The following is a 112,719-nucleotide window of genomic DNA, read 5'->3' on the forward strand; positions in this document are numbered from 1 at the left end:
CAGAACGTGGAATTCGTGCGAGCCGGAGCCGCCGATTGAGCCGGTATCAGCCAGTACCGGACGGAAGTCCAGGCCCATGCGGCTGAAGACGTTGCAGTACGCCCGATGCATGATCTCGTAGGTTTCAACCAGGCTTTCTTTGTCCAGGTGGAATGAGTAGGCATCTTTCATGATGAACTCACGTGAGCGCATCACCCCGAAGCGCGGGCGCACTTCGTCACGGAACTTGGTCTGGATCTGGTACAGGTTCAGAGGAAGTTGTTTGTACGACTTTACTTCGTTGCGAACCATGTCGGTGATCACTTCTTCGTGCGTTGGGCCCAGCACAAACGGTCGGTCGTGGCGATCAGCGATACGCAGCAGCTCAGGACCAAACTTGTCCCAGCGACCGGTTTCTTCCCACAGCTCAGAGGGCTGAACCACGGGCATTAATGTTTCGACTGCACCTGCATTGTTCATTTCTTCGCGAACAATGTTTTCGACCTTACGCAGAACACGCAGACCTGTAGGTAGCCAGGTGTAAAGACCTGAAGCCAGCTTACGGATCATACCTGCACGTAGCATCAGCTGGTGGCTGATCACTTCTGCGTCGTTTGGAGTCTCCTTCAGCGTTGAAAGAAGATATTTACTGGTACGCATTGATGGTATCCGTTGGTTAGATGAAATGAATTGGGTTCGGGGCCTGCCCCGTCCGCTGATTAAGGCGGTAACCGCATATATTAACAGGCTATTGCCGGTTCGCCAAAGAGAACAAGCGGCTGGCAGCTGTTATTTTGTGACCGGGCGCGTCAGGGCATGGACGGTGATCTGCGCGTCGCTGACACTGAATTTTACATTGTAGTCGAACAGGTGCACGGCGTACTCCTTGGGATCCGGCTTGCCTTTCTTATAGGCCGGGCGCGGATCCTGTGCCAGCACTTCTTCAATCACCGCCCGCTGGCGGGCCAGGTGACGGCCGTGCAGTTGTGACTCGGCTTCGGGGGTGAAGTGGACCGGTAGGGTTTGCGGACTCTCACTGGCAAATCCGCCGCTGGCATCGGGAATGCTGTCGGAGTAAGGAATATAAGGTTTGATGTCGACAATTGGGGTGCCGTCGACCAGATCTACGCCACCGAGTTCGAGGATCACATCCCCGTCTTGCTGGCGCACGCCGATCAGTTCGACCGCGGACATCCCGATCCCGTTGGGACGAAAGGTCGCGCGGCTGGCAAATACGCCGATGCGTTCATTACCGCCGAGGCGCGGCGGTCGAACGGTCGGACGCCAGCCTGCCTCCAGGTTCTGATCAAACAAAAACAGCAACCACAGGTGGCTGAACTGCTCAATGCTCCGGACAGCCTCCAGGGCATTGGCTTCCCCCTGGAGCACCAGTTCCGAGCGGGCGCTGGGGACCAGTCCGGGCTGGCGCGGGACGGCAAATTTTTCTTTATACGGCGAGCGGATCACGCCAATCGGATCAATCTGATAACTCATGATATCGGGCCTTCTTCAGTCTGGCGCTGACGATAGCATAAAAATAGTGCTTGATCTTTTAATGAGAATTGATATCAAATAATATGTTATAACATAACAATTCGGCTTGTGGTGTTCACTGGCCGGGCATTGCTCAAGGAGATCAGGATGAAACCAGGTATTCACCCGGAATATCGCACCGTGGTATTCCACGACACCAGCGTGGATCAGTATTTTTTAGTCGGCTCGACGCTGAAGACCGATCGCACCATTGAATGGGAAGACGGCAACACCTATCCGTACTACACCCTGGATGTGTCTTCGGCTTCGCATCCGTTCTACACCGGCAAGCAGCGGGTGGTCAGCAGTGAAGGCCGGATGGCCCACTTTAACCGTCGATTCGGTCGCTTCGGCGCCAAGCAGGAGGGGTGATCATGCAAGTGCTCAGCTCACTTAAAAGTGCCAAATTGCGCCATCGGGATTGCCAGGTTGTGAAACGACGCGGACGGATTTATGTGATTTGTAAATCCAACCCGCGCTTTAAAGCGGTTCAGGGACGGGTGAAAAAGCGTTAAGTAAAACGGAGCCGGCAGCAAGCGCTGGTCGGCTGCGACAAAAAAGCCCCTCCGACTGGAGGGGCCAGGCTTGTTTCAGGAAGGAACAGTTGCCTTGAAGTGATCCACTTTGAAGTGATCCACCTTTAAAAAACGGGCCTTGAAATTACTAGCCTTGAACTTACCAGCCTTTCACCACGCCGCCCTGGAAGATCTCTTTGGCCGCTTCATACACAGTTTCAGATTGGTAGGCTTTGACGAAGGTCTGCACGTTTTCAGCATTCACGTTGTCTTCGCGGGCCACAATCAGGTTCACGTAAGGTGAATCTTTGTCTTCGACGAATACCCCGTCACGCTCTGGTGTCAGGTTGATGCTGCTGGCATAGGTGGTGTTGATGATTGCCAGTTGTACATCATCCAGCGAACGAGGCAGTTGGGCTGCTTCAAGCTCAACAATCTGCAGGCTCTTCGGATTCTCGACAATGTCCAGCACGGTCGCTGTCAGGCCCGCACCATCTTTCAGGGTCAGCAGGCCCTGTTGTTGCAGCAGCAGCAGCGAGCGGCCCAGGTTGGTCGGATCGTTCGGTAGCGCGACTTGATCGCCATCTTTCAGCTCATCGATTGATTTGATTTTGCTGGAGTAAGCGGCGATCGGGTAGACAAACGTGTTACCGGCAATTGCAAATTTGTAACCACGGTCAGTGATTTGCTGATCCAAGTATGGTTTGTGCTGGAACGCATTGATGTCGATCGAGCCTTCTTCCAGTGCTGCGTTCGGTGAGACGTAGTCGGTGAAGGTGATCAGCTCAACATCCAGGCCATATTTGTCTTTGGCTTCCTTGGCAGCCACTTCAGCTACCTGAGCTTCTGCCCCCGCCATGACACCGATTTTAATTTTGCTGTTGTCTACCGCGGCTTCTTTCTCGCCGCAGCCGGTCAGAACCAGTGCCGAGGCCAGGCCGGCAACTGCAAACAGGTTTTTCAGATTAAACGCCATGTTACTTCTCCTTAAAAGCGGGATTTCCATAATCCTAGTCGGTAATAATATTTTCGCTGTGCTTACGTTGTGTTCTTCTTGGGTGGACTTAGCGGTGATCGACACGCTTGACCAGATGATCACCGGCAGACTGAATGCATTGCACCAGAATGACCAGCATTACCACGGTGATCAGCATGACGGTGCCGTCGAAACGCTGGTAGCCGTAGCGGATCCCGACATCGCCCAGACCGCCGCCGCCGACGGTTCCGGCCATGGCCGAGTAGCTCACCAGCGTCACCAGGGTAATGGTGATGGCGTTGATAATGCCCGGCAGGGCTTCCGGCAGCAGCACCTTGCTGATGATCTGACGCGGCGTTGCGCCCATGGCCAGGGCTGCTTCCACCAGGCCGCCCGGCACTTCCAGCAGCGCCCCTTCAACCAGACGGGCGATAAACGGGATCGCGCCGACGGTCAGCGGGACAATCGCTGCTGCGGTGCCGATGGAGCTGCCGACCACAAAGCGGGTGAACGGAATGATGGCGACCAGCAGAATGATAAACGGGATCGAGCGGCCGATATTAGTCACGGTCCCCAGAACTTTGTTCAGGGTCGGGTGTTCCAGCAGTCCGCCTTGCTTGGTCAGGTGTAGGGCGACCCCGGCCGGGATCCCGATCGCAAAGCCAATCAGGCCGGAGGCAAACACCATCACCAGTGTTTCACCCAATGCCTCAATCAGTAAGTATGTCAGGCGTTCATTGGCCTGCCACCAGTTTGCAATTGTTTCAAGCAACATAACCCAGTACCTCTACATTAACCTTGTGATCGCGCAGGAAGGCAATGGCCTGCTCTGCTGCTTGCTCGGTGCCGAAGAATTCCGCCAGCATCAGGCCGAATTTCACCCCGCCGGCATAATCCATATCGGAGCTCAGGATGCTGATGTCGATATTAAACTCACGCGCAACCTGGCTGATCAGCGGGGCATCGACCGAAGCACCGGTAAACTCCAGGCGAACCAGCGGATAACTGTTTTCAACCCGGGCATCGGTCAGTCGGATGCGGTAGTCCTCGGGGATCGACAGATCCAGGGTTGAGCGTATGAACTCCCGGGCCAGATCGGTTTTCGGATGGGCAAAGATGTCGCCGACCGGACCTTTCTCAACTAATTCACCGTCGCCGATAATTGCCACTTCGCTACAGATACTTTTCACCACATCCATTTCGTGGGTGATGAGTAAAATAGTCAGGTTCAGCTTGCGGTTGATTTCTTTGAGCAGCTCTAAAATCGACTGTGTCGTTGCCGGATCCAGCGCGCTGGTGGCTTCATCGCACAGCAGAACTTTCGGGTCGGAGGCCAGGGCCCGAGCGATGGCGACGCGCTGCTTCTGGCCGCCGCTGAGATTCGATGGGTAGGCATTGCTCTTGTCGGCCAGGCCCACCAGTTGCAGCAACTCAGCCACTTTGCTTTTGAGCTCCGCTTTTTTGGTTCCGGCTAGCTCAAGTGGTAGGGCCACATTGTCGAACACCGTCCGGGACGAGAGCAGATTGAAGTGCTGGAAGATCATCCCGATTTTACGCCGGGCGAAGGTCAGCTCCTGGGCGGACAATTGGGTCAGATCGACACCATCGACAATCACATGGCCGCTGGTGGGTTTTTCTAACAGGTTCACGCAACGGATCAGGGTACTTTTCCCTGCACCGGATGAACCGATGACACCGAAAATGGTGCCTTGCTCAATGGTGAGATTGATGTCACGCAGCGCGTTGATTTCCTTCTCTCCCTGATAGAACACTTTGTTCACTCTATTGATTTCTATCATCGAACTTCCTGAGCTAATTGCTGCTGCCCAATATCATTCACCGGGCAAAAACGGGTGATAATGGTTTAATTTATTGCAGTTTTTTGTATTTACACTGTGATTCGTTTGTGCGTAAAGTGTTTCTTAACTGCTTATGTGGTTGATGCTAGGGCGTCTAGATGGCTAAGTCAATAGATATTTTTACGTCTGGACGTCTAAATGGCTCTTTGGCGTTTTTCTGTCGGTTTCCGGTGGGGCTGGTTGCGGACGGAGAAACAGATGAATCCCTCGGTGAGCCATGTCATAATCGCCTCTGTAATGTAGACAGACAGAGGGCTGACTTTTGGCCAAACCCGCAGTATTTATTGATCGTGACGGCGTGATTAACGTGGATCATGGTTATGTGCATACCGTCGATGATTTTGAGTATGTCGACGGTGTTTTTGAGGCGTGTAAAAAGCTCAAGGCAATGGGCTATTTGCTGGTTCTGGTCACCAACCAGGCGGGGATTGCCCGTGGCATGTACAGCGAAGATGAATTCCTGAGCCTGACCGAATGGATGGACTGGAACTTTGTCGACAACGGCGTGGAATTTGACGGGATTTATTACTGCCCGCATCATCCGACGGAAGGCAAAGGCGACTACCTACAGGACTGCGAGTGTCGTAAGCCGAAGCCGGGGATGTTTATCTCGGCCCGCGACTTCCTGAAAATCGATATGGCCAACTCGGTGATGATTGGTGACAAAACCGATGACATGAAAGCGGCGCAGGCGGCTGAGGTCGGCACCAGGATCCTGGTCCGCACCGGTAAACCGATCACCGAAGCCGGTGAAGCGCTGGCCGATACCGTGCTCGACAGCGTGGCGGATGTGCCGGCCTGGCTGGTCGCGTGCTAACATCGCTGCGTTATCTAAACTTCCAGAGATCAAAAACAGGTCGCCGAGGCGACCTGTTTTTTTTGACATCATCAGAAAAACTTGCGGTTTCTCACTGTTATAAATTTGACACTATACTCAGTTGAAGACACGCCCAGTGAGCGTGGTCAATTCGTTACCTGAGTCGTCATGGACATCATGTCATCAACTCTTGTGGATGGCGGGACCTTGCTCAGGCTATGAGATAGGGAGCGGGCCGATACATGCTGTCGTATTTATTGCATCGTATGGCGCTGATCATACCGACATTCTTAGGCATTACTGTGCTGATTTTTGCCATTACCCGGTTGGTGCCTGGCGGGCCGGTCGAGCGGATGCTGGCGAATATGCAGTTTCAGGGCGATGGGGCGGCGGCGATGACCACGGCTGGCGGCAGTACGGCTTTGTCTGACGATCAACTGGCGCAGCTCAATGCATTTTATGGCCTGGATAAACCGGTGCATCAGGCGTACTGGGAATGGTTGAGCAAACTGATACGCTTTGATTTAGGCGAGTCGACCCGTTATTACGAGCCGGTGACTGAGATGATTGCCGAGCGACTGCCGATCTCCCTGTTTTACGGTGGGATGACCTTCTTCATCAGCTATTTCATTTCTATTCCGCTGGGGTATTTCAAGGCCATCAAGCATGACTCGGCGTTTGACTCCGGCTCTTCCATTCTGATCTTTATCGGCTATGCCCTGCCGGGGTATGTCGTTGGGGTGTTGCTGATCACCTTGTTCAGCTATCACCTGGAATGGTTTCCAATGGGTGGCTTTGTCAGTGATGACTTCGATGATTATGAAACCCTGTTTCAACAGGCGCAGGATGTGCTCTGGCATGCGGTCTTACCGCTGATTTGTTATCTGATTGGGGATTTCGCTACTCTGACCATGACGATGAAAAATAACCTGATGGAAAACCTGTCCTCGGATTATATCCGCACCGCGATTGCCAAAGGCTTGCCGTTCCGGACCGCGGTGCGAAAACATGCCCTGCGCAACAGCTTGATCCCGATCGCCAGTCATTTCGGCAACTCTCTACTATTCTTTATGACCGGATCGTTTTTGATCGAGGTGATCTTCAATATCGATGGCATCGGCCTGCTGGGGTATGAGTCGATCATGCAGCGCGACTATCCGGTGGTGATGGGGATTGTGGCGATTAACGCGGCGCTGCTGATGCTCGGCAATATCGTCTCGGATATCTGTGTCGCAGCGGTGGATCCACGCGTGCGGTTTGGAGTCTGACAGTGCTGAGACTCAATCCGCTAACCCGGAAAAAATGGCGACGCTTTCAGGCGATCAAGCGAGGGTACTGGTCATTCCTCCTACTCTCGCTGCTGCTGATGCTGTCGCTGGTGGCGGAGCTGTTGATCAACAGCAAAGCGCTGATGGTGAAATACAACGGTGAATACAGCTTTCCGGTGTTCAGTGATGTGAAGGCCGGTACCGATTATGGCTTTGATTATCCCAGCGAGCCGGATTACAAAGCGATGCAGCGTCAGTTTCAATTGGAGGACGGTGAGAATTTCGTGATGATGCCGCTGGTGCCGTGGGATCCTTTTGAGCAGGACTTCAGTGGCGATTATCCGCCGACCCCACCCAGTGTCCAGACCCAGCATTACCTGGGAACCGATGTGATCGGTCGCGATATTCTGGCGCGGCTGGTGTATGGATTTCGCACCGCGATGGGCTTTGCCCTGCTGACGATGACGGTGTCTTATATCATCGGAACCGCGGTCGGATGCGCGATGGGCTTTTTCGGCGGTAAGTTTGATCTGTTGATCCAGCGTTTTATCGAAGTGTGGTCCATGGTGCCGTTTCTGTACGTGATTATGATCCTGGTGTCGATCACCCGGCCGACGTTCACTCTGTTTGTCGCGATTAATGTGCTCTTTGGCTGGATGGGCATGACCTGGTACATGCGCACCATGACGTATAAAGAGTCTGCCCGTGAGTACGTCATGGCAGCCCGGGCGTTGGGGGCATCGACCGGAAGGATCATCTTCCGCCATATTCTCCCCAATACCACGGTAATGATCGTGACCCTGGCACCGTTCACCATTGCTGCAAACATCACTGCCCTGACGGCGCTGGATTATTTAGGCTTGGGGCTGATGCCGCCAACGCCAAGCTGGGGCGAGTTGTTGCAACAGGGGAAATCGAATTTGGATGCACCCTGGATCGTGGGCTCGGTGGTGACGGCAATTGTCCTGGTGCTGGTGATGGTGACTTTTATCGGCGAAGCGATCCGGGCGGCGTTCGATCCGAAAAAATTCACCCGTTATCTCTGATGCTTTCGGCAGGATGTGAAAATGAGAAGTCGTGAACTGTGGTTACTTTGTCTGTTTGTTGTTGGCTCTGGCTCTGCTTTTACAGCGGAGTTACCTCATGATTTGGAGTGGGTCTCCAATATGGAAGAGCCTTTGTTTGCCTCGGAGCAGGCCAAGCGTGGCGGGACGCTTCGCACGTTTATGGCCAGCTTTCCCCAGACGTTACGCAGTGTCGGGCCGGATGCCAATTCTGGGTTGCGGCACTACTTTATGGATGGGACGCCGAAGCTGGCGGCCCGGCATCCGAATACCGGCAAGTGGATCCCGCAGTTGGCGCAATCCTGGGCGTTTGGGGATGATCATAAAACCGTGTACTTCAAGCTCAACCCCAAGGCCCGCTGGTCGGACGGCCGGCCCATCACCGCCGATGATTATCTGTTTATGCTCACTTATTATCGCTCGAAAGATATCATTGATCCTTGGTACAACGATTTTTTCACTAACTCGATTGAGGCCGTGGAAAAGTTTGATGAGCACACCATCGCCATCATTTCTAGTACCGCAAAGAGCCGGGATGAGCTGATGGTGCAGATCAACCTGCCCAGCAATGGCTTGCAGCCGCGTCCTTCGCATTTTTTCAAGCCGAGAAAAGACGCCAATCAAGACGGTATCGATGATGATTTTGTCCGCCGCTATAACTTCAAGAGTGAGCCGACAGCTGGGGCTTACTATCTGGCTGAGGTCAAAAAAGGAAAAAGCGTGACCTTTAAGCATGTCGGGGCTGATTGGTGGGGGTATGAGAATCGCTATTACCGCCACCGTTACAATGTTGAGCAGGTGCGGATTCGGGTGATCCGCGATAACGATATTGCATTGCGATATTTTGAGAAAGGGCAGCTCGATACTTTTGGGTTGATCTTGCCTTCCCTGTGGCATGAAAAATCAGACACTGAGCCATACCGAAAAGGCTATATCCATAAATTCTGGGGCTACAACCAGGTGGCTCAGGGCGCGGGGGGATTGTGGATTAATACGGCGAAGCCGCTGCTGGAAAATCTGGCGATCCGTCAGGGGATCACCTATGCCACCGATTTTGACGGCATGATCAAGCATGTCCTGCGCGGCGATTATGTCCGTAAACCCCATAGCTTGGGGTTCGGTCATGGGGATTATGATCGCCCGGACAACCGCCCGCCGCCCTTTGACCCTACGCTGGCGGCGAAGTATTTCACCGAGGCTGGCTTTGATCGGATCGGCCCGGACGGGATCCGGATCAACCGTCAGGGGCAAAGGCTTAGTTTTGCCATTACCTATGGCTATCCGGTGTGGACCCCGCGCATTGCGTACTTGAAAGAGCAGGCCAAACAGGCAGGGCTGGAGTTCACCCTCAATCTGGTCGATGGCTCGGCGGCGTTTAAATACATTCTGGAGAAAAAACACGACCTGGCCTTTTTGAATATGAGTGGTGGGGAGATTCCGGCCTACTGGGAATATCTGCACTCGGATAATGTGAAACCGCAGACCAATAACCACAGCAGCTATAGTTCGCCGGAACTGGACCAATTGATCGAGGCGTTTAAGCGTGAATTTGATGTCCAAAAGCGTTATGAGCTATCGCGACAGATCCAGAAAATCGTGACTGATGCTTTCATTATCGTGCCGGGCTATATGGTGCCATATACCCGGGAAGCGCACTGGCGTTGGGTGAAATACCCGAGCCCGGGGATGACCAAAAGAACAGAAGCGCTTTTTTATCCGGTGGAATACGCCACCTTCTGGATTGATGAGGCGGTTAAAAAAGAAACCCTCAAGGCGATGGACACAGGACAGGCCTTTGAGCCGGTCACCGTGATTGATGACCGGTTTAAGCTTTGAGGAAGCGCGTATGGCGGACGATGTGATCCTTCGCGTCAACAACCTTCATGCCGAGTTTATAACGGATGAGGGGGTGACGCCGGTATTACACGGGGTGAATTTTGAGGTGCGCCAGGGGCGGACACTCGGGCTGGTGGGAGAGTCCGGTTGCGGCAAGAGTGTGACTGCCATGTCGATTATGGGGTTGCTGCCTAAACCCTATGGGCGGATCTCTCAGGGGCAGGTACTTTATCGCGGAACAGACTTGATCGCGCTGCCACCGGGGGAGATGTACGCCATGCGGGGCAATCGGATTTCTGTGATATTTCAGGATCCGATGACGGCGCTCAACCCGGTTTACTCTGTCGGTCAGCAGCTGGCAGAAGTGTTGGTGCTGCATCGCCCGGAGTTGAGTAAAAAAGAAAGGCAGTATCACTGCATCGCGTTGTTGGCAAAGGTGAAGTTGCCGGAGCCGGAGAGGCGAGTTGATGACTATCCGCATCATTTATCCGGCGGGATGCGGCAGCGGGTGATGATTGCGATGGCTCTGGCGTGCCATCCCGACATTTTGATTTGTGATGAGCCGACAACCGCGTTGGACGTGACGGTCCAGGCTTCCATCCTGGATTTAATGCTGGAGCTGCAACAGGAAACCGGTATGGCGATGATTTTTATTACTCATGATCTAGGGGTGGTCGCAGAGATTTGTGACGATGTTGCGGTGATGTATAACGGGCGGATTGTCGAGCAGGCGGATGTGTTTACTTTGTTTGAGCGCCCCCGTCATCCGTATACACAGCGGTTGCTTGGTCTGATGCCGGGCTTAGAGAGCGAGCCGAAGCAGCTGATTGACATCAAGCCGATTGATCCTGAGTTGTTTCCGGAGTTCCGGGCACCGCAATCCGATTGATGGCATGCTTGCGGCAGGTGAAGGAGAAGCGGGATGAAAACTGTGCTGAGTGTGGAAAACCTCAAGCAACACTTTATTTCCGGTAAGGGCATTATTCAGAAAGGCTATACGGTGAAAGCCGTCGATGGTGTGAGCCTCTCGGTGGCGCAGGGGGAGACACTGGGGCTGGTGGGTGAGTCCGGGTGTGGGAAAAGTTCCCTCGGGCGAACCATTTTGAAACTTCATGAGCCGACGGCGGGGCAGATATTTTTTGAAGGTCAGGAGATCACCCATTGGACTGCTCGACAAATGCGCCCCTTGCGCCGGAAAATGCAGATGGTATTTCAAGACCCAATGGAATCACTGAATCCGCGCCATACGGTAGGGATGATCCTGGAAGAGCCGTTTGCTATCCATAGTGTCGGCAGGGCGAGTGAGCGATTGTCCTGGAGCCTGGAGCTTCTGCATAAAGTTGGTTTACCCCAAACCGCAATTCATAAATACCCGCATGAGTTCTCCGGGGGCGAGCGTCAGCGTATCGGAATCGCCCGGGCGATTGCCCTAAAACCCAAGCTACTCATCTGTGATGAGTCGGTCTCTGCGCTGGATGTGTCGGTTCAGGCTCAGATTTTGAATCTGTTGCTTCAGTTACAGCGAGATATGAATCTGGCGATGATTTTTATCTCGCATGATTTGTCTGTGGTTCGGAAGGTTTCCGATCGTGTCGCAGTGATGTATTTCGGGGAAATTGTCGAGAGCGGGACCGTTGAAGAGATCTATCATGCGCCGCAGGTGGATTACACTAAAACTTTGTTAGCTGCGATTCCTGCCACGCACCCGAGGGACAGAAAGCGAAAAAAGCCTCAATAGCGGACTAAAGGTACTGTAGGGTGTCAGCTTTAGGGGGCTGCATGTCTATTTCCGTCGTTTCTTCATCCGTTTTATCCTAAGGAATGGTGAAAAATCGACAGTCGAAGATAGTTTTGTTTGTTTTTTGTTCGTTTGGTTGGGCTTTTCTATAAAACCTGAAAAAAAGGATTGCGCTGCGCTGAATACTCCCTATAATTCGCCTCCGTTGTCACGATAAACGGTTCGAAAGAAGCGTTGTGAAAACAAGCTCTTTAACAATTTGACCATGCAATCTGTGTGGGCACTCGTGAAATGATAGTCAAAAATTTTTGTCTTCACTCCTTTTGTATTCACTTTTAAAAAGTGAAAGTAAATAGGAAAGTGAAAGCAAAATAGGTATCAATGAACTGAGTGACCAAAACGAATAACTTCGGTTATTTGGCACAGTCAATTCGTTCTAACTTAGTTAGAACAATCAGTATTCATTGAGCCAAACAAAATCTTAAATTGAAGAGTTTGATCATGGCTCAGATTGAACGCTGGCGGCAGGCCTAACACATGCAAGTCGAGCGGCAGCGACTTAACTGAACCTTCGGGGAACGTTAAGGGCGGCGAGCGGCGGACGGGTGAGTAATGCCTGGGAATATGCCCTGATGTGGGGGATAACCATTGGAAACGATGGCTAATACCGCATAATCTCTTCGGAGCAAAGAGGGGGACCTTCGGGCCTCTCGCGTCAGGATTAGCCCAGGTGAGATTAGCTGGTTGGTGAGGTAACGGCTCACCAAGGCGACGATCTCTAGCTGGTCTGAGAGGATGATCAGCCACACTGGAACTGAGACACGGTCCAGACTCCTACGGGAGGCAGCAGTGGGGAATATTGCACAATGGGGGAAACCCTGATGCAGCCATGCCGCGTGTGTGAAGAAGGCCTTCGGGTTGTAAAGCACTTTCAGTCGTGAGGAAGGCGGCCAGGTTAATAGCCTGGTTGTTTGACGTTAGCGACAGAAGAAGCACCGGCTAACTCCGTGCCAGCAGCCGCGGTAATACGGAGGGTGCGAGCGTTAATCGGAATTACTGGGCGTAAAGCGCATGCAGGCGGCTTGTTAAGCCAGATGTGAAAGCCCGGGGCTCAACCTCGGAATCGCATTTGGAACTGGCAGGCTAGAGTCTTGTAGAGGGGGGTAGAATTTCAGGTGTAGCGGTGAAATGCGTAGAGATCTGAAGGAATACCGGTGGCGAAGGCGGCCCCCTGGACAAAGACTGACGCTCAGATGCGAAAGCGTGGGGAGCAAACAGGATTAGATACCCTGGTAGTCCACGCCGTAAACGATGTCTACTTGGAGGCTGGGATCTTGAATTCTGGCTTTCGGAGCTAACGCGTTAAGTAGACCGCCTGGGGAGTACGGTCGCAAGATTAAAACTCAAATGAATTGACGGGGGCCCGCACAAGCGGTGGAGCATGTGGTTTAATTCGATGCAACGCGAAGAACCTTACCTACTCTTGACATCCAGAGAACTTAGCAGAGATGCTTTGGTGCCTTCGGGAACTCTGAGACAGGTGCTGCATGGCTGTCGTCAGCTCGTGTTGTGAAATGTTGGGTTAAGTCCCGCAACGAGCGCAACCCTTATCCTTGTTTGCCAGCACTTCGGGTGGGAACTCCAGGGAGACTGCCGGTGATAAACCGGAGGAAGGTGGGGACGACGTCAAGTCATCATGGCCCTTACGAGTAGGGCTACACACGTGCTACAATGGCGCATACAGAGGGCGGCGAGCTAGCGATAGTGAGCGAATCCCAAAAAGTGCGTCGTAGTCCGGATTGGAGTCTGCAACTCGACTCCATGAAGTCGGAATCGCTAGTAATCGTGGATCAGAATGCCACGGTGAATACGTTCCCGGGCCTTGTACACACCGCCCGTCACACCATGGGAGTGGGCTGCACCAGAAGTAGATAGCTTAACCTTCGGGAGGGCGTTTACCACGGTGTGGTTCATGACTGGGGTGAAGTCGTAACAAGGTAGCCCTAGGGGAACCTGGGGCTGGATCACCTCCTTAACGATATGACGTATTGTTTGATGCAGTGTCCACACAGATTGCCTGGTTAAAATGTAAAAGAGCGAAACGATGCTGGGTCTGTAGCTCAGGTGGTTAGAGCGCACCCCTGATAAGGGTGAGGTCGGTGGTTCAAGTCCACTCAGACCCACCACTTCCTGCCCAAGGGAAGCTGGTGAGGCATCGGAAACGTTGGGGCTATAGCTCAGCTGGGAGAGCGCCTGCTTTGCACGCAGGAGGTCAGCAGTTCGATCCTGCTTAGCTCCACCACTCTTTAAGGGTTTTTCCTGAGAATCTTTAAACAGTGGATATCGAAAGATAAACACATGCTCTTTAACAATCTGGAAAGCTGACTAGTAAATTGAATGTTTGACATTCAATACTAAAGTTTCATCGAAAGATGGAACGAGTTCTCAAGCAACACACATTCAAGTGTCTTGTGTATGTTTGCTTTCACTTTTCAAAGTGAAGACAGACAAAGAGTCCGGCAAAACAAACTAATCCGTCAAGTCATTGATGGAAAACCTTGGTTGTTTGCGATACAGACCCCTTGGGGTTGTATGGTTAAGTGACTAAGCGTACACGGTGGATGCCTGGGCAGTCAGAGGCGATGAAGGACGTACTAACTTGCGATAAGCGTAGATGAGGCAGTAAGAGCCACTTGAGTCTACGATTTCCGAATGGGGAAACCCAGCTGCAGCAGCAGTTATCAATACGTGAATTCATAGCGTATTGAGGCGAACCGGGGGAACTGAAACATCTAAGTACCCCGAGGAAGAGAAATCAACCGAGATTCCGGCAGTAGCGGCGAGCGAAACCGGATTAGCCCTTAAGTTGATTTGGTGTCAGGTGAAGGCTCTGGAAAGTGCCGCGATACAGGGTGATAGCCCCGTAACCGACAACACCTTATCAGTGAAAACGAGTAGGACGGGACACGTGTTATCTTGTCTGAAGACGGGGGGACCATCCTCCAAGGCTAAATACTCCTGACTGACCGATAGTGAACCAGTACCGTGAGGGAAAGGCGAAAAGAACCCCTGTGAGGGGAGTGAAACAGAACCTGAAACCGTGTACGTACAAGCAGTAGGAGCCCCATCACTAAGCTATTGTGCCTTAGTGACAGCAAGTACTTCCGTTTGACTGTGGTTAACAACGCGCAGCGTTGGTCAACCCACAAAATCAAGCAGAGGTGGCTTAGTGATGGGGTGACTGCGTACCTTTTGTATAATGGGTCAGCGACTTAATTTCAGTAGCAAGGTTAACCGTATAGGGGAGCCGTAGGGAAACCGAGTCTTAACTGGGCGTGCAGTTGCTGGGATTAGACCCGAAACCAGGTGATCTAGCCATGGGCAGGTTGAAGGTGCGGTAACACGCACTGGAGGACCGAACCGACTAATGTTGAAAAATTAGCGGATGACTTGTGGCTAGGGGTGAAAGGCCAATCAAACCTGGAGATAGCTGGTTCTCCCCGAAAGCTATTTAGGTAGCGCCTCGGACGAATACTACTGGGGGTAGAGCACTGTTAAGGCTAGGGGGTCATCCCGACTTACCAACCCTTTGCAAACTCCGAATACCAGTAAGTACTATCCGGGAGACACACGGCGGGTGCTAACGTCCGTCGTGGAGAGGGAAACAACCCAGACCGCCAGCTAAGGTCCCAAAGTTATCGCTAAGTGGGAAACGATGTGGGAAGGCTCAGACAGCCAGGATGTTGGCTTAGAAGCAGCCATCATTTAAAGAAAGCGTAATAGCTCACTGGTCGAGTCGGCCTGCGCGGAAGATTTAACGGGGCTAAGCGATACACCGAAGCTGCGGCAATGCAATTTATTGTATTGGGTAGGGGAGCGTTCTGTAAGCCGTTGAAGGTGGCCTGTAAGGCATGCTGGAGGTATCAGAAGTGCGAATGCTGACATGAGTAACGATAAAGGGGGTGAAAAACCTCCTCGCCGGAAGACCAAGGGTTCCTGTCCAACGTTAATCGGGGCAGGGTGAGTCGACCCCTAAGGCGAGGCCGAAAGGCGTAGTCGATGGGAAACGGGTTAATATTCCCGTACTTCTTGCTATTGCGATGGGGGGACGGAGAAGGCTAGGTGGGCCTGGCGACGGTTGTCCAGGTTCAAGGGTGTAGGCTGGTGTCTTAGGTAAATCCGAGACGCTCTTTTTATAAAAGAAGGCTGAGACCTGATGTCGAGCCGCTACGGCGGTGAAGTCATTGATGCCATGCTTCCGGGAAAAGCCTCTAAGCTTCAGATAGCAAGGAATCGTACCCCAAACCGACACAGGTGGTCGGGTAGAGAATACCAAGGCGCTTGAGAGAACTCGGGTGAAGGAACTAGGCAAAATGGTACCGTAACTTCGGGAGAAGGTACGCTGCCGGCGGTAAAGAGACTTGCTCTTGGCGCTGCTGGCAGTCGCAGATACCAGGTGGCTGCAACTGTTTATTAAAAACACAGCACTGTGCAAAATCGAAAGATGACGTATACGGTGTGACGCCTGCCCGGTGCCGGAAGGTTAATTGATGGGGTTATCTTCGGAGAAGCTCTTGATCGAAGCCCCGGTAAACGGCGGCCGTAACTATAACGGTCCTAAGGTAGCGAAATTCCTTGTCGGGTAAGTTCCGACCTGCACGAATGGCGTAATGATGGCCACGCTGTCTCCACCCGAGACTCAGTGAAATTGAAATCGCAGTGAAGATGCTGTGTACCCGCGGCTAGACGGAAAGACCCCGTGAACCTTTACTACAGCTTGGCACTGAACATTGACCCTACATGTGTAGGATAGGTGGGAGGCTTCGAAGCAGGTACGCCAGTATCTGTGGAGCCGTCCTTGAAATACCACCCTTGTAGTGTTGATGTTCTAACGTCGGCCCCTTATCGGGGTTGCGGACAGTGCCTGGTGGGTAGTTTGACTGGGGCGGTCTCCTCCCAAAGCGTAACGGAGGAGCACGAAGGTGGGCTAATCACGGTCGGACATCGTGAGGTTAGTGCAATGGCATAAGCCCGCTTGACTGCGAGAATGACGGTTCGAGCAGGTGCGAAAGCAGGTCATAGTGATCCGGTGGTTCTGAATGGAAGGGCCATCGCTCAACGGATAAAAGGTACTCCGGGGATAACAGGCTGATACCGCCCAAGAGTTCATATCGACGGCGGTGTTTGGCACCTCGATGTCGGCTCATCACATCCTGGGGCTGAAGTCGGTCCCAAGGGTATGGCTGTTCGCCATTTAAAGTGGTACGCGAGCTGGGTTTAGAACGTCGTGAGACAGTTCGGTCCCTATCTGCCGTGGGCGTTGGATGATTGAGAGGGGCTGCTCCTAGTACGAGAGGACCGGAGTGGACGAACCGCTGGTGTTCGGGTTGTGTCGCCAGACGCATTGCCCGGTAGCTAAGTTCGGAATCGATAACCGCTGAAAGCATCTAAGCGGGAAGCGAGCCTCAAGATGAGTCATCCCCAAGGCTTTAAGCCTTCTGAAGGGTTGTCGTAGACTACGACGTTGATAGGCAGGGTGTGTAAGCGCTGTGAGGCGTTGAGCTAACCTGTACTAATTGCCCGTGCGGCTTAACCATACAACACCCAAGGGGTTTTGTTTACGAAGTACGGACTCCGCAGGCACTTGAATGACGTGTTTGGGACACTAGTTAACTTTTCCAGAATTGTGAAGATATTCCGCCTACCCAGGTAGCGCCGGGATAAAGTTCGATAGCAAGGCAAGTTGTGAGTCGAGCGAGGGAGTTTAGTTCGCTAAATGACCGAGCGAGAGAGCAACTTAACGCCGCTAGCGGGCTTTATAGCCAGCGGAATATTTTCAAACAGAATTTGCTTGGCGACCATAGCGTTATGGACCCACCTGATCCCATGCCGAACTCAGCAGTGAAACGTAACAGCGCCGATGGTAGTGTGGGGCCTCCCCATGTGAGAGTAGGACATCGCTAGGCTTTGATTTGCCTATCTTGGCTATTGCTTGCATCTTTTGACACTTGCGATGCTCATGTGCTAACGCACACTGCGCTTCTCAGGTCAAAGTCTGCATCGCATAATACAAGATATCCTAAACAAAGCGCTGAAGGGTAAGACTTTGTTTGGCAGACAATTTGAGTGGAGCGGTAGTTCAGTTGGTTAGAATACCGGCCTGTCACGCCGGGGGTCGCGGGTTCGAGTCCCGTCCGCTCCGCCATTCTTTCTAGGGGTGTAGCTCCAATTGGCAGAGCAGCGGATTCCAAATCCGCGTGTTGGGGGTTCGAATCCCTCCACCCCTGCCATCTTCTAAAGCCTCAGCAGAAATGCTGAGGCTTTGTTGTTGTGCGCCGAGCATGGCGTTGTTCTAGGAGGTGAAAGTCCTCTACGGGCTCAGTCGAGCGAGAACCGTTAGCCTATGCAAGGGTGCCCACCGTGAGGTGGGATCTGAAGGAAGCAAACGGCAAAACTTGGGTGTGACGAACAGAAACCTGATAGTAGGCCAGTACAACTTGGGTAACCTAGCAATATATAGAACAGCCCAATGCCTCGACGGGAAGTGTGTACGGGTAAATCAGGCACAGCCAAGGGAAAGAACAACGTCTTACCTCGGGAGATCTTACGACCTGTCTCGGATGAGACTAATACAACAGTGATGTTGTGTGACGGGTAATAAGAAGTCAGCAGAAGGCATAGTACCTTGGGGAAGTACAACCCAAGGGAAGGCCGGAACTGAATATATCAAGAAGCAGTCACTAGACACTCAATCATGTGGGGTCATAGCAAGATGAACAACATCTCTACGTACTACTGGGCAACACCGCAAGTGACGCTCATGGCCACGAAGAATGACAAGCATGATCGGCGTAGACAGGAGGACGAGTCTTGGTGACCTCAACTCAGTTGATGGAGCGGATCTGCTCCTCAACAAATCTGAACCAAGCCCTGAGAAGAGTGAAGAAGAACAAGGGATGTGCTGGGGTTGATAAACTCGACATAACAGCGACTATCTCGATGCTTCGGCAGTCTTCTAATGGGCAAGCGCTCCGCCAGAGCCTTCTGGACGGGAGCTACCAACCGCAACCCGTTCTGGGTGTAGAAATTCCCAAACCTAGCGGGGGAGTGAGGCAGCTAGGTATCCCAACTGTACTTGATAGGGTAGTCCAACAGGCCATTACCTCAGTACTGACAGATATCTACGAACCTCAGTTTTCAAGCAACAGTTATGGGTTCAGGCCTAACCGCAGTGCCCACCATGCATTGGTGGCAGCAAGCCACTACATCAGGGAGGGGCGGGGTTATGTAGTCGACATAGACCTGGCGAAATACTTCGATACTGTGAACCACGATAGACTGATGCACAGGCTATCGGAGGACATCACAGATAAACGGGTCCTGAAACTGGTCAGGTCATACCTACAGGCAGGCATAATGCGAAACGGGTTAGTTGAGCAGAGGCAACGAGGGACGCCACAGGGTGGACCATTATCTCCGCTGCTATCAAATATCGTATTAGATGAGTTGGATAAAGAGCTTGAGCGAAGAGGGCATAAGTTCTGCCGATATGCAGACGACTGCCAAATCTACGTGCACAGTGAGGAAGCCGCCAATCGAGTAAAAGCCTCAATCACGGAGTTCTTGGAGCAGAAACTGAAACTCAGGGTTAACCGTGAGAAAAGTGCGGCAACGAGAGTGACAGAGCGGACTTACCTAGGCCATCGCTTTCAACGAGATGGAAGCATCCATATCTCGAAGACAGCACAAACTCAGATGAAGAAGCGAGTGCGTCAAATAACGAAGCGGAATCGAGGGCGAGAGTTGAAGACAGTCCTAGTCGAACTCACTCAATACCTAAGAGGTTGGCAACACTATTTCAAGCTTGCCATACGGAAAAGCGCGATGCAGCGCTTGGATGAATGGATAAGGCGGCGCTTACGGTGCTATCGCCTCAAGCAGCGCAAGCGCAGATACAGCATAGCGACATGGTTACGCCAAGAGGGTGTAAGCGAACGCAATGCGTGGAAGCTGGCGATGTCAGATAAAGGGTGGTGGCACTTGGCTTTATCGCCCCAGCTCAATCAGGCCATGCCAATGAAATGGTTCAAGGAGATGGGTCTGTACTCGTTGCGAGATGGGTACGAGTCACTGAAAATATATTCGGAACCGCCGTATGCGACCCACGCTTGTACGGTGGTGTGAGAGGACGGAGGCCGTGAGGCCTCCTCCTACTCGATTTCAGCGTCAATTGGCAGAGCAGCGGATTCCCCTGATACCAAAAACAGCGCGTGTTGGGGGTTCGAATCTCCTGCCGGCTCAGTCCACCCCTGCCATTTACAAAACCTCAGTCGAGAGACTGAGGTTTTCTTGATTCTAGCATTATGAAAGATAGCACCTTCCCGATCTCCCCCTCTAACCACTCATAGTTTGCCACCAAAACGCTTCATAAAAGTTTCCAAGCTGGCTTCTGGTGCCAATGTCTTTTCTGCTTTAACCCCAAGGTCAGTAAACCAGTTATACCAATGCTTGGTGAGATCTACCCATGACGAGTCGTATGCACTGTTGTTGATACTTTCTGTTGAGCTGGTACGATGTGTCAGTGATGGCAACATATATTTAACAAGAGGTGGGTATGGATATCGACACGCTGATTTCAAAAGCAAGGGAAATTGTAGGTACAGATAATACGATGGTACTTCCTCAATCTTGGGGGCAAGGCAGAACGGTATTTGGTGGTGTGTCCGCCGCACTACTTTATACGGCAATGAAAAGTAGGATTCGTGATGGGAGACCTCTACGGTCATTAACGACCAACTTTGTGGGCCCGCTGTTACTCGATATGCCTTTTTCGTTTGAAGTCGAAGTACTCAGAGAGGGGAAAAATGCAACTCAGGTAACAGCCAGGATTATCCAGGATGGCATGGTTGCCGTCATTCAACAAGGTTGCTTTGGCAATGAACGATTTTCAAACATAGAAGTCCCAAATCATGAAACCCATGACATAGACTTCCCTGCTAAATGCCAAGGGGTACCGCTCATTGAGGGTGTTACGCCTAATTTCCTGACGAATATTGACTTGTCTATTGCTAAAGGTGCGATGCCATATAGTGGTGTAAATACCTCACAGTTACATGGCTGGATGCGCTTCAAAAATGAACCCGATACAATGACAGATGCCCACTTAGTTTGCCTGATAGATGCTTGGCCACCAGCGGTGCTTCAAATGATGAAGAAGCCTTCACCTGCAAGTACGATGATGTGGAATTTAGAGTTTATTTATCCACATGACCAGTTTTCCCCGAGAGATTGGTTTGCATATAAAGCTCAAACCAGGCAGGCAGCGGGAGGTTATGCTCACCTTGAGGCTGATGTATGGGATGCGTCTGGAAATTTAGTCGCCATTAGCCGGCAGAGTGTCGCTATATTTGAGTAGTGAAAGGGACTGAATGAGAAAAAACACCCCTAACAACTGTATCAGATACACCGACCGACATTACTATCCACAGATAAAGGCAATGTGTTGTTTGGTTCTTTCACCGGGCTGCTGAAATAAGCGGCACATTGGATGCGTGTTCAAAAGTGTGATCTTAGTTCAAGTGTGTTAATTTTCTCAATCATCAATTCATTAGCGCCACTTCCCGCCGGTATTGCCGATTTTTGACACGAAATTTACTACCTCTCGGGGAGAAATTGCTGCGCGGGGGCTTATTTCAGTGGTATCTTGTGATCTTTCAATCATGAGTGATTTGGGAGTCATCATGCCGCACCTGCGTTTTCGTGCCGTTGAATTTGATAATGTGAAAGCCATGTCCACAGCCTTAGTGGATGAGCTCCAGCCATTGATGGCATGCCCTCGGGAAGATTTTACCGTAGAGCATGTTTCAACCACGTTCATTTTTGATGGTGAGGTGTCCGATGCCTATCCGTTTGTCGAGGTTCTGTGGTTCGACCGCGGACAGGAGGTTCAGGATAAGGTTGCTGAGGTGATCACCCGGGCGGTGCGTGAAGAATTGGAAGATGCCGAATTGGATGTCGCAGTGATTTTTACCGCGCTCTCGCCGACAGCGTATTACGACAACGGTCGCCACTATTAATTGTTGATATTTACGGCTTGCGGGCCGTTTTGCTTTCCTTGTCTTGATACTGTAGGTCGTTGTTATGTCTCGATATTCTAAGGTTGCCGCTGGAGTTGGCGTCATCGCTGGTGCACTGGGGATCAGCGCGTTGAATTTATCTTTTGAAGCCTCTGAAATTCCGGAGATTAGCAATAATGTCCTGGCTCCGCAGTTTTCCTATCATTGTATCGAGAGTGATCACGCTTTGCCGCTGGATCGGGATGGCCTGTTTTCGGTCTCGGTCTGGAATATCTACAAGCAGCAACGGGAAACCTGGCGCGATGCTCTTGAGCAGTTTAGCCAGCACAGCGAGCTGGTTTTACTGCAAGAGGCCAGCCTGACTGACGGCCTCAAAACGTATCTGGATGAGGCGCAGTGGAAAGTCAGAATGGCTAATGCGTTTAAGTTTCTCAATACCCCGGCCGGGGTGATGAACCTGTCTACCGTCAATGCGAAAACAACCTGTGCCTACCTGGCGATGGAGCCCTGGATACGTCTGCCGAAATCGGCTCTGTTATCAGAATTTAATCTCAGCAACGGTCAGACGCTGGCGGTGGTTAACTTGCACGGTGTTAATTTTGCTTTGGGCCTTGAGGAGTATAAAGCACAGTTTCGTGCTCTGAAGCAGGTGTTGGATAATCATATCGGCCCGATTATTCTGGCCGGAGATTTTAATACCTGGCGTCAGGCGCGCCTGGATGTGGTGGATGCCTTTGCCCGGAGCCTGGGATTAGTGGATGTTACATTGCGCCAGGACCAACGGGTCAAGATTTTGGGTAAGCCGCTGGATCATTTGTACTATCGCGGGCTGGAGTTGGTCAATGCCCAGGCGCCGCGAACCAATGCTTCGGATCATAACCCGATTCTTGCAGACTTCAGGTTGCAGTAGCTTCAGGGCTGTGGATTTACGCGTATAGGAAAAGACAAAAGGAAAGGCTCAGCGTTTAGTGCTGAGCCTTTTTGTTGGGCTATAGGGCGAGATGGAAGCGATTAAGCGCTGACCTTGGTCACATCAATGTACAGCTTCAGTTTTTGTCCCGGCTTCAGATACTTCTGGCCCTGGATCTGGTTCCATTTCACCACATCAGAGACTTTGACTTTATAGCGCTGGGCAATGGCGCTCAGGTTGTCGCCAGAGCGAACTTTATAGTACACCGTACGGATCACCGCCCCGGATTTACTGTCTTTCCACAATGTTAGTTTCTGGCCGGCACGGAGTGGTTTGTTCTTGCGGATCCCATTCCATTTGGTGATTTGATCAATCTTGACCTTCTGGCTGCGGGCGATGGTCCACAGACTGTCGCCCGGTTTGACCGTGTAGGTCACCCGATATCCGTTGCCATGGGCATTTCGGTTACGAGTAGCGAGTCGGTTCGCCAGGAGTTGGCCATCGTCAGCCATTGCAACCGGAATGAGCAGGTGACGACCGACACGGATGTTGGTACCCGTCATGTTGTTGGCCCGCTGGATCAGCTTGGTGGTGGTCTGGTGTTTCTGTGCCAGTACACTGAGCGTATCGCCGTTTTTCACACGATAACGAACGACTTTCATCCCTTGCTTGCCGTTACTGACAAAGTTGGTCTGGAACTGTTCGACATGATTGATGGGTAGCAGCAGATGGTTCGGGCCGTCTGGGGCGGTGGCCCAGTGGTTATAGGCCGGGTTCAGACTTTGCAGCTCACTCAGTTTCAGCCCTGCGTATTTGGCTGCCATGGCCAGATCCATCTGCGTCTCAGGCTTGATCAGTTTCACTGCCGGCTTGTTGGCAATCGCCGGGATTTCAATTCCATATTTGTTCTGGTTGCGGATCACATCGGCAACGGCCAGCAGTTTTGGTACATAACCGCTGGTTTCTTTCGGCAGATCCAGTGACCAGAAGTCGGTCGGCTTTCCGGCGCGCTTGTTTTTACGAATGGCGCGGAAAACCCGGCCTTCACCGGTGTTGTAGGCAGCCAGGGCATGGAGCCAGTTACCATCAAACTTGCGGTGGAGATATTCCAATAAATCCAGTGCAGCTTCGGTTGAGGCCACAACATCACGACGGCCGTCATACCACCAGTTCTGTTGCAGTCCAAAGCGTCGGCCGGTATCGGGGATGATCTGCCAAAGTCCGGCAGCCCGGCCATGGGAGTAGGCGAATTGATCAAATGAGCTTTCGACAATCGGCAGCAGCGCGAGCTCAAGGGGCAGATTACGCTTTTCGACTTCTTCTGTGATGTAGAACAGGAAAGGTTCAGCACGATTGGCAACGGTTTTCAGGTGACCCGGGTAGCGAAGATACCAATTCCGATAGTGGCGAACCTGTTTGTTATCCGGGATCGCCGTGGTGATCTGCATGGTGATCCGCCGCCAGAGATCTTCTTGCTCCTGAGGCGTGGGTACTTTGGCCGGCGGCTTGACTGCGACAGGCGGACTCTTGGTGATTGTGGGTTGTGGTGTTGGTGTGAGCGGCGCCTGCACTGGGGCAGGGGGCTCGTTATTGTTTTTGCTGTTGGTTTGCTCTTCTACTGTATTTGTCGTATTTAAAATTTGGCAACCAGCCAGTAATAGCGCGCTTGCTACAAAAAATCGGGACTTCATGGAACCTGCCTATAGCCAAAATAGTTGGAGATGATACTTGTCCAGCCACCTTGGTTACAAGTGATGCAGGTTCAAAAATCGTCCTTCCAGCGGCGCAGTGCGGCGAACGTTTCCAGATCGCTGTCGTCAAATGCTTTATCTGCAACAGATTTTTTGATACTGGCCTGATCGCAACGCAAAAATGGATTGATCAGTTTTTCTTGGCGCAAGGTGGATGGAATCGTACTGATGCCATGAGCGCGCAAGCGGCTAACCGTTTCCCGGTAGCGCTGCAGGTGCGGATTATCCTGCTCGGCAACCAGCGCGAAAGCCAGGTTACTGCTGGTATATTCATGAGCGCAGTAGACTTCGGTTTCCTCCGGCAGTGCCGCCAGTTTTTGCAGCGACAGATACATTTGTTCCGGTGTGCCTTCAAACAGTCGCCCACAGCCGGCAGAGAACAGGGTATCGCCGCAGAAGAGCTTGCCATCACCGACATAGGCAACATGACCGCTGGTGTGACCCGGCACGCCCAGTACCATGAAGCGCTCGCCGAAAATTTCGACCTGGTCGCCGTCATTCACGGTTTGCGAAGCGCCCGGAATCGGTTCGTTGACCGGGGCGACAATATTGGCTTTTGGGTAGTGGCGTTTCAGTTCGCTGATCCCGCCGATGTGGTCGTGGTGGTGGTGAGTCACCAGAATCGCATCCAGGATCAGCTGCTCTTGCTCTAACACTTTGATGACCGGGGCTGCATCTCCGGGATCGACCAGCACGCAGTGATTGTCCGGACTGTGAATCAGCCAGATGTAATTGTCATTAAATGCAGGTATGCTTTTTACTGTAAGCATGAAATTGTCTCCAGCCTTGAAGGTGTTGAGCGATAACGTATGAAGCCAGCCCGAATACTCGCAGAGATAGACCCCCCATACTCCTGGTCACAGGTTGCCAATGGTGAATGGGCAGCCGAGCTGCTTCAGGCGCAGCTTGATGAATGGTGGCCGAAACTGTTTGGCTACCATATGCTCAAGCTGGGCGGGTTAAGCTGCGAACTTGCCAGCGGCCATTGTAACATTCAGCATCAGATTTGCATCGATAAGTTCAATCCGCTTCATAATGTGATCGCCGATCACCAAGCGTTGCCTTTTGTTGAAAAGTCCTTTGATGCTTGTGTGATTGCCCATCAATTTGATTATTGCCCGGATCCGCACCGCTTGCTGCGTGAGATAGACCGGGTGATGGTAGACGATGGCTATCTGCTGCTCAGTGGCTCGAATCCGCTCAGCTGGCTCGGGGTGCGCGGGTTGCTGCCCTGGAATCGCAAACGCTTTCCGTGGAAAGGTCGGATGTTTATGCCGATGCGGGTCAAGGACTGGCTGGGCGTGCTGAATTATGAAGTGGTGTTCCATGAAAACTTCGCGGTCCTGCCGGCGACCCGGCACCAGGCGTGCTCGGCCTGGGCGGAGAGCCTGCTGTCTGAGAATTTTTCATCGCTCGGGAGCCTGTATCTGATTGTCGCCCGCAAGCGGACCTTTCCGCTCAAGCCCATCAAGCCGACCTGGAAGCTCCGCCGACAGCTGACCCCGCTGGGACTGAACTGCCGGACCAAAGCGAGTCAGAATACCCAGAGTCAATAATCACGCCTTCGCTGAGCAGGGCTCAGGCTGTGGCCTGATAGCCCTCATCTTCTTGGGTCGGCGATTCTGCCGCCGTCCGGGCCAGCTCATCACACCGTTCGTTTTCCGGGTGGCCGGCATGGCCTTTGACCCAGTGCCAGGTGACTTGGTGGCGTTGGGTTTCGGTGTCCAGGCGCTGCCAGAGATCGGCATTTTTCACCGGCTTCTTGTCGGCGGTTTTCCAGCCGCGCTTCTTCCAGTTATGGATCCACTGGGTGATCCCCTGGCGGACATACTGGCTGTCGGTGGTGAGATCAACCTGGCAGGATTCTTTCAGGCTGGCGAGGCCGACAATGGCGGCCAGCAGCTCCATCCGGTTGTTGGTGGTCAGGAAAAAGCCTTCGCTGAGTTCTTTTTCATGCTGTTTATAGCGTAAAACGGTGCCGTAGCCGCCGGGACCTGGGTTGCCGAGGCAGGAGCCGTCGGTGAAAATTTCTACCTGCTTCGTCATCTTTGGTAGTATTCGCATTAAGAAAAACTTTAGTCTGACACAATCGATACTATGAAAGCTACTAACGACCGCATTATTGTCTTCGATACCGAAACAACCGGTATGAATATGACCGGCCCCCATTACGAGGGGCACTGTATTATCGAAATCGGCGCGGTTGAAATTATCAACCGTAAGCTGACCGGAAACAGCTTCCACGTCTACATCAAGCCGGATCGCGCCATTGATGCTGAAGCCGTAGACGTCCACGGTATCACTGATGAATTTTTGCAGGACAAGCCGACCTATGCCGAGATCCATGATGAGTTTATGGATTTCATTCGCGGTGCAGAGCTGGTTGCCCATAACGCGCCCTTCGATATCGGCTTCATGGATTATGAATTCGGCAAGCTGAACCGGGGAATTGGCAAGACCGAAGATTTCTGCAAAATCACCGATACTCTGGAGATGGCCAAGCGGCTGTTCCCGGGAAAACGGAATAACCTCGACGTCCTGTGTTCCCGTTACGGCATAGATAACTCACACCGAACGCTCCACGGCGCTTTGCTCGATGCCGAGATCCTGGCCGATGTCTATCTGATGATGACCGGTGGCCAGACATCACTAGCCCTGAGCTCAGGCGAGGAAGAAAGTGATGCGGGTGCCGAAAATGCCATCCGGCGCCTGGCTTCGGGAAGAAAATCGCTAAAGATCATCCGACCATCGGCCGATGAAATACAAGCGCATGAAGCGCGTTTGGATTTGATTGAAAAAAGTGGTGGCGCCCCGATGTGGCGTCAGTAGAGGTTTTATGCGGCGGTTATTACTCATCGGGTTGTTGTTCCCTGTACTGTCTTGGGCAAAAGACAGTACGGTGATGTCGTGGCTGGATAACCGCTTTCGCATTGATCCTTCGGTGGAACAGGCCTCCTTTATGGTCAAGCGGGCTGAGAACAGCCAGCCAATTGTCCTGGTGCGGCCGGATGGCAAGAAGTATTACTCGGTGCGCCATCCCAAGCATGTTTCCTGGTATGAAGAGCCGGGGATGGACATCATCTCGATTGAAAAACCGATGCCCGGGCCATGGCAGGCGGTCGGGCAGGTGACCCCGACAAATAAGATTATCGTCCTCTCGAATCTGGAGCTGGAAGTGGCTGATATGCCCGCCCGGCTTTATCAGTCTGAAACCCTGAAATTTACCGCGCGACTTTTTGAAAGCGGCCAACCGCTGCACAACCGGGACTTTCTTGACCGGGTAAAAATGTCGGTGGTGTTTTACGAATATATCGAAGGCAGTGAAGACTTACCCCGGGAGGCCTGGCCCAGCCCCATCCCGCTGGGTGAGTTCGCTGACGATGGCCACAACTACGATGAGGTGCCCGGCGATGGCGTATTTACCGTGGCGATGCCGATCACGGTTCAGCCGGGAAAATACCGGGTCAGGATCACGTCCGGCAACGGAATTTTTCTGCGCACCGTCGAGCAGGAGGTGCTGGTGTACCCGACCCCGATGACGGCCAGCTTTATTCAGGGGCGGGGGCGCAATGAATCCCATCAGGTGGTGGTGGAGACCGAAGCCGGGGCATTGAAGCCGGGCTCTCTGGCAGCGCATATCGTGCAGAAAAACCCGGAAGGAAAAATGCGCATCAGCCAGCAGCACGCGATGCCGGATGAAGACGGTCTGACTGTCCGCTTGCCCAACGGTGAAGCGCCGGGCCGCTATTCCTGGTCGGGCTGGCTGTACGGCACCGATAACTTCAATGATCGCGAGTTGATTTTCCAGCTGCCGGAAACTAATTTTGCGGTGATGGCCGAGTTGCAGCTCGATCGTAACCTGGAAGACTTCCGGGCCCAGCAGGAAGCCAGGGCCAAGCAAGAAGAACTGCTGAAGCTGGCCGCCGAAAAACAGGCGGCCCGGGAAAAAGCGATGAAGGTGATTCTCGGGGCAAACTTGCTCATTGTCGTGCTGGTGGTTGCGGTGGTCTTTTTGTGGCGCAAACGGAAAATAAAAAAAGCGCTGGAAGAAGACTCGCTGGTAGTGCCGGCTGCTTAATTTCATCTTTGATATTCATCTGAATTAATCGCCGTCGTGGTTGGTTGCGTGCAGACCTCGCTGCTGCTTTGGCTGTATGGGTATGCGGGCCTGTCATGTGGGCTGTATATTACGTCAGTCTCGGTTAGGGGCTTGGGGATAAGCATTCATGAACCGTCGGCTATCGACGGAGTCGATGGGGATGAAGCCGGGGGCTGATGCCGTAAGATCATGGCCAGTAGTTGAGCGAGTTTCATGGACCCATCTAAAAGAGAGCCAATAAAAAAGGGAAGCATGGATTGCTTCCCTTTTACGTGGTATCAAGAGGCGCCGCTAAAGGGCTGAGTCAGGGGCTCAGGCGGCGATGTTACTCTTTTCGGTCTGATATGCTTTGGCTGCCAGCTCATCGGAGTCAAAGTCATCGACGTTGATAGTGCGCAGGCGTCCTTCTTCAGCCCGGCGCATCAGCTCGGCCTCAGCTTCATTGATGGCGTTGAGTTCCAGGCCGATGGCGGCAATTCTATCTAACTGCATGAACGGGTATTTCTTACCGGCCGCCTGACAGATACGGTCATAGATCGGCTCGGCAGCAAGAATATCCTTCAGTGTTTCCTCAATCATGCCTACCGCATTGTTATCACAAGCTTCCAGGAACTGGCCTCGGCCGATCCGGGAGCGGGTTTCGCTCGGGGTCTGGATGATTCGTGCCAGCTGGTGGTCCAGCTTGTCTGACGGTTTCACACGGCCAAGGCCCCTTGGGAAGATCACCGCACGCAGCAGTGCCGCAATCGGACGGTTCGGGAAGTTTCGCAGGAACTCGTCCAGCGCCACCTGGGTCTGGTACAGCGAGTCTTGCAGGCCCCAGTGAACCAGCGGCAGATCTTCTTGCTTGCAGCCTTCATCAACGTAACGCTTGAGGGTTGCCGAAGACAGGTACAGCTGGCTCAGGACGTCCCCCAGGCGGGCTGAGAGGCGCTCTTTTCGCTTCAGCGAGCCACCCAGAACCGCCATGGAAATATCAGCCAGCAGCGCCAGGTTGGCACTGTAACGGTTCAGTTGCTGGTAGTAGTGGGCGGTGGCATCTTTGCGCGGTGCCTTAGAGCCGCGGCCATCCGTCAGGCCCAGCCAGAATGAGCGAACCATATTGCTGATCACAAAGCCGACATGGCCGAACAGGGCATTGTCAAAGCCGTTCAGTGCCTGGTTGGTATCTTCCTGGTAGGCCGCGTCCATCTCTTCCAGAACGTAAGGATGGCAGCGGATTGCGCCCTGACCAAAGATGATCATCGAACGGGTCAGGATGTTGGCGCCTTCAACGGTGACGGCAATCGGCGCACCCTGGTAGCCGCGGGCCAGGAAGTTGCTTGGCCCCATGCAGATCCCTTTGCCCCCGACGATATCCATCGCATCGATCACGCTGCGTTGGCTGCGGTGGGTGCAGTGGTATTTGACAATGGCAGAGATCACCGAAGGTTTCTCTCCCAGATCAATGCCTGACACGGTCAGGCTACTGGCTGCATCCATGACATAGGCATTGCCTGCAATGCGTGCCAACGGCTCTTCAATCCCTTCCATTTTACCGATCGGTAGTTTGAACTGGCGGCGGATCCGGGCATAGGCACCGGTTGCCATCGCCGCGGTTTTCAGCCCACCGGTTGAGTTGGACGGCAGGGTGATCCCGCGGCCCACCGACAGACATTCAACCAGCATCCGCCAGCCCTGACCGGCCATTTCCTGGCCACCGATGATGTAGTCAATCGGGACAAAGACTTTCTCGCCCTTGGTCGGACCGTTTTGGAACGGCACGTTGAGCGGGAAGTGGCGGCGGCCAATTTCCACGCCGTCGATATCGGTCGGGATCAGCGCACAGGTGATCCCCAGTTCTTCTTCATCACCCAGCAGGTGATCCGGATCGGACAGCTTAAACGCCAGACCCAGCACAGTGGCAACCGGGGCCAGGGTGATATAGCGCTTGTTCCAGGTCAGCTCCATCCCCAGCACTTCTTCGCCTTGCCAGAGGCCTTTTTTCACGATCCCGAAATCCGGGATTGAGCCGGCATCGGAGCCAGCTTCCGGGCTGGTCAGGGCAAAGCAAGGGATCTCTTTCCCTTCGGCCAGGCGAGGCAGGTAATGATCTTTTTGCGCTTGGGTGCCGTAGTGCTGCAGCAGCTCTCCCGGGCCGAGTGAGTTCGGCACGCCGACGGTTGAAGACAGCACACCAGACACCCCGGTCAGCTTTTGCAGCACCAGGGACTGGGCGTAGGCAGAGAATTCCAGTCCGCCATACTCTTTCTTGATGATCATGGCGAAGAACTTGTGTTCTTTGAGGTATTGCCATACTTCCGGCGGTAGATCAGCCAGCTCGTGCGTCACCTGGTAGTCGTTGACCATGCGGCATACTTCATTGACCGGGCCGTCGAGGAAGGCTTTTTCTTCCGCGCTCAGGCGTGGTGCCGGGATATCATGTAGCTTGTTCCAGTTTGGCGCGCCGCGAAACAGATCCGCTTCCCACCACACGGTCCCGGCATCGATGGCTTCCTTCTCGGTGCGGGACATTTCCGGCATCACGCTCTTGAATGCTTTCAGGGCCGGTTTACTCAACAGGTTTCTGCGTACGGAGATGAGATTCAGCGGCAGTGCAACCAGGACGAACACCAGCCAGCTGTACTGGCCGACAATGTCCAGCAGGGAGCCCAGTGCCAATGCGACTGCCAGGGTGATTGTAAAGGTTTTGAGGTTGGCTCGATGGTAGGCGAGCACACCTGTGAGACCAATGAGCCCTAGCAGGTACACGAGTGTCACCATGATGATTCTCCTTATCGGGGGCTTGAGTGTTATTGTTCTTTGGGTACGTTTTATGCAAGGTAAGAGGTCTTACCACTTGGGGTAAGTGTAAGGTGTTTTTTAAGGAAATGTAAAATAATTTTCTGTTCTGAAAGTCGGCTGTTATGGCCGGGTGACGCGGCACCCCTTGTGGCATCAGGGATTGCACCAGATTATCCAGTACAAAAAATGAGGTTGCGGAAATAACTCATATAATGAATATGGTTAATTCCTGTGACTCACTTCACGCTTTTTTGGCCCAGTAGCCAAGATTGAGCGAAAACCGACCTGGCATGGGCACTTTCATGCCGGGTCATATTCAGTGATACGCCTCATCACAGTTATTACGTGAGCATTTGACCCCAAAGCGTCACAATGTGGCGCCTCAGGAGTCGACACCTTCCGCCGTTTCTATGTAAACTGCAGGCAGGGCGTACTAAGTCTCTGAGCTGGCGGAAAGCTTGCCGGAGCGGGACTGAGAACCGTAAATGAATAATAGAGATGAGCCTATGTACCAAGACCTGATCCGTGCAGAGCTGACCGAAGCTGCTGACGTACTGAATCGTTTTCTGAGCGACGACAAGAACATTGCCGATATCGAAGCGGCAGCGAAGCTGCTGGCTGCCTCGTTTAAGCAGGGGGGGAAAGTCTTGTCCTGTGGCAACGGCGGCTCACACTGCGATGCGATGCACTTTGCGGAAGAACTGACGGGTCGTTACCGGGAAAACCGTCCGGGCTATCCGGGGATTGCGATATCTGATCCAAGCCACCTGTCTTGTGTGAGTAATGACTTCGGCTACGATCACGTCTTTTCTCGTTATCTGGAAGCTGTTGGCGCTGCCGGGGATGTGCTGTTCGGCCTGTCTACATCAGGGAACTCCGGTAATATCCTGAAAGCGATTGAAGCTGCCAAGGTCAAAGGTATGAAAACCATTGCCCTGACCGGGAAAGATGGCGGTCAGATGGCCGGCCTGGCGGATGTCGAAATCCGGGTGCCTCATTTTGGCTTTGCGGATCGCATTCAGGAAGTTCATATTAAAATTATCCATATTTTAATTATGTTGGTTGAGAAAGAGATGGCTGAGGCGTAATGCCGGCCCTCGTGACGGCCTATGAATGAGAGTATAAAGGACTATGTGTGAGCTACTTGGCATGAGTGCCAATGTGCCGACGGATATTTGTTTCAGCTTTACCGGGCTGATGCAGCGGGGCGGTAAAACCGGCCCGCACCAGGACGGGTGGGGGATCACCTTTTATGAAGGGCGGGGCTTCCGCACTTTTAAAGATCCCAATCCCAGTTGTCGTTCGCGAATTGCTGAACTGGTGCAGGAATACCCGATTAAAAGCTGCGCGGTCGTCAGTCATATACGGCAGGCGAACCGCGGTGGCGTCAGCCTGGAAAATACCCACCCTTTTACCCGCGAGTTGTGGGGCCAATATTGGACGTTTGCCCATAATGGCCAGCTGACCGGCTATGATACGCTTGATACCGGACGCTTTAAGGCAGTTGGGGATACCGACAGTGAAATTGCTTTCTGCTGGTTGCTCAATCAGCTTGAAGCACGGTTTCCGGACAAGCCGGAGCGACTGGAGCCGGTTTACGAGTTTGTCGCTACCTGTTGTGATCAGCTGCGCCAGCTCGGGGTGTATAACATGCTGGTCAGCAATGGTGAATTTGTGCTGACCTATTGTACCAACAACCTGCACTGGATCACGCGCCGGGCACCTTTTGGCCGGGCCTCGCTGATTGATGAAGATGTTACGATCGATTTTCAGCAAGAAACCACACCCAATGATGTGGTGACGGTGATCGCGACGCAGCCGCTGACCAATGATGAGAACTGGCACAAGATGCAGTCGGGTGAGCTCAATGTGTTTTACTTTGGTGAGCAGATCTACTGTCGCACGGTCGAATCAGACTAGCGCTTGCACGTTGACAGCATTGCGGTTCGAAGTAGTCGTGGTGGAATGACACAGTATAAAAAACGCGACCCTGGGGTCGCGTTTTTTAATCGGGCCACTGATACAAGCTGTATAGAGTAAACGGGATTACTCGTCTGTGGCATAACCGGTCGGCGGCAGGATCTCACCGTCGAGTATTGCGTGCTCATCGAGCATGCTTAGTCGTCCTTCGATAAACCAGCGGGTGACCAACGGGTAGATACGGTGCTCTTGTTGCTGCACCCGGGCCATGACTTCTTCGGCGCTGTCATCAGCGAAAATCGGCACTTTGGCCTGCAGGATCACCGGTCCGCCATCGAGCTCTTCCGTAACAAAGTGGACGCTGGTGCCATGCTCCTGATCGCCAGCATCAATCGCACGTTGGTGGGTGTGCAGTCCCGGATACTTCGGTAGCAGTGACGGGTGGATGTTGAGCATCCGGCCGCGGTAGTGACGGACGAAGTCATCGCTGAGGATACGCATGAAGCCAGCCAGGATCACCAGATCCGGGTCAAAGGCATCCATCCGTTCGGCCATAGCGCGGTCATAACTGTCCCGGCAGCTGAACTCAGCTGCCGAGAGGTGGACGGTCTCGATCCCGGCCTGGCGCGCACGCTCCAAGCCGTAGGCATCCGCTTTGTTCGACAGCACTGCCGCGATCCGGGCATTCGGGAGGCGGCCATCGGCACAGGCATCGATCAGTGCCTGGAGGTTGGAGCCGCTACCGGAGATCAGGACAACGATGTTTTTCATCGGTTACTTGATCTCCACTTGCTCTTCATCGGCAGCCGCAGCGGCGATTTCACCCAGCAGCCAGGCGTTTTCCCCTTCGGCATTCAGGATATCAATCGCCTGTTGCGCCTGGGCTTGAGGCAGAGCAATGACTAACCCGACACCACAGTTGAAGGTGCGGTACATCTCGTAAGTGTCAACATTCCCGGCTTGCTGGAGCCAGTTAAATACCGCAGGCCATGCCCAGCTGTTGCCGTCAACTACAGCCTTGGTGCCCTGAGGCAGCACACGCGGGATGTTTTCCCAGAAACCGCCGCCGGTAATGTGGGAAATCGCGTGGACATCGCAGCTTTCCATCATTTTCAGGGTCGATTTCACATAAATCTTGGTCGGTTCCAGCAGGTGTTCAGCCAGAGGCTTGCCTTCCAGCGCCTGGTTCAGGTCAGCTTGCGAGACTTCAAGGATCTTGCGGATCAGCGAGAAGCCGTTCGAGTGCGGGCCGCTGGAGGCGACAGCAATCAGGGCATCACCGGCCTGGACTTTACTGCCGTCGATGATCTCGGCTTTTTCGACTACGCCGACGCAAAAGCCTGCGACGTCATAGTCTTCGCCATGATACATTCCCGGCATTTCTGCGGTTTCTCCGCCAATCAGGGCGCAGCCTGATTGCAGGCAGCCCTCACCGATCCCGGCAACCACATCCGCAGCGGTGTCGACATCCAGTTTGCCGGTGGCGTAGTAATCTAGGAAGAATAGCGGCTCGGCGCCCTGAACAATCAGGTCATTGACACACATCGCGACCAAGTCGATACCAATGGTGTCATGTTTGTTCAAATCCATCGCCAGGCGAAGTTTGGTTCCAACCCCGTCGGTACCGGAGACCAGAACTGGCTCTTTGTACTTGGTTGGCAGTGAGCAGAGCGCTCCGAATCCTCCGATGCCGCCCATCACTTCCGGGCGGTGGGTGCGTTTGACAACCCCTTTAATACGATCAACTAAAGCATTGCCCGCATCAATATCCACACCAGCATCTTTGTAACTAAGAGAAGAGTTGTTGCCGCTCACAAGAGATCCCTCATCGCATTTAAGTAAAAAAGCGGGGCTATGATAACAGCAGTCAGAGAAGAAAGGAAAACGTTTGCGTCAATAAATTCATCTGGGTGATTCCTGAGCAAATGAAATGCATACCCCTACACGACGTGATGTAGTCTAGTGTATAATGGTGCGATTTTTTGAAAAATTTCTTGCTTAGGAGCCAGACATGAAAGTCGTTGAAGTAAACCACCCCCTGGTTAAACATAAGATTGGTCTTATGCGCGAAGGTGACATCAGCACGAAACGTTTCCGTGAATTGGCGACGGAAGTTGGTAGCCTGCTGACTTATGAAGCGACTTCAGACTTCGAAACCGAAAAGGTTACTATTGCAGGTTGGAACGGTCAAGTTGAGATCGACCAGATCAAAGGTAAGAAAGTAACCGTGGTACCAATCCTGCGTGCCGGTCTGGGGATGATGGATGGTGTGCTGGAGCATATGCCAAGCGCCCGTATCTCGACCGTCGGTATCTACCGTGACGAGGAAACGCTGGAGCCGGTACCGTATTTCCATAAGCTGGCTTCGAACATTGACGAGCGGATGGCGCTGGTCGTTGACCCGATGCTGGCCACCGGTGGCTCAATGATTGCGACAATAGATTTGCTGAAAGAGCATGGCTGTAAGTCAATCAAAGTACTGGTACTGGTTGCGGCGCCGGAAGGGGTGGCGGCACTGGAAAAAGCGCACCCGGATGTTGAGCTTTACACGGCAGCGATTGATCAGAAGCTCAATGACAAGGGCTACATCGTTCCGGGTCTGGGCGATGCCGGTGATAAAATCTTCGGGACCAAATAAGCTTCAACGCACGACAAACGAGAACCGGGCGCAGCCCGGTTTTTTCATGCCCGTCAGTTTGATTTGTAATACTAATCAAAGTAAGTAAGTGATCAAAAATAGCGTCGGAAAAATGTTTGAGAACAAGGCAGAATTTTTAGATAAGTAGTTATTCTACAATCAAAAATTCTAACGCAGTTATCGAGCATTTTAACAAGCTAGGATGACCCTTTATTTACTGCGATTGGTATAATATTCCAAGCGGTTTTCTGTGAGATAAAAACGCAGAAGCCTGGCTTCTGCGTTTTGGGGGACCGTACTGGCGCTGTGGTTGAAATTAACGCGGTGTTTCTTCCATTTGCGCGTTGTCGACCACGTGACTCTCGCCCAGATCATCGGGCAGGATCAGGTTAAGCACGATTGCCACGATCCCGCACAAGCTCACGCCTTGCAGGCTGAACTCGCCGATGCCGAATGCCATCCCGCCAATGCCGAACACCAGAGTCACGGCGACAATGACTAAGTTGCGCGCCTTGTGCAGGTCGACCTGATTTTTGATCAGGGTATTGAGGCCAACGGTGGCAATCGAGCCGAACAGCAGGATCATGATTCCGCCCATCACCGGCACCGGGATGGTTTGCAGGGAGGCGCCCAGTTTACCGACGAAGGCCAGCACCAACGCCGTCACCGCTCCCCAGGTCATAATGATTGGGTTGAAGGCTTTGGTCAGCATCACCGCGCCAGTGACTTCAGAATAAGTGGTGTTCGGTGGCGCACCAAATAGCGAAGCGGCCATGGTTGCGACGCCGTCACCGGCCATGGTCCGGTGCAGCCCCGGCTTTTTCAGGTAGTCTTTTCCGGTTACGTTGGAGATGGCCAGCATATCGCCGACATGCTCAACCGCCGGGGCAATGGCGACCGGGATCATAAACAGGATGGCGTTGATGTTAAATTCCGGGTACGTAAAGTTCGGCAGAGCGAGCCAGCTGGCCTCGGCCACCGGGGTGAAATCGACCACACCGAAGAACAGGCTGGTGGCGTAACCGGCAAGAATCCCGCCCATAATCGGCACCAGTTTGAAGAACCCTTTGGCAAAAACGCTCAGGCCAATCGTCACCAGCAAAGCGATGCTTGAGATCCACAGCGCGGCATCGGCATCGATTAGCTGCACGGCACCGTCACCCGTTTTGCCGAGCGCCATATTCACTGCGACCGGCGCCAAGCCCAGGCCAATCACCATGATGACCGGACCCACCACCACAGGTGGCAGCAGCTTATGAATAATCGCCACCCCACGAACCTTAATGACGGCGCTCATCAGGACGTAGACCACCCCGGCAGCCATCAGGCCGCTCATGGTTCCTGCAATGCCCCAGGTTTGGACGCCGTACATGATTGGAGCGATAAACGCAAAAGAGGAAGCGAGAAAGATGGGAACGGAGCGTTTGGTGATAAATTGAAAGAGGAGGGTACCAATCCCGGCGCCAAATAGCGCCACACTCGGATCCAGCCCGGTTAAAAGCGGTACCAGAACCAATGCACCAAATGCGACAAACAGCATTTGAGCGCCCTGTACAACCTGCATCATTGTTGTTTCCACCCTGTCTGAAAAAAAATCGCGGAATGCTAGCACGGATGTAATCGTTTGCCCATTTGTCGGGCCGGATAAAACCACTTGGCCACCAGGGATGTCGAATAATTCAATATAAGTCACCTTTTTTCGACTCTGTTACATTTTATTGCATGGTGCTCCATTGCAAATTCGGGGCAAAAAGGTTCCTGACGGGCGGTTCGGGATAGGCGATGGAAAAAAAGCGTACGTCCTGCGGGGGATTTTATGGCTGAAGCAGTTGCCGATATGGCCGGGTTCATTCTATGATCGGGCATTAAGTCAATGATGATATGAGTCTTCTAATGTTGCGTATTGCTCTACTCCTGTGTGCCTTCCTGGCCTGGCCGCTGAAAGCTGCGACGGTGACCAATTTGTATCAGGCAGAAGTGGTGTTGCCCGATACCGATCGGGCGTCTGAAACGAAAGCGCGTGAAGCGGCGCTGGCGCAGGTGCTGGTCAAAGTGTCCGGTCAAAGTGCGATCACCGAGAATGAGGTGATCCAAAAAGCGATGGCGAACAGCCGCGCTTATGTCAGCCAATTTGGTTACGGCAGCCGGGATGGCCAGCAAACCCTGTCGCTGGCGTTTGATCGGGGCCAAATCCGCAACCTGCTGACCCAGGCGAACGCAACATTGTGGCGGGAAGAGCGACCGAGCGTGCTGGTATGGCTGGTGAAAGATGCCAACCGTAACCGGGATATCGTCTGGGATCAGTCCGGCAGTGTCCTGACAACCCAGCTGAAACGGGCGGCCGATCAGCGGGGGGTTCCAGTGATGATGCCGATTGGTGATTTTGAAGATATCACCGCGATTAATATTCCGGATCTGTGGGGCGGTTTTATCCAGCCGATTGCCGGTGCCAGTGCCCGTTATCAGCCGGATGCCGTGCTGGTGGTTCGTTTGCGTCAATCCGGCGCCGATAGTGCGCAGCTTGGCTGGCAACTGTTTGCGGATTCGCCGGAGCAACTGACCAGCTCGCAAACGATGCCGGCGGAAGGCCGGGCGTCGGGCACTCCTGCCGACGCGCTGACCCAGATGATGGATCAGGTGGCCGATAGACTGGCTGCCAAATATGCCGTACCACTGGGCGGCGCGGCCAGTGATGCATTTGCGATTGAAGTCGCCAATATTCGCACCACAGAAGATTTCTTTGCCCTGGAGCGCTTGTTGACGAACCTCACTTCGGTGGCATCGGTGAATGCCAGCCGGCTCCAAGGCGATACCGTTACCTTTGCGGTGAATTTACTGAGCTCGGAAACTGCGTTTTATCAGGAGTTGGGACGAGATCAGCGCCTGAGCCGTGTGGTCCCGGACATGCCGCAGCCTGCGGAAGCGATGTCGCCAGAAGAAAAGTTACAGGTGCTTTATGCTGGTGTCGAAGCTGAGACCACGGTTGATCCGGATGCGGTCGATGTGTCAGCGACCCTGATGCAGCCCCGGACTGAAACCAATCAGTTTTACTGGTCGCCATAATCGAGTCTGGACATCAGCGCCTGGCTGGCTCGAACGAGAAAACAAAAAACCGGCAACCTCAGGGCTGCCGGTTTTTTATCGGGCGTGTTCACGGTGCTGTCCCGTGAACATCTCATCTTTTATTTCTCTTTCTTTTCGTGTGCTTCCCGCTCTTCTTTCTCGACCTGAGACAGCCTTTTGAGCTTGATGCCCAGCTCCCGGCCACGGTGACGGGCAAACAGGATGTTGGCGATAAACGCAGCAGCGGTAATGCCCAGCTCTATCAAGGCCAGCAGGCGTTCTCCTTCATCAATCCACAAAATGGTCAGGCCGTGGAGGAAATAGAACATGAGGATGAAGTTAGCCCAGGCGTGGGTATAGGGCCGGCCTTCTAAAATCCCCTTGAGCGGAAACAGCATCGGCAGGATCCACATTCCGGCGACGACCAGGTTATTGAGGTGCGGATGCGGAGAAATCACACTTTGCCACAAGCCGACCCAGAGGATCAGCGACAGGTTGGCGGTGAGTGCGAAGTAACGCAGGTTTTGCGTCGAAGGGCTCATCGGTGTCATGGTTGATCCTTTTATGCCGGATGCAGCTTTTTGGCGGTTTCAGCCAGGCGTTTGCCCAGCGCCTGCGCCAGGGCTGTTTCATCTTGATCCAGTCCGTGGTGGGGCGCGTGATTCAGGTGCGAAGCGCCATACGGTGTTCCGCCAGAGCGGGTCGTATGGAGCCGCGGTTCTGAATAGGGCAGCCCGACAATCAGCATACCGTGGTGGAGCAGGGGCAGCATCATCGATTGCAGCGTGGTTTCCTGGCCGCCGTGCATGGATGAAGAGGCGGTAAAGACGCAGGCGGGTTTGCCGATCAGCGTTCCCGAGAGCCACTGGGCACTGGTACTGTCGATGAAGTGTTTGAGCGGTGCTGCCATGTTGCCGAAACGAACCGGACTCCCCATGGCGAGCCCGGCGCAGGTTTTCAAGTCGTCGAGGGTGACGCAGGGGTCGCCATCGGCTGGCGATCCCGCGGTATATCCCTGGCTGTCTATGTCGGCCACGGTGCGCAGCACGGCTTCGCACCCGTCGATCTGCTCAATGCCGCGGGCAATGTGCCGGGCCAGCTGACGGGTACTGCCGTGGCGGCTGTAGTAAAGCACCAGGAGTTGATGCATTACAGGATATCCAGTACTTGCTCAGGCGGGCGCCCCATGGCTGCCTTGTCACCATTCACCACGATCGGACGCTCAATCAGCTTCGGGTTGGCTGCCATGGCTTCGAACAGCTGCGCTTCGGTAACGCTGGTTTCGCCCAGGCCCAGCTCTTTGTAAAGCGCTTCTTTAGTCCGCATCATGTCGCGGGCGGAAGTATAGCCCAGCTGGCTGAGCAGGGTTTTTAGTTGCTCAACATTCGGGGCCTGCTCCAGGTATTTGACAATCTCAGGGGTGATCCCTTTCTCTTCCAGTAATGCCAGGGTCTGGCAGCTCTTTGAGCAGCGCGGATTATGGTAAATAGTAACAGACATGAGCTCTCCAGTCGGTAGATGCATCCTGCTGCCCCGGGTGGGTTAGCAGGATGGGAAATAAATGTTGCGGCCCTATTGTAGTGGAACTGCAACCCGGAAGAAAAGCGAAGTGGCTCAGAGATCTGCGACTCGGGAGCGGGCCAGACGCAGCTGATCGATGCGGGCATCATAGCGGGCCTGATCGAGCGAATTCATTTCAACCAGCTGGCTGGCTTCAATGTAGTATTTAATTGCTTTGTCCCACTGGCCGCGCAGGGCCATCAGCTCGGCCCGGGCGGCCAGCTCGGCATCGCGGCGCCCGTTATGGGCGTAAGCCTGGGCCAGCAGGTACCAGCCGTTGGTATCGTCGGGATGGTCGTGGCTGTAGCGGTTCAGAATCGAAATGCTCTCGTGATGGCGACCGGCCTCCTGCAGGGCATCGGCCAGGTTCAGGCGCAGGACCTGATGCTCCGGGTTCGCTTTGAGCGCTTTCTCCAGCCGGGATATGGCCTGGTCATATTGTTTCTCATACAGATCCAGGTCGGTTGCGGCATCAATGTAAAACCGATTGTCCGGATCGCCTGCCAGCAGCGGATCGAGCAGGGCGTGGGCCTGCGGATACTGGCGGGCATCGATATGTACCAGCGCCTTGCCGTAGTTCAGCGCATCTTTGCGGACGCCGCGGGCTTTCTTCAGTTGGCGGTCAAACCAGTCCTGGGCAGCATCGCTGTCAATGCCGGCATAGCGGGCCACAATCCGGGCCCGGGCCAGTTGATAGCGCTCGGATGTGTTGAGCTTTTGGGCCGGATACTGGCTGGCCCGGCTACGGGAATCGGAAATACGTGATTCCGGCAGGGGGTGGGTCAGCAGCATGGCCGGCGGCGTGCTGGCATAGCGGTATTGGTCGGCCAGGCGACCGAAGAAACGTGGCATCGCCTGGACATCAAAGCCGGATTTGGCCAGGGTTGTAATGCCGATCCGATCGGCCTCTTTTTCATTACTGCGGGTATAGTTGATCTGTCCCTGCGCTGATGCGGCGGTGGTGGCATGGATGGCCGCCATCCCGGCTTCCGGGGAGGCGATGGCCAGCATCATCGAGCCGACCAGTGCCGCGATTGTCGCGGGTGACTTTCTGGCTTGATCTTCCATACTGCGTGCCAGGTGGCGTTGGGTTATGTGGGCGATTTCGTGGGCCACGACCGAGGCCAGCTCACTTTCAGTGTTGGCGTGCAAGAACAGCCCGCTGTGAATCGCAACATGGCCGCCGAAAAAGGCAAAGGCATTGATTTCACGGTTCTGGATCAGGAAAAAGTTAAACGGGGTGCGCACGTCACTGGCGTTGGCGACCAGACGATGGCCGAGATCCTGGATATACTCTGACAGCAAGGGATCGCTGATCACTGGCATACTGGCCCGCAGCATCCGCATGTAGGCATCACCGTATGCCATTTCCTTTTCAATCGTCAGGGTAGAGGCCGCAGTGGTGCCGATTTCCGGCAGGGCATTGAAATTATCTGCCCGGGCAGCCTGGCCGGGACCCAGCAGGGTTGCCAGGAGCAGGCAGAGGGGCGCTTTGTTCAATCGAATCATAGGTCTAATACAGCCGCCAGTCTGAGGTCCTTTTTGCCTGTCCTGCGGAGGTCGTGCGTGTGTTGCGTCGTCGCACCAACCGCTTGGGACAGGGGTAACTTACAGAGATATGACAACAAAACCACTGTCAGGTTTCTTTTTTGTGGTGACGATGTCCATTACAATACTCCGATGGATAATAACTGTCAGCATACCGGAATGGAAATCCCATCGCTCGATTTGACGGCGGAACGCTGCCCCATGGCTTTATTATTGGCCAAGCGGGCAACGAGAGCACTCCGATACGGTGAGAGCATGAAAATTCATCTCTCTGACACGGGGGCCAGACAAGATATTCCCCGATACCTGTTCAACCACGGATTTACTATCGAAGAGCAGGTTGCCAGTGCGCAATCGCTCGTAATTATTGTGACTAAAAGGCAGTAATGATTTTATGCTGGAAATGCTAAACCGCTGGTATCAGCGCCGATTCTCTGATCCTCATGCCGTCAGTCTGGTGGCCATTCTGCTGTTTGGCTTCCTGACGATTTATTTCTTCGGCAATTTGATTGCCCCGCTGTTGGTGGCGATTGTGCTGGCCTATCTACTCGAGTGGCCGGTGATGATGCTGGTACGCTTGAAGTTACCGCGAGTACTGGCGGTGATCCTGGTACTGCTGTTGTTTGTTGGGCTGATGGTGATGGCGATTTTCGGGCTGGTACCGACGATTTGGCACCAGGTCGGCAACCTGATTGCCGATGTTCCGACAATGTTTAACGGCTTGCAGCAATATGTTTCCAGTCTGCCGGAACGCTACCCGGATTTTGTTCAGCCGCATCAGATTGATACCTTTATGAACACTCTGCGCGAAAATGTCCTGGGGATGGGGGAGAGCGTGGTGAAAGGGTCACTCTCCTCGCTGGTCAGCCTGGCGACGCTGGCGGTGTATTTGATCCTGGTACCGCTACTGGTGTTCTTCCTGCTTAAAGATAAAGAGGAAATGCTGTCGACCTTCAAGGGGCTACTGCCGAAGAACCGCCGCCTGGCGAGCAAGGTCGGGATCGAGATGAACCAGCAGATCTCGAATTATATTCGCGGTAAGGTCACCGAGATCTTTATCGTCGGGATCGTCAGCTACATCACGTTTGCCGTCATGGATTTGCGCTATGCCGTGCTGCTGGGCGTGCTGGTTGGATTCTCGGTGCTGATCCCGTATATCGGCGCGGCTGCGGTGACCTTGCCGGTGGCCATGGTCGGTCTGTTCCAGTGGGGGGTCAGCCCGGATTTCTGGTGGTTGCTGGTGGCTTACGGCATCATCCAGGCACTGGACGGTAACGTCCTGGTACCGGTGTTATTCTCGGAAGCAGTCAACCTGCATCCGGTGGCGATCATCGTCGCGGTGCTGGTATTTGGCGGGCTGTGGGGGTTCTGGGGGGTGTTCTTCGCGATTCCGCTGGCGACTCTGGTCAAAGCGGTATGGCATGCGCTGCCGTCAACGGAAGTGCAGGAGCCGACGGATAACAGTGCGCCATAAGCGCAGGCAGCCTATCAACACAACAAAGGCCGCGGTGACATGCGGCCTTTTTCATGTGGTGCGCAGCACGTGTGTCTGCAACCTTAGCTGTCAGGTGATACTCAGCTGTTTTCGTTCAGGTAGCTCAGCACCACTTCATGGTGGTCTTTGGTTTTGAACTTGTTGAAGACGTGCTCAATCACACCATTCTCGTCAATCAGGAAGCTGATCCGGTGCAGGCCGTCGTAGACTTTGCCCATGAACTTTTTCTCCCCCCAGACGCCGAACTGATCCGCCACGGCATGGTCTTCGTCAGAGAGCAGGGTGAAGTTGAGGCTGTCGCGCTCGATAAATTTCGGCAGGCGTTTCACCGGATCGATACTGATCCCCAGCACTTCGACATTCAGTGCATCGAGCTCGGCTTTGCTGTCGCGTAAGGCGCAGGCTTGGGTGGTACAGCCCGGCGTCATGGCCTTTGGATAAAAGTAGGCCAGGACTTTCTTTCCCCGGAAATCAGACAGCGTGACAGGCTGGTTATCTTGGTTGAGCAGCGTGAAGTCTGGCGCAGGCGTACCGGCGGTCAAGGTCTTCATAGCGGTTTTCCTTATTGATTATGGCCGATAAAAGTCACATTGCCGGTGACCAGCAGGTCCTGGCAAAGTGCTTCATATTCTTCTTGTAAGGTCATTAAGTTACAGCCTTCAGGCAGGTTGGTGCTGATCTGTAACTGAAAGCGGCTCGGGCCGCCGGCTTGCTCTGCCTCGTGGGTATGGGCGCTGAGCGAGGCAATATCCACCGCTCGGGTAGCAAAAAAGTGGGTGAACTGCTCAATCAACCCCGGGCTGTCGTCAGCCTCGATATGGAAGTCAGCCGTGTATGGGAAGTAGCGGTACTCGTGCTTGGTCGTTCGTTTCATTACCGTGAGCAGATCATGCTCCTGGGCCTTGAGGGGCAGGGTCGACTCCACCCGGGAAACGGCATTGCTGTTACCGCTCAGCAGCATGATGAGGGTGAACTCACTGCCGAAAATGGCGATCCGGCTATCGACGATATTACAGCCGCAGTGGGTAATCAGCCGGGTGATTTCGTCTGAGATGCCCGGGCGATCCGTACCAACGGCCGTGATGACTAGGTAATGTTCCATATTTATACACATCGTATTCTTGATTATCTTCAGCATGGTAGCACAGTCATTGCAACTCAGGCTAATAGGGGAAGTCGCGATGTGCCGATTCCGTATCAGCCTGGAAACAACTGGAGAAATCTCCTGCAAAGTGCAGAGAATCCAGCAGATTAGCGGTAACTGAAAACGCTTGTTGAGTTCACTGATTTACATACTTCTGGCTTGTGTTTACTGTGACTGAAAAGTACCATGAAAGCTTACAAATATAGGGGAGATGGACATGTTTTCAGGAAGCATGGTAGCGCTAGTGACGCCGCTGGATGAAGCCGGTGAAGTGGATTACGCCAGCCTGGCATCATTAGTGGAATACCACATTGCAGCAGGGACAGATGCAATTGTGGCGGTCGGCACGACAGGAGAGTCGGCCACTCTCACGGTTGACGAGCATGTGAAGGTCGTATTGAAGACGCTGGAATATGCCAGTGGCCGTATTCCGGTGATTGCCGGGACCGGTGCCAATGCCACCCATGAAGCCATCACCTTCAGCAAATTGTTCTCGGGCAGCGGTGTTGCCGGTTGCCTGAGTGTCACACCTTATTACAACAAGCCGACTCAGGAAGGCTTGTACCAGCACTATAAAGCGATTTCTGAGGCCACGGATCTGCCACAGATCCTCTACAATGTGCCGGGCCGGACCGCCGTGGACATGCTGCCGGAAACTGTTGCCCGTCTGGCAAAGCTAGAGAATATCGTTGGGATCAAAGATGCGACCGGTGATTTGTCGCGGGTTCAGAAAACCCGGGAACTTTGTGGCGAAGATTTTATCCAACTGAGCGGCGATGATGCCACGGGACTGGAATTTGTTGCGGCCGGTGGCCACGGGGTGATTTCGGTAACGGCCAACGTGGCCGCTGCGGAGATGGCTACCATGTTCAAGCTGGCCCGCAACGGTCAGCTGGACGCGGCACGAGAAATCGATGCGCGGCTGATGCCATTGCACAAGCATTTGTTTATCGAATCCAATCCAATCCCGGTGAAATGGGCAGCACACCAGTTGGGGCTGATTAAGCACAGCACCTTGCGTCTGCCGCTGACGGAGCTGAGCGAGTCGGCGCAGCCTGTTGTTGCTGAAGCGCTGAAAGATGCCAATGTGCTGCTGTAATTTTGCGAGCGTAGGTAGGAGCGCAGAAACTGAATGAAGAATCAATACAGGCTGGCGATCACGGCAGTGATGGTCGCGACGCTGGCTGGATGCTCGGGTGGGGCGGAACGCCGCCGCCAGGCAAACCAGGATTTTAACTATCTGGATACCAAGCCGCTGCAATCCTGGAATGTACCGGCGGGGGCCCAACTGTCCCAGGTCGATGATTATCGTATCCCGGCGCAGAGCTATCCGGGAGCACTGGGGCGTGAGGTCGATATTCGTCCGCCGCAACAGGTGCTGACCCTGATCCCGGGCACCCGCGTCATAAATGATACGCAAGGCGTAACTCTGGTGCTGGCCAAGCCGGCCGATCAGATCAAGCTGTGGCGAATGACGCAAAATATCCTGACCGAGCGTAATGTTCCGTTACTGAGCCAATCAGCGGATGTGATCGAGACGGACTGGGTCAGCTGGGAGCAGGGTGATGAAGATGTGGTGGTCAGCAGCCGCTACCGGATTGAGAAATCGGTCGTGAACAACCAGCCGACTTACCGCATTATCCTGACGGACTGGCGTGAAGGGGGAACGGATGTGCCGGTCTCTGCGAGCAACAAAGAGCGCTACAGCATTCTGATGACCAACCTGATGATGGCGCGCTATGATCTTCAGGAGCGTGAACTGGCCCGCCAGCGTGCGCAGGAGCTGGTGAAACAGATACCGATTTCGATGGGTAAAGATCGCAGCGGCTTGCCGGTGATTATAGCCCGCGCACCATACAATGTGTTCTGGGAACGTCTGCCGGACTTGCTGACGCAGTTGGGCTTTACGGTTGAAGGGCGCAACCGCTCGCAAGGGATTGTGGAAGTTGAGTTTCGTGCGCCGGATGATGAGTTCTGGACTGAGCTGGGCACGAAGCCGATCCAGCTCAACAATCGCTCGTACCGCTTGCAGCTGGGCGATCTGGGTAACCGGACGTCGATTAACGTGACCAACCCCGATGGCAAACCGGTCACCGAAGCGGCGCTGGAAAGCCTGGCCCCGGTATTTGCCGCAGCCGTTGAGCGCGACAATCAAACTGACGGCTAATCCGTTTTATACCAATCAAAGTAAGTCAGTGATCAGAAATAGCGCCGGAAAAATGTTTGAGAACAAGGCAGAATTTTTAGATAAGTAGTTATTCTACAATCAAAAATTCTAACGCAGTTATCGAGCATTTGATCAAGCTAGGATGACCAGTTATTTACTGCGATTGGTATTAGGTTGCAGATACAAAAAAACCGCCGCGGCAAACCGGGCGGTTTTTTTGTACCTGTGCTGTTTCGCAAGGTGGTTGAAATGAGCCTGGGTGATCAAGGCTCATTTCAACGCTGGAAGCGGGCCTTACTTGACCTCTTCCCCTTTGGCCTGTAGATCGGCATGGTAAGAAGAGCGGACAAACGGACCACAGGCGGCGTGGGTGAAGCCCAGCTCCAGTGCAATCTCTTTCAGCTCTTCAAACTCGGAAGGCGGCACGTAGCGCTCGACCGGCAGGTGGTGACGACTTGGTGCCAGGTACTGACCCAGGGTCAGCATGGTCACGCCGTGAGCACGCAGATCCTTGAGTACTTCGACGATCTCTTCTTTGGTCTCACCCAGGCCCATCATCAGGCCGGACTTGGTCGGTACCTCAGGGTGCATTTCTTTGAACTTCTTCAGCAGATCCAGCGACCACTGGTAGTTGGCGCCCGGACGGGCCTTGCGGTACAGGCGTGGCGCAGTTTCCAGGTTGTGGTTAAACACATCCGGCGGATTGTCACGCAGGATCTCCAGGGCGCGGTCCATCCGGCCGCGGAAGTCCGGGACCAGGGTCTCGATCTTGATGTCCGGGTTCTTGGCTCGGATCTCACGGGTACAGTCGGCAAAGTGCTGGGCACCGCCGTCACGCAGGTCATCGCGGTCGACCGAGGTCACCACGACATAGCGCAGTTTCATGTCGGCAATCGTCTGGGCCAGCTGAGTCGGCTCTTCGGCATTCGGTGGCAGCGGACGGCCATGAGCAACATCACAGAACGGACAGCGGCGGGTACAGATGGCACCCAGGATCATAAAGGTGGCAGTGCCGTGGCTGAAACATTCGGCCAGGTTCGGACAGGAGGCCTCTTCACAGACGGAGTGAAGGTTGTTCTTGCGCATCGCGGACTTGATGTCACGGATGCGCTGACTGTCTGCCGGCAGCTTGATTTTCATCCATTCCGGCTTACGCAGAACCGCTTTCGGCGCTTCTTCCGCAACATTACGGACCGGGATCAGCGCCATTTTATCGGCATCGCGGTATTTGACACCTTGTTCGATTTTGATTGGTTTGCTCATGAATTGCTTTCCGTTATCCACTCAACGCTCTGGTATTGGAGCAGTTTGACAAGCTCTTCTATTAGTACAGGCTGAACGTCTGCCAGTTCAGATGGGCCATTTAGGGATGCTGTCTGGGTCATTTCCATGCCCTGATACCCGCAAGGGTTGATCCGTAAAAATGGCGCCAGGTCCATATTGATATTGAGTGCCAGACCATGAAAAGAGCAACCACGCCGGATGCGCAGCCCGAGGGAGCATATCTTCTTCCCCTCGACATACACGCCAGGGGCATCCGGGCGGGCGTTTGACTCGATCCCGAACTGGGACAGAGTATTAATGACCGTATTTTCAATATGTGTGACCAGCTCGCGCACACCGATTTTTTTGCGGCGCAGGTCGATCAGAACGTACGCGACTTGCTGACCTGGGCCGTGATAGGTTACCTGGCCGCCGCGATCACTTTGTACCACAGGGATGTCACCGGTGTTAAGCAGATGCTCTGTTTTTCCCGCCTGACCCTGAGTGAAGACCGGATGATGTTCAACCAGCCACACTTCGTCTGTGGTGTCGGTGTCGCGTTGATCGGTGAAATCGTGCATGGCTTGCCAAGTTTGCTCGTACGCTCGGCGGCCAAGGTTCCGAATGATAATGTTCTGTTGCAATTTAACACCCATATTGTCGCCAGGCTCTGCCTGGATCAATGTCTCCCGCGGTCCGGGTACATTATAAGACTCGGCAGGTGAGGGTTCAGCTGCCAGATTGTAGGGGCTTTTAGGGTGAGTTAGAGTACGACACGAACGATATCGATTTCACCCAGCTCTTTGTAAAGCGTTTCAACCTGCTCAATGGAGGTTGCCGTGATCGACACGGACACGGCACTGTAGGTGCCTTTGCCACTTGGTTTTACGACTGGGCTGTAGTCGCCCGGGGCATGACGCTGGATCACTTCCACAACACGATCCGGCAGCTCAGGCTTATTATAACCCATGACCTTGTACGTGAACTTGCACGGAAACTCTAACAGGTCTTTTAGTTTTGGCTGTTCTTGCGGCTGCATTCTGAACTCCAGGAATTGTATTCGGTACGACTGTGGTTTAGCCGAGCATATTAATGGCTCAACCGGGAGAACACAAGCATCGGCCGGGGCCCTGATGTGCAAAAGAGGCAACCTGGGTTGCCTCTTTTCTTGCGTTTTCAATGCGCTGGATTAGCTCAGCCAGCCTTTAAACAGCAGCATAATATAGTCGATTAAACGACTGAACAGGCCACCTTCGTTGACATCGTTGAGGGCCAGCAGCGGGTACTCGGCAATGTCTTCTTCACCGACACGGTAGTATAGCTTACCGACCACATCGCCCTTGGCGATCGGTGCCTTGAGCTCTTTTTCCAGCACGAAGCTGGCCTTGAGATCTTTGGTCTGGCCGCGCGGCAGGGTGACAAAGGTATCTTCGCTCACGCCCAGGGAGACTTCATCGCTGTCCCCCATCCATACTTTCTCGGTGACAAAGGTTTCGTTGGCCTTGTGCGGGGAGACGGTTTCAAAGAAACGGAAGCCATAGTTCAGCAGCTTCTTGCTTTCGGCTTTTCGGGCATTCGGGCTGTTGGTGCCCATCACCACGGAGATCAGGCGCATCTGGCCCTCGGTCGCCGTGCTCACCAGGCTATAGCCGGCATTGTTGGTATGACCGGTTTTCAGGCCGTCGACATTGAGGCTTTTATCCCACAGCAGGCTGTTGCGGTTGTACTGGGTGATACCGTTGTAAGTGAACGATTTTTCCTTGTAGATGGCAAACTCGTCCGGGACGTCACGGATCAGGCCCTGTGCCAGCAGCGCCATGTCATATGGCGTGGTGTACAGGTCCGGGTTATCCAGGCCGTGCACGTTGGCAAAATGGGTGGAATCCATCCCCAGGGTGCGGGCCCAGGCATTCATCAGATCAACAAATGAGTCTTCTGAGCCGGCAACATGTTCGGCCATCGCGACACAAGCGTCGTTGCCGGACTGGATCACAATCCCGCGGTTGAGGTCCGAAACTTTCACCTCGCTGCCGACCTCAATGAACATTTTCGAGGAGCCCGGGAAATTCTTGGCCCAGGCATTCTTGCTGATCACCACTGTGTCATCCATCGAGATGTTGCCGCGGTTGATCTCCTGGCCGATGACGTAGCTGGTCATCATTTTGGTCAGGCTGGCAGGAGGGATCTTGTCGTATTCTTTGTTGCCGGCCAGAATTTTGCCGGAATGGTAGTCCATCAGGACATAGCCTTTCGCAGCAATTTGAGGCGCTTCAGGCACAACTGCCGGCGCCGCAGCTACAGAAGCTGAAGCGAGCAGTGTCGCAGAGACAGCCACAGAACGAATGAGTGCAGCAGATTTATTCATGATAGTTGTAACTTAGTTTGTCGAGTGCAAAAAACTGTACACACTATATCAGATTGAACATTGAGCACCAGTTTTGCGGCCGGTTCGATCGCAGGCGCGCAAGCGGAGCTGTTGATAGCCGTGTGTCAGACTGTATTCAGGCTGCCTGCGCTCAGAGTGTTTGCTCTGACTGGCGCTGGGCAGAAATGATAAACGCTTGCGGGTAGCGGCCGGACTGGGCCTTATCCCGCTGAGCAATGGCTTCATCGCGATCGGCGTAGGGGCCAAGCCGTAGCCGGTAGAGCTCGGCAGCCTCGGCCTTGACCATGTCCACCGACGTTGCAAAGTCCTGTGCCAGCTGTTTGGCGATGGCCTGGGCCCGGGCCTGGTCGGTGACGGCAGCCAACTGGACAAAATAGACATTGGGGTTGGCGCTTTGCCACTCATCACTATTGGCTGGCTTCGGCACCCGGATCAGCTCGATTTTGACCGGCGCGGTGCCGTATTTGACCACATCCAGCTTGGTCGCTGCTGCCATGCTCAAGTCGATGATCCGGCCGTCATGGAACGGGCCGCGGTCATTGACCCGGACCACGGCGGTTTTGCCGTTGCGGGTGTTGGTCACTTTGACATAACTTGGCAGCGGCAGGGTCTTGTGTGCCGCCGTCATGGAATACATGTCATAAATTTCGCCGTTCGAGGTCTGGTGGCCATGGAATTTTTTGCCATACCAGGACGCAAAGCCTTCCTCGGTGAAGGGCTGGCGGGGATCGACAATTTGGTAGTCTTTGCCCCGCAGGGTGTAATCCTTGTTGCCGGCCAGGCTCCGCGGCTCGTAACGCGGCTGGGCATCTTCAATATGGTGCAGGGTTGGTGATGACTCAGGCGCTGTATCATCTGCCATTTCATAGCGTTTGTGATCGGATACCGAGCTACAGCCTGCCAGGAGGATGAGCAATAATAAAGGAGTTACGCGCATTCAGGTCGCCTTAGACAACATTTTTCTGTGGGTGTGGATAGACATCAGGATCCCGAAACCAGCCATCAGGGTGACCATGGAGGTCCCGCCATAGCTGACCAGCGGCAGGGGCACCCCGACCACAGGTAACAGACCACTGACCATGCAAATGTTTACGAAAATATAAACAAAGAAACTCAATACGATACTGCCGGCCATCATCCGCCCGAACGCGGTCTGTGCCCGACTGGCCAGTAGCAGGCCGCGGCCGATGATAAACAGGTAGAGGCCGAGCAGGCAGATAACGCCGATCAGCCCCCATTCTTCGGCGATCACGGCGAAGATAAAGTCGGTATGACGCTCGGGCAGAAATTCCAGCTGTGACTGGGTGCCCTGCATCCAGCCTTTGCCGGTCAAACCGCCGGAGCCGATGGCAATTTTGGATTGAATAATATGGTAGCCGGCCCCGAGCGGGTCGGATTCCGGGTTAAACAGGGTTAGCACCCGGGTGCGCTGGTAATCGTGCATCAAAAACAGCCACAGCACCGGGATAAAGGCGCTGAGCAACACTGCCGCAGCCCCGATAATTTTCCAGCTGATCCCGGATAGGAACAGGACAAAGACTCCGGAGGCTGCGATCAGGATCGAGGTGCCGAGATCCGGTTGCTTAGCAATCAGGATGGTCGGAACGAAAATCATGGTCAGCGCAATGACGATGTTGCGAAAGCTCGGCGGCAGTGGCTGGTTACCGATAAAGCGGGCGACCATCAGCGGCACTGCCAGCTTGATCAGCTCCGAGGGCTGGAAACGGACAAAACCCAGGTTGAGCCAGCGTTGCGCCCCTTTGGAGATTTCCCCGAAGGCCAGGACCCCGATCAGCAACAACAGCCCGACCCCGAACAAATAGGGGGCCCAGGCCTCATAATGGCGCGGCGCAATCTGGGCCAGAATGAACATCACGCCCAGTGACAGGCACATCCGCACCGCCTGGCGCTCCATCATCGCCAGGTTCTGGCCACTGGCACTGTACATGACCACCAGGGCAAACCCCATCAGGGCCAGGATCCCCAGCAGCAGCGGCATGTCGAGATGCAGACGATCGCTCAGGGTGCGTTTATTGCCGGTTGCGGCCATCACATTCATCGGTTTACCTCGGTTAGCTTAGGAGCGGTGACGGACAAGGGCTGCGGCTCAGGTTTGAGCAGCATATGATCGAAAATTTTCCGCGCCACCGGGCCGCCGTTTGATGAGCCACCGCCGGCATTCTCTAGCACCATGGAGACCACGACTTCCGGATTTTCATAAGGCGCGAAGGCGGTAAACAGGGCATGGTCACGCAAGTGCTCTTCCAGCTCTTCAGCGTTGTATTCTTCATCTTCGGCCAGACCGAACACCTGGGCTGAGCCGGACTTGCCCCCGGCTTTATATTCGGCGCCGTAGAACGCACGCCGTGCGGTCCCGCGCTTGCCGAACAGGACCCGGTACATCCCGTCTTTGGCGATCTGCCAGTGTTTCGGGTTCACATTGTCAATTGGCGGATACTCATCAAAAATCGCCGGCATTTCCGTTTCATTGTCGATGATATCTTTCAGCAGGTGCGGGGCTCGGACCACGCCGTTGTTGACCAGTACCGTGGTGGCTTTGGCAATCTGCATCGGCGTTGCGGTCCAGTAACCCTGGCCGATCCCGACCGGAATGGTATCGCCCTGGTACCACGGCTGACGGAAACGGGCCTGTTTCCACTCACGGGTTGGCATGTTGGCTTTGCTTTCTTCATGAATATCGATTCCGGTATATTCGCCGAAACCAAAGCGGCTCATCCAGTCTGACAGACGGTCAATACCCAGGTCATAGGCGATCTGGTAGAAGAAGGTATCGACCGATTCTTCAATCGCTTTGTGGATATTCACCCGGCCGTGACCCCAGCGTAGCCAGTCCCGGAACGGACGGCTCTTGGAGTTCGGGATCTTCCAGTACCCTGGGTCGTTGCGGGTGGTGCGCGGGGTGATCACCCCTTCAGTCAGCGCGGCCACGGCGATCATGGGTTTCACCGTGGAAGCCGGCGGATAGATTCCCAGGGTGACCCGGTTAACCAGCGGCCGGTTTTTATCATGCAGCAGTGCCCGGTAGGCTTTGCCGGAGATGCCGTGGACAAACAGGTTCGGATCGTAGCTCGGGCTCGAGACCATTGCCAGCACGGACGAGTCGCGCGGGTCGAGCACCACCACGGAGCCTCGCTTGTGCTTGACGATTTCTTCGCCGCTATCCGGATCCTGTGTGCGTTCGGTTAGCAGCTCCTGAACGTAGAGCTGCAATTCGATATCCAGGTTGAGGCGAATGTCTTTTCCCGGGATCGGCGGGACATATTTCAGGGTCCGGATCACCCGGCCGCGGCTGTTAACTTCCACCTCCTGGTAGCCGGATGTGCCATGGAGCAGATCTTCGTAATATTTCTCGATCCCCAGTTTGCCGATGTCCCGGGTGGCTTTATAGTTATTGAGTTTGTCGTTGTCTTCCAAACGGCGCAGGTCGCGGTCATTGATCTTGGCCACATAACCCAGGACATGAGTTAGGGCTTTGCCGTACGGATAGTAGCGCTTAAGGTAGGCTTTGACCTCAACGCCGGGGAATTTGTGCTGGTTGACCGAAAACAGAGCGACCTGGTGTTCGCTGAGCTGGCTCAGGATGGGGACGGACTTAAAGCGCCGGGTGCGGCGGCGCTCTTTACGAAAGCGTTCGATGTTTTCATCGGTGATCCCCATCAGGATCTTGAGCTGGGCGAAGGTCTGTTCGAGATCCGGGACTTTCTCGGTGGTGATTTCCAGCGAGTAGACCGGGCGGTTTTCAGCCAGCAGAATACCGTTGCGGTCATAAATCAGGCCACGGTTGGGGGCGACCGGAACAATTTTGATCCGGTTATCATTGGAACGGGTTTGATAGTCGTCGTGCTGACTGACCTGAATGTGGTATAGGTTGGTCAGCAGCACGCCGACCAGCACGACGATGCCGGCAAATGAGACAAGCGCCCGGCGAAAAAACAGTGCCGATTCAGCGCGATGATCGCGGATCTGGGTTCGCTTTTGTCTCATTGGCGCCTATTCTCTGTGGTAAGGGTGGTTGGCGGTGATACTCCAGGCACGGTAGAGGCTTTCGGCCATGACAATCCGAACCAGCGGGTGGGGCAGGGTCAGCGGTGAGAGCGACCAGCTCTGATCCGCAGCGGCCTTGCACGCCGGGGCCAAGCCTTCCGGGCCGCCAATCAGGATCGAGACGTCGCGCCCGTCCAGCTTCCAGCTTTCCAGCTGGCCGGCCAACTGCTCGGTATCCCAGCGCTTGCCCGGAATGTCCAGGGTGACAATCCGGTTGCCCTTGGGCACCGCAGCCAGCATGGCTTCGCCTTCCTTTTGCAAAATACGTGCAATATCGGCATTTTTGCCACGCTTGCCCGCCGGGATTTCAACCAGCTCCAGGGGCATGTCTTTCGGGAAGCGGCGGCTGTACTCTTTGTAGCCTTCCTCGACCCATTTCGGCATTTTGGTGCCAACCGCGATCAGTTGCAGCTTCATGGTGTCGTTAGCCCCACAGCTTCTCCAGCTGATATAGGTTGCGGGCATCTTCCTGCATGATATGCAGAATAACGCTGCCCATGTCGACAATCACCCACTCGCCGTCGTCTTCACCGCTGATGCCAAACGGTGGGAAGTCGATTAGCTTGGATTCTTTGTTGACGTGATCCGCAATCGAGGCAACATGACGGTTGGATGTCCCCGTACACACGACCATGAACTCAGTGATGCTGGATTTGCCGCGCACGTCCAGCGTGATGATGTCCTGGGCTTTAATATCGTCAACCTTATCAACAATAAAATCGTGTAGTTCTTGTACCTGCAAAGGAATCCCCTTAGTTAAGTAACTGATGTAATTTCTGTAACTTCAGGCCGATCTGAGTCACAATTTAGCGGCGCAGTATAGCATGCTCAACCCTGTTCGATACAAGTTGGCAGTAACTTTACATTCCCGGCCGTAGTGCCCGGACATGGGGGGCAATGCCACACATCTCAGCACACAGTGCCGCCAGTGCCGGCCAGGGCTGGGTATCAAAATCAGTCTTGACCTTTACTTCAAGCATAGCCAGTTGTTGCAGCAGCCGGACCAGGGTCCGGAGTGGCAAACGGTGCAGGGCGGCGGTATAGATATCCCGCCGGCTTTGCCAGACCCTGAACTGCTCGAAAATACGATTGAGCGGGGTGCCTTTGCTACCCAATTCCTGCATTTTATACAGCTGGGTCAGTTCCCGTTGCAGGGTACGCAGCAGGATCACCGCTTCCACCCCTTCGCCTTCGAGCTGGCGTAGGACCCGTTGGCTGCGTTTGGCCTGTCCGGCAAGGACGGCATCAACCAGCTGGAATGGGGTGTAGTGATTGTGACGGCTCAGCGCCTCTTCAAGGCGAACCACGGTCAGTGCGCCGTCCGGGTACAACAGCACCAGCTTCTGCAGGCTTTGTGCCAGGGCCAGCAGGTTGCCTTCATGCCACTGGGCCAGCATCTGCACTGATTCGTGATCGGGTTTGAGTCCCAGTTGTTGGCAGCGTGCCTGGACAAAGCGTGGCAGGTGGCGGGCATCCGGAGTATTGCAGGGCACATACAGGCCGAGGGCCAGCAGCGCCTTGAACCATTTCGTTCCTTCCTGCTTCTTGTTCAGGCGCGGGCCGTGCATCAGCAGCAGGATATCCTCGTGCAGGGTGGCAATTACCTCTTGCAGCGCCTTGGTTTGGTTGGCGTTGAGGCCAGTCTCCGGCACTTCCAGCTCGATGATTTGGCGGGCTGAAAACAGGCTCATGGCCTGGGTGCAGTCCAGCACCTGATTCCAGTCCAGCTGGGCATCAATCGTAAACGCATGGCGCTCGTCGAATCCGGCCTGCTGGGCGGCCTGGCGGATCTGTAACTGGCACTCCTGCTTGAGCAACGGTTCATTGCCAAACAGCAAATAGGTTTGACGCAGCCCTTTGGCCAGCTGCTGCGTCAGTTGTTCCGGGTAGACTCTCATGGTGTGGCGGTACCTGGCTCACTGAGCTGAGTCGTGCTGTCAGCACCGTCATTGAGCATCGCCTCAAGCTCAGCTTCTTCGAGCTTGTTGAAGACCGCGGTTAGCCGGGCCAGCTGGCGCATGATCTGACGTGCTGCCTGTTGGCGCATTTCCTCTTCGATCATGTCGCGCTCCACGGATTTGGCCAGCGCGGTGAGCGGGTTATCCAGGAAAGTCCGGTTGACGCGGGTGGTGTAGGCCTGAGTGCCTTTCTCCGGCACCACGATGTTGTAACGCACGGTATAGGTCAGCTCATACTCGGCCGCGCGGCTGTTTTGGTACAGTGACAGCGTTCGCTCGCTGACGGATTCGCTGATCAGGTGCAGGTTGGGGACGGTTTCTGACGGTGGCACGGCGTCAATCCCGTGCATTTCAAACTGGGATTCGACCTGGCGCTTGAGCTGGCCGTATTCGTCGAAACTGGTCAGCGAGAGCTTGGCGATGTCGTCAGGTAACATGTAATTCCCGCGCAGGTGGAAGCCGCAGGAAGCGGTTGCCAGGGCAAGCAGGCTGACGAGAAGAAACCGGATGGTTTGTGTAAGGGAAAAGACAGCTTTCACCGCGTCTGCTCCATGTAAAAAGTGAGTGGCAACGGACCGGTCTGGGGTGTCAAACCGGTAAAATGAGGATGGACCGGTTGGGGCCATCCAGGGCCCCCGCCAGGCGGGGACCACTGGTTAGGCACTTTGATATTGTTTTAGTTCGCAACAATATTCAGTAGTTTACCAGGCACAAAGATCACCTTGCGGATTGTCTTGTCGTCGGTGAACTTGGTGACGTTCTCATCGGCCAGGGCCAGCGCTTCAACCTGATCCTTGTCAGCATCGGCTGCCACGGTCAGTTTTGCTCGCAGTTTGCCGTTGACCTGAACGATGATCAGCTTCTCGTCTTCGACCAGGGCTTTCTCATCGGCAACCGGCCACTCGGCGCTGTCGATGTTGCTTTCACCCAGCGCTTCCCACATGGTGAAACAGACGTGTGGGGTCATTGGGTACAGCATGCGAACAATCGCTTTCAGGGCTTCGTCCAGCAGGGCACGGTCTTGCGCGCTTTCCTGAGACGCTTTGGCCAGCTTGTTCATCAGCTCCATGATCGCAGCGATCGCGGTGTTGAAGGTTTGACGGCGGCCGATATCATCGCTCACTTTGGCAATGGTCTTGTGCACGTCACGGCGCAGCGCTTTCTGATCTGCGCTCAGGGCTGCGACATCCAGGGCTTCGACGGCACCTTTTGATGTGTGGTCGTGAACCAGTTTCCATACCCGCTTGAGGAAGCGGTTGGCGCCTTCAACGCCCGATTCCTGCCATTCCAGGGTCATGTCTGCCGGAGAAGCAAACATCATGAACAGGCGGACGGTGTCGGCACCGTATTTGTCGACCATTTCCTGCGGGTCGATACCGTTGTTCTTCGACTTCGACATCTTGGTCATGCCGGAGTGAACCACTGCGTTGCCGTCGATGTCGACTGCTTTGGAAATACGGCCTTTCTCGTCGCGCTCTACGGTAACGTCGGTTGGCGAAACCCAGATCTTCGCGCCTTTGTCATTGGTGTGGTAGTAGGCATCTGCCAGTACCATACCCTGACACAGCAGCTGCTTGAACGGTTCGTCGCTGTTGACCATGCCGCAATCGCGCAGCAGTTTGTGGAAGAAGCGCGAGTACAGCAGGTGCATACAGGCGTGCTCAATCCCGCCGATGTACTGATCAACCGGCAGCCAGTAGTTGGCGGCATCAGAGTCCAGCATCTCGTCTGCTTGTGGTGAGCAGTAACGGGCGTAGTACCAGGAGGATTCCATGAAGGTGTCGAAGGTATCGGTTTCACGCAGGGCCGGCTCGCCGTTGAACGTGGTTTCAGCCCACGACTTGTCGGCTTTGATCGGGCTGGTAACGCCGTCCATGACCACATCTTCCGGCAGGATCACCGGCAGTTGGTCGGCCGGCACCGGATGCACTTCGCCGTCTTCGGTCGTCACCATCGGGATTGGCGCGCCCCAGTAGCGCTGACGGGAAACACCCCAGTCGCGCAGGCGGAAGTTGACGGTTTTCTTGCCTTTGCCTTCGGCTTCCAGCTTGGCGGCAATCGCATCGAACGCGTCCTGGAAGTTCAGGCCGTCGAATTCACCAGAATCGAACAGCACCCCTTTCTCAGTGTAGGCGGCTTGCGAAATATCCAGCGCGCTGCCATCTTCCGGTTTGATCACCGGCACGATGTCCAGGCTGTATTTGGTAGCGAATTCAAAGTCACGCTGGTCGTGGGCCGGAACGGCCATCACGGCGCCTGTGCCGTAGTCCATCAGGACGAAGTTGGCGACGTAAACCGGGACTTCACGACCGTTCAGCGGATGAATCGCGGTCAGGCCGGTGGCCATGCCTTTTTTCTCCATCGTTGCCAGCTCAGCTTCGGCCACTTTGGTGTTGCGGCACTCTTCGATGAAGGCCGCCAGCTCCGGATTGTTTTCGGCCGCTTTTTCTGCCAGTGGGTGACCAGCAGCAATCCCGACGTAGGTAACGCCCATCAGGGTGTCCGGACGGGTGGTGTACACTTCCAGGTTGTCATGACCTTTGACTTCAAACGTCAGTTCAACCCCTTCAGAACGGCCAATCCAGTTGCGCTGCATGGTTTTGACCATTTCAGGCCAGCCTTCCAGCGTATCCAGGTCGTCCAGTAGTTCTTGGGCGTATTCGGTGATCTTGATGAACCACTGTGGGATTTCTTTTTGCTCAACCGGGGTGTCACAGCGCCAGCAGCAGCCGTCTTCCACCTGCTCGTTGGCCAGAACGGTCTGATCGTTCGGGCACCAGTTCACCGACGAGGTCTTCTTGTAAACCAGGCCTTTGTTGTAGAGCTTGGTGAAGAACTCCTGCTCCCAGCGGTAGTATTCCGGGGTACAGGTGGCGAACTCGCGGTTCCAGTCGTAGCCGAAGCCCAGCAGCTTGAGCTGGTTCTTCATGTATTCGATGTTTTCGTAGGTCCAAGGTGCCGGCGCCGTTTTGTTTTTCACCGCGGCATTTTCTGCCGGCAGGCCGAAGGCATCCCAGCCGATTGGCTGCATGACATTTTTGCCCTGCAGGCGCTGGTAACGGGAGATCACATCACCGATGGTGTAGTTACGAACGTGACCCATGTGGAGGCGGCCGCTCGGGTACGGGAACATGGAGAGACAGTAGAATTTTTCTTTATTTGGGTCTTCACTTACAACAAAGGTCTTGTTGTTGTCCCAGTGTTCTTGAACTTTCTGTTCAATGTCCTGTGGGCGATATTGTTCTTGCATCGATGACATCCAGGATTTTGTGAGTTGAGTACAAACACATTCAATATAATCGACATAGAATAACCAAAGGTGGAGAAGTCAACAATAGCTGAGGCGAATTCGGCCGGGAAATGTACCGATTGTCCTCAGGGTCGACGGACAGGGCAGAGCGAGTGGGCGGTCCGGTGTGTGTATTGCCGATAGCGGCGAGTAGGAGGTATCTATGGCTACTGAGAAAAAGGATTATGAAGCGCTGTTGGATCAGGTCACTGAAGCCTTGAAACACAGTCCGGATGAGCTGAAGCACTGGGGTGAAGTGACGGCGAAATATCGCGAGGCGGCCAGTGAGATGACCAAGGATGAGCTGGCGCTGATCTCAGCTTATCTGAAGCGGGATTTGCAGGAGTTCGGCCAGAATGTGGAAGAGAGCCCGGCCCCGTTCAGTGAAAGTCCGTTCTACCAGGTGGTGAAAGAAACCATCTGGGAAGGGCTGGCTGAAATCACCGATAAAACTCAGATTGAGTGGCGGGAGATTATGGACGATCTGCAGCATCAGGGCGTGTACCAGGCCGGTGAGATCGTGGCGCTGGGCAACTTGGTATGTGAGCAATGTGGTCACCATGAGCTGATCACCCATGTGAAAAAAATCGAGCCTTGTCTCAAGTGCGGCCATACCCGGTTTACCCGCCAGCCGCTGTCTCCGTAACCCGCGCAATTGCTGAGCGTAAAAAAGGCGAAGTGGGGACTTCGCCTTTTTTGGTTGACGCGCCCGTCGCGATCAGTCGTGGTAGTTCACCTGAGGCTGGTGATCACGAAAACGCCCGGCCTGGCGGCGGATCAGGATCCACGACAGGGTGACAGACCACAGCATATAGAGATACAGCGGCCAGCTGCCCAGGGTGGTATACGGCGTCAGGCCGTTGGTTGGCACCACGGTCGCGTTAAGCACTGCGGTTTCAAACTGCGGGAGCTGCGCGGTGATCCGGCCGGTGTGATCGACCACCCCGGTAATGCCGTTATTGGTCGCCCGAAGCAGCGGCTTACCCAGCTCCAGGGAGCGCATTTGAGCAATCTCCATGTGCTGGAATGGGCCGATGGAGCGGCCGAACCAGGCATCGTTGGACAGGGTCAGCAGCAGATCGGTGTCTAAATCAACGTTCTGGCGTACCTGCTCGCTAAAAGCAACCTCATAACAGAGTGCCGGCGCGATGGCATAGCTGTTGGCTTCCAGGTTCGGCTGAATGAAGCTGCCCCGGCTGAAGGACGACATCGGCAGGTTGAAAAACGGTGCCAGCGGGCGCAGTAGATCTCCAAACGGCACGAATTCGCCAAACGGCAGCAGGTGGTGCTTGCTGTAGCGAGTGGCCGTCTCATACTGGTAAGGGCCGTCAGCATTGACGCCAAGAGCCAGTATATTATTGAAGTACTCGCCGCTTTCCGTTTGATCCAACACCCCGGTGATTACCGTGCTGTTGTTGTAGCGGGCAGCGCCGTCCAGGTTTTGCAGGAAAGTCTGCACCTGGGTCTCCAGCGCTGGGATCGCTGCTTCCGGCCAGATGATTAAATCGGCTTCCCAGTTCTCGCGGGTCAGATCCGTGTACTTCATCAGGGTCGGCCAGCGCTGGCTCGGCAGCCATTTGAGCTCCTGCGGGACGTTGCCCTGGATCAGGGCAACATCGACGCTTTTCTCCGGCGCCGGCATGACCCACTGTAACTGGCTTAGGCCATAGGTGAAGCCAGCCAGCAGGACAGGAACCAGCAGTGGTTTCCAGGTCCGGTAAAAGAGCGCAGCGGTCAGGGCACCACTCCCCAGCACCAGGGCCAGGGTGATCCCTTCGACGCCAAAGACCGGCGCCAGCGCGGCCAGTGGGCTGTTGATTTGGCTGTAGCCCAGCCACAGCCAGGGGAAACCGGTCAGGAACCAGCCGCGAAACCAGTCCAGCAGCAGCCAGATCACCGGGCCACTCAGCAGCAGCTGGTGAAATGGGCGTCCACGGTTAATGCGGTTGAACAGGGCACCGAATGCGGCCGGAAACAGGGCCAGGTAGCCGATGAGCAGGGTCATCAAGAACAGGCTGGCGATTTTCGGCATTCCGCCGAAGGTGTCGATACTGACATGAACCCAGCTGATCCCGGTTCCGAACAGGCCCAGTCCCCACATCAGCCCAATCAGGGCAGAGCGTTTCGGGGTTTGATGAAGGAGCAGGGAGAAGAAGATAAGCAGAGAGACTGGTGCGAGGTACCAGTGCTGATAAGGAGCAAATGCCAGGGTAGCAAGTGCACCCGCCGGGGCGGCAATCGCCAGCCGCCCCAACGTTGATAATGAAAAACGCTTCATTCGTTATGATGTCGCTGTGTGTTGGTGGACTTCGCTCGGCACGGTTACCTGTAACTGAATTACCCGGCGGTTGTCGGCAGCGGTCACCTTGAAGGAGTAGCCGTCCAGCTCGACGATTTCCCCGCGGGCAGGCAGGTGGCCGAAGCTGGTCATGACCAAACCGCCGACGGTATCGACTTCTTCATCGCTGAAGCTGGTCTGGAACATAGTGTTGAAATCTTCAATGGTGGTCAATGCTTTGACCGAGAAGGTATGTTTACTTAACTGACGAATATCCTGCTCTTCCTGATCGTCGAATTCATCTTCGATTTCCCCGACAATCTGCTCCAGGATGTCCTCAATCGTGATAACACCGGACACGCCACCGAATTCATCCACGACGATCGCCATGTGATAGCGTTCTTCGCGGAATTCTTTGAGCAGGCGATCGACGCGCTTGCTCTCGGGCACGACCACAGCCGGGCGCAGGATCTCATCCATTTCGAAAGCTTCGCTGTCCGGGCGCAGGTAGCGCAGTAAATCTTTGGCCAGCAGGATGCCTTCAACATGGTCTTTGTCGTCACTGATCACCGGGTAGCGGGAGTGTTGGGCGTCCACAATTAAATCAATCAGGTCCTCTAGCTTCTGAGAACGTTCGATGGTGACCATCTGAGAGCGAGGGATCATAATGTCTCGAACCCGCATCTCTGAAATCTCCATGACCCCTTCGAGCATGTCGCGGGTATCGTGGTCAATCAGGTCATTTTCTTCCGAATCACGGAAAACTTCGACCAGGTCCTCACGGTTTTGTGGTTCACCCTGAAACAACTGGCCTAAACGTTCAAAGAAGGACTTTCTACTCGGACCTTCAGAATTTTGTGAGTTATCTTCGTTCATTGACTTAAGAAAAACATCTTTCAGTTATGTGGCATGTGCCACGGGATGGGTTGACGTACCCCTGCCATAGACTGGGGTACGTATTAGACAATGGTTTTGCGGAAATATTACCGTTTTTCGTCGGCATAAGGATCGGCGAAGCCCATTTTTTCCATGATTTCGGTTTCCAGCGCTTCCATTTCTTCGGCTTCGTCATCATCAATGTGATCATAACCTAGCAAATGAAGGCTGCCATGTACAACCATATGCGCCCAATGGGCATGGAGCGGTTTTTGCTGCGCCAGGGCTTCCTGCTCGACGACCTGGCGGCAGATGATGAGATCACCCAGCAGATCCAGTTCGACGCCGGGTGGTGCTTCAAACGGGAACGACAGCACATTGGTCGGCTTGTCCTTGCCCCGGTACTCATGGTTCAGGGCATGGCTTTCGGCATTGTCGACCAGGCGGACGGTCACTTCGGCCTCGGGTTGGAACGGCGTGATGGCCGCATCCAGCCATTGCTGAAATTCAGCTTCACTCGGCATACCGTCCGGGTTGTCTGTGGCGACCTGGAGGTCAAGATAAATGGCCATTAGTCTGTTTTTTCCGTCTCTGGTTCGGTGACTGGCTGAGCGGGCGCTGCTGCCTGCCGGGCCGCTTGCTCGTCACGGCGACGCTGCTCGGCAAGCTTGCGCTGCTTTTGGTCCTCGGTTTCCCACACTTCGTAGGCCTGCACGATACGGGCGACGACCGGGTGACGCACGACGTCATCGGCCTGGAAGAAGTTGAAACTGATCTCGTCGACCTCAGACAGTACTTCTATGGCGTGGCGCAGGCCGGAACGGGCACCGCGCGGCAGGTCGATCTGGGTGACGTCCCCGGTGATCACGGCCCGGGAGTTGAAGCCGATCCGGGTCAGGAACATCTTCATCTGCTCCACCGTGGTGTTCTGGCTCTCATCGAGGATGATAAACGCATCGTTCAGGGTCCGACCGCGCATGTAAGCCAGCGGCGCGACTTCAATCACGTTGCGCTCAATCAGCTTCTCGACGCGCTCAAAGCCCAGCATTTCGAACAGGGCGTCATAGAGCGGACGCAGGTAAGGGTCGACCTTCTGGCTCAGGTCTCCGGGCAGGAAGCCGAGCTTTTCACCGGCTTCGACGGCCGGGCGGGTCAGCAGAATACGGCGGATTTCCTGGCGCTCCAGGGCATCCACTGCGGCTGCGACAGCCAGGTAGGTTTTCCCGGTCCCGGCCGGGCCGATGCCGAAGGTAATATCATGGCGTACCATGTTGGCAATGTACTGGGCCTGGTTCGGTGTCCGCGGTTTGATCACCCCTTTTTTGGTCTTGATCGTAACTTCTTTGCCATAAGGGATATTGCTTTCGGTATGTTGCTCCAGCACGCCGGACTCTTTGATCGCCAAGTGGATCTGCTCGGGTTCAATATCCGGGATGGTATTGCGAACCGGAGCGGTATCGACGTACAGGGTTTTGATAATGTGCGCTGCAGCCTGGGCCGTATGGGGTTGGCCGACCACACTGAAACTGTTGCTGCGATGGTTGATTTCGACACCCAGACGGCGTTCCAGTTGTTTAATGTTATCGTCGAAAGGGCCACAAAGGCTGGAAAGGCGCTGGTTATTGGCGGGTTCCAGATTGAATTCTACAGTAATAACTTTGCTCAAGATTTGCCTCTCATTGCGGCTGCCCACCCAGTGGGCAGCCTGTCGTTCAGGGCGCGTCCTACTGAAGTTCAGACGGGCGTCTTACTAAGGAGTATATACGCCAACACCCATTTCATCTTCCTTGCGTGTTTTCTCCATCACTTCGCTTGGTGACATGGCAACACGCAGGTTCATTTCGGCTTCGGTCCGAACCAGCTCACCGCGCAGGGAGTTGCTGAAGACGTCGGTGATCTTGACGTCGACGAACTGGCCGATCAGGTCTGCTGAGCCTTCGAAGTTAACCACGCGGTTGTTCTCAGTCCGACCACGCAGCTCCATGATGTTCTTCTTCGACGGGCCTTCAACCAGGATGCGCTGCTCGGTGCCCAGCATCTGGCGGGAATAGCGCATTGCCTGAGTATTGATCTGTTGTTGCAGCTCATACAAGCGTTGCTTCTTCACTTCTTCAGACAGATCACACGGATAGTCTGCCGCCGGGGTGCCCGGGCGGGCCGAGAAGATAAAGCTGAAGCTCATGTCGAAGTCGACGTCGCGGATCAGTTTCATGGTGTCCTGGAAGTCCTGATCGCTTTCGCCCGGGAACGCGACGATGAAATCTGAGCTGATGGTAATGTCCGGACGGGCTTTACGCAGCTTACGGATTTTCGACTTATATTCAATCGCAGTGTGCGGGCGCTTCATCATCGCCAGGATACGGTCAGAGCCGCTCTGGACCGGCAGGTGCAGGAAGCTGACCAGCTCCGGGGTATCGGTGTATACGTCGATGATGTCGTCGGTAAACTCGATTGGGTGGCTGGTGGTATAGCGAATGCGGTCAATACCGTCAATCGCGGCGACCAGGCGCAGCAGCTCGGCGAACGTCGCAATGCCGCCATCGTGGGTTTCGCCGCGGAAGGCATTCACATTCTGGCCCAGCAGGTTCACTTCACGCACGCCTTGCTCAGCCAGCTGGGCTATTTCGTACAGCACGTCGTCCAGCGGACGGCTGACTTCTTCGCCACGGGTGTATGGGACCACGCAGTAAGTACAGTATTTTGAGCAGCCTTCCATGATTGAGACGAACGCTGTCGGGCCTTCGGCACGCGGCTCCGGCAGGCTATCGAATTTTTCGATTTCCGGGAAGGTGATGTCCATCACCGGCGCTTCGGTGGACTGGGACTGCTTGATCATTTCCGGCAGGCGGTGCAGGGTTTGCGGGCCGAAGATCACGTCGACATACGGGGCACGTTCACGGATGGAGTCCCCTTCTTGCGTTGCTACGCAACCCCCGACGCCGATCACCAGATCAGGCTTTTTGTCTTTGAGTGTTTTCCAGCGGCCAAGCTGATGGAACACTTTTTCTTGCGCCTTTTCCCGGATAGAGCAGGTGTTAAGCAGCAGAACATCTGCTTCTTCTGGTTCTTCCGTTAACTCGAAGCCATTGGCTGCATTTAGAAGATCGGCCATTTTCGATGAATCATACTCGTTCATCTGGCAGCCCCAGGTTTTAATAAGCAGTTTCTTAGCCATGTTTAACTCTTCACTCGTAGTGGATTTTCATTGCATTCAACAGTGCTGCATTCGGCTAACAGGGCGCGTCGCGGGCTGTTAGCGGTAGCAAGCCGCGTATTGTACTGCTTTCGGTCCTGCCTGACCAGATCATCACCACCCCGATTCAATTGTGGTTTTTCCGGCTACAGCTGATCAAGGGTTTGCAAACCTAACTGGCGCATCTGACGGCGGATCCAGCGGCTGCGTTGGGCAACATATTTGCTCATCGGCGTGGGCTGGATTTTGTAGGGATTTGGCAACACGCTGGCCAGTTGTGCGGCCTGCTGGGCTGACAAATGTGCGGCCGGTATCCTGAAGTAAGCCTGGCTGGCCGCTTCTATGCCGTAGATCCCCGGCCCGAATTCGGCGATGTTGAGGTAGATCTCGAGAATGCGGGATTTGTCCCACAGCCACTCCATCCACAGGGTAAAATAGAACTCGACCCCTTTGCGTAAAAAGGTGCGTGAGGGAAACAGAAACAGGTTTTTGGCGGTTTGCTGGGTAATGGTACTGCCACCGCGGCGGGGGATGTTTGTGCCACTGTTTTTCACGATGGTCAGGATGGCGTTGATATCGATGCCGTAATGCTGGGTAAATAGTTGATCTTCAGAAGCAATAACGGCCAGTTGGGCGTGAGGGGAAATCGCCGACAGTGGTTGCCACTGATGGAGTGCTCGGGCTGGATAACCAGCTGGCGGGTACAGGGTGCGGTGGATTTGCCAGCCCCAAAGCGGGGGATTGAGATATTTGCCGACGATCACCAGCACCGGCGGGATCAGGAGTGCAAGCAACACCAGGGCCATGAGAAAACGTTTCAGACGGGCAAACATGGTCAGGCGGGTGAACATAGCGGGTGTCTCCTTGATGGCCAGTAGCTGCCATGTTGCGATTAAGCACTGATTGCGTTGTCAAAATTAGGTAAAATGAAAACAAAGCAGGTCCCGGGACCTGGCAAGTATAGAGTAGTGAGCATAACAAATGGAAACCGCAATGGAACAGTTTGATGTGGTCGTCGCCGGTGGCGGCATGGTCGGGGCCGCGACGGCGATCGGGCTGGCTCAGCAGGGGCTGCAAGTCGCGGTGCTTGAGGGGACGGCGCCGGCAGCGTTTTCATCGGATCAGCCGATGGATCTCCGGGTCTCAGCCATCTCGCCGAATTCTGTCGCACTACTGGAACGCCTTGGTGCCTGGGAAAATGTTCGGGCAATGCGCTTGTGTCCTTACAAGCGGCTGGAAACCTGGGAGCACCCGGAGTGCCGGACCCGTTTCAGTGCTGAGCAGATGCACCTGGCTCAGCTGGGCTTTATTGTCGAAAACCGGGTGATCCAACTGGCGCTGTGGCAGCAGTTTGAGCACTACCCGAATCTGACACTTCGCTGCCCGGCCCGGATGGCGACTGCGACGGCCACCGATGCCGGATATACGATCCGACTTGCCGATGGCGAAAGGCTTCAGACCCGCTTGCTGATCGGGGCGGATGGGGCGAATTCCCAGGTACGTCAGCAAGCAGGGATTGGGATCACCGCCTGGGATTACCGCCAGCACTGTATGCTGATCAATATCGCCACCGAGCTGCCACAGCAGGATATTACCTGGCAGCAATTTACCCCGCATGGCCCGCGCTCGTTTTTGCCGCTGCCGGGCCATCAGGGCTCGCTGGTCTGGTATGACAGCCCGTCCCGGATCAAACAGCTCTCGGCGATGGGCCCCGAGCAGCTCAAGGCTGAAATTCTGGCGCACTTTCCGCCGGAGCTGGGGGATTTCACCGTGCTGGGGCAGGGGAGTTTTCCGCTGACCCGACGCCATGCCCAGCATTATTACAAACCGGGGGTGGTGCTGCTGGGCGATGCTGCCCATACCATCAACCCGTTGGCTGGCCAGGGCGTGAACCTGGGTTTTAAAGATGTTGATATCCTGCTTCATGAAGTGGAAAAAGCGGGGAGTGATTGGGCAGAACGCCGGGTGCTGAAAGCTTATGAGTGCCGCCGCCGGCCGGATAACCTGTTGATGCAAGGCGGGATGGACTTTTTCTATACCACCTTCAGCAATAACCTGTTGCCGGTCAAGCTGCTGAGAAATGCCGGGCTGAAATTGGCTGAGCATGCCGGACCGATCAAGCAGCAGGTCCTGAAATACGCCATGGGGATGTAGGCCGTAGCTGAGACTGGATTGTTAACGCGTGGGCTTCGGCCCACTTTTTTACATCTGCACCGCTTGAAGAAGTGTGTCGGAGATTACTAAAAGAAAAGCCGAATGTTATGTCGACATTCGGCCATACAACCAGAGAGATACGATCATTGGATAGGTTGTTAAAGCGGTATGGTCCGGGGCGATCTCCAGACACAAGAAAACCCACCATAGGGTGGGTTTCTTAAATTTGGTGCGGAGGGAGGGACTTGAACCCTCACGTCCTTGCGGACACTAGCACCTGAAGCTAGCGCGTCTACCAATTCCGCCACCACCGCACGTGGTATTTTTTAACCAGCGCTCAAAGATCAGCACTGATATCAGTAAGGTGGCAGGGCTACCTGGATTCGAACCAGGGAATGGCGGCATCAAAAGCCGCTGCCTTACCGCTTGGCGATAGCCCTACAGTGTTGCTTTCGCAACTAACGCAATTAAAACAGCTCTTTCGAGCTGGTTTGAATTGCGTTTAGAATCATGGTGCGGAAGGAGAGACTTGAACTCTCACACCTTGCGGCGCCAGAACCTAAATCTGGTGCGTCTACCAATTCCGCCACTTCCGCATAATTCTATAGTCTTAACCTGAAAATTGGCAATTCAGATTAATGATATTTGGTGCGGAGGGAGGGACTTGAACCCTCACGTCCTTGCGGACACTAGCACCTGAAGCTAGCGCGTCTACCAATTCCGCCACCACCGCACGTGGTTTATTTTTACATTCTCTAGAGAGAATGGTGGCTACGACGGGATTCGAACCTGTGACCCCATCATTATGAGTGATGTGCTCTAACCAACTGAGCTACGTAGCCATTTCTAAGATGATGATTCGAGATCACCACCTTTTCAAAGGTGGCAGGGCTACCTGGATTCGAACCAGGGAATGGCGGCATCAAAAGCCGCTGCCTTACCGCTTGGCGATAGCCCTACAGTTGTTGCTTTCGCAACTAACGCAATTCAAACTGCTCTTCCGAGCTGGTTTGAATTGAGCTTAGAATCATGGTGCGGAAGGAGAGACTTGAACTCTCACACCTTGCGGCGCCAGAACCTAAATCTGGTGCGTCTACCAATTCCGCCACTTCCGCATAATTCTATAGTCTTAACCTGAAGATTGGCGATTCAGATTAATGATATTTGGTGCGGAGGGAGAGACTTGAACTCTCACGTCCTTGCGGACACTAGCACCTGAAGCTAGCGCGTCTACCAATTCCGCCACCACCGCACGTGGTTTATTTTTACATTCTCAGGAGAGAATGGTGGCTACGACGGGATTTGAACCTGTGACCCCATCATTATGAGTGATGTGCTCTAACCAACTGAGCTACGTAGCCATTTCTAAGATGATGATTCGAAATCACCACCTTTTCAAAGGTGGCAGGGCTACCTGGATTCGAACCAGGGAATGGCGGCATCAAAAGCCGCTGCCTTACCGCTTGGCGATAGCCCTACAGTTGTTGCTTTTGCAACTAACGCAATTAAAACTGCTCTTTTGAGCTGGTTTGAATTGAGTCTGGAATCATGGTGCGGAAGGAGAGACTTGAACTCTCACACCTTGCGGCGCCAGAACCTAAATCTGGTGCGTCTACCAATTCCGCCACTTCCGCATAAGAAGCGTTGAAACAGCGCTTCTTAAAATTATGGCAGGGCTACCTGGATTCGAACCAGGGAATGGCGGCATCAAAAGCCGCTGCCTTACCGCTTGGCGATAGCCCTACAAATGTTACTTTCGTAACTGACTCTTTTAAGCCTGCTCATCACTGAACCGATTCTACTTGAGCCTGGAATCATGGTGCGGAAGGAGAGACTTGAACTCTCACACCTTGCGGCGCCAGAACCTAAATCTGGTGCGTCTACCAATTCCGCCACTTCCGCATGATTCTGTTATCTTAACCTGAAAATTGGCAATTCAGATTAATGATATGTTGGTGCGGAGGGAGGGACTTGAACCCTCACGTCCTTGCGGACACTAGCACCTGAAGCTAGCGCGTCTACCAATTCCGCCACCACCGCACGTGGTATTTTTTAACCAGCGCTCAAAGATCAGCACTGATATCAGTAAGGTGGCAGGGCTACCTGGATTCGAACCAGGGAATGGCGGCATCAAAAGCCGCTGCCTTACCGCTTGGCGATAGCCCTACAAATGTTACTTTCGTAACTGACTCTTTTAAGCCTGCTCATCACTGAACCGATTCTACTTGAGCCTGGAATCATGGTGCGGAAGGAGAGACTTGAACTCTCACACCTTGCGGCGCCAGAACCTAAATCTGGTGCGTCTACCAATTCCGCCACTTCCGCATAATTCTATTGTCTTAACCTGAAGATTGGCAATTCAGATTAATGATATGTTGGTGCGGAGGGAGAGACTTGAACTCTCACGTCCTTGCGGACACTAGCACCTGAAGCTAGCGCGTCTACCAATTCCGCCACCACCGCACGTGGTTTATTTTTACATTCTCAGGAGAGAATGGTGGCTACGACGGGATTCGAACCTGTGACCCCATCATTATGAGTGATGTGCTCTAACCAACTGAGCTACGTAGCCGCTTTAGGGTTGCCGACTATACCGATAATCAACAATCTTGTAAAGATGGCAGGTCTACCTGGATTCGAACCAGGGAATGGCGGCATCAAAAGCCGCTGCCTTACCGCTTGGCGATAGACCTGCAGGGTTACTCTTGGTAAAGAGTGAAACCAAATTTTGGTGCGGAGGGAGGGACTTGAACCCTCACGTCCTTGCGGACACTAGCACCTGAAGCTAGCGCGTCTACCAATTCCGCCACCACCGCACGTGGTTTATTTTTACATTCTCGCGGGGAGAATGGTGGCTACGACGGGATTCGAACCTGTGACCCCATCATTATGAGTGATGTGCTCTAACCAACTGAGCTACGTAGCCATCTTAAGGACGCTGACTATACACGATAATCAACACCTTTAAAAGGTGGCAGGGCTACCTGGATTCGAACCAGGGAATGGCGGCATCAAAAGCCGCTGCCTTACCGCTTGGCGATAGCCCTACAGCGTGTTGCGTTTCGCAACTGGCTTTCTTTGAAAGCCGCTCTGCCGTCTCAACTGAGATGGAGAGCATGGTGCGGAAGGAGAGACTTGAACTCTCACACCTTGCGGCGCCAGAACCTAAATCTGGTGCGTCTACCAATTCCGCCACTTCCGCATCTTGTTCACTCCTGAGGGAGTGAATGGTGGCTACGACGGGATTCGAACCTGTGACCCCATCATTATGAGTGATGTGCTCTAACCAACTGAGCTACGTAGCCATTTTGTCATTCCAACCGGGCGCTTAGCAAAGGCCACTGTGTCGGGAACGGGGCGCATTATGCTCACCACAGTCAGAAGCGTCAATAGTTTTTTTTAATATCTGCATAAAATCCGCCTGTTCGATGGATATTTGGACGAAATGCACGAATGGCGGACGGGAACGGGCCTGGAAAGGCGTTAAACCGAGGGCTGGAGGAGGAGGCTGAGTAAAAAATAAGCCAGCTGGCAGGCTGGCTTATGGAAAATTCGCAGGGAATTATGACGAGAAATTACACGTTGAAGCGGAAGTGAACCACATCGCCGTCCTGAACGATGTAATCTTTCCCTTCCAGACGCCATTTTCCGGCTTCTTTGGCACCGCTTTCACCGTTGAATTCGATGAAATGATCGTAGCCCACCACTTCGGCCCGGATAAAGCCTTTCTCGAAGTCGGTGTGGATCTTACCGGCGGCTTGCGGCGCGGTCGCACCAATTGGAATCGTCCAGGCACGGACTTCTTTCACGCCAGCGGTGAAGTAAGTTTGCAGGTTCAACAGCTCGTAGCCAGAGCGGATCACCCGGTTCAGGCCCGGCTCTTCGATCCCCATATCTGCCAGGAACTCTTCGCGATCAGCATCATCGAGCTCAGCGATTTCAGATTCAATCGCGGCACAAACCGGAACGACGACGGCATTTTCCTGCGCCGCAAGTTCACGTACCTGATCCAGGTATGGGTTGTCGTCAAAGCCGTCTTCGTTGACGTTGGCGATGTACATGGTTGGCTTAAGTGTCAGGAAGTTCAGGTAGCCAATCGCTGCCAGCTCTTCTTTGCTCAGCTCAATCGAGCGTGCCATGCCGCCTTCTGTCAGGGTCGGCAGCATTTTTTCCAGCACGGTGATTTCGAATTTCGCGTCTTTGTCACCGCCCTTGGCACGTTTGGCCTGGCGCTGGATCGCACGCTCACAGGTATCCAGATCCGCCAGCGCCAGCTCCAGGTTGATCACTTCGATGTCGTCAAGTGGGTTGATCTTGCCGGCAACGTGGACAATGTTGTCGTTTTCAAAGCAACGGACAACATGGCCGATGGCATCGGTTTCACGGATGTTGGCCAGGAATTTGTTCCCCAGGCCTTCACCTTTCGACGCCCCGGCAACCAGACCGGCGATGTCGACAAATTCCATGGTGGTTGGCAGGACCCGCTGCGGGTTGACGATGTTCGCCAGCGCGTCCAGACGCAGGTCCGGCACCGGGACCACGCCGGTGTTTGGCTCGATCGTACAGAACGGGAAGTTCGCCGCTTCGATGCCTGCTTTTGTTAAGGCGTTGAATAGGGTGGACTTACCGACGTTTGGCAGGCCCACGATTCCGCATTTAAAACCCATGGTTGGAAACCCTTTTGGTGATGATTCGGTGAAACAACTCAGCCGGCGATCCGGGATCGCGCGGGGCCGAGTCAGAACAAATAAGTAAGACTACGTTTATTCGGCTTTGAATGAATGTAGTCGATTTTGCGCCTTATTCAGGCCGTCTTTAAGCAGAATATCCATACAGCGCACCGCTTCGTCGACGGCCGCATCAATATTTTCCTGCTCTTTGGCCGGTGCTTTGCCGAGGACAAAACCGGACACTTTGTTTTTGTCGCCCGGGTGGCCGATACCGACTCGCAGGCGATAGAAATCTTTGTTGTTGCCCATTTTGCTGATGATGTCACGCAAGCCGTTGTGGCCGCCGTGACCGCCACCTTTCTTGAACTTGGCCACACCGGGCGGTAAATCCAGCTCATCATGGGCGACCAGGATCTCTTCCGGTTTGATTTGGTAGAAATTGGCCAGGGCCGAGACGGACTTACCGGACAGGTTCATGTAAGTCGATGGGATCAACAAGCGGAGATCGTGGCCATTGGCCTGGATCCGGCCGGTCTGACCGAAGTATTTGGATTCTTCCCGCAAAGTGATTTGATGGGCACGGGCCAGCTCTTCAACCACCCATGCGCCCGCGTTATGACGGGTTCTCGCATACTCGGCACCAGGATTCGCCAGGCCGACCAATAGACGGATATTGTTACTCACGCTAGTCTCTCAAGTCTCAGGGGCTCAAACGCGCGCTATGTTATACCAAACGGCGCGGGATTGATACTGATAGCAAAACGCCCCGCAAGGCGCGGGGCGTTTCAAGTCAATGAGTCGCTAACAGGCAACTGCTGAGGGAAGCTGCCCGCTCAGGCGCTTAGTGTGCGAACATCGCAGAGATTGACTCTTCGTTGCTGATCCGGCGGATGGCTTCAGCCAGCATGCCAGACAGGGTCAGAACCGAAACTTTCCCTGTGTCGATCATTTCCTGAGACAGGGTAATGGAGTCGGTTACAATCACTTCGTCGATCACGGATTCGCGAATGTTCTGTGGCGCGTTGCCTGAGAAGACCGGGTGCGTTGCGTAAGCGAAGACGCGGTTGGCGCCGCGCTCTTTCAGCGCTTCAGCGGCTTTACACAGGGTGCCGCCGGTGTCGATCATGTCATCAACGATGATGCAGTCACGGCCTTCCACATCTCCGATCAGGTGCATTACCTGAGAAACGTTGGCACGTGGGCGGCGTTTGTCGATGATCGCGATGTCGGTGTCATCCAGCAGTTTTGCGGTGGCGCGGGCACGAACCACGCCGCCGATGTCCGGAGAAACCACGACTGGATCGTCTAGGTTTTTCGCCAGCATGTCTTCCAGCAGAACCGGGCTGCCGAAGATGTTGTCGACGGGAACATCAAAGAAGCCCTGGATTTGCTCGGCGTGCAGGTCAACGGTCAGGACGCGGTCAACACCGACGTTTGACAGGAAGTCAGCAACGACTTTCGCCGTAATTGGCACACGGGCAGAGCGGACGCGACGGTCTTGGCGGGCATAGCCGAAGTAAGGGATAACAGCAGTAATACGGCCTGCAGAAGCACGGCGAAGTGCATCGATCATCACAACCAGTTCCATCAGGTTGTCATTGGTTGGTGCACAGGTTGATTGAATGATGAATACGTCGCTACCACGAACGTTCTCATTAATCTGAACACATACTTCACCATCGGAAAAGCGGTTGACTGTGGCATCTCCCAGGGAGATGTAAAGACGGTCAGCAATGCGTTGGGCTAGTTCTGGTGTAGCGTTACCAGCAAACAGCTTCATATCAGGCACGGTGGAAACCTCAGGTTGCGTCCAAGTTGTAGTTACTGACTATCCGTAGAGTATGCGTTCAAGGTGTTCAAAAGCGGAGATGTGTTAACACCTTTTGCGACGAATCCTTGGAGCCAGTCAGGTAGTTTTTTCAGTATTGCATCGGCATCTTGTTGGGTGCTAAATTCAGCAAACACGCAAGCGCCAGTGCCGGTCAATCTTGACGGCGCGTATTCTAACAGCCACGAAAGAGCCTTATCAACCTCGGGGTACACTCTTCGGACGATTTTTTCGCAATCGTTTTCGTAAACGCCCGCCAAACGTGCTTCCAAGCTCTTTTTTGCGCTGTTTCGCGGCAAGTCCGGGTGGGTGAAAATATCGACTGTGGCGATACTTACCTCAGGCTTGGCTACCAGATACCACTTCTCTTGCGGTGCGGCAGGCTGCAAGACTTCGCCTACCCCTTCGGCAAAGGCGCTGAAGCCACGGACAAACACCGGCACATCCGCGCCTAGCCGGAGGCCAATCTCGGCCAGGGCATCATCGCTCAGTCCGGTTTGCCACAGATAATTGAGTGCCACCAGGGTGGTGGCGGCATTGGAGGAGCCACCGCCGAGACCGCCGCCCATCGGCAGCACTTTGTCGATTTCGATATCGGCGCCTGCCTGGATCCCGGCCGCCCGGCGCAACGCGTCGGCGGCGCGGTAGATCAGGTTTTCTTCGGTCGCAACGCCGTCGATGTCCGGTAGCAGGCGGATTTGCCCTGAGGGATTGGCGGTGATGGTTAACGTATCCCCGAAATCCAGGAACTGAAACAGGGTTTGCAGCTCGTGGTAGCCATTAGGACGGCGACCGGTGATATAGAGAAACAGGTTCAGCTTGGCCGGCGCTGGCCAGCGGGTGGTACGGGTGATCATCGTTGGGTTCGTAGCCATGTCAGGTTATTTGTGGTTCAGTTGCCATTCATTGATGACAAGTGTAATACGGAGTGTGCCCTGGGACAGCTGCATACGTCTCGGCAGCGCCGGCGTCACGGAGTCATCGTAGTCCAGGTAATCGAGCTGCCAGAGTTGATCGTCAATCTGCTTGGCGAGGTAAGCGACCCGGTTGTTTTGGTCAAGCTGGAAGGTATCCGCGCCGGTCGGCAGGCCAATTAACCAGTGGCGCATGTACTCCACCGGCAGGTTGATATCGGTCAGTTGATAGATCAACTGAGAAGCATCGCGGCCCCGGTAGGTGTTGCCGTCATGGCTGAGCAGGGTGACCTGGCTCGGGGTGGCATCCAGCTTGAGCAGGGTTTTGCCGAGGAAATTGGTCAGCAGCAGGTGATCCTGCCTCGGCGCGGTCTGCCAGACCAGATTGGCGCCAAAGCGTTTGGTGCCGCGATAGCCCAGCTTGCCCCTGGCCTGGTAATGGCTCAGCTGGGTCAGGCTGGCCTGATGAGACGGCCAGTCGACGGCCGGGCGTTCCGGTTGGGTGGCACAGCCGGTCAGCAGGCTCAGCAGCAGGGCAGCGCCGGCTGCGTGCCGGAGCCATGTGGTGCTGGATGGCGCTCGGGACGAACGTCGCGCAAAACTTGGGAACATAACTTGTGATATACGAAATGAGTTTAGGCAAACAATAGCGATTTCTGGGCCATAATACCAACTGCGACAATGAATTGCTTAGCAGAATAAATACCAAAAAGGGTATTTGAATCACAACATTTGGCCAGGAATGCCATATTGATTACATGAGTATTCTTTTATTACGTTGGGGCATCAAGTAAAATCCCGGCTTGGATCTTTTTCACCGGCGAAGTGGTACACCGTCTCCATGACCTTGCTTGCATTAGGAATCAATCATAAAACAGCATCTGTGGACTTGCGCGAACGGGTTGCATTTCCACCGGAAAAGCTGACGAAGGCGCTGCAGCAACTTGAAGCGCATCCGGAAGTGACGAGCGGTGTGATCCTTTCGACCTGTAACCGAACCGAGCTCTATTGTGATGTTACCCAGAGCGGTCCGGGGGTGATGATCGACTGGCTGAGCAAATTTCATCAGCTGACTGCTGAAGAGTTGATGCCGAGTTTATATTTCCATGAAGAGCAAGCTGCCGTCCGGCATCTGATGCGGGTTGCCTGCGGGCTTGACTCCCTGGTGCTTGGCGAGCCGCAAATCCTCGGTCAGGTGAAGCAATCCTATGCCGATGCCCGCGACGGTGCGGCGGTGAACGGGATGCTGGAAAAACTGTTCCATAAATCTTTTACTGTAGCCAAGCGGGTACGCACCGAGACTGATATCGGCGGCAATGCGGTGTCGGTAGCGTTTGCCGCCTGTACTTTGGCCAAACAAATCTTTGAATCTCTCTCAGAGGCCACCGTGCTGCTGGTCGGCGCCGGGGAGACGATCGAACTGGTCGCGCGCCATCTGGCCGAGCAGGGGTGTAACCGTCTGATTGTCGCCAATCGGACCAAAGCGCGTGCCGAGGGGTTGGCAGATGAGTTCGGTGCCGAGGTGATAGGCCTGCCGGAGATCCCCGAACACCTGCACCGGGCTGATATCGTGATCAGCTCCACGGCCAGTCCGCTGCCGATCATCGGTAAGGGGATGGTTGAAAAGGCGATTAAAGTTCGCCGCCATCAGCCGATGCTGCTGGTAGACATCGCGGTGCCGCGCGATATCGAAACCGAGGTCGGTGATCTCAATGATGCCTATCTCTATACGGTTGATGATTTGCAGACGATTGTCGAAAAGAACCGCGAGCAGCGCAAGCTGGCGGCGATCCAGGCCGAGGCTATCGTTAGTGAGGAAAGTGCGGCTTTTATGAGCTGGCTGCGCTCGCTCGAAGCCGTAGACAGCATTCGTCAGTACCGCTGCCATGCTGAAGATATCAAGAGTGAGCTTTTGTCCCGCAGCCTGCAGGCGATTGCCAATGGCAGTTCGCCGGAGAAAGTGCTGGCGGAGCTGAGTAATAAGCTGACCAATAAACTCATCCATGCCCCAACCAAGGCAATGCAGCAGGCCGCCCATAACGGAGAGCCGGAAAAGCTGGCGGTGATCCGCGAGACCTTGGGGCTCGATTCCTTCAAGAATTAACCTGTGGCAGGGCAAGTGCGCCCTGCCGTGATTCGGAACATAAGTTAAGTCAACTATGAAACCTTCAATTTTAGTGAAATTAGAGACGCTGGTGGAGCGTTACGAAGAAGTCCAGCATTTGCTGGGCGATCCTGATGTGATTGGCGATCAGGATCGATTCCGTGCGCTGTCCCGCGAATATTCTCAGCTCGAAGAAGTCACCCAGTGCTTCCAGGCCTATCAACAGGCCAAAGAGAACCTGGAAACGGCTGAAGAAATGGCGAAGGAAGATGATCCGGATATGCGCGAGATGGCTTTGGAAGAAGTCAAAGAGGCGAAAGTGGAAATTGAGCGTCTGGAAGATGAACTGCAGGTGCTGCTGATCCCGAAAGATCCAAATGACGAGCGTAACTGTTTCATTGAAATTCGTGCCGGTGCTGGCGGTGACGAAGCCGGGATTTTTGCCGGCGACCTGTTCCGGATGTACAGCAAATACGCCGAGAGCCGCGGCTGGCGAATTGAAGTCATGAGTGCCAACGAGGCCGAGCATGGCGGCTATAAAGAAATGATTGCCAAGATCAGCGGCGAAGGGGCCTACGGGATCCTCAAGTTTGAATCCGGCGGTCACCGGGTGCAGCGGGTGCCTGCGACCGAATCTCAGGGCCGGGTGCATACCTCAGCCTGTACGGTGGCGATTTTACCGGAGATCCCGGAAGCCGAGATCCCGGAAATTAATGGCGGCGATCTGAAAATTGATACCTTCCGCGCCTCTGGTGCCGGTGGTCAGCACGTCAACACCACCGACTCCGCGATCCGGATCACTCACTTGCCGACCGGGATTGTGGTTGAATGTCAGGATGAGCGTTCGCAGCACAAGAATAAGGCCAAGGCTATGTCGGTGCTGGCGGCACGGATCATCCAGGCGGAAGAAGAGAAGCGCCAGGCAGAAGAAGCAAGTACGCGCCGTAACCTGCTGGGTTCGGGCGATCGCTCGGATCGGATCCGGACCTACAACTACCCGCAGGGCCGGGTGTCGGATCACCGGATTAACCTGACCATTTACCGCCTTAACGAAGTGATGGAAGGGGAGTTGGACACCCTGATCCAGCCGGTGCTGCAGGAGCATCAGGCCGATCAGCTGGCGGCGATGGCCGAGCAAAGCTGATGGCACTGAGCATTGAGGCGCTGCTCAAGCAGGCGGCGCAGCAACTGGGCGATGCCGGCTCTGACAGTCCGAAAATTGATGCCGCGGTGCTGTTGTGCCATGTGCTCGACAAGCCGCGCAGCCATTTGCTGACCTGGCCGGAGAAAGCGCCGGAACCGGCGCAGCAAGCCGCATTTGAGGCCTTGCTGCAGCGCCGCCTTGCCGGTGAGCCGGTGGCTTATCTGGTCGGGGAGCGGGAATTCTGGTCGCTGCCGCTGAAAGTAGCGCCCCATACCCTGATCCCGCGTCCGGATACCGAGCGCCTGGTCGAACTGGCGCTGGAGAAAATTCCGGCCGGGCCGGGGGCTGTGCTGGATCTCGGCACCGGCACCGGGGCAATCGCGCTGGCGATTGCATCCGAGCGCCCGGATCTGGCGGTCACCGGGATTGATTTGCGCCCGGAGGCGGCGCAGCTTGCGGGTGAAAATAGTGAGCGGCTGAAGATCACCAATACCCGCTTTTTGTCGGGAAGCTGGTATAGTCCCCTGGTGGCCGATGAACAATTTGCCGTGATTGTCAGTAATCCGCCTTATATTGATGCGGCCGATCCGCACCTGGCGCAGGGCGATGTCCGATTTGAGCCGAAAAGCGCGCTGGTGGCAGACGATCACGGTCTGGCGGATATTCGCCACATCAGTGAGCAGGGCCGGCAGTTTTTGCTGCCGGGCGGTTGGTTGCTGATGGAGCATGGTTATGAGCAGGGAAAGGCCGTTCGCGATATTTTACAGCGCCTGGGGTATGAGCAGATCAGCACGGCACAGGATTATGCCGGCTTGGATCGGGTCACCCTGGGATGCTGGCAAGGATAGAGAGAGAAAAGTATGTACGTTGCACTGAAACACACCCATATGTTGGCAATTGCGCTGAGTGTCCTGTTGTTTGTGGTCCGTTACGGCCTGATGATGGCCAACTCATCATTGCTGGAGCGCAAAGCGCTGAAGATCACCCCGCATGTGGTCGATACCTTCATGTTGCTCAGCGGCGTGGCCCTGATTGCTGTGACCGGTTTTATTCCGTTTACCGAAGCCGGCGGCTGGCTGACCGAAAAGCTGAGTTGCGTACTGGCCTATATTGCGCTGGCGTTCTTTACCCTGAAATACGGTAAGAACAAGGTCTTTAAGTCATTTGCCTTCCTGGGTGCTCTGGGATGGGTTGTTGCGGCAGGGAAGATTGCCGTCACCAAGACACCGTTTCTGGGGTGATCATGGTTGATTTTGAACTCGATGACCTGGAGCAAATGGCGCTGATTGAGGGGGCCCTCGAATTGACCGCGGCCCTGGATCCCGGTTTTCCGGTGGACTGGGTTCGGCTGCAACTGGAGCGTCTGGCCAAAGAAGCCGAGGTGGCGCTGATGGATGAAATCAATCCGCAGCTGCGCCTGGATGGGTTGATTCGCCTGTTCTACCGCGAGTGGGGATTTTGTGGCGATCAGGAGCAGTATTTTTCGTCTCAGAACCTGTACCTGGATCAGGTGCTGGATCGCAAGAAAGGGATTCCGGTTAGTCTCGGCGCTATCTTTTTATACCTGGCCCGTCATTTAGAGTTGCCGGTCAGCAGCGTCGGGTTCCCGACCCAGTACATCATCAAAATCAGCTGGTACGATCGTGAGCCGCAGTACCTGAACCCGTTTGATGGTGAGTACCTCAGCGAGCGGACGATGGCTGCCTGGCTCAAAGGCCACCGTGGCCCGTTTACCGAGCTGCGATGCGAGCATCTGGACGAAGCGGAAAACGGCGACATCCTGGCGCGCTGGCTGACAGTGATGAAAAGTGCCCTGCTGCGGGAGGAGCGTTACGCTGACGCCTTGCGCTGTAGCGATCTGGCGTTGGCGTTCCGTCCTGGCGATCCGCATGAAATCCGTGATCGTGGCTATATTTACCAGCAGCTTGACTGCAATCATGCGGCGGCGATGGATTATGAGTATTTCATCGAGCAGTGCCCGGAAGATCCGGCGGCCAAGCTGCTGAAGCTGCAGGTGAAAGCCTTGCATGAAGAGCCTTTGGTGCTGCACTGAGCCCGAAATGAATCTTGGGTAGCTGCTGCTAGATAGCGGCTACGCGCACAACAGAATGAGAAGAGAATTGATGATGGAACAGAAAGTTGTTCGAGTCGGTGATATTGAGGTCGCCAACGACAAGCCGTTTGTCCTGTTCGGCGGCATGAATGTCCTGGAGTCTCGCGATCTGGCAATGCAGATCTGTGAAAAGTATGTCGAAGTGACGGACAAACTGGGGATCCCATACGTTTTCAAAGCCTCTTTCGACAAGGCCAACCGCTCTTCTGTCCACTCTTACCGTGGACCGGGAATGGAAGAAGGCCTGAAAATCTTTCAGGAGCTCAAAGATACCTTCGGCGTCAAAATCATCACTGATATTCACGAGCAATATCAGGCGCAGCCTGTGGCCGATGTAGTCGATGTGATCCAACTGCCAGCTTTCCTGGCACGCCAGACCGATCTGGTTCAGGCGATGGCCAAAACCGGCGCGGTGATTAACGTCAAGAAACCGCAGTTCATGAGCCCGGGCCAGGTGGGGAACATCGTCGAGAAGTTTGCCGAGTGCGGCAATGAGCAAATCATTCTGTGTGAGCGCGGTGCGCTGCACGGTTACGATAACCTGGTCGTCGACATGCTGGGCTTTGATGTGATGAAGAAGGCATCGAATGGCAGCCCGATCATCTTTGATGTCACCCACGCCCTGCAGTGCCGTGATCCGTTGGGCGCCGCTTCCGGTGGTCGTCGCGAGCAGACCGTTGATCTGGCCCGCGCCGGGATCGCAACCAGCATCGGTGGCCTGTTTATGGAAGCCCACCCGAATCCGGATCAGGCCCGTTGCGACGGTCCGTCCGCGTTCCCGTTGGATAAATTAGAACCGTTCCTGGCCCAGTTGAAACAGCTGGACGATCTGATCAAGAGCTTTGTCCCGATTGATATCAAGTAACTGATTTTCAATCCGGAACACTCGATCGCTCAGGCCCGGCAGCCACGCTGCCGGGCCTTTTTTATGCCCAGCCGGCAGAGGTTCGGCTTCTTATGGATAAATATTCTGTCAATTTTTTCAATGTGTAAAAATTCAGAGTAAAGTTCTGATTTGATCCGGAAATTTCAGTGTCATTCAATAGGACATTGCAAATTGCTGGCCTATCTCCCTAGCTACCCACCAAAAGCTAAGAGTGATGTCTGCCATCCGCGATGTGAGAATTTAATTCTGTATCTGTATGCTCCTGCCGCTTAAAATATTAGATGTGTAGGATTTTGCGTGCCATTATCTCAAAACAGAGTCCTGAGTCAGGCCGGGGAAGCGGCTCCACGTTGGAGCCAACACGATACCAGCTGGACGCTGAGTTTATTCGGAACGGCGGTGGGGGCCGGTATTTTATTTTTGCCGATCAATATTGGGGTCGGCGGCTTCTGGCCGTTGGTGATTATGGCCCTGTTGGCCGGGCCAATGACTTTCCTGGCCCATCGCGGGTTAGCGCGGTTTGTGTTGTCCTCGTCCCGTCCGGAGGCGGATTTTACCGATGTGGTTGATGAGCATTTCGGAAGCCGTGTTGGGCGGGTGATTGCGCTGCTTTATTTTCTGTCGATTTTCCCGATTTTGCTGATCTACGGCGTCGGACTGACCAATACGGTGGAGAGCTTTCTGATACACCAGATGGGTATCACGCCGCCGTCGCGGGTGTTGCTCTCGGGCGGGCTGATCTTCGCCATGATAGCGGTCATGATGGCCGGGGAAGCTGTCATGCTGAAAGTCTTTGCCGTGATTGTTTATCCGCTGGCAGCGATCCTGGCCGGATTGTCGCTGTATCTGGTTCCGGGCTGGCAGCTGCCGGCAATGACGGTATGGCCGCAATGGCAGGACTTTTCGCTAACCCTGTGGCTGGCGGTGCCGGTCACAGTGTTTGCCTTCAGCCATGCAGCTGCCATTTCCAGTTTCGTTCATGCGCAGCGCCGTCATTATGCTGAGTATGCCGGAGCCAAGAGTGAGCAGATCTTAAAGCGCACGTCGGTGATGCTGATTGCGTTTGTGCTGTTTTTCGTGTTTTCCTGCGTTCTGAGCCTGTCTCCGGCCCAGCTGATGGAAGCCAAAACGCAGAATGTGTCGGTACTCTCTTATCTGGCCAATATTCACAACAACCCGTTGATTGTTGCCCTGGGGCCGGTGATCGCCTTTATCGCGATCACCTCGTCTTTCCTTGGTCACTTTATGGGCGCGCGAGAGAGCCTCAACGGATTGCTGTACAAGCAAACCGGCCTGGCGATGGCTAAGCTAGACAAACTGGGCATTGTGCTGATGTTTCTGGCGATCTGGCTGGCAGCAGTGCTGAACCCGAGCATCCTCGGGATGATGGAAGCATTGTCCGGGCCGGTGATTGCGATGATCCTGTTTATCATGCCGATGCTGGCGGTCTACCGGGTACCGGCGCTGAAAGCCTACCGGGGGCGGGTGAGCACGTATTTTGTGTTGGTGGTCGGGCTGCTGGCTGTTTCAGCCATTGTGTTTAACTTGCTGTAATAGGACTGTAGTGGGTTTACTGCCGGGACAGGCAGAAACAAAAAGGCTTGCCGTGGGGCAAGCCTTTTTCATATCGCTTTCGTCGCGCGGTGTTACAGCTTGAAGCGGTTGATTTCCTGCTGCAGCTCATGGGAGAGGTGCGATAGCTCAGCGGCCTGCTTGGCAGCTTCGTCCGCTTCGACAGCCAGCTCATTCGATACGTCGCGGATCCCTTCGGTATTGCGGGTAATTTCCGAGGTTACCGATGACTGTTCTTCAGCAGCCGAGGCTATCTGGGTCGCCATATCACTGATGTTGGTCACGGCGCTGTTGATTTGAGACAGGCTGGCAGAGGCAGCATTGGCATCATCCACGCTGGTTTCGGCCAGACGACGGCTGTCTTCCATGATCCCGACGGCGCGGCCGGTGGTTTGTTGCAGGGTTTCAATCATTTGCTGAATTTCCTGCGTCGATGCGTGGGTGCGCTGGCTCAACACACGGACTTCATCGGCAACCACGGCAAAACCACGACCCTGCTCACCGGCACGGGCAGCTTCGATGGCGGCATTCAGGGCCAGCAGGTTAGTCTGCTCGGCAATGTCCTGGATGGTCGACAGAATGGTGTTGATGCTCTGGGCATGGGTGTTCAGCTCGCCGATCACCCCGGTCGCGGTATCGACTTCGGTAGCCAGGCTGGTAATCGATTGCTGGCTCTGGCTCACTTGCTGGGCACCATGCTCGGAAACGTCGACCGTTTCACCCGAGGTGCGGGCCGTGTTATCGGCATTGCCGGCGATTTCTTGGGTGGCGGCGGCCATCTCGTTGATCGCGGTTGCCACCATGTTGATCTCGTCCTGCTGATGCTGGATCCGGGTGCTACGCTCTTCTGCTTGCGAGGCCGTGATATGCGCTTGTTGGCTCAGGGCCGAGGAGACTTCGTTCAGGCGGCTGACCATTCCATGCATGTTGCCGACAAAGCGGTTGAAGTTGTGGGCCAGTTGGCCGACTTCATCGTCGCTGCGCGGCTCCAGGCGCTGGGTCAGATCGCCTTCGCCGGTGGCGATTTCAGCCAGGGCTTGGGACACACGGCCCAGATCGCGGAACAGGAAGCCCACCAGCCAGGCAACAGCGCTGACTACGGCCAGAGTGATAATAAGCGAGGTGATGATCAGCTGGCTCAGGAGTTTACTGTGGCTGGCTTCTTCAGTCGCGCGATCCAGCTCCAGGCCCAGGATCCATTCGGTGCCCGGAACATTGGCAAAATACAGCAGCTTTTCCTGGCCCTTGACCGTCGCTTCGGTAATATCGTGTGATTGAACAGCGGCATTGATCGTTGCCATGCTGATGTTTTTGCTGTAGCGACTGATTGGCTGAAGCAACAGAGACTTATCAGGGTGGGCCAGAAAAGTGTTGTCCTGCTTGTTGATCAGCATCGCGAAGGCCTGGTCGCCGACATCGAGGTTGATTACGTCGTTGATCAACTGGTCGATCAGCACGTCGGCACCGACGATACCCACGAGTTGACCGTTCTTACGCACCGGCTCGGCAATCGTGACCAGCAGGGCATTGGTGATCGCATCTTTATATGCGGTGGTGATGATTTGCTTACCGGCATTTTGTGCATCCTGGTACCACGGACGGGTCCGCGGATCATAGTCGGCGCGATTTCGCTCCGGATGCGAGCGGAACATCTCACCGGCCGGGGTGCCAAAGAAGATATCGTCAAAGCCGCCGGCTTTGCGTGCCTGTTGCAGGTACGGCACTTTCTCGTCTTTGGTAGTGTAATCATTAAATGCGCTGGCAATATTGCTGCGAATCGAAATCCATTCTGAAATACTTTCTGTTGCCGCTGAGGAAATACTCTGGGCGCGGGCGTAGATACCGTTTCGGGTTTGATCAGACAGTTGCTCAGCGGCCAGCCAGGTCAGTGCCGTCGCCATGATAACCACGGCGGATAAGCTGGCCCCGATGAGCTTTTGCTTCAAAGATAATTTCATTGTTATCGATTCTCAAAAGACATGGATATGGGTATTCGTCGGCCGGATTTTATCGATAATTTAAGCGACATGCACGAAAAAGTGACGCGGGTCATATAAATCATACAATTTATAAGAATATTTCATTTAAATTGACGTATTTGTAAGTATCGACGTCAGTTTTTTGACGATCGAGTGAAGCTGTAATCACTCTTCATGAGTGTCGAAATTCAGCTTTCGCAGCACTAATACCAATCAAAGTAAATAAGTGATCAGAAATAGCGCCGGAAAAATGTTTGAGAACAAGGCAGAATTTTTAGATAACTAATTATTCTACAATCAAAAATTCTAACGCAGTTATCGAGCATTTGAACAAGCTAGAATGACCCCTTATTTACTGCGATTGGTATAAACTTGCTTTGAGTGCAGAAACTCATGTTATCGATACAGTGAACACTGGGGAAGAATATCACCTTGCCGTCAGAGCAATGATACCAGTTGATTATTGGTTGCCGTCGGATCAACTATTAATCTAGGTGAATGTTGGATGTTTAGACGTCTAGATGTTGACACTTCCAGGTGCAAGCTCTAGGCTAGGGCAAATTTTAAAATAGATGTCCTGTAGTCATCATGCCAAACACAACACCACAACCTCACACGACTCACACGCCCTCAGCGCTGGCATTATTGCCTCTGGGTATATTTTTGGCCCTGTTCATTGGTGTCGGTAGTTACCTGACCCTGCAAGGGGTTGATTTTGCCTTTTACCAACTGCCGGCTCCGGTTGCAGCCCTGCCGGCGATTATGGTGGCCTTGCTGCTGAGTAAAGAGGCCCTGAACAAGGCGATTGAGCAGTTCCTGCGCGGTGTTGGTCATGGGGATATCATTGCGATGTGTATGATTTACCTTATGGCGGGGGCGTTTGCCGCGGTTGCCAAAGCGACCGGCGGGGTGGATGCGACCGTAAACCTCGGTCTGTCGATGTTGCCGGCCAGCATGATCCTGCCGGGGATCTTTGTGATTTCGGCGTTTATCGCGACGGCGATGGGAACTTCGATGGGCACGATCGCGGCGGTGGCACCGGTTGCCCTGGGGATCGCTGAAGCGGCTGATATGGACGTGGCTCTGACAGCTGGGGTGGTGCTGAGCGGTGCAATGTTCGGTGATAACTTATCGATCATCTCTGATACGACGATTGCTTCCACCCGCTCTCAAGGATGCCAGATGAAGGACAAGTTCCGCGAGAACATCCGTATTGCCTTGCCGGCGGCGATTGCGGCGGTTGTGTTGTTTATGCTCAGCAGCACGCCAAGCCAGGTGCCGGTGGCTGCGGATATTGAATGGCTTAAAGTGTTGCCGTATCTCGCCATTTTGGTGCTGGCCGTATCCGGGTTAAATGTGTTTGTGGTGCTGGGGGTTGGTATTTTGCTGGCCGGGGGCGTCGGCCTGTTCGCGACGCCGGACTATAGCCTGGCGAGCTACGGCCAGGACATTTATGCCGGATTTGGCAATATGCAGGAGATTTTCCTGCTGTCGATGCTGATTGGCGGACTCAGTGAGCTGATGCGTCAGCAGGGCGGCCTGGCCTTTTTGACCCAACTGATCAGCAAGATCATTCGGGTGTTCGGGAAAGCCCATAGCCAAAGTCAGAACCTGCGAGCCAGTGAGCTGGGGATCGCATCACTGGTCAGCCTGACCAACTGCTGTACCGCAAATAATACCGTGGCGATTATCGTCTCCGGTGGTGTCGCCAAAGAGCTGGCCGTTGAACATGGGGTGACGCCGCGTCGCTCTGCCAGTTTGCTGGATATTTTCTCCTGTGTGATCCAGGGCGTGCTGCCGTATGGCGCCCAGGCGTTGCTGTTGGGCTCTGTGTTTGGCTTGTCGCCTTTAGCGGTGGTCAGCCATTCTTACTACTGTTTCTTTCTGGCGATTGCTGCCGTTGGTGCAGTGTTTGTGAAACACCCGACCCGACAGCCGGTTTGTGCGTAACCCCACAAAAAATCCCGTAATCGTATTCAATGCCCTGCAAATGTAGGGTATTTTTTTGCGTTTTGTCCGCTGTTTGAGAATTTTTCTGCTCTGTAAGGTGATCTGGTCAACAGATTTATGAAATCAACAGAAAAGTGCTCAGGGTTTATTTTAAACTTGCGCCATTGTTTGAATATAAACAGCCGCTTAAACCTTTTTGCTCAAGGATGAACGGTGGCAGTGGTTACGCCAGATTGAACGTTATGATGTGCGGATTTTCGGGCACGGAATTCCGCCCGGAGTGCGGTCTGGCCAATAAAACGAAGAATGGTTAAGGGGAACCCCATGAAGCAACGCTTATTTGCCAAAACAGCATTAACGGCAGCCGTCCTGGCAACCTTGTCGGGTTGTGCCAACCAGGCTGATGTCACAGAGCCATCCTGGGAAGCGGATAAAACTTACAAGCTGACAATCCTGCATACTAATGATCACCATGGTCGTTTCTGGCAGAACAAATATGGCGAGTACGGTATGGCAGCCCGTAAAACGTTGCTTGATCAGCTCCGTACTGAAATCGAAGCTCAGGGTGGCACGGCATTGCTGCTCTCTGGTGGCGACATCAATACCGGTGTGCCAGAGTCGGATCTTCAGGATGCTGAGCCGGACTTCAAAGGTATGAATATGCTGGGCTATGATGCCATGGCACTGGGAAACCACGAGTTTGATAACCCGCTGGAAGTACTGCGTAAGCAGGAAGCATGGGCAGAATTCCCGATGCTGTCGGCTAATATCTACGACAAAACTACTGGCGAGCGCCTGTTCCAGCCCTACCAGATTTTTGAGCGCCAGGGGATCAAAATTGCGGTGATCGGCCTGACGACGGAAGACACGGCGAAGATCGGTAACCCGGAATATATCGGCAACATTGACTTCCGCGACCCGAAAGCGGAAGCACAGAAGTTGATCGATGAGCTGCAAGCAACTGAAAAACCAGATGTGATCATTGCAGCGACGCACATGGGTCACTATGAGAACGGGAACCGTGGCGTGAATGCCCCGGGCGATGTGGCGCTGGCCCGCTCACTGGAAGCCGGTGATCTGGACATGATCGTCGGTGGTCACTCTCAGGAGCCGGTGTGCATGGAAGGCCCGAACATGTATAACAAGCAGTTCAACCCGGGTGATGAATGTAAGCCGGATCAGCAGAACGGCACCTGGATTGTACAGGCCCATGAGTGGGGCAAATACGTCGGCCGCGCGGATTTCGAGTTCCGCAATGGTGAACTGCAGATGGTGAGCTACGATTTGATCCCGGTGAACCTGAAGAAGAAGGTGAAGCTGGCGGACGGCAGTAAGAAGCGCGTCTTCATTGAAGATGAGATTGCCGAGAACCCGGAAGTGAAAGCCTTCCTGAAACCGTATCAGGATCGCGGCCAGTCGAAGCTGAACATCAAGATTGCCGAGTCGAACGGCAAACTGGAAGGTGATCGCAATGTGGTTCGTTTCCAGCAAACCAACCTGGGTCGTCTGATTGCAGCCTCCCACATGCAGCGTGCCAAGGCGGACTTTGCCGTGATGAACTCCGGCGGGGTGCGTGACTCGATTGCCGCCGGCGACATCACCTATAAAGATGTGCTGACCGTGCAGCCGTTCGGCAACATTGTCACTTACACCGATATGAGCGGTGCCGAGGTGATGGACTACCTGAATGTGGTCGCGACCAAGCCAACAGACTCCGGTGCTTATGCCCAGTTCTACGGCATTTCAATGACTGTCGCCAACGGTCAGGTCAGTGATGTGAAAATCGGTGGCCAGGCGCTGGATATGAGCAAAACGTATCGTTTCACTATCCCGAGTTTCAACGCCGCAGGGGGTGACGGCTATCCGAAGCTGACGGCGCATCCGGGTTATGTGAACACCGGCTTTGTTGATGCCGAAGTGCTGAAAGACTTCCTGCAAGCGAGCAGCCCGGTGGATGTGAACAGCTTCGCTCCGAAAGGTGAGATCACCTATAAGTAACTGATCGTGATTCAGTAACCCTCAAAGCCCCGGCCAGTGCCGGGGCTTTTTTATTGCAAGCAGGTTGGCTATATTGACGCCATGACCAATAGCTGATGATGAGTGATGCATGACACCGGCAATCAACCTCGCCAAGAAACAGAAAATTCCGCATACCGTGCACCAGTATGACCATGATCCGGCCAATACCAACTTCGGCCTGGAAGCGGCACAGGTGCTGGGCCAGGACCCGAACCGGGTGTTTAAAACCTTGCTGTTCTCCTTAAACGGCGATCCCAAGCAGCTGGCGGTCGCGATTGTCCCGGTTGCCGGGATGCTGGATTTGAAAGCGGCGGCCAAGGCTGCGGGTGGCAAGAAGGCCGATATGGCCGATCCGCACATTGCGGAGAAAACCACTGGGTATATTGTCGGCGGGATCAGCCCGCTGGGGCAGAAAAAACGCCTGCCGACCTTTCTTGATGCCTCTGCCGAGCAGTTTGAGACGATTTGCGTTAGTGCCGGACGTCGTGGGTTAGAAATCGAGCTGGCCCCCAAAGATTTGCTGTCCCTGACCCAGGGCCGCTTTGCCGCGATTGCCAAAACGGTCTGATCTCCGGGCAGGCGTCAGTGTGTGAGGTTTCATGGAGAAGCCAATGAATTTGAATCTGCTGCGTACCCTTCAGGTGCTGCTGGATGAGTGCCATGTCAGCCGGGCTGCCGGACGGTTGAATCTAACCCAGTCGGCTGTGAGCCGGCAACTGACTCAGCTGCGGGCACTATTCGATGATCCGTTGCTGGTACGTGAAGGCAACCGCCTGTTGCCGACGCCCAGGGCCGAGCAGCTCAAGCTGAAACTTGATGGTGTACTGGCGGAATGCCAGGGGCTATTGGCTAACCAGACATTTGATCCCCGCTCATGGCAGGGAAGTGTAGTGCTTGCCTCTTCCGATTATGTCGCGCAGTACATCCTGCCGGATATTGTAGAGCAGTTTCAGCAAGCAGCCCCCGGATTACGGGTGGCGTACCAGCTGTGGTCGCCAGAGCAGTTGACGCAATTGGGTGAGCTTAATATCCATCTGGTCTCAACTATGCTGCCTGAAATCCCGCCGGGGTTGTGCGGCCTGGCGATTGGTGCCGATCATCCGGTGTGTGTGATGCGCCGGAGCCACCCACTGGCTGCGGTTGAGCCCCTGACTGTCGCGGCGTTTACGACTTACCCCCAGGTGAAAGTCTCTGGCGGGGGCGATAAAGACAGTTTTGTCGACCGCTATTTGAGCGGCAAAGGGCTGGCCCGGCAGGTTCAGTTTACGGTGCCGTTTTTCGGCTCCGCCTTGGAGACGGTGAGTCGCACCGATATGCTGATGGTGATCCCGGAACATATTGCCCGCAACATGAGTCAGTTGTTCCCTATCACTTATCAACCATTGCCGTTTGCCGTCCCGGAGCATAAATACTGGCTGTTGTGGCATCCACGTTTCGAGGCTGATCCGGCCCACCAGTGGCTGCGTAGCCAGGTGCTGGCGACAATGCAAAGTTCGATGTATTCGATCAGTATGATTTAAAATCATGAGGATGATGATTTCTTTTGATTTCAGCAAATCCCCCAAGGCTGCTACTTTAGTTTTTTAAAGGAGTAGAAGATGACATTCAGTATCTGGCTTTCGCTGTTGATGATTTGTATGCTCGGGGCCATGTCGCCGGGGCCTAGTCTGGCCGTGGTAGCAAAACATAGTTTATCCGGTGGGCGTTTACATGGGGTAGTGACGTCCTGGGCGCATGCGTTCGGGGTGGGGGTCTATGCCTTGTTGACGTTGTTGGGGCTGGCGGTGGTGCTGAAGCAGTCTCCGGCTCTGTTTATGGTGATCACCTACGCAGGTGCCGCCTATCTGGCATATCTCGGGGTCAATGCCCTGCGCTCAAAAGGCGGGGTGGCAGCCAAACTCTCGGCCGGTGCGCCGGTCCGGCTCCGGATCGCAGCGCGCGATGGCCTGATGATCTCCATTTTGAATCCCAAGCTGGCCTTGTTTTTCCTTGCCCTGTTTAGTCAGTTTGTTGCTGTCGGCACTGAGCTCTCGAGCCGGGCGGTGATTGTGGTGACACCGCTACTGGTCGATGGTTTGTGGTATACCCTGATAGCACTGGTGCTTTCAAACCCGAAAGTGTTGGACAAGTTGCGGATGAAGGCCCAGTTGATCGATCGTCTGTCCGGGGTGGTGCTGATCTTGCTGGCGCTACGGGTGGTGCTCCAGGCTTAGCCCGCAGGATTGTATCGATGGTGAATGAAGCAGAGGCGCCCGGTGGCGGCTCTGCAGCGTTTGAGTTGTTCATCAGCGTTGTCGGCGCTGGTGGCGTTCCCGGTTGTCCAGTTTGCGCTCCTGGCTTTTCTTCAGCATGACATAGAGTGCGCCGGTCCCGCCGTGCTGGCGCAGGGCAGAATGAAAACCCATCACATCAGAAATCTGGGTCAGCCAGCTGGCGACAAAGCTTTTCATCAGGGCTGGTGGGTTGGAGCGCTCCCCTTTACCATGCACGATGATCACGGTACGAATATCCATCCGCTGGCACTGCTTCAAAAAGTTCAGCACTTCATCCCGGGCTTGCTGCAGTGTTTTGCGGTGCAAATCCAGTCGGCCCTGGATCTCATATTTACCCAAACGTAGTTTGCGAAAGACGCCTTCCTGGACGCCATCACGCTTGAACTCGATCATATCGTCAGGCTTGAGCATTTCAGCATGGTCGATGGATAAATAGTCAGGATCACTTTCCGTTAAAGTCTGGGCAGCCAGACGCCGGGCAAGGTGTGCTTCAGAGACCTGATGTTTGTGCCGGCTCTCAACCTTATCTTGTTGAAGCGGGGAGACATCGGCCATCATCTCGCGAAAGAGATCCAGTTCATCAGAATCAGACATGGTGTTCAGGGCGTTAATGAGTGGGATATCTTTGAGTATACCAAGAGCAGTGCGGGACAAAAAGAAGTCCAGGGTCAAGACCGACAGATTGACCCTGGTGCAAGCCTACGGCTGTGCAAAATGGCTCTAGTGAGGAGAAGAAGACGACACTGCTTTAAAAATAAAGTAGCCGCCAAAAAATAGCATCAGGCCCAATGCGCCAAAGATCACGATCATTGATGAGAGGCCAACGGCGTTGCCAAATAAGAGATCCAGCCAAAAATCCATGTTTTATCCCTTGGTCGTGAAGTTGTAGGGATAAGATAACGAATGCAATGAGTTTGTTATGCTGATCTGGATCAATGGTCGAGATGATGTTTCCCGCTTGTGTCATAAGATGCGGCTTGGATCACTGAACGCGGCCGGCCGGGAGGTGAATTTGTTAAATTTGCTGCATTATTGAGCAATCAAAGCCTCAACTGAAACCTTCCGGTAAAAAAGTCCGGTCAGGGGCTTGCGTAAATTTTTTTGCTCAGTAATATAAGCGACCTCAGCAATGAGACAGCTAAAACAGCCTTGGTGATAGTCCAAGCATTGTCGGTGAATAGCGCAGTTTGGTAGCGCATCTGGTTTGGGACCAGAGGGTCGGGGGTTCGAATCCCTCTTCACCGACCACTATTTCAGTGGTAAGTTATAAACGTATCACTATTGTCGGTGAATAGCGCAGTTTGGTAGCGCATCTGGTTTGGGACCAGAGGGTCGGGGGTTCGAATCCCTCTTCACCGACCACTATATAAAGCCTCGGTCATTTGATCGGGGCTTTTTTTTTTGTTTTATGGTTAGTGGCTCTCTCGGACAGAGTTCACCAAAGTCTAACTCTCGTCGGTGAATCGCGTAGTTTGGTAGCGCATCTTAGGGGGTTGGGAATAGCGGACCAGAGGGTCGGGTACGGAAGGCCGCCCCGTTCGAATCCCTCTTCACCGACCACTATACGAAGCCCTGGTCATTCGACCGGGGCTTTTTTTTGTGCGCCGAGCATGGCGTTGTTCTAGGAGGTGAAAGTCCTCTACGGGCTCAGTCGAGCGAGAACCGTTAGCCTATGCAAGGGTGCCCACCGTGAGGTGGGATCTGAAGGAAGCAAACGGCAAAACTTGGGTGTGACGAACAGAAACCTGATAGTAGGCCAGTACAACTTGGGTAACCTAGCAATATATAGAACAGCCCAATGCCTCGACGGGAAGTGTGTACGGGTAAATCAGGCACAGCCAAGGGAAAGAACAACGTCTTACCTCGGGAGATCTTACGACCTGTCTCGGATGAGACTAATACAACAGTGATGTTGTGTGACGGGTAATAAGAAGTCAGCAGAAGGCATAGTACCTTGGGGAAGTACAACCCAAGGGAAGGCCGGAACTGAATATATCAAGAAGCAGTCACTAGACACTCAATCATGTGGGGTCATAGCAAGATGAGCAACATCTCTACGTACTACTGGGCAACACCGCAAGTGACGCTCATGGCCACGAAGAATGACAAGCATGATCGGCGTAGACAGGAGGACGAGTCTTGGTGACCTCAACTCAGTTGATGGAGCGGATCTGCTCCTCAACAAATCTGAACCAAGCCCTGAGAAGAGTGAAGAAGAACAAGGGATGTGCTGGGGTTGATAAACTCGACATAACAGCGACTATCTCGATGCTTCGGCAGTCTTCTAATGGGCAAGCGCTCCGCCAGAGCCTTCTGGACGGGAGCTACCAACCGCAACCCGTTCTGGGTGTAGAAATTCCCAAACCTAGCGGGGGAGTGAGGCAGCTAAGTATCCCAACTGTACTTGATAGGGTAGTCCAACAGGCCATTACCTCAGTACTGACAGATATCTACGAACCTCAGTTCTCAAGCAACAGTTATGGGTTCAGGCCTAACCGCAGTGCCCACCATGCATTGGTGGCAGCAAGCCACTACATCAGGGAGGGGCGGGGTTATGTAGTCGACATAGACCTGGCGAAATACTTCGATACTGTGAACCACGATAAACTGATGCACAGGCTATCGGAGGACATCACAGATAAACGGGTCCTGAAGCTGGTCAGGTCATACCTACAGGCAGGCATAATGCGAAACGGGTTAGTTGAGCAGAGGCAACGAGGGACGCCACAGGGTGGACCATTATCTCCGCTGCTATCAAATATCGTATTAGATGAGTTGGATAAAGAGCTTGAGCGAAGAGGGCATAAGTTCTGCCGATATGCAGACGACTGCCAAATCTACGTGCACAGTGAGGAAGCCGCCAATCGAGTAAAAGCCTCAATCACGGAGTTCTTGGAGCAGAAACTGAAACTCAGGGTTAACCGTGAGAAAAGTGCGGCAACGAGAGTGACAGAGCGGACTTACCTAGGCCATCGCTTTCAACGAGATGGAAGCATCCATATCTCGAAGACAGCACAAACTCAGATGAAGAAGCGAGTGCGTCAAATAACGAAGCGGAATCGAGGGCGAGAGTTGAAGACAGTCCTAGTCGAACTCACTCAATACCTAAGAGGTTGGCAACACTATTTCAAGCTTGCCATACGGAAAAGCGCGATGCAGCGCTTGGATGAATGGATAAGGCGGCGCTTACGGTGCTATCGCCTCAAGCAGCGCAAGCGCAGATACAGCATAGCGACATGGTTACGCCAAGAGAGTGTAAGCGAACGCAATGCGTGGAAGCTGGCGATGTCAGATAAAGGGTGGTGGCACTTGGCTTTATCGCCCCAGCTCAATCAGGCCATGCCAATGAAATGGTTCAAGGAGATGGGTCAGTACTCGTTGCGAGATGGGTACGAGTCACTGAAAATATATTCGGAACCGCCGTATGCGACCCACGCTTGTACGGTGGTGTGAGAGGACGGAGGCCGTGAGGCCTCCTCCTACTCGATTTTTTTTTTTTTGTTTTATGGTTAGTGGCTCTCTCGGACAGGGTTCACCAAAGTCTAACTCTTGTCGGTGAATCGCGTAGTTTGGTAGCGCATCTTAGGGGTTTAGGAATAGCGGACCAGAGGGTCGGGTACGGAAGGCCGCCCCGTTCGAATCCCTCTTCACCGACCACGATACCAAGCCCTGGTCTGATGACCGGGGCTTTTTTAGTTTTGCGGGTTGGAGTTCAATGTCCCCTTGGGCGGGGGGCATCATAGTCTAACGGTTGTTGTTGAATCACGATGTTTGAGGGTTTCTGGGAGTTTAGGGACAGATTGCTGCCGACCGATAGAAAAACAGCCCGGCGTTCGGGCTGTTTGCATCAGATATTGAATTAGCGGGATTCCAGCCAGCGCGGAATTGCGGTGGCATACGTCTGCTGGAATTGGGCAAAGCTGGTGACTTCGCCATTGGCTTTGGCACTGATCTCATCAAAGCGGGTGGCAAAAGCCGTTTCGAGCTCGTCTGACATGACGCAATCACCGGTGTAATTGACACCATCGCCGACAAAGCCCTCACAGCCATTCTGGGTTGGGGTGCTGTTGACGTGCCAGCGATCGCTCTGGAAGAACGCCTCGACATAGCCCGGTCCCCAGCCTTTTTCCGCCAGGTAGTGAATCGCGGTGGCGAACAGGTCGTAGTCATCAAAGCCACCCAGGTTGCCTGTGGTAAAATCCAGCATGGTGTTGTTATACTTCTCGTGCTTGGCATACCAGGTTTTTAAGGCCATCGGCTGCTTGCCGGTGATGAACTCTGCCATCCCTTCAACAAACCAGCTTGGATTGATGTTATAGCCGCGTTGGTTGCCGTTCATCTGAGAGTCAATGATGTGGGCTAGTTCATGTTTGAGCAGGCCGAACTCGTAGACGCCACCATGTGTGTTGCGTTGGAAAGCACTGATTTCACTGCCCTGACCACCGGCGACCGAGTTGGTACCTTCTTTGAGACAGATCCCCAGCTTATTGAAGTGGCTGTGCTTGATCAGGGCTGCCGGTGCCAGATTTAGGTGGCTGGCGATCATATCCAGGCTGACCTCGGCAATGGCTGCAATGCGCTGCATGTCTGCCAGTGGAATGTTGTCATTTTCACCGGCGATTTCAAAATGCGCACTGGTGTATGCCGGCCGTGCGCTACAGTCCACCAAAATATTATTTGAGCGATCAACATACAGCCCGCTATCCTGGCTGATACTCTTTGGAGTCAGGGCCGGGACAGCATCGATGCGTTGCTGAATCTCAGCAAAAGAGGTGCTGTCAGTAGCGCCCCAGCCCAGTGCTTTCCCCTTGATATCATCGTTTTTGTCTTCTTCTGTACATCCGGCCAGTGCCAGTACCACGGATAAAGCCAGTAAAGATGTTTTGTTCATGTAAACCTTTGAAATCATGCATGTATGAGGCTTATATCATAATTTTAAAAACAACACTGTCAATTAGGCGCACATGCACTGGATTGGCTTTGGCTCAATTGTGTGACAATAAACCCTTTTTGTCGCAGCAGTGATGGCACGCCAGACGGGCCGATCAGATGCATGGCGCCGACCACAACCAGAAAAGATCCCTGTTTGTAGGCGGGAGACTCACTGAGCTGGGCTGTCCAGTCATCGTTGCGCTGGTCGATCAGCAGGTGATGCGTTGGATCGCTATAACGGCTGTCTTCCAGCAGCTGTTGCATCTGGTGGTGATCACCATGCTGCCAGGCAGAGAGCATACAATTGAGCTGCGTTTGCATCTCCTGCCAGTCAAACAAGGTGGTCCGGAGCAGGCTTTGGCCGTGATCGGGCAGGCTCTCCATCATAGCCAACTGTTGCTGGAGGCTTTCTAACTCGAAGATGGCTTTGTTCTCTGCTTCAGCCCGAAGCAGCAGCGTTATGTCGATGCCTTGCTCCGCACTCAAACCTGCCTGGGTGGCCATGGCATTCTGTAATTGCATCGCTGCAAGCCAGGGCGGGCTGTGGAGCAGCGAGAGGTAAGGCAGATTGGTCTGGGTGGCGACTTCACGGAGTTGACGTTTCTCCTGTTTGTTTAACAGCGTCTCGTTGGTCGGTTTATCCCGGTTGAGGGAAAAATCGGCTGGTTGCAGAATATTAGCTTCAACAATGAGCCCTTTCGCCTCTGCCCAGTAATCGAGAAAGACCTGCGGCAACGGGTAGAAGCTCGATTGACCGGCATGGATGGAGCCCAGCAGGATAAACTGCCGTTGCTGTTTTTGTGCCAGCCAGACCTGGGGTTCGGCCAGTGCAGGCGCCGTGATGAAAGGCAGAAGCAGGAAAGCTTTGGCCAGGAATGATTTCAACATGGGTATCGGATACCTGAAGCAGAGAACTGATCTGGTTATATCGGCTCTCTGCCGGTGGGGCGAGTTTATCGCAAAGTTATTGTTATCTTCCTCGATGTTTTGGGGCTTATACCAATCAAAGTAAGTCAGTGATCAAAAATAGCGCAGGAAAAATGTTAGAGAACAAGGCAGAATTTTTTGATAAGTAGTTATTCTACAATCAAAAATTCTAACGCAGTTATCGAGCATTTTAACAAGCTAGGATGACTCCTTATTTACTGCGATTGGTATTATCCTTTACTGTCAGGATGGAGCCAGAACCACCAGATAATCAGGGCAATGGCCGCCAGGCCGAGAACGGCAATCATAGGTTTCTCCTTATTGATGAAGGTTGCGATCGGGTTTGAACAGACGCAGGCGGTTGGCGTTACTGACCACAGTGATCGATGACAGCGCCATTGCCGCGCCTGCAATCACCGGGCTGAGTAGGGTGCCGGTTAGCGGATAGAGGATCCCTGCGGCAACCGGGATCCCCAGGCTATTGTAGATAAAGGCCCCGAATAGGTTCTGTTTCATGTTTTTCAGGGTCGCACCGCACAATTGCAACGCATCGGCCACGCCATGAAGTGAGTGGCGGATCAGGGTCAGCTGGGCGCTTTCGATAGCCACGTCGCTGCCGCTGCCCATCGCAATCCCCACTTCTGCCTGGGCCAGCGCCGGCGCGTCGTTGATCCCGTCACCGACCATGGCAACGCGTTTGCCTTGTTGCTGGAGCTCGGCAACTTTCGCCGCTTTGCCGTCCGGCAGGACACTGGCAATCACGGTATCAATCCCTGCCTGGCGGGCAATGGCGTTGGCAGTGATCTCCGTATCTCCGGTCAGCATCACCACATTCAGCCCCATCTGGTGCAAGCGTTCAATGGCAGCAACGGAGTCGCTGCGGAGTGGATCGCTGACGCCGAGCAGGCCGCCAAGCTGGTCCCCGATGGCAATGTAAATCGGTGTTGCACCTTGTTCGGCAATGGTCTGCACGTCTTTGACGGCCGCCGCAATATCGATCTGATGTTGGGTCATCAGCTTCTGGTTACCAAGCAGGACTCGCTGCCCTTCAACATTCCCGGCTACCCCGTATCCCGGCAGCGCTTCAAAGTCTGACTGCACCGAAAGTGCTAGTGAGCGCTCAGAGGCAGCCTGGCAAATAGCGTCGGCCAGTGGGTGTTCTGAGCCCCGCTCCAGACTGGCGGCCAGTTGGAGTAATTGTGACTCATCAGTATCATAGGCGTGAATGGTGGTGACTTGCGGCTTGCCTTCGGTCAGGGTCCCGGTTTTGTCGACCACAACGGTGTCGATGTTTGCGGCCAGCTGCATCGCTTCGGCATTGCGGATCAGGACGCCATACTCGGCAGCCCGGCCGACACCGACCATCACGGACATCGGGGTTGCCAGGCCTAAGGCGCACGGGCAGGCGATGATCAGAACCGTGGTTGCGGCGACCAGCATATAGATCGAAGAAGGCGCCGGGCCGACGTAGTACCAGATCATGGCGGTCACGATGGCAATGATCATCACCGATGGGACGAAAATCGCCGAGACGGTATCGGCCAGCCGCGCCAGCGCCGGCTTGCTGTTTTGTGCTTCGCTGACCAGGTTGATGATCCGGGCCAGCATGGTGTCGCTGCCGATCTGCTCGGCACGGAACAACAGGCTGCCGTTCTGGTTAATGGTACCGGCATGGAGTTTGTCGCCAGGCTGCTTATTGGCCGGCAGGGGCTCCCCGGTCAGCATGGACTCGTCCAGGTAACTCTGTCCTTCTTCTATGGTGCCGTCGACCGGGACTTTGGCGCCGGGGCGCAGTCGCAGCAGGGCGCCGGTATGGATCTCGGCCAGGGCGACTTCTTTCTCGCCGTCCGGGGTCACCAGGATCGCGGTTTGCGGTTGCAGGTCGATCAGCTGCTCCAGCGCTTTAGAGGTTCGGCTTCTGGCACGGGCTTCCAGTGCATGCCCGAGGGTGATTAAACCGAGGATCATGACGGAGGCTTCAAAATAAACATGCCGGGCCTGCTCCGGGAAAAGTTCAGGCAAGAGCACCAATACGGTTGAATAGAGCCAGGCCGCGCCGGTACCCAGGGCCACCAGGGTATCCATGGTCGCGCGATGGTGCCGGAATGCTTTCCAGGCGTTGACGAAGAAGTGGCGGCCGATGGTGTAGAGCATCACGAAGGTGACGATGCCGACGGCGCCCCAACCCAGTTGGCTGGCGGTCGAGGTGATCATCATACTGCCGCCGAAGATCCCCCAGCCCATCATGGGCAGTCCGGCACCGAGGGCGATCAGTGAGTTGCGAAGGTGGCGGCGATACAACTGGGCGTTTTCGGTCTGTTGTCTCTCCCGGCGACTGTGTTCGTCCTCGCTCAGCTCGGCGCCATAACCGGCATCTGTAATCGCCTCAATGAGACGGTCCACCGGGGCTTCGCCGGAAACCAGGGCGGTACGCTCGGCGAGGTTGACGCTCGCCCGGGTCACTCCGGGAACGCTGCGGATCGCTTTTTCAACCGAAGCGACACAACTGGCGCAGGTCATGCCGCTGAGCATCAATTGGAGGCTCTGCTTGCCGGGGGAAGCCGGGACATCATCTGCAGTGTCTGCGACGACGGCGTCGGCCGGTGTTGTTTCAGGCGCCTGCTGGGTCGTTTCGGCCGTTATTTCGATCGCCGGGGGCGAAGTCGGGGTAGCCTGATAACCCAGTTGCTCAATCGCGCTAATTACCGCCTCTGCCTCACCGCTGGTGGCGATGTCAGCTCGGGTTTTGCTGACCTCGTAAGCGGAAACTTCTGTTACTCCGGCTAGGGCCTGCTCGACTTTGGCCACGCATTTTCCGCAACTCAGGCCGCTTAGAGCCAGGTGGAGTGGCTTTGGGGCGGGTACCTGGTAGCCGGTGTGCTCAATCAGGGCCACGGCTTCGTCCCGGGTCAGGAGGCCGTCGATGTCGGCCTGGGTTTTCGTGACGGTAAACCGGCTGATATTGGGGTTCTCGGCAAATGCTTGTTCGAGTTTTGCGACGCACTTCCCGCAGGACAGTCCCTGAAGTGGAAGTGAGTGGTGGTAGCCGGCTCCATAGCCCAGCTCAGTAATCGTATCTATGATCGGCGCCAGTGCGCTGTCGCCATGAATGATGGCTTGTTGGGTATCTACGGTCACCGAATCAATACCGGGCAGCGTTCTGAGAGAGGTCTGGATCTTTCCCGCGCAGTTCATGCACCGCACTTTGCTGAGCGGGAGAATATATTCAGTCATATATCTTTCCTTGGTTATGTCGAGGCTCTAAAAGGCAGGAGCCGGAACGATTCACTGCTGTTGTTATTTAAAATGATAAACCTTCCATAAAGTGGAAGGTCAAAAGAAATTTTCATTTGTTTGTCGCGGTTAAATTTTTTCCGAACGGCGGCTTGTATCTGGTGCCAGAAGGCCGCAAGATTAATTCAAACCTTCTATAAACTGTAAGGAATGAGTCATGAATATCAGCGAAGTGGCTGGCAAGACGGGCCTCAATAGTAAAACGATCCGGTTTTATGAAGAAAAAGAAGTGATTACGCCACCATCTCGCGCTAGTAACGGCTATCGACGCTATGGCCCGACTCAGCTCAATGAGCTACTGTTGATCCGTCGTGCTCGTCTGGTGGGCTTTTCTCTGGATGAGTGCCGCGAGCTGCTGGCATTTTCCCGGGATCCGTCACGGCGTAGTGCAGATGTCAAAGAAAAAGCGGAGCAGAAGCTGGCAGAAATTGACGGCAAAATTACGGAGTTGCTGGAAATGAAGGCGACGCTGACAGCATTGACCGAACAGTGTCCGGGCGATAGCGGGGCACGCTGTCCGATCATTGAAGGTTTAACGGGTGCCTCGAAGGCTGTCTCTTAGAGGCCACCGCAGTGGCCTGAGCTACCGTGATTAGTACAGTAGGGAATAGAGCTGGCGGCGGTATTGGTTGGCCATGGAGTTGCCCTGACCCAGTGCCGAAAGGATATCCATCATAGTTTTCTTGGCATTGCCGTCGGCAAAATTCAAATCTTTGCGCAGGATGGCAATCAGCAATTCCAGGGCTTCCTGGGCCCGATCGACCTGGCTGTACTGAACGGCCAGCTCATAGGCGATTTGAACATTGCCAGGCTCCGCGGCCAGTTTCTCTTCCAGTTGGCGAATTTCCGGTGAGTCGCTGGCTTGTTTGTGCAGTTCCAGCTTGGCGATTAATCCTTTGTATTTGGCGTCCTGATCTTGCATCGGCACCGTTGCCAGCAGTGCTTCGGCATCGTCGTACTGGGAGGTTTCGACCAGACATTCGGCAATCGCCAGGGTGATCACACTGTTTTTCTCAAACTTATCTGCCAGTTCACGCAAGGTCGGCAGCGCCTGAGTGTATTCCTGTTGATCAACCAGCGCCAGTGCCGCTTTCAGTTGCAGCTCTTCCTGGCTTGGCAGGTGCTTACTCAGCATGGCGCGCAGGCTGTCTTCTGTTTGTGGGCCGGCGGCACCATCAACCGGCTGGCCGTTCTTAAACAGTGCCACGGTTGGCAGGCCACGCACACCAAATTGAGCGGCGACCATTTGCTGGGCTTCGCAGTCCAGCGTGGCCAGAATCAGCTGCCCCTGATATTCCGAGGCAATTTGCTCCAGGACTCGGTTGACCTCGGCAGTTTCTGGCATCGACGGGGCCCAGAAGCTGATGACTACCGGGGTCTGCATGGATTGCTCGATAGTCTGCTGTAAATTCGTTTCGTTGAGTTCGATCGCAAGATTTTCGTACATGGGGCTGCTCTTTGAAATATTTGGCCTATGGTGATCGATATTGGGGATAAATCGAGAAAGATCAAGGGAGCAGACTGGCGGGGATAAAAAAGGAGAGCTCGGCTCTCCTTTTTTAAGGGTTTAAAGTCAACAGCAAAGCGAGTGTCACGCAGACACAGAGGATATTAATTTGGCGCAATGTCATCACGATACCTGTCTGTCTGAGTTTGTTCACGACACAATGAAGACTCCGAAGACTCTCCTTTCAAATTACAGGGCTAATATACAAATCCAATATGACAGCATCATGACATTTGTTTTCTTTTTTAATGAAATCCCGCTATCCGATGCAGTAACCAGTGTTTCTGATAGTTGTAACATTTCATCCGGGGCCAGGCCGATCGTTTCTCCGCTCGTTTCGATGCCTGGCTTGATGCACTTGATAGTATCACCCCCCTTGATTACAGGTTCTCAAACGGGGTGGCTACGATAAGATTCGCCCGGTTAATCGCTTTTACTCAATAGCTTATCCAGCCATCGGGTCGGTAAAACCCGGCGTAAAAAGCCAAAAATATAGGTCGGCTGGGTGACATAATAATGTGGTTCTGGCTGTTTACTATCGATTATGGCCTGTAATGGCTTTAATACGGATTCAGGCGGCAAGGTGAAACGACTGGAGGGCGATGATTTGCCGAGCCGGTCCAGTGTGTTCTGGTAGTTAGCCTGATGACGGGAAGCGGCCATATCAATATGTCGCTCAAATTGCTTTTTGGCATTTTCCCGAAACCGGCTTTCTATCGGTCCGGGCTCGATCAGGCTGACATGGACCGGGGTATCCTGTAATTCAAGACGCAAGGTATCGGTATAGCCTTCCAGAGCAAATTTGCTGGCATTGTAGGCACCGCGATATTTCATCGCGACCAGGCCCAGCACCGAGCTGTTTTGCACAATTTTGCCCCCACCTTGCGCCAACATCCGCGGAATGACGGCGCGGGTCAGCTCGTGCCAGCCGAATAGGTTGGTTTCAAACTGCTGGCGCAGGGCATCGGTCGGCAAATCTTCCAGCGCGCCCGGCTGGCCGTAGGCGGCATTGTTAAACAGGACATCGATGCGCCCGTCGGTCAAGGCCAGGCATGCTTCCAGTCCCTGGTGAATCGAGTCGGGAACCGTGACATCCAGCTGAATACAGTGCAGCCCCTCTTTTCGGAGTCGGTCGACATCATCCGGACGGCGGCAACTGGCGACTACGGTATAACCCGCCTGGTGCAGTTGTTTGGCACAGTAATAGCCAATCCCGCTACTACAGCCGGTGATCAGGATGCTCTCTTTCATGTCTGTTCCTTCAAAAAATCGGGGAGAGCACCATTGTTCCTGATTTGTCTGGTTTTTTAAACCACCGTCAGAGGGTCACACTGCCGGGGCCTGAAGTCAGTAGCCGACGGCGTTGCCGTTGATATCAACGATATTACAGTTGACTCCGCCCAGCTCTTTACAGGTACTGAGCGCTGCGGCCTGGGCATCCTGCACTGTCCGGGCTGCCCAAGCCGCACCGGCGACTTTATTGATACCGATGGCATAGGCTTTATTACCCGGTTGCTCCCGGTACTCCTGAAACAGTGAATAGGTGGTTTGCTCGCTTGAGCTACAGCCAGCGAGGATCGAAAGCGCTGCGCAAAGTCCCATAACGGTCATGTTTAACTTCAACATCTAGACTGCCTTCCTGTTGCTTATCATCAGATCAAGCTTAGTCAAAGTTAGGGAAAAAATTATCCTCAGCGCAAAATAGTGCAAACCTACAGGTGCGGCGTCAGTTCGGAAGCCATAAATTGCGCAATCCAGGGTTGCGCTTCCGGGGTCGGGTGCAGGCCGTCGTCCATCATCCATTCCGGTTTGAGTATGACCTGCTCGAGGAAAAACGGTAGCAGCGGGGCCTTAAACTGCTGGCTGAGCGCGGGGTAGATCTGGCTGAAACTATCGCTGTAGCGTTTGCCGTAGTTCGGCGGGATCCGGATCTGCATCAGCAGGGCCCGGGCACCCTGATCATGGATTTGAGTGATCATTTGGCGCAGGTTATTGCGTATAGTTTGAGGAGGAAAGCCCCGCAGACCGTCGTTGGCACCCAGCTCAATGATTACCAGATCCGGCTGGTGGCGGCTCAGCAGTTGGGGCAGCCGGGCCAGGCCGTTGCCTGTGGTATCACCGGAGATACTGGCATTCACCACCTCGATATCATGCCCTTGCTCTTTGAGAAGTGGCTCGAGTAGGACCGGCCAGCTTTTTTCGACCGGCATCCGGTATCCGGCACTCAGGCTGTCGCCGAGAACTAACAGGGTGGTAGAGTAGGCGTTGAGTGAAAAAAAAATGAACAAGACAACAGAAAGGATTCGCATCATGTCAACTTCCGTGATAAGGGCCAAATCGGTATCCAAACAGGTGACGACCGCATCGTCACAACTCACCATTTTGCAGGATGTTTCCCTTGAGGTCGAGCAGGGCGAAGCCATTGCCCTGGTCGGGGTTTCCGGGGCCGGGAAGTCGACCCTGATGACGTTGCTGGCGGGGCTGGATATTCCGAGCAGCGGTGAGATTGAGCTGTTGGGGCAGCCACTGTCCCGGCTCGATGATGAGGCGCGGGCGGCGCTGCGCAGTGATGCGATTGGTTTTGTGTTCCAGAGCTTTTTGTTGGTGCCGTCGCTCAGTGCACTGGAAAATGTGATGTTGCCGGCGATTATTCGCGAAGAGGCCGGCGATGAAGCCCGGGCTGCTGAATTGTTGTGCCAGGTCGGGCTGAAAGGTCGGGAAAGTCACTTACCGTCGCAGCTTTCCGGCGGGGAGCAGCAGCGGGTAGCACTGGCGCGCGCTTTTATGACCCGGCCGCGGATCCTGTTTGCCGATGAGCCGACCGGTAACCTGGATCAGCACACTGCGGCCACGGTGATCGATTTGTTGTTTGCCCTTAACCGCGATCACGGCACCACCCTGGTGCTGGTTACCCATGATCCGCAGTTGGCGCAGCGCTGCGATCGGACCTTACGGATCCACAGCGGTAGCGTGGAGGCAGCATGAGCGAGATCAGTGATACCCGCGCGTTGAGCAAACCTCAGCGCTCGTCGATGCTTCTCAAGTGGAGCTGGCGTGAGCTCTGGCACGGCCAGCTCTGGCCGGTCGCAGTGGCGCTGACCTTAATTATTGCCTGTGTGTTCGCCCTGGCGGCGTTGGTGGTGCGGGTCGAGAAGATCATGGTCGATCAGGGGCGATCCATGATTGCCGCCGATTTGGTTTTTCGCTCCGCCGATCCGATCGAGCCCTCGCTGCTGGCGCAGGCGCAATCACTGGGGCTCACCGTCTCGCAGCAAACCCGGTTCGGCACCATGGCGTTCAGTGATGAGCAGATGCAGCTGGTCAGCGTCAAGGCGGTGGACAGTCGCTTCCCGCTACGTGGAGAGTTGGTGCTTGAGGGTGATCGCCGTCACAACCAGGTACGGCCCGGAGAGCTATGGCTGTCGGAACGGTTGTTTTCTCTGTTGGCGGTGCAGCCGGGCGATCTAGTGTCGATTGGCGATGCGGCATTGACGGTGAGCGGGCGGATTGTGACCGAGCCGGAGCTGTCTTTTAACCCATTCAGCCAGATGCCGGCGGTATTGATCCATGCCAGTGATTTGGCGCAAACCGGGGCGATTCAGCCGGGCAGCAGGGTGCGTTTTCGGGCCTATTTCAGCGGCGAAGATGCGCAGCTAGAGCAATTACAGCAGGCGATCACCCTGGCGCCCGGGCAGCGCTGGATCAGTGAAACCACCCAGGGCCGGACCGGGGAGATGATCGAGCGGGCCCGGCAGTATCTGTCGCTGACCCTGTTTCTGGTGATCCTGATGGCCACGGCCACCCTGGTGCTGACTTGCCTGCACTACAGCGCAACCCGGGTGGCGGCCGTGGCGATGATGAAAAGCTTGGGGGCGAGCAAGCGTTGGCTGTGGCGCTGGCTGACCCGTCAGCTGGCGATGCTGTTTTCGATTGCCGCTGTTGCCGGCCTGAGCCTGGGTTGGCTGCTTGAGTTTCTGCTGCGGCTGCCGCTGGCCGATGTCCTGCCGGATCCGCTGCCGGAAATGGGGTTGATGCCGCTGGCTGCCAGCTTGCTGGTGGCGCTGCTGGTGGCGGTTCCCGGGATCGGCATTTCTCTGTTGCGACTGGTGGATGCACCAGCGATTTCGGTGATCCAGCAGCAGGTGGCCTGGCCGAAAAACCGCCGGGGCTATGCCCTGATTGTGTTGCCGGTCGCCGCGGCCTTACTGTGGTTCGGCAGCAATAAATTTATGTGGCTGACCCTGGCCGGCCTGGCGGCACTGCTGGTGGTGCTGGCGGCACTGGGATTGGGTCTGGTTGCTTTGCTCAAGCGTGGCGCCTGGCGCAGTGCTGTGCGGCTGGCACTGAGCCGGATCAGCCGCAGCCCGTTGGCGAGCGGGGCACAGCTGGCGGCGCTGACCAGCTCGTTGATGCTGCTGGCGGTGATCTGGCTGCTGCGCACGGACTTGCTGGCCGACTGGCAGCAGACGTTGCCGGCCGATGCGCCCAATGTGTTTGCCCTCAATATCAGTCCTCAGGAGCGGGAGCGCTATCTCGACGTGCTGGATAACAGCGGCGTTGCGCGCTCGGACAGCTATCCGGTGATCCGGGGCCGGCTGACGGCGATTAACCAGCAAGATATGCTGGCGGTGTCCCGGGAGGAGCGGGATGAGTCTTTACGCCGTGAGTTGAACCTGACTTGGCGCGAGTCGATACCGGTTCATAATACGCTGTTGGAAGGGACGTGGGCGACGCAATCCGGGGTGTCAGTGGAGTCCGGCATTGCTGAGCGGCTCGGGATCGCATTGGGCGATGAGCTGACGTTTCATGTCAACAGCCAGCCGTTTAGTGCAACGGTTACCAGTTTGCGTGAAGTCGAATGGCGTAATATGCGGCCCAACTTCTATTTCATCTTCACCCCAGATGTGATGGCTGCGCTGCCGGCAACCTGGCTGCTGAGTTTCAGGATCGAAGCTGAACAGAGTGCGCTGGTCAATCGGCTTGGCCGGGACTTCCCGACGGTGACCCTGTTGGATCTGCGGATCATGGCGACCCGGATCCAGGCTATTTTGCAGCAGGTCTCGCTGTCGTTGTCCGTGCTGGCGGCATTGGGGGTGAGTAGTGGCTTGTTGCTGGTGCTCACCCTGCTCCGGCTCAGCCTGTCGCAGCGGGAGCAGGAGATCCAGCTCTATCGCACCCTGGGCGCGAGCCGAAAGCGGATTTCGGACACGGTGTGGAGCGAATACGGGATCATGGCGCTGTTGGCCGGGGTGATGGCCGCTGCCGGTGCAGAAGTGGTGATGGCCTCGCTGATGATCTGGGGATTCGAATTGCCTGTTCAGGGCCACTCGATGCTGTGGTTGGTATTGCCGCTGTTGTCGCTGATGCTGGTGGTCGTCATTATCCGTTCGATGATCCGTAAGTTACTGCAGCCACTCAAGGGGTGACCGCGGAGGTCGCGGGAGGCTGGCGGCGTTCTCAGACGCCGCCGGGCTCATCGATCCGGCTTTTATCCCCGACCGTCTCTTCCAGGGCATGCTCCAGTTTGGGAAAGCAGAAGTGGAACCCCTGCTCCTGCAGGCGTTTGGGCAGTGCCCGCTGGCTGTCGAGCAGTAAGGTGGCCGCCTCCCCCAGGCCGAGCTTGAGCAGCCAGGCAGGCGTTTTGAAAAAGTGAGGGCGGTGCAGCACTTTGGCCAGGGTACGGCTGAATTCTTTGTTGGTCACCGGGTAGGGAGCTGTGAAATTGTAGGCTCCGCTGGCTTCGTCATGCTTGAGTAAAAACAGGATCCCCTTGACCATATCCTGCAGGTGGATCCAGGGGAAATACTGCTGACCACTGCCAATCGGGCCGCCAAAACCGAGCTGGTAGGCTGGTAACATGCGTGCCAGTGCACCGTCGTGACGGGCCAGGACAATGCCGGTCCGCAACAGACACACCCGGGTGTGCTCTGATTGTGCAGCTTGCGCTTCTTCTTCCCACTGGCGGCACACCCGGTGGGCAAAGTCCTGATGATTGACTTCAAGGCTTTCGTCAAAGCTGCGGGATTGCTGATCGCCGTAGAACCCGACCGCTGAGCCGCTGATCAGGACATGGGGCGGGTGATTGCCGGCTTTGATTTTATCGGCCAGCTGGCGGGTAATGGTCCAGCGACTCTGGCAAATTTCCTGTTTCTGGCGCTCGGTCCAGCGTTTGTTGATAATGGGCTCGCCAGCCAGGTTGATCACCGCATCAAAGTCGTCCAGGTTGGGCAGCGTATCCAGGGTGTCGATCACCTTGATATGGTGTCCTAATTGCTGGTATGCCCGGGGTGGATTGCGGCTCAGGACCGTGATTCGTTCATGGGTCAGGTGTGGCAACAGCGCTTTTCCGATAAACCCTGTTCCGCCGGTGACTAAAATATTCATGCCTTCCATTGTCCTTATAACCAAAAAATCAGAGCAACACTGACTCGACTGAGCCTGATCCCAGCATGGCTGAATGGTCGGGAATGCGGTACCGCGGCGATTGTGCAGTATCCCTTCTGAATCCGGGATGCCCGTGCCATGGTCAATTCTGAACCAGCCTGTTCTTAGTATAAACGAAGATAACAAAATCACTTTAATCAATGGGTTGATGGCAGAGCTTTCTGAATTCAGCACCGTAAAAACCGTGAAGCCCGTGTTACGCGTCACTGGCCGCTGCAAGTTTTACTCGGGTCACGATGTAATTATGTGCCGCACCTCTCGACTCGCTCAATCCAAGATGTTTCAAAATATGAATCACCTTTATTCTGATAAGGAATATTGAGGTGGTGAATTTCATCTATCCACAGGAGGCGGCATGGGGGCTGTATTGGCGATGGCAAAGGCGATGTTATCCAGCCTGCGTGATCTGATGCCGATTGTGTTGGTGATCGCGTTTTTCCAGATGGTGGTGCTGCAGCAGCCGTTGCCGGATTGGGGGCCGATCCTGCTGGGCCTGGTGCTGGTGGTCGTCGGGTTGACCCTGTTCGTGTTCGGCCTTGAGTTGGGGCTGTTTCCAATCGGTGAGTCGATGGCACATGCCTTTGCCAGTAAAGGCAGTATTGTCTGGTTGCTTATTTTTGCCTTTTGCCTCGGATTTGGTACCACCGTTGCGGAGCCGGCGCTGACCGCGGTTGCTGCGGAAGCGGCCGAAGTCGCCGCGGAAGGTGGGCTGATTGCCGCTGATCCTGAGTCCCGGGCGGGCTATGCCAACGGTCTGCGCCTGACCGTGGCCCTGTCCGTCGGGATAGCTATTATGCTGGGGGTGATCCGGATCCTCAAAGGCTGGCCCATCCAGCGCCTGATCGTCGGTGGGTATCTGGCCGTGATGGTGATGACCTGGTTTGCGCCGCCGACCATTGTCGGGATTGCTTATGACTCCGGCGGGGTGACGACGTCGACCATTACCGTTCCTTTGGTCACGGCACTCGGTGTCGGACTGGCTGCGTCGATTAAAGGGCGTAATCCCATGGTCGACGGATTCGGGCTGATCGCCTTTGCTTCGCTGACGCCGATGATATTTGTGATGGGCTATGGCATGTTGGTGCACTAGGTGAAATGGCATGAGTGAACTATCGTCATTAGGCAGCCACTTCTTGACCACCCTCCTCGCCACGGTGCGCGACGTACTGCCGATCGTGGTCATTATTTTCGGCTTTCAGCTGGCTGTATTGCGACGTCCGGTGGTGCACTGGCCGCGGGTGGTGTTGGGGTTTGTGTATGTGATCCTGGGTCTGGCCCTGTTTCTGATGGGGCTGGAGTTGGCGTTGTTCCCGCTGGGTGAATCGATGGCGGCCCAGCTGACGGCGCTGGACTTTCTGTTTGAGTCCGGGGAAGTGATCCCGGCCACGGTGCCCTGGGAGGAATATTATTGGGTGTATCTGTTTGCCGCGGCGATTGGTTTCAGTACCACCATTGCTGAGCCGTCTTTGATCGCGGTGGCGATCAAAGCCAGCCAGGTTTCGGGCGGTACGATTCATGTCAATGGGCTGCGGATTGCCGTGGCGCTGGGGGTGGCGGCCGGGATTGCGCTCGGCAGCTACCGGATTGTTGCCGGTGATCCGCTGCACTATTACATTCTGGCCGGCTATGTGGTGGTGGTGATCCAGACCGGGTTTGCACCGAAAATGATTGTGCCGCTGGCCTATGATTCCGGCGGTGTGACAACCTCAACGGTCACGGTACCAATCGTGACTGCGCTGGGACTGGGACTGGCCTCAACCGTGCCGGGGCGAAACCCGATGCTCGATGGTTTCGGTTTGATCGCCTTTGCCAGTTTGTTTCCGATGATCACGGTGATGGGCTACGCCCAACTGTCGGTCTGGTTAGGGCGTAAGGAGAGTAACTGATGCGATTTAAACTCTTGGTGGCGTTTGTCGAAGATTCGAAAACGGACGCGGTGTTAGATGCTGCCCGGGAAGCCGGAGCGACCGGCGCCACGGTGATCAACAATGCCCGGGGCGAAGGGTTGCACAAGAAAAAGACTTTCTTTGGCTTGAGCCTGGAAGTGCAGCGTGATGTATTGTTGCTGGTGGTAGAAGAGCACCTAGCCCGTACCATTTTAGAGACGATTGAGCGGGTCGGGGAGTTTGATTCTGGCGGCGGGCAGGGCATTGCGGTGCAGCTGGATGTAGAAGATGCCATCGGGGTGGCCCACCAAGTGGAGACATTAACTAAGGTTGTGGAGGACAAGCTATGAGCCAGGATGAAGTGAGCCGAGTCCGGGTGCGGGATGTGATGATGAACACTTACGCGATTGTGGAGGGGCTGACCACGGTCGCCGAGGCGGTTGCCATTGCTAAGCAGCGCCAGGTCAAAGCCTTGATTGTCAACAAACGCAATGCCGACGATGAGTACGGCATTGTGCTGATGAATGACATCGCTAAGAAGGTCCTGGCAGTGGATCGCTCACCGGAGCGGACCAATGTGTATGAAATCATGACCAAACCGGCATTGTCCGTCAGTGCCAATATGGATGTTCGCTACTGCGCCCGGCTGTTTGAGCGCTTTGGGATCAGCCGGGCCCCGGTGATTGAGGATGGCAAAGTGCTGGGCATGGTCAGCTATAACAATATTGTGTTGAACGGTATGCTGCGGGATTAAACCTGACTCGAAATGTGGGCTTATCCGATGTAGGATCCCGGTTTTGATAGTCCGATAAACTGGTTCTCCGATGAAATTATTTTTTGCCTCCGATCTCCATGGCTGTGCCGACAGCACCCGGATGATGTTGACTGCCTTTGCCCAAAGTGGTGCCGAGCACCTGATCCTGTTGGGAGATTTGCTCAATCACGGCCCGCGTAACGCCTTACCGGCCGGTTATGCCCCGACCGAGACGGCAGCGCTGTTGAACCAGTATGCCGATCGCATCATTGCGGTGCGGGGCAACTGCGATAGCGAAGTGGATCAGATGCTGCTCGATTTTCCGATGATGGCAGATTATAACCAGATCTTGTTGGCGGACGGCCGTCGTTTGTTCCTGACCCATGGTCATCTTTACAACGGTGAGAAACATCCCAGGCTGCGGGACGGGGATGTGATTGTTTCCGGCCATACTCACCTGCCGGTGGCTGAGCAGCAGGGAGACTTGTATTTGCTGAACCCGGGCTCGGTCACCATTCCGCGTGGTGAACACCCGGCCAGCTATGGCCTGCTTGAAAACCGTGGCTTATTGGAAAGCGGTGTCCCATCAGAAATCAGCACTCTGAAAGTGGTGTCGTTTAAGGGCGAGGTGCTGCGCCAGGTTACCTTGGCTTAAAAAGGCTAAGCCAAGCTGTCTCTTGCAGGGCGGAAGGCCCGCCTTGTCACTGTCGAGCGCGTGCGGATTGGCCGCAGCGTCAGGTCGTGCGGTCGACATGCCCCAGATCCCGTTTGGGATCGAGGTGAATCGCTGGTGGGGCGGGGCAGGGTGCATGGTTGGGCTGCGTTGCGTGGGGATAAAAAAACGCCCCCGCAGTGCGGAGGCGTTGAATCAGCGTTTGCGGGTCAGCAATCAGGCTTTTGCATCTTCAGCTTGCTTGGCCTGAATCGCAGTCAGTGCAACGGTGTAGACGATGTCGTCAACCAGGGCGCCACGTGACAGGTCGTTGACCGGCTTGCGCATCCCCTGCAGCATTGGACCGATGGAAACCAGATCGGCAGAACGCTGTACCGCTTTGTACGTGGTGTTACCTGTGTTCAGGTCCGGGAAGACGAACACGGTCGCTTTACCGGCAACCGGGGAGTTCGGCGCTTTCGAAGCGGCGACGTTTTCCATGATCGCGGCGTCGTACTGAAGCGGGCCGTCGATCACCAGATCAGGACGTTTTTCCTGCGCGATGCGGGTCGCTTCGCGAACTTTATCAACGTCTGCACCCTGACCCGAAGTACCGGTCGAGTAGGAGATCATCGCCACGCGTGGCTCAATGCCGAACGCCTTGGCTGA

The 112,719-nt window shown here is 54.6% G+C and carries 99 protein-coding genes, 32 tRNA genes and 3 rRNA genes (2 of these 134 cut by a window edge); 57 read left to right on the forward strand and 77 right to left on the reverse strand.

Features of this window, described 5'->3' with window-relative positions; translation table 11 throughout:
• On the reverse strand, positions 1 to 639 hold the 5' end (the start) of the coding sequence (locus tag NNL38_RS03120) for a proline--tRNA ligase (RefSeq protein ID WP_255389605.1). 1,077 nt of this gene lie to the left of the window's left edge; only the first 639 of its 1,716 coding nucleotides appear in the window; it begins with the start codon at positions 637 to 639; its stop codon lies off the left edge, out of view.
• Positions 640 to 768: 129 nt separating this feature from the next.
• Positions 769 to 1,473: a tRNA (N6-threonylcarbamoyladenosine(37)-N6)-methyltransferase TrmO gene (tsaA, locus tag NNL38_RS03125; RefSeq protein WP_255389606.1), complete on the reverse strand. Its 705-nt coding sequence runs from the start codon at positions 1,471 to 1,473 to the stop codon at positions 769 to 771.
• Between the two features lie 147 nt (positions 1,474 to 1,620).
• Here tsaA and NNL38_RS03130 point away from each other — a divergent pair, with 147 nt between their 5' ends.
• A complete protein-coding gene (locus tag NNL38_RS03130; protein WP_255389607.1) occupies positions 1,621 to 1,884 on the forward strand; it encodes a type B 50S ribosomal protein L31 in 264 nt (87 codons plus the stop codon).
• Positions 1,885 to 1,886: 2 nt separating this feature from the next.
• Positions 1,887 to 2,027 carry a type B 50S ribosomal protein L36 gene (ykgO, locus tag NNL38_RS03135; RefSeq protein ID WP_255389608.1) on the forward strand — a complete coding sequence of 47 codons (141 nt, stop codon included), beginning with the start codon at positions 1,887 to 1,889 and terminating at the stop codon, positions 2,025 to 2,027.
• A 160-nt stretch (positions 2,028 to 2,187) separates the two neighbouring features.
• Here ykgO and NNL38_RS03140 read toward each other — a convergent pair whose 3' ends face one another.
• The 3 genes from NNL38_RS03140 to metN all read right to left on the reverse strand — a co-directional run bounded on the left by NNL38_RS03140 (position 2,188) and on the right by metN (position 4,802).
• Positions 2,188 to 3,003, reverse strand: a complete 816-nt coding sequence (locus NNL38_RS03140; RefSeq protein WP_255389609.1) for a MetQ/NlpA family lipoprotein — start codon at positions 3,001 to 3,003, stop codon at positions 2,188 to 2,190.
• Positions 3,004 to 3,091: 88 nt separating this feature from the next.
• Positions 3,092 to 3,778, reverse strand: coding sequence for a methionine ABC transporter permease (locus tag NNL38_RS03145; protein ID WP_255389610.1), 687 nt, complete (start codon positions 3,776 to 3,778; stop codon positions 3,092 to 3,094).
• On the reverse strand, positions 3,768 to 4,802 hold the full coding sequence (metN, locus tag NNL38_RS03150) for a methionine ABC transporter ATP-binding protein MetN (protein ID WP_255389611.1): 1,035 nt from the start codon (positions 4,800 to 4,802) through the stop codon (positions 3,768 to 3,770). Before metN ends, NNL38_RS03145 begins: the two co-directional genes overlap by 11 nt.
• Before the next feature lie 322 nt (positions 4,803 to 5,124).
• Here metN and gmhB point away from each other — a divergent pair, with 322 nt between their 5' ends.
• The 17 genes from gmhB (at position 5,125) to NNL38_RS03235 (ending at position 22,571) form a co-directional block, all read left to right on the forward strand.
• Positions 5,125 to 5,679: a D-glycero-beta-D-manno-heptose 1,7-bisphosphate 7-phosphatase gene (gmhB, locus tag NNL38_RS03155; RefSeq protein WP_255389612.1), complete on the forward strand. Its 555-nt coding sequence runs from the start codon at positions 5,125 to 5,127 to the stop codon at positions 5,677 to 5,679.
• 242 nt (positions 5,680 to 5,921) lie between these two features.
• The gene (locus NNL38_RS03160; RefSeq protein WP_255389613.1) at positions 5,922 to 6,947 is read left to right on the forward strand and encodes an ABC transporter permease subunit; all 1,026 of its coding nucleotides are present in this window, start codon (positions 5,922 to 5,924) and stop codon (positions 6,945 to 6,947) included.
• Between the two features lie 2 nt (positions 6,948 to 6,949).
• On the forward strand, positions 6,950 to 7,993 hold the full coding sequence (locus NNL38_RS03165) for an ABC transporter permease (RefSeq protein WP_255389614.1): 1,044 nt from the start codon (positions 6,950 to 6,952) through the stop codon (positions 7,991 to 7,993).
• Between the two features lie 21 nt (positions 7,994 to 8,014).
• A complete protein-coding gene (locus tag NNL38_RS03170) occupies positions 8,015 to 9,847 on the forward strand; it encodes an extracellular solute-binding protein (protein ID WP_255389615.1) in 1,833 nt (610 codons plus the stop codon).
• Between the two features lie 10 nt (positions 9,848 to 9,857).
• Positions 9,858 to 10,736 (forward strand): ABC transporter ATP-binding protein, encoded by an 879-nt coding sequence (locus NNL38_RS03175; RefSeq protein WP_255389616.1) that lies wholly within the window; start codon positions 9,858 to 9,860, stop codon positions 10,734 to 10,736.
• Between the two features lie 33 nt (positions 10,737 to 10,769).
• Complete coding sequence (locus NNL38_RS03180) at positions 10,770 to 11,585, forward strand: ATP-binding cassette domain-containing protein (protein ID WP_255389617.1); 816 nt, start codon at positions 10,770 to 10,772, stop codon at positions 11,583 to 11,585.
• A gap of 483 nt (positions 11,586 to 12,068) precedes the next feature.
• Positions 12,069 to 13,620: ribosomal RNA gene (locus NNL38_RS03185) — 16S ribosomal RNA — on the forward strand.
• Between the two features lie 74 nt (positions 13,621 to 13,694).
• Positions 13,695 to 13,771: transfer RNA gene (locus tag NNL38_RS03190), tRNA-Ile, on the forward strand.
• 40 nt (positions 13,772 to 13,811) lie between these two features.
• A tRNA-Ala gene (locus NNL38_RS03195) sits at positions 13,812 to 13,887 on the forward strand.
• Positions 13,888 to 14,179: 292 nt separating this feature from the next.
• Positions 14,180 to 17,182: ribosomal RNA gene (locus NNL38_RS03200) — 23S ribosomal RNA — on the forward strand.
• A 253-nt stretch (positions 17,183 to 17,435) separates the two neighbouring features.
• A 5S ribosomal RNA gene (rrf, locus tag NNL38_RS03205) occupies positions 17,436 to 17,551 on the forward strand.
• The 16S, 23S and 5S rRNA genes sit together here with 4 tRNA genes alongside, the layout of an rRNA operon.
• Before the next feature lie 162 nt (positions 17,552 to 17,713).
• Positions 17,714 to 17,790: transfer RNA gene (locus NNL38_RS03210), tRNA-Asp, on the forward strand.
• An 8-nt stretch (positions 17,791 to 17,798) separates the two neighbouring features.
• A tRNA-Trp gene (locus tag NNL38_RS03215) sits at positions 17,799 to 17,875 on the forward strand.
• A 601-nt stretch (positions 17,876 to 18,476) separates the two neighbouring features.
• Complete coding sequence (gene ltrA / locus NNL38_RS03220; protein ID WP_369414611.1) at positions 18,477 to 19,769, forward strand: group II intron reverse transcriptase/maturase; 1,293 nt, start codon at positions 18,477 to 18,479, stop codon at positions 19,767 to 19,769.
• Positions 19,770 to 20,199: 430 nt separating this feature from the next.
• The gene (locus NNL38_RS03225; protein ID WP_255389618.1) at positions 20,200 to 21,000 is read left to right on the forward strand and encodes an acyl-CoA thioesterase; all 801 of its coding nucleotides are present in this window, start codon (positions 20,200 to 20,202) and stop codon (positions 20,998 to 21,000) included.
• 325 nt (positions 21,001 to 21,325) lie between these two features.
• Positions 21,326 to 21,661 carry a DUF1904 domain-containing protein gene (locus tag NNL38_RS03230; protein WP_255390546.1) on the forward strand — a complete coding sequence of 112 codons (336 nt, stop codon included), beginning with the start codon at positions 21,326 to 21,328 and terminating at the stop codon, positions 21,659 to 21,661.
• 64 nt (positions 21,662 to 21,725) lie between these two features.
• Positions 21,726 to 22,571, forward strand: a complete 846-nt coding sequence (locus NNL38_RS03235) for an endonuclease/exonuclease/phosphatase family protein (RefSeq protein WP_255389619.1) — start codon at positions 21,726 to 21,728, stop codon at positions 22,569 to 22,571.
• Between the two features lie 101 nt (positions 22,572 to 22,672).
• On the opposite strand, the gene NNL38_RS03240 is transcribed toward NNL38_RS03235, so the two are convergent.
• On the reverse strand, positions 22,673 to 24,262 hold the full coding sequence (locus NNL38_RS03240; RefSeq protein ID WP_255389620.1) for a lytic transglycosylase: 1,590 nt from the start codon (positions 24,260 to 24,262) through the stop codon (positions 22,673 to 22,675).
• 71 nt (positions 24,263 to 24,333) lie between these two features.
• Positions 24,334 to 25,092: a hydroxyacylglutathione hydrolase gene (gene gloB / locus NNL38_RS03245; RefSeq protein WP_255389621.1), complete on the reverse strand. Its 759-nt coding sequence runs from the start codon at positions 25,090 to 25,092 to the stop codon at positions 24,334 to 24,336.
• A 39-nt stretch (positions 25,093 to 25,131) separates the two neighbouring features.
• On the opposite strand from gloB, the gene NNL38_RS03250 reads away from it, so the two are divergent.
• Positions 25,132 to 25,878 (forward strand): class I SAM-dependent methyltransferase, encoded by a 747-nt coding sequence (locus tag NNL38_RS03250; RefSeq protein ID WP_255389622.1) that lies wholly within the window; start codon positions 25,132 to 25,134, stop codon positions 25,876 to 25,878.
• Between the two features lie 22 nt (positions 25,879 to 25,900).
• Here the strand turns inward: NNL38_RS03250 and rnhA are convergent, their stop codons facing one another.
• Entirely contained in the window at positions 25,901 to 26,368 is a 468-nt protein-coding gene (rnhA, locus tag NNL38_RS03255) for a ribonuclease HI (protein WP_255390547.1), read from the reverse strand.
• 51 nt (positions 26,369 to 26,419) lie between these two features.
• On the opposite strand from rnhA, the gene dnaQ reads away from it, so the two are divergent.
• The gene (gene dnaQ / locus NNL38_RS03260) at positions 26,420 to 27,151 is read left to right on the forward strand and encodes a DNA polymerase III subunit epsilon (protein WP_255389623.1); all 732 of its coding nucleotides are present in this window, start codon (positions 26,420 to 26,422) and stop codon (positions 27,149 to 27,151) included.
• A 7-nt stretch (positions 27,152 to 27,158) separates the two neighbouring features.
• Positions 27,159 to 28,400 (forward strand): TIGR03503 family protein, encoded by a 1,242-nt coding sequence (locus NNL38_RS03265; protein ID WP_255389624.1) that lies wholly within the window; start codon positions 27,159 to 27,161, stop codon positions 28,398 to 28,400.
• 333 nt (positions 28,401 to 28,733) lie between these two features.
• Here NNL38_RS03265 and fadE read toward each other — a convergent pair whose 3' ends face one another.
• Entirely contained in the window at positions 28,734 to 31,184 is a 2,451-nt protein-coding gene (gene fadE, locus NNL38_RS03270; protein WP_255389625.1) for an acyl-CoA dehydrogenase FadE, read from the reverse strand.
• A 527-nt stretch (positions 31,185 to 31,711) separates the two neighbouring features.
• Between fadE and lpcA the strand changes: the two genes are divergently transcribed.
• Together lpcA and NNL38_RS03280 are read left to right on the forward strand one after the other, a co-directional pair.
• Entirely contained in the window at positions 31,712 to 32,293 is a 582-nt protein-coding gene (lpcA, locus tag NNL38_RS03275; RefSeq protein WP_255390548.1) for a D-sedoheptulose 7-phosphate isomerase, read from the forward strand.
• Positions 32,294 to 32,336: 43 nt separating this feature from the next.
• The gene (locus tag NNL38_RS03280) at positions 32,337 to 33,125 is read left to right on the forward strand and encodes a class II glutamine amidotransferase (RefSeq protein WP_255389626.1); all 789 of its coding nucleotides are present in this window, start codon (positions 32,337 to 32,339) and stop codon (positions 33,123 to 33,125) included.
• Positions 33,126 to 33,251: 126 nt separating this feature from the next.
• On the opposite strand, the gene purN is transcribed toward NNL38_RS03280, so the two are convergent.
• Together purN and purM are read right to left on the reverse strand one after the other, a co-directional pair.
• Entirely contained in the window at positions 33,252 to 33,896 is a 645-nt protein-coding gene (gene purN, locus NNL38_RS03285; RefSeq protein WP_255389627.1) for a phosphoribosylglycinamide formyltransferase, read from the reverse strand.
• A 3-nt stretch (positions 33,897 to 33,899) separates the two neighbouring features.
• A complete protein-coding gene (gene purM, locus NNL38_RS03290) occupies positions 33,900 to 34,940 on the reverse strand; it encodes a phosphoribosylformylglycinamidine cyclo-ligase (RefSeq protein WP_255389628.1) in 1,041 nt (346 codons plus the stop codon).
• A gap of 196 nt (positions 34,941 to 35,136) precedes the next feature.
• On the opposite strand from purM, the gene upp reads away from it, so the two are divergent.
• A complete protein-coding gene (gene upp / locus NNL38_RS03295; RefSeq protein ID WP_255389629.1) occupies positions 35,137 to 35,763 on the forward strand; it encodes a uracil phosphoribosyltransferase in 627 nt (208 codons plus the stop codon).
• A gap of 316 nt (positions 35,764 to 36,079) precedes the next feature.
• On the opposite strand, the gene NNL38_RS03300 is transcribed toward upp, so the two are convergent.
• On the reverse strand, positions 36,080 to 37,330 hold the full coding sequence (locus NNL38_RS03300) for a uracil-xanthine permease family protein (RefSeq protein ID WP_255389630.1): 1,251 nt from the start codon (positions 37,328 to 37,330) through the stop codon (positions 36,080 to 36,082).
• 326 nt (positions 37,331 to 37,656) lie between these two features.
• Between NNL38_RS03300 and NNL38_RS03305 the strand changes: the two genes are divergently transcribed.
• Complete coding sequence (locus tag NNL38_RS03305) at positions 37,657 to 38,826, forward strand: DUF2066 domain-containing protein (RefSeq protein ID WP_255389631.1); 1,170 nt, start codon at positions 37,657 to 37,659, stop codon at positions 38,824 to 38,826.
• Between the two features lie 119 nt (positions 38,827 to 38,945).
• Here NNL38_RS03305 and NNL38_RS03310 read toward each other — a convergent pair whose 3' ends face one another.
• From NNL38_RS03310 to bepA, 4 genes are all read right to left on the reverse strand, one after another.
• Positions 38,946 to 39,377, reverse strand: a complete 432-nt coding sequence (locus NNL38_RS03310; protein WP_255389632.1) for a DUF2069 domain-containing protein — start codon at positions 39,375 to 39,377, stop codon at positions 38,946 to 38,948.
• 11 nt (positions 39,378 to 39,388) lie between these two features.
• Positions 39,389 to 39,976 carry an NAD(P)H:quinone oxidoreductase gene (gene wrbA, locus NNL38_RS03315; RefSeq protein ID WP_255389633.1) on the reverse strand — a complete coding sequence of 196 codons (588 nt, stop codon included), beginning with the start codon at positions 39,974 to 39,976 and terminating at the stop codon, positions 39,389 to 39,391.
• Entirely contained in the window at positions 39,976 to 40,326 is a 351-nt protein-coding gene (arsC, locus tag NNL38_RS03320; protein ID WP_255389634.1) for an arsenate reductase (glutaredoxin), read from the reverse strand. Before arsC ends, wrbA begins: the two co-directional genes overlap by 1 nt.
• Positions 40,327 to 40,440: 114 nt before the next feature.
• Positions 40,441 to 41,895 (reverse strand): beta-barrel assembly-enhancing protease, encoded by a 1,455-nt coding sequence (bepA, locus tag NNL38_RS03325; protein ID WP_255389635.1) that lies wholly within the window; start codon positions 41,893 to 41,895, stop codon positions 40,441 to 40,443.
• 198 nt (positions 41,896 to 42,093) lie between these two features.
• On the opposite strand from bepA, the gene NNL38_RS03330 reads away from it, so the two are divergent.
• Complete coding sequence (locus NNL38_RS03330; RefSeq protein ID WP_255389636.1) at positions 42,094 to 42,321, forward strand: sulfurtransferase TusA family protein; 228 nt, start codon at positions 42,094 to 42,096, stop codon at positions 42,319 to 42,321.
• Positions 42,322 to 42,328: 7 nt separating this feature from the next.
• Positions 42,329 to 43,408, forward strand: a complete 1,080-nt coding sequence (locus NNL38_RS03335; RefSeq protein ID WP_255389637.1) for an AI-2E family transporter — start codon at positions 42,329 to 42,331, stop codon at positions 43,406 to 43,408.
• A 101-nt stretch (positions 43,409 to 43,509) separates the two neighbouring features.
• Here the strand turns inward: NNL38_RS03335 and bcp are convergent, their stop codons facing one another.
• On the reverse strand, positions 43,510 to 43,980 hold the full coding sequence (bcp, locus tag NNL38_RS03340; RefSeq protein ID WP_255389638.1) for a thioredoxin-dependent thiol peroxidase: 471 nt from the start codon (positions 43,978 to 43,980) through the stop codon (positions 43,510 to 43,512).
• Between the two features lie 11 nt (positions 43,981 to 43,991).
• Positions 43,992 to 44,531 (reverse strand): ACT domain-containing protein, encoded by a 540-nt coding sequence (locus tag NNL38_RS03345; RefSeq protein ID WP_255389639.1) that lies wholly within the window; start codon positions 44,529 to 44,531, stop codon positions 43,992 to 43,994.
• 259 nt (positions 44,532 to 44,790) lie between these two features.
• Between NNL38_RS03345 and dapA the strand changes: the two genes are divergently transcribed.
• Together dapA and bamC are read left to right on the forward strand one after the other, a co-directional pair.
• The gene (dapA, locus tag NNL38_RS03350; RefSeq protein WP_255389641.1) at positions 44,791 to 45,672 is read left to right on the forward strand and encodes a 4-hydroxy-tetrahydrodipicolinate synthase; all 882 of its coding nucleotides are present in this window, start codon (positions 44,791 to 44,793) and stop codon (positions 45,670 to 45,672) included.
• Positions 45,673 to 45,705: 33 nt separating this feature from the next.
• Positions 45,706 to 46,740 carry an outer membrane protein assembly factor BamC gene (gene bamC, locus NNL38_RS03355; RefSeq protein ID WP_255389642.1) on the forward strand — a complete coding sequence of 345 codons (1,035 nt, stop codon included), beginning with the start codon at positions 45,706 to 45,708 and terminating at the stop codon, positions 46,738 to 46,740.
• A gap of 294 nt (positions 46,741 to 47,034) precedes the next feature.
• Here bamC and lipA read toward each other — a convergent pair whose 3' ends face one another.
• The 12 genes from lipA to leuS form a co-directional block, all read right to left on the reverse strand.
• Positions 47,035 to 48,003, reverse strand: coding sequence for a lipoyl synthase (lipA, locus tag NNL38_RS03360; RefSeq protein WP_255389643.1), 969 nt, complete (start codon positions 48,001 to 48,003; stop codon positions 47,035 to 47,037).
• Positions 48,000 to 48,659, reverse strand: coding sequence for a lipoyl(octanoyl) transferase LipB (lipB, locus tag NNL38_RS03365; RefSeq protein WP_439651369.1), 660 nt, complete (start codon positions 48,657 to 48,659; stop codon positions 48,000 to 48,002). Before lipB ends, lipA begins: the two co-directional genes overlap by 4 nt.
• Before the next feature lie 107 nt (positions 48,660 to 48,766).
• Positions 48,767 to 49,042 (reverse strand): DUF493 family protein YbeD, encoded by a 276-nt coding sequence (gene ybeD / locus NNL38_RS03370; protein WP_255389644.1) that lies wholly within the window; start codon positions 49,040 to 49,042, stop codon positions 48,767 to 48,769.
• 150 nt (positions 49,043 to 49,192) lie between these two features.
• Positions 49,193 to 50,368: a serine hydrolase gene (locus NNL38_RS03375; RefSeq protein ID WP_255389645.1), complete on the reverse strand. Its 1,176-nt coding sequence runs from the start codon at positions 50,366 to 50,368 to the stop codon at positions 49,193 to 49,195.
• A gap of 151 nt (positions 50,369 to 50,519) precedes the next feature.
• The gene (locus NNL38_RS03380) at positions 50,520 to 51,326 is read right to left on the reverse strand and encodes a septal ring lytic transglycosylase RlpA family protein (RefSeq protein ID WP_255389646.1); all 807 of its coding nucleotides are present in this window, start codon (positions 51,324 to 51,326) and stop codon (positions 50,520 to 50,522) included.
• Positions 51,327 to 52,448, reverse strand: a complete 1,122-nt coding sequence (gene mrdB / locus NNL38_RS03385) for a peptidoglycan glycosyltransferase MrdB (RefSeq protein WP_255389647.1) — start codon at positions 52,446 to 52,448, stop codon at positions 51,327 to 51,329.
• Positions 52,445 to 54,394, reverse strand: coding sequence for a penicillin-binding protein 2 (gene mrdA, locus NNL38_RS03390; protein WP_255389648.1), 1,950 nt, complete (start codon positions 54,392 to 54,394; stop codon positions 52,445 to 52,447). Before mrdA ends, mrdB begins: the two co-directional genes overlap by 4 nt.
• Before the next feature lie 6 nt (positions 54,395 to 54,400).
• Complete coding sequence (rlmH, locus tag NNL38_RS03395; RefSeq protein WP_255389649.1) at positions 54,401 to 54,871, reverse strand: 23S rRNA (pseudouridine(1915)-N(3))-methyltransferase RlmH; 471 nt, start codon at positions 54,869 to 54,871, stop codon at positions 54,401 to 54,403.
• Between the two features lie 7 nt (positions 54,872 to 54,878).
• Positions 54,879 to 55,196, reverse strand: a complete 318-nt coding sequence (gene rsfS, locus NNL38_RS03400; RefSeq protein ID WP_255389650.1) for a ribosome silencing factor — start codon at positions 55,194 to 55,196, stop codon at positions 54,879 to 54,881.
• Between the two features lie 118 nt (positions 55,197 to 55,314).
• Positions 55,315 to 56,352, reverse strand: a complete 1,038-nt coding sequence (gene holA / locus NNL38_RS03405; protein WP_255389651.1) for a DNA polymerase III subunit delta — start codon at positions 56,350 to 56,352, stop codon at positions 55,315 to 55,317.
• Complete coding sequence (locus NNL38_RS03410) at positions 56,349 to 56,951, reverse strand: LPS-assembly lipoprotein LptE (RefSeq protein WP_255389652.1); 603 nt, start codon at positions 56,949 to 56,951, stop codon at positions 56,349 to 56,351. The genes holA and NNL38_RS03410 overlap by 4 nt, the downstream gene beginning before the upstream one ends.
• Positions 56,952 to 57,088: 137 nt before the next feature.
• Positions 57,089 to 59,662 carry a leucine--tRNA ligase gene (gene leuS, locus NNL38_RS03415; RefSeq protein ID WP_255389653.1) on the reverse strand — a complete coding sequence of 858 codons (2,574 nt, stop codon included), beginning with the start codon at positions 59,660 to 59,662 and terminating at the stop codon, positions 57,089 to 57,091.
• 202 nt (positions 59,663 to 59,864) lie between these two features.
• Between leuS and NNL38_RS03420 the strand changes: the two genes are divergently transcribed.
• A complete protein-coding gene (locus NNL38_RS03420) occupies positions 59,865 to 60,347 on the forward strand; it encodes a zinc ribbon-containing protein (protein WP_255389654.1) in 483 nt (160 codons plus the stop codon).
• Between the two features lie 72 nt (positions 60,348 to 60,419).
• Here the strand turns inward: NNL38_RS03420 and lnt are convergent, their stop codons facing one another.
• The 6 genes from lnt to mtgA all read right to left on the reverse strand — a co-directional run bounded on the left by lnt (position 60,420) and on the right by mtgA (position 66,881).
• Positions 60,420 to 61,979 carry an apolipoprotein N-acyltransferase gene (gene lnt / locus NNL38_RS03425; RefSeq protein WP_255389655.1) on the reverse strand — a complete coding sequence of 520 codons (1,560 nt, stop codon included), beginning with the start codon at positions 61,977 to 61,979 and terminating at the stop codon, positions 60,420 to 60,422.
• A 3-nt stretch (positions 61,980 to 61,982) separates the two neighbouring features.
• Positions 61,983 to 62,855, reverse strand: coding sequence for a CNNM family magnesium/cobalt transport protein CorC (gene corC, locus NNL38_RS03430; protein ID WP_255389656.1), 873 nt, complete (start codon positions 62,853 to 62,855; stop codon positions 61,983 to 61,985).
• A 107-nt stretch (positions 62,856 to 62,962) separates the two neighbouring features.
• On the reverse strand, positions 62,963 to 63,427 hold the full coding sequence (gene ybeY, locus NNL38_RS03435) for an rRNA maturation RNase YbeY (protein ID WP_255389657.1): 465 nt from the start codon (positions 63,425 to 63,427) through the stop codon (positions 62,963 to 62,965).
• On the reverse strand, positions 63,427 to 64,521 hold the full coding sequence (locus tag NNL38_RS03440) for a PhoH family protein (RefSeq protein ID WP_439651370.1): 1,095 nt from the start codon (positions 64,519 to 64,521) through the stop codon (positions 63,427 to 63,429). Before NNL38_RS03440 ends, ybeY begins: the two co-directional genes overlap by 1 nt.
• An 84-nt stretch (positions 64,522 to 64,605) precedes the next feature.
• Positions 64,606 to 66,030, reverse strand: a complete 1,425-nt coding sequence (gene miaB / locus NNL38_RS03445; RefSeq protein WP_255389658.1) for a tRNA (N6-isopentenyl adenosine(37)-C2)-methylthiotransferase MiaB — start codon at positions 66,028 to 66,030, stop codon at positions 64,606 to 64,608.
• A gap of 164 nt (positions 66,031 to 66,194) precedes the next feature.
• A complete protein-coding gene (gene mtgA, locus NNL38_RS03450) occupies positions 66,195 to 66,881 on the reverse strand; it encodes a monofunctional biosynthetic peptidoglycan transglycosylase (protein WP_255390551.1) in 687 nt (228 codons plus the stop codon).
• Positions 66,882 to 67,041: 160 nt separating this feature from the next.
• Between mtgA and NNL38_RS03455 the strand changes: the two genes are divergently transcribed.
• Positions 67,042 to 68,202 carry a 2-octaprenyl-3-methyl-6-methoxy-1,4-benzoquinol hydroxylase gene (locus tag NNL38_RS03455; protein WP_255389659.1) on the forward strand — a complete coding sequence of 387 codons (1,161 nt, stop codon included), beginning with the start codon at positions 67,042 to 67,044 and terminating at the stop codon, positions 68,200 to 68,202.
• A 227-nt stretch (positions 68,203 to 68,429) separates the two neighbouring features.
• On the opposite strand, the gene NNL38_RS03460 is transcribed toward NNL38_RS03455, so the two are convergent.
• The 29 genes from NNL38_RS03460 to lolB form a co-directional block, all read right to left on the reverse strand.
• A tRNA-Leu gene (locus NNL38_RS03460) sits at positions 68,430 to 68,516 on the reverse strand.
• Between the two features lie 51 nt (positions 68,517 to 68,567).
• A tRNA-Gln gene (locus NNL38_RS03465) sits at positions 68,568 to 68,642 on the reverse strand.
• Positions 68,643 to 68,713: 71 nt separating this feature from the next.
• A tRNA-Leu gene (locus tag NNL38_RS03470) sits at positions 68,714 to 68,798 on the reverse strand.
• A 50-nt stretch (positions 68,799 to 68,848) separates the two neighbouring features.
• Positions 68,849 to 68,935: transfer RNA gene (locus NNL38_RS03475), tRNA-Leu, on the reverse strand.
• A 32-nt stretch (positions 68,936 to 68,967) separates the two neighbouring features.
• Positions 68,968 to 69,044, reverse strand: a tRNA-Met gene (locus NNL38_RS03480).
• Positions 69,045 to 69,085: 41 nt separating this feature from the next.
• Positions 69,086 to 69,160, reverse strand: a tRNA-Gln gene (locus NNL38_RS03485).
• 72 nt (positions 69,161 to 69,232) lie between these two features.
• Positions 69,233 to 69,317 (reverse strand) — tRNA-Leu (locus tag NNL38_RS03490).
• 50 nt (positions 69,318 to 69,367) lie between these two features.
• A tRNA-Leu gene (locus NNL38_RS03495) sits at positions 69,368 to 69,454 on the reverse strand.
• A 32-nt stretch (positions 69,455 to 69,486) separates the two neighbouring features.
• A tRNA-Met gene (locus NNL38_RS03500) sits at positions 69,487 to 69,563 on the reverse strand.
• Between the two features lie 41 nt (positions 69,564 to 69,604).
• Positions 69,605 to 69,679: transfer RNA gene (locus tag NNL38_RS03505), tRNA-Gln, on the reverse strand.
• A 72-nt stretch (positions 69,680 to 69,751) separates the two neighbouring features.
• Positions 69,752 to 69,836 (reverse strand) — tRNA-Leu (locus tag NNL38_RS03510).
• 34 nt (positions 69,837 to 69,870) lie between these two features.
• Positions 69,871 to 69,945 (reverse strand) — tRNA-Gln (locus NNL38_RS03515).
• 74 nt (positions 69,946 to 70,019) lie between these two features.
• Positions 70,020 to 70,104: transfer RNA gene (locus NNL38_RS03520), tRNA-Leu, on the reverse strand.
• Between the two features lie 51 nt (positions 70,105 to 70,155).
• Positions 70,156 to 70,242 (reverse strand) — tRNA-Leu (locus NNL38_RS03525).
• Between the two features lie 51 nt (positions 70,243 to 70,293).
• A tRNA-Gln gene (locus tag NNL38_RS03530) sits at positions 70,294 to 70,368 on the reverse strand.
• A gap of 74 nt (positions 70,369 to 70,442) precedes the next feature.
• Positions 70,443 to 70,527 (reverse strand) — tRNA-Leu (locus NNL38_RS03535).
• A 51-nt stretch (positions 70,528 to 70,578) separates the two neighbouring features.
• A tRNA-Leu gene (locus NNL38_RS03540) sits at positions 70,579 to 70,665 on the reverse strand.
• 32 nt (positions 70,666 to 70,697) lie between these two features.
• Positions 70,698 to 70,774, reverse strand: a tRNA-Met gene (locus NNL38_RS03545).
• A gap of 46 nt (positions 70,775 to 70,820) precedes the next feature.
• A tRNA-Gln gene (locus NNL38_RS03550) sits at positions 70,821 to 70,895 on the reverse strand.
• A gap of 36 nt (positions 70,896 to 70,931) precedes the next feature.
• Positions 70,932 to 71,018, reverse strand: a tRNA-Leu gene (locus NNL38_RS03555).
• Between the two features lie 33 nt (positions 71,019 to 71,051).
• Positions 71,052 to 71,128: transfer RNA gene (locus NNL38_RS03560), tRNA-Met, on the reverse strand.
• Positions 71,129 to 71,174: 46 nt separating this feature from the next.
• A tRNA-Gln gene (locus tag NNL38_RS03565) sits at positions 71,175 to 71,249 on the reverse strand.
• A gap of 70 nt (positions 71,250 to 71,319) precedes the next feature.
• Positions 71,320 to 71,404, reverse strand: a tRNA-Leu gene (locus tag NNL38_RS03570).
• 26 nt (positions 71,405 to 71,430) lie between these two features.
• A tRNA-Met gene (locus tag NNL38_RS03575) sits at positions 71,431 to 71,507 on the reverse strand.
• 270 nt (positions 71,508 to 71,777) lie between these two features.
• Positions 71,778 to 72,869, reverse strand: coding sequence for a redox-regulated ATPase YchF (gene ychF, locus NNL38_RS03580; protein ID WP_255389660.1), 1,092 nt, complete (start codon positions 72,867 to 72,869; stop codon positions 71,778 to 71,780).
• Between the two features lie 96 nt (positions 72,870 to 72,965).
• Complete coding sequence (pth, locus tag NNL38_RS03585; RefSeq protein WP_255389661.1) at positions 72,966 to 73,556, reverse strand: aminoacyl-tRNA hydrolase; 591 nt, start codon at positions 73,554 to 73,556, stop codon at positions 72,966 to 72,968.
• Between the two features lie 157 nt (positions 73,557 to 73,713).
• Positions 73,714 to 74,661, reverse strand: a complete 948-nt coding sequence (locus NNL38_RS03590; RefSeq protein ID WP_255389662.1) for a ribose-phosphate pyrophosphokinase — start codon at positions 74,659 to 74,661, stop codon at positions 73,714 to 73,716.
• Between the two features lie 32 nt (positions 74,662 to 74,693).
• Complete coding sequence (gene ispE / locus NNL38_RS03595) at positions 74,694 to 75,557, reverse strand: 4-(cytidine 5'-diphospho)-2-C-methyl-D-erythritol kinase (protein WP_439651385.1); 864 nt, start codon at positions 75,555 to 75,557, stop codon at positions 74,694 to 74,696.
• Between the two features lie 24 nt (positions 75,558 to 75,581).
• Positions 75,582 to 76,226: a lipoprotein insertase outer membrane protein LolB gene (gene lolB, locus NNL38_RS03600; protein WP_255389664.1), complete on the reverse strand. Its 645-nt coding sequence runs from the start codon at positions 76,224 to 76,226 to the stop codon at positions 75,582 to 75,584.
• 229 nt (positions 76,227 to 76,455) lie between these two features.
• Here lolB and hemA point away from each other — a divergent pair, with 229 nt between their 5' ends.
• The 7 genes from hemA (at position 76,456) to NNL38_RS03635 (ending at position 83,415) form a co-directional block, all read left to right on the forward strand.
• Positions 76,456 to 77,718: a glutamyl-tRNA reductase gene (gene hemA, locus NNL38_RS03605; RefSeq protein ID WP_255389665.1), complete on the forward strand. Its 1,263-nt coding sequence runs from the start codon at positions 76,456 to 76,458 to the stop codon at positions 77,716 to 77,718.
• Positions 77,719 to 77,773: 55 nt separating this feature from the next.
• Entirely contained in the window at positions 77,774 to 78,862 is a 1,089-nt protein-coding gene (gene prfA, locus NNL38_RS03610; protein WP_255389666.1) for a peptide chain release factor 1, read from the forward strand.
• On the forward strand, positions 78,862 to 79,710 hold the full coding sequence (gene prmC, locus NNL38_RS03615; RefSeq protein WP_255389667.1) for a peptide chain release factor N(5)-glutamine methyltransferase: 849 nt from the start codon (positions 78,862 to 78,864) through the stop codon (positions 79,708 to 79,710). The genes prfA and prmC overlap by 1 nt, the downstream gene beginning before the upstream one ends.
• Positions 79,711 to 79,722: 12 nt before the next feature.
• On the forward strand, positions 79,723 to 80,103 hold the full coding sequence (locus NNL38_RS03620) for a SirB2 family protein (protein WP_255389668.1): 381 nt from the start codon (positions 79,723 to 79,725) through the stop codon (positions 80,101 to 80,103).
• A 2-nt stretch (positions 80,104 to 80,105) separates the two neighbouring features.
• Entirely contained in the window at positions 80,106 to 80,915 is an 810-nt protein-coding gene (locus tag NNL38_RS03625) for a SirB1 family protein (protein WP_255389669.1), read from the forward strand.
• 70 nt (positions 80,916 to 80,985) lie between these two features.
• Positions 80,986 to 81,840 (forward strand): 3-deoxy-8-phosphooctulonate synthase, encoded by an 855-nt coding sequence (kdsA, locus tag NNL38_RS03630; protein ID WP_255389670.1) that lies wholly within the window; start codon positions 80,986 to 80,988, stop codon positions 81,838 to 81,840.
• 318 nt (positions 81,841 to 82,158) lie between these two features.
• Positions 82,159 to 83,415: an SLC5/6 family protein gene (locus tag NNL38_RS03635; protein ID WP_255389671.1), complete on the forward strand. Its 1,257-nt coding sequence runs from the start codon at positions 82,159 to 82,161 to the stop codon at positions 83,413 to 83,415.
• 92 nt (positions 83,416 to 83,507) lie between these two features.
• On the opposite strand, the gene NNL38_RS03640 is transcribed toward NNL38_RS03635, so the two are convergent.
• Entirely contained in the window at positions 83,508 to 85,391 is a 1,884-nt protein-coding gene (locus NNL38_RS03640; protein ID WP_255389672.1) for a methyl-accepting chemotaxis protein, read from the reverse strand.
• Between the two features lie 609 nt (positions 85,392 to 86,000).
• On the opposite strand from NNL38_RS03640, the gene NNL38_RS03645 reads away from it, so the two are divergent.
• From NNL38_RS03645 to NNL38_RS03665, 5 genes are all read left to right on the forward strand, one after another.
• Entirely contained in the window at positions 86,001 to 87,362 is a 1,362-nt protein-coding gene (locus NNL38_RS03645; protein WP_255389673.1) for a Na+/H+ antiporter NhaC family protein, read from the forward strand.
• Positions 87,363 to 87,686: 324 nt separating this feature from the next.
• The gene (gene ushA, locus NNL38_RS03650) at positions 87,687 to 89,360 is read left to right on the forward strand and encodes a bifunctional UDP-sugar hydrolase/5'-nucleotidase UshA (protein ID WP_255389674.1); all 1,674 of its coding nucleotides are present in this window, start codon (positions 87,687 to 87,689) and stop codon (positions 89,358 to 89,360) included.
• A 109-nt stretch (positions 89,361 to 89,469) separates the two neighbouring features.
• Positions 89,470 to 89,949, forward strand: coding sequence for a Cys-tRNA(Pro) deacylase (gene ybaK / locus NNL38_RS03655; protein WP_255389676.1), 480 nt, complete (start codon positions 89,470 to 89,472; stop codon positions 89,947 to 89,949).
• 43 nt (positions 89,950 to 89,992) lie between these two features.
• The gene (locus NNL38_RS03660) at positions 89,993 to 90,901 is read left to right on the forward strand and encodes a LysR family transcriptional regulator (protein ID WP_439651371.1); all 909 of its coding nucleotides are present in this window, start codon (positions 89,993 to 89,995) and stop codon (positions 90,899 to 90,901) included.
• Positions 90,902 to 90,979: 78 nt separating this feature from the next.
• Positions 90,980 to 91,594, forward strand: a complete 615-nt coding sequence (locus tag NNL38_RS03665; RefSeq protein WP_255389678.1) for a LysE family translocator — start codon at positions 90,980 to 90,982, stop codon at positions 91,592 to 91,594.
• A 72-nt stretch (positions 91,595 to 91,666) separates the two neighbouring features.
• Here the strand turns inward: NNL38_RS03665 and smrA are convergent, their stop codons facing one another.
• Both smrA and NNL38_RS03675 read right to left on the reverse strand, forming a co-directional pair.
• On the reverse strand, positions 91,667 to 92,248 hold the full coding sequence (gene smrA / locus NNL38_RS03670; protein ID WP_255389679.1) for a DNA endonuclease SmrA: 582 nt from the start codon (positions 92,246 to 92,248) through the stop codon (positions 91,667 to 91,669).
• A gap of 126 nt (positions 92,249 to 92,374) precedes the next feature.
• Entirely contained in the window at positions 92,375 to 92,515 is a 141-nt protein-coding gene (locus NNL38_RS03675) for a DUF3149 domain-containing protein (protein ID WP_255389680.1), read from the reverse strand.
• A 310-nt stretch (positions 92,516 to 92,825) separates the two neighbouring features.
• On the opposite strand from NNL38_RS03675, the gene NNL38_RS03680 reads away from it, so the two are divergent.
• From NNL38_RS03680 to NNL38_RS03700, 5 genes are all read left to right on the forward strand, one after another.
• A tRNA-Pro gene (locus tag NNL38_RS03680) sits at positions 92,826 to 92,902 on the forward strand.
• A 37-nt stretch (positions 92,903 to 92,939) separates the two neighbouring features.
• A tRNA-Pro gene (locus NNL38_RS03685) sits at positions 92,940 to 93,016 on the forward strand.
• A gap of 94 nt (positions 93,017 to 93,110) precedes the next feature.
• A tRNA-OTHER gene (locus NNL38_RS03690) sits at positions 93,111 to 93,214 on the forward strand.
• Between the two features lie 600 nt (positions 93,215 to 93,814).
• Positions 93,815 to 95,107, forward strand: coding sequence for a group II intron reverse transcriptase/maturase (gene ltrA / locus NNL38_RS03695; RefSeq protein WP_369414613.1), 1,293 nt, complete (start codon positions 93,815 to 93,817; stop codon positions 95,105 to 95,107).
• 100 nt (positions 95,108 to 95,207) lie between these two features.
• A tRNA-OTHER gene (locus tag NNL38_RS03700) sits at positions 95,208 to 95,311 on the forward strand.
• A gap of 202 nt (positions 95,312 to 95,513) precedes the next feature.
• On the opposite strand, the gene NNL38_RS03705 is transcribed toward NNL38_RS03700, so the two are convergent.
• The 3 genes from NNL38_RS03705 to NNL38_RS03715 all read right to left on the reverse strand — a co-directional run bounded on the left by NNL38_RS03705 (position 95,514) and on the right by NNL38_RS03715 (position 100,747).
• Positions 95,514 to 96,545 (reverse strand): hypothetical protein, encoded by a 1,032-nt coding sequence (locus tag NNL38_RS03705; protein WP_255389681.1) that lies wholly within the window; start codon positions 96,543 to 96,545, stop codon positions 95,514 to 95,516.
• Positions 96,546 to 96,604: 59 nt separating this feature from the next.
• Entirely contained in the window at positions 96,605 to 97,474 is an 870-nt protein-coding gene (locus tag NNL38_RS03710) for a TraB/GumN family protein (protein WP_255389682.1), read from the reverse strand.
• 357 nt (positions 97,475 to 97,831) lie between these two features.
• A complete protein-coding gene (locus NNL38_RS03715; protein WP_255389683.1) occupies positions 97,832 to 100,747 on the reverse strand; it encodes a copper-translocating P-type ATPase in 2,916 nt (971 codons plus the stop codon).
• Between the two features lie 217 nt (positions 100,748 to 100,964).
• Here NNL38_RS03715 and cueR point away from each other — a divergent pair, with 217 nt between their 5' ends.
• The gene (gene cueR / locus NNL38_RS03720; protein ID WP_255389684.1) at positions 100,965 to 101,369 is read left to right on the forward strand and encodes a Cu(I)-responsive transcriptional regulator; all 405 of its coding nucleotides are present in this window, start codon (positions 100,965 to 100,967) and stop codon (positions 101,367 to 101,369) included.
• A 30-nt stretch (positions 101,370 to 101,399) separates the two neighbouring features.
• Here cueR and NNL38_RS03725 read toward each other — a convergent pair whose 3' ends face one another.
• The 4 genes from NNL38_RS03725 to tesA form a co-directional block, all read right to left on the reverse strand.
• Positions 101,400 to 102,254, reverse strand: coding sequence for a co-chaperone YbbN (locus NNL38_RS03725; protein WP_255389685.1), 855 nt, complete (start codon positions 102,252 to 102,254; stop codon positions 101,400 to 101,402).
• A 483-nt stretch (positions 102,255 to 102,737) separates the two neighbouring features.
• Positions 102,738 to 103,565 (reverse strand): SDR family oxidoreductase, encoded by an 828-nt coding sequence (locus NNL38_RS03730; protein WP_255389686.1) that lies wholly within the window; start codon positions 103,563 to 103,565, stop codon positions 102,738 to 102,740.
• A gap of 96 nt (positions 103,566 to 103,661) precedes the next feature.
• On the reverse strand, positions 103,662 to 103,940 hold the full coding sequence (locus NNL38_RS03735) for a hypothetical protein (RefSeq protein ID WP_255389687.1): 279 nt from the start codon (positions 103,938 to 103,940) through the stop codon (positions 103,662 to 103,664).
• A gap of 86 nt (positions 103,941 to 104,026) precedes the next feature.
• Entirely contained in the window at positions 104,027 to 104,626 is a 600-nt protein-coding gene (gene tesA, locus NNL38_RS03740; protein ID WP_255389688.1) for a multifunctional acyl-CoA thioesterase I/protease I/lysophospholipase L1, read from the reverse strand.
• Between tesA and NNL38_RS03745 the strand changes: the two genes are divergently transcribed.
• On the forward strand, positions 104,625 to 105,299 hold the full coding sequence (locus tag NNL38_RS03745) for an ABC transporter ATP-binding protein (protein WP_255389689.1): 675 nt from the start codon (positions 104,625 to 104,627) through the stop codon (positions 105,297 to 105,299). The genes tesA and NNL38_RS03745 overlap by 2 nt on opposite strands.
• On the forward strand, positions 105,296 to 107,740 hold the full coding sequence (locus NNL38_RS03750; protein WP_255389690.1) for an ABC transporter permease: 2,445 nt from the start codon (positions 105,296 to 105,298) through the stop codon (positions 107,738 to 107,740). The genes NNL38_RS03745 and NNL38_RS03750 overlap by 4 nt, the downstream gene beginning before the upstream one ends.
• 31 nt (positions 107,741 to 107,771) lie before the next feature.
• Here the strand turns inward: NNL38_RS03750 and NNL38_RS03755 are convergent, their stop codons facing one another.
• On the reverse strand, positions 107,772 to 108,698 hold the full coding sequence (locus tag NNL38_RS03755) for a TIGR01777 family oxidoreductase (protein WP_255389691.1): 927 nt from the start codon (positions 108,696 to 108,698) through the stop codon (positions 107,772 to 107,774).
• Positions 108,699 to 109,113: 415 nt separating this feature from the next.
• On the opposite strand from NNL38_RS03755, the gene NNL38_RS03760 reads away from it, so the two are divergent.
• The 5 genes from NNL38_RS03760 (at position 109,114) to yfcE (ending at position 112,053) form a co-directional block, all read left to right on the forward strand.
• Positions 109,114 to 109,848, forward strand: a complete 735-nt coding sequence (locus NNL38_RS03760; protein WP_255389692.1) for a DUF1538 domain-containing protein — start codon at positions 109,114 to 109,116, stop codon at positions 109,846 to 109,848.
• 10 nt (positions 109,849 to 109,858) lie between these two features.
• The gene (locus tag NNL38_RS03765; protein ID WP_255389693.1) at positions 109,859 to 110,644 is read left to right on the forward strand and encodes a DUF1538 domain-containing protein; all 786 of its coding nucleotides are present in this window, start codon (positions 109,859 to 109,861) and stop codon (positions 110,642 to 110,644) included.
• Positions 110,644 to 110,994: a P-II family nitrogen regulator gene (locus NNL38_RS03770; RefSeq protein ID WP_255389694.1), complete on the forward strand. Its 351-nt coding sequence runs from the start codon at positions 110,644 to 110,646 to the stop codon at positions 110,992 to 110,994. The genes NNL38_RS03765 and NNL38_RS03770 overlap by 1 nt, the downstream gene beginning before the upstream one ends.
• Positions 110,991 to 111,398, forward strand: a complete 408-nt coding sequence (locus NNL38_RS03775; protein WP_255389695.1) for a CBS domain-containing protein — start codon at positions 110,991 to 110,993, stop codon at positions 111,396 to 111,398. The genes NNL38_RS03770 and NNL38_RS03775 overlap by 4 nt, the downstream gene beginning before the upstream one ends.
• A 70-nt stretch (positions 111,399 to 111,468) precedes the next feature.
• On the forward strand, positions 111,469 to 112,053 hold the full coding sequence (gene yfcE, locus NNL38_RS03780; protein ID WP_255389696.1) for a phosphodiesterase: 585 nt from the start codon (positions 111,469 to 111,471) through the stop codon (positions 112,051 to 112,053).
• A gap of 234 nt (positions 112,054 to 112,287) precedes the next feature.
• Here yfcE and pta read toward each other — a convergent pair whose 3' ends face one another.
• On the reverse strand, positions 112,288 to 112,719 hold the 3' end of the coding sequence (pta, locus tag NNL38_RS03785) for a phosphate acetyltransferase (protein WP_255389697.1). 1,722 nt of this gene lie beyond the right edge of the window; only the last 432 of its 2,154 coding nucleotides appear in the window; the start codon falls outside the window, past its right edge; it ends in the stop codon at positions 112,288 to 112,290.

Source organism: Photobacterium atrarenae (assembly GCF_024380015.1).
In the GTDB taxonomy this organism is placed as follows: Bacteria; Pseudomonadota; Gammaproteobacteria; order Enterobacterales; family Vibrionaceae; genus Photobacterium; species Photobacterium atrarenae.

What these genes read in the sequence shown, in the direction of transcription:
- yfcE (WP_255389696.1), top strand. Translation starts at nt 111,469, where the DNA reads ATGAAATTATTTTTTGCCTCCGATCTCCATGGCTGTGCCGACAGCACC.
- NNL38_RS03625 (WP_255389669.1), top strand. Translation starts at nt 80,106, where the DNA reads ATGGTTGATTTTGAACTCGATGACCTGGAGCAAATGGCGCTGATTGAG.
- NNL38_RS03770 (WP_255389694.1), top strand. Translation starts at nt 110,644, where the DNA reads ATGCGATTTAAACTCTTGGTGGCGTTTGTCGAAGATTCGAAAACGGAC.
- tesA (WP_255389688.1), bottom strand. Translation starts at nt 104,626, where the DNA reads ATGATGCGAATCCTTTCTGTTGTCTTGTTCATTTTTTTTTCACTCAAC.
- NNL38_RS03710 (WP_255389682.1), bottom strand. Translation starts at nt 97,474, where the DNA reads ATGTTGAAATCATTCCTGGCCAAAGCTTTCCTGCTTCTGCCTTTCATC.
- metN (WP_255389611.1), bottom strand. Translation starts at nt 4,802, where the DNA reads ATGATAGAAATCAATAGAGTGAACAAAGTGTTCTATCAGGGAGAGAAG.
- NNL38_RS03775 (WP_255389695.1), top strand. Translation starts at nt 110,991, where the DNA reads ATGAGCCAGGATGAAGTGAGCCGAGTCCGGGTGCGGGATGTGATGATG.
- NNL38_RS03640 (WP_255389672.1), bottom strand. Translation starts at nt 85,391, where the DNA reads ATGAAATTATCTTTGAAGCAAAAGCTCATCGGGGCCAGCTTATCCGCC.
- arsC (WP_255389634.1), bottom strand. Translation starts at nt 40,326, where the DNA reads ATGTCTGTTACTATTTACCATAATCCGCGCTGCTCAAAGAGCTGCCAG.
- wrbA (WP_255389633.1), bottom strand. Translation starts at nt 39,976, where the DNA reads ATGCATCAACTCCTGGTGCTTTACTACAGCCGCCACGGCAGTACCCGT.
- NNL38_RS03715 (WP_255389683.1), bottom strand. Translation starts at nt 100,747, where the DNA reads ATGACTGAATATATTCTCCCGCTCAGCAAAGTGCGGTGCATGAACTGC.
- NNL38_RS03300 (WP_255389630.1), bottom strand. Translation starts at nt 37,330, where the DNA reads ATGATGCAGGTTGTACAGGGCGCTCAAATGCTGTTTGTCGCATTTGGT.
- dnaQ (WP_255389623.1), top strand. Translation starts at nt 26,420, where the DNA reads ATGAAAGCTACTAACGACCGCATTATTGTCTTCGATACCGAAACAACC.
- NNL38_RS03665 (WP_255389678.1), top strand. Translation starts at nt 90,980, where the DNA reads ATGACATTCAGTATCTGGCTTTCGCTGTTGATGATTTGTATGCTCGGG.
- lpcA (WP_255390548.1), top strand. Translation starts at nt 31,712, where the DNA reads ATGTACCAAGACCTGATCCGTGCAGAGCTGACCGAAGCTGCTGACGTA.
- ltrA (WP_369414611.1), top strand. Translation starts at nt 18,477, where the DNA reads ATGGAGCGGATCTGCTCCTCAACAAATCTGAACCAAGCCCTGAGAAGA.
- NNL38_RS03375 (WP_255389645.1), bottom strand. Translation starts at nt 50,368, where the DNA reads ATGAATAAATCTGCTGCACTCATTCGTTCTGTGGCTGTCTCTGCGACA.
- NNL38_RS03755 (WP_255389691.1), bottom strand. Translation starts at nt 108,698, where the DNA reads ATGAATATTTTAGTCACCGGCGGAACAGGGTTTATCGGAAAAGCGCTG.
- fadE (WP_255389625.1), bottom strand. Translation starts at nt 31,184, where the DNA reads ATGGTGACACTCGTGTACCTGCTAGGGCTCATTGGTCTCACAGGTGTG.
- mtgA (WP_255390551.1), bottom strand. Translation starts at nt 66,881, where the DNA reads ATGTTTGCCCGTCTGAAACGTTTTCTCATGGCCCTGGTGTTGCTTGCA.
- NNL38_RS03745 (WP_255389689.1), top strand. Translation starts at nt 104,625, where the DNA reads ATGTCAACTTCCGTGATAAGGGCCAAATCGGTATCCAAACAGGTGACG.
- kdsA (WP_255389670.1), top strand. Translation starts at nt 80,986, where the DNA reads ATGATGGAACAGAAAGTTGTTCGAGTCGGTGATATTGAGGTCGCCAAC.
- ispE (WP_439651385.1), bottom strand. Translation starts at nt 75,557, where the DNA reads ATGATCACCCGTACCACCCGCTGGCCAGCGCCGGCCAAGCTGAACCTG.
- ybeY (WP_255389657.1), bottom strand. Translation starts at nt 63,427, where the DNA reads ATGGCCATTTATCTTGACCTCCAGGTCGCCACAGACAACCCGGACGGT.
- NNL38_RS03620 (WP_255389668.1), top strand. Translation starts at nt 79,723, where the DNA reads ATGTACGTTGCACTGAAACACACCCATATGTTGGCAATTGCGCTGAGT.
- NNL38_RS03250 (WP_255389622.1), top strand. Translation starts at nt 25,132, where the DNA reads ATGAAGCCAGCCCGAATACTCGCAGAGATAGACCCCCCATACTCCTGG.
- NNL38_RS03760 (WP_255389692.1), top strand. Translation starts at nt 109,114, where the DNA reads ATGGGGGCTGTATTGGCGATGGCAAAGGCGATGTTATCCAGCCTGCGT.
- NNL38_RS03705 (WP_255389681.1), bottom strand. Translation starts at nt 96,545, where the DNA reads ATGAACAAAACATCTTTACTGGCTTTATCCGTGGTACTGGCACTGGCC.
- rnhA (WP_255390547.1), bottom strand. Translation starts at nt 26,368, where the DNA reads ATGACGAAGCAGGTAGAAATTTTCACCGACGGCTCCTGCCTCGGCAAC.
- bcp (WP_255389638.1), bottom strand. Translation starts at nt 43,980, where the DNA reads ATGAAGACCTTGACCGCCGGTACGCCTGCGCCAGACTTCACGCTGCTC.
- NNL38_RS03330 (WP_255389636.1), top strand. Translation starts at nt 42,094, where the DNA reads ATGGAAATCCCATCGCTCGATTTGACGGCGGAACGCTGCCCCATGGCT.
- NNL38_RS03280 (WP_255389626.1), top strand. Translation starts at nt 32,337, where the DNA reads ATGTGTGAGCTACTTGGCATGAGTGCCAATGTGCCGACGGATATTTGT.
- mrdB (WP_255389647.1), bottom strand. Translation starts at nt 52,448, where the DNA reads ATGAATGTGATGGCCGCAACCGGCAATAAACGCACCCTGAGCGATCGT.
- NNL38_RS03735 (WP_255389687.1), bottom strand. Translation starts at nt 103,940, where the DNA reads ATGTTGAAGTTAAACATGACCGTTATGGGACTTTGCGCAGCGCTTTCG.
- hemA (WP_255389665.1), top strand. Translation starts at nt 76,456, where the DNA reads ATGACCTTGCTTGCATTAGGAATCAATCATAAAACAGCATCTGTGGAC.
- NNL38_RS03335 (WP_255389637.1), top strand. Translation starts at nt 42,329, where the DNA reads ATGCTGGAAATGCTAAACCGCTGGTATCAGCGCCGATTCTCTGATCCT.
- NNL38_RS03240 (WP_255389620.1), bottom strand. Translation starts at nt 24,262, where the DNA reads ATGAAGTCCCGATTTTTTGTAGCAAGCGCGCTATTACTGGCTGGTTGC.
- NNL38_RS03265 (WP_255389624.1), top strand. Translation starts at nt 27,159, where the DNA reads ATGCGGCGGTTATTACTCATCGGGTTGTTGTTCCCTGTACTGTCTTGG.
- bepA (WP_255389635.1), bottom strand. Translation starts at nt 41,895, where the DNA reads ATGATTCGATTGAACAAAGCGCCCCTCTGCCTGCTCCTGGCAACCCTG.
- lolB (WP_255389664.1), bottom strand. Translation starts at nt 76,226, where the DNA reads ATGTTCCCAAGTTTTGCGCGACGTTCGTCCCGAGCGCCATCCAGCACC.
- smrA (WP_255389679.1), bottom strand. Translation starts at nt 92,248, where the DNA reads ATGTCTGATTCTGATGAACTGGATCTCTTTCGCGAGATGATGGCCGAT.
- cueR (WP_255389684.1), top strand. Translation starts at nt 100,965, where the DNA reads ATGAATATCAGCGAAGTGGCTGGCAAGACGGGCCTCAATAGTAAAACG.
- dapA (WP_255389641.1), top strand. Translation starts at nt 44,791, where the DNA reads ATGTTTTCAGGAAGCATGGTAGCGCTAGTGACGCCGCTGGATGAAGCC.
- NNL38_RS03305 (WP_255389631.1), top strand. Translation starts at nt 37,657, where the DNA reads ATGTTGCGTATTGCTCTACTCCTGTGTGCCTTCCTGGCCTGGCCGCTG.
- NNL38_RS03145 (WP_255389610.1), bottom strand. Translation starts at nt 3,778, where the DNA reads ATGTTGCTTGAAACAATTGCAAACTGGTGGCAGGCCAATGAACGCCTG.
- ykgO (WP_255389608.1), top strand. Translation starts at nt 1,887, where the DNA reads ATGCAAGTGCTCAGCTCACTTAAAAGTGCCAAATTGCGCCATCGGGAT.
- holA (WP_255389651.1), bottom strand. Translation starts at nt 56,352, where the DNA reads ATGAGAGTCTACCCGGAACAACTGACGCAGCAGCTGGCCAAAGGGCTG.
- NNL38_RS03160 (WP_255389613.1), top strand. Translation starts at nt 5,922, where the DNA reads ATGCTGTCGTATTTATTGCATCGTATGGCGCTGATCATACCGACATTC.
- lipB (WP_439651369.1), bottom strand. Translation starts at nt 48,659, where the DNA reads ATGGGTGTTAAATTGCAACAGAACATTATCATTCGGAACCTTGGCCGC.
- ushA (WP_255389674.1), top strand. Translation starts at nt 87,687, where the DNA reads ATGAAGCAACGCTTATTTGCCAAAACAGCATTAACGGCAGCCGTCCTG.
- NNL38_RS03170 (WP_255389615.1), top strand. Translation starts at nt 8,015, where the DNA reads ATGAGAAGTCGTGAACTGTGGTTACTTTGTCTGTTTGTTGTTGGCTCT.
- NNL38_RS03765 (WP_255389693.1), top strand. Translation starts at nt 109,859, where the DNA reads ATGAGTGAACTATCGTCATTAGGCAGCCACTTCTTGACCACCCTCCTC.
- NNL38_RS03175 (WP_255389616.1), top strand. Translation starts at nt 9,858, where the DNA reads ATGGCGGACGATGTGATCCTTCGCGTCAACAACCTTCATGCCGAGTTT.
- tsaA (WP_255389606.1), bottom strand. Translation starts at nt 1,473, where the DNA reads ATGAGTTATCAGATTGATCCGATTGGCGTGATCCGCTCGCCGTATAAA.
- NNL38_RS03310 (WP_255389632.1), bottom strand. Translation starts at nt 39,377, where the DNA reads ATGACACCGATGAGCCCTTCGACGCAAAACCTGCGTTACTTCGCACTC.
- ychF (WP_255389660.1), bottom strand. Translation starts at nt 72,869, where the DNA reads ATGGGTTTTAAATGCGGAATCGTGGGCCTGCCAAACGTCGGTAAGTCC.
- NNL38_RS03675 (WP_255389680.1), bottom strand. Translation starts at nt 92,515, where the DNA reads ATGGATTTTTGGCTGGATCTCTTATTTGGCAACGCCGTTGGCCTCTCA.
- NNL38_RS03345 (WP_255389639.1), bottom strand. Translation starts at nt 44,531, where the DNA reads ATGGAACATTACCTAGTCATCACGGCCGTTGGTACGGATCGCCCGGGC.
- NNL38_RS03230 (WP_255390546.1), top strand. Translation starts at nt 21,326, where the DNA reads ATGCCGCACCTGCGTTTTCGTGCCGTTGAATTTGATAATGTGAAAGCC.
- NNL38_RS03380 (WP_255389646.1), bottom strand. Translation starts at nt 51,326, where the DNA reads ATGCGCGTAACTCCTTTATTATTGCTCATCCTCCTGGCAGGCTGTAGC.
- miaB (WP_255389658.1), bottom strand. Translation starts at nt 66,030, where the DNA reads ATGGCTAAGAAACTGCTTATTAAAACCTGGGGCTGCCAGATGAACGAG.
- NNL38_RS03180 (WP_255389617.1), top strand. Translation starts at nt 10,770, where the DNA reads ATGAAAACTGTGCTGAGTGTGGAAAACCTCAAGCAACACTTTATTTCC.
- bamC (WP_255389642.1), top strand. Translation starts at nt 45,706, where the DNA reads ATGAAGAATCAATACAGGCTGGCGATCACGGCAGTGATGGTCGCGACG.
- ybeD (WP_255389644.1), bottom strand. Translation starts at nt 49,042, where the DNA reads ATGCAGCCGCAAGAACAGCCAAAACTAAAAGACCTGTTAGAGTTTCCG.
- lnt (WP_255389655.1), bottom strand. Translation starts at nt 61,979, where the DNA reads ATGAAGCGTTTTTCATTATCAACGTTGGGGCGGCTGGCGATTGCCGCC.
- NNL38_RS03225 (WP_255389618.1), top strand. Translation starts at nt 20,200, where the DNA reads ATGGATATCGACACGCTGATTTCAAAAGCAAGGGAAATTGTAGGTACA.
- NNL38_RS03130 (WP_255389607.1), top strand. Translation starts at nt 1,621, where the DNA reads ATGAAACCAGGTATTCACCCGGAATATCGCACCGTGGTATTCCACGAC.
- prfA (WP_255389666.1), top strand. Translation starts at nt 77,774, where the DNA reads ATGAAACCTTCAATTTTAGTGAAATTAGAGACGCTGGTGGAGCGTTAC.
- ltrA (WP_369414613.1), top strand. Translation starts at nt 93,815, where the DNA reads ATGGAGCGGATCTGCTCCTCAACAAATCTGAACCAAGCCCTGAGAAGA.
- purN (WP_255389627.1), bottom strand. Translation starts at nt 33,896, where the DNA reads ATGAAAAACATCGTTGTCCTGATCTCCGGTAGCGGCTCCAACCTCCAG.
- NNL38_RS03730 (WP_255389686.1), bottom strand. Translation starts at nt 103,565, where the DNA reads ATGAAAGAGAGCATCCTGATCACCGGCTGTAGTAGCGGGATTGGCTAT.
- NNL38_RS03725 (WP_255389685.1), bottom strand. Translation starts at nt 102,254, where the DNA reads ATGTACGAAAATCTTGCGATCGAACTCAACGAAACGAATTTACAGCAG.
- leuS (WP_255389653.1), bottom strand. Translation starts at nt 59,662, where the DNA reads ATGCAAGAACAATATCGCCCACAGGACATTGAACAGAAAGTTCAAGAA.
- NNL38_RS03140 (WP_255389609.1), bottom strand. Translation starts at nt 3,003, where the DNA reads ATGGCGTTTAATCTGAAAAACCTGTTTGCAGTTGCCGGCCTGGCCTCG.
- NNL38_RS03645 (WP_255389673.1), top strand. Translation starts at nt 86,001, where the DNA reads ATGCCAAACACAACACCACAACCTCACACGACTCACACGCCCTCAGCG.
- ybaK (WP_255389676.1), top strand. Translation starts at nt 89,470, where the DNA reads ATGACACCGGCAATCAACCTCGCCAAGAAACAGAAAATTCCGCATACC.
- gloB (WP_255389621.1), bottom strand. Translation starts at nt 25,092, where the DNA reads ATGCTTACAGTAAAAAGCATACCTGCATTTAATGACAATTACATCTGG.
- NNL38_RS03455 (WP_255389659.1), top strand. Translation starts at nt 67,042, where the DNA reads ATGGAACAGTTTGATGTGGTCGTCGCCGGTGGCGGCATGGTCGGGGCC.
- mrdA (WP_255389648.1), bottom strand. Translation starts at nt 54,394, where the DNA reads ATGAGACAAAAGCGAACCCAGATCCGCGATCATCGCGCTGAATCGGCA.
- NNL38_RS03235 (WP_255389619.1), top strand. Translation starts at nt 21,726, where the DNA reads ATGTCTCGATATTCTAAGGTTGCCGCTGGAGTTGGCGTCATCGCTGGT.
- NNL38_RS03420 (WP_255389654.1), top strand. Translation starts at nt 59,865, where the DNA reads ATGGCTACTGAGAAAAAGGATTATGAAGCGCTGTTGGATCAGGTCACT.
- corC (WP_255389656.1), bottom strand. Translation starts at nt 62,855, where the DNA reads ATGAACGAAGATAACTCACAAAATTCTGAAGGTCCGAGTAGAAAGTCC.
- rlmH (WP_255389649.1), bottom strand. Translation starts at nt 54,871, where the DNA reads ATGAAGCTGCAACTGATCGCGGTTGGCACCAAAATGCCGAAATGGGTC.
- prmC (WP_255389667.1), top strand. Translation starts at nt 78,862, where the DNA reads ATGGCACTGAGCATTGAGGCGCTGCTCAAGCAGGCGGCGCAGCAACTG.
- upp (WP_255389629.1), top strand. Translation starts at nt 35,137, where the DNA reads ATGAAAGTCGTTGAAGTAAACCACCCCCTGGTTAAACATAAGATTGGT.
- lipA (WP_255389643.1), bottom strand. Translation starts at nt 48,003, where the DNA reads ATGAGCAAACCAATCAAAATCGAACAAGGTGTCAAATACCGCGATGCC.
- NNL38_RS03750 (WP_255389690.1), top strand. Translation starts at nt 105,296, where the DNA reads ATGAGCGAGATCAGTGATACCCGCGCGTTGAGCAAACCTCAGCGCTCG.
- NNL38_RS03660 (WP_439651371.1), top strand. Translation starts at nt 89,993, where the DNA reads ATGAATTTGAATCTGCTGCGTACCCTTCAGGTGCTGCTGGATGAGTGC.